Origin of the sequence: Sporosarcina obsidiansis, assembly GCF_009651005.1 — a bacterium.
Lineage (GTDB): Bacteria > Bacillota > Bacilli > Bacillales_A > Planococcaceae > Sporosarcina > Sporosarcina obsidiansis.
The window spans coordinates 1-102,189 of sequence record NZ_WHVW01000011.1 but is presented as its reverse complement, the minus strand read 5'-3'; the positions used below and the strand labels follow the sequence as shown (position 1 = coordinate 102,189).

Genomic DNA, 102,189 nt, shown 5'->3' with positions numbered 1-102,189 from the left:
AAGAAAAGTGAGTACGTCTATGATGAATACCATGATTGCTATCTCTGTCCGGAAGGGCAGATCTTGAACTACCGCACCACCACGAAAGAAGGATATCGACAGTATGCCTCTGAACCTGCCATCTGTGAAGCCTGTCCGGTCATCGACCAGTGTACACACAGTCAGAATCATCAGAAGATGATTCTGCGACACATCTGGCAAGACCACTTGGATGTAGCGGAAGATTTGAGGCATCATCAAGAAATCAAAGAAATCTACGGCAAGCGCAAAGAAACGATCGAGCGTGTATTTGCCGATGCCAAAGAAAAGCATGGCATGCGATGGACCACCCAGCGAGGGTTGAAAAAATTGTCCATGCAGGCGATGCTAACTTTTGCTGCCATGAATTTGAAGAAGTTGGCCAATTGGACATGGGAAACGCCAATCATGGCGTAAACCAGAGGAGTATCCGAGCCGAAATCGGAACTATTTCTCTGATTTTAGTACCGAAATGACAAAAGGGTTGGAAATCGTTACGATTTCCAACCCTTTTGTCTACAGTCTGAAACCGACAGGAGACTCTCTCCTGTCGGTTTTTCATTGTGGAATTTTTTTAGTTTTAATAGTGGGTTGAAATAGAAGATCTTCTACGGGTTGAAAAGGTCTGCTTGTCATCAAACGTTGTATATCTTTTAAACTGGCTCTCTCTTCTCGATGATGGGGGACGGCAATAATTTCACCCCCTAATGATTTTGGCAAGGATCCGCCTTTCCAATGAACGGTTGCCCCAAGTGCATTTATTTCAGCCGCGTTTACTTTTTGAAGTAGTGATTGAGGAAATTGCTCGTCTACTGTACGGAACCATAATGGGCGTGTTTCAAAAATTTCCTCAAACTGATTCAACTGTTGCATAAACAGTTTAGGATCCGTCTCATATCTTTCACCTTCCTGACCGAGCAATGCAACAGGAAGGGAACGTTTTTTCATTTTCTCTACGAGGTCTGGAAAACGGGCTGCCCATGCCGCATCCACGAACAGCAAAGGATACGGTTTTGTTAACTGTTCTAGAAGTTCTTCCACCTCTGATTCACCAAATGAAATATTAATTGTTAATGCAGATCCTTGTGCACCTCTTACAATGACCGTTGGATTTTCTGTTAGACGAAAAACAGTCGTTAAAGAAGGGGAAGGTTTGGCCAATTGAGGAAGCCACAGAATAAACAATAAGCATAGAATGGAAAGGAGTATGATTTTTTTGAACATACAGATCTCCTTATTATTATAAGTATATGCTATTGTATGAAAAAGACTTGACGTATATGACCACCGCGCTATATAATGAAAAAGTCTTGAAGATAATAAAAAAACTTGTTGTATTTACTTTTCAGACATGCTATAATGATTTTTGTCGTTAGAGATATAAACTAACAATTTTATTATTCCGCAGTAGCTCAGTGGTAGAGCAATCGGCTGTTAACCGATCGGTCGTAGGTTCGAGTCCTACCTGCGGAGCCATTTTTATGCTTCCATAGCTCAGCAGGTAGAGTGCTTCCATGGTAAGGAAGAGGTCGCCGGTTCGAGCCCGGCTGGAAGCTCCATGAGAACGTTTATATGGCCCCTTGGTCAAGCGGTTAAGACACCGCCCTTTCACGGCGGTAACACGGGTTCGAATCCCGTAGGGGTCACCATTTTTATTGAAGCAATGCGAAGCTTATCGCAAATGAATGCATCCTAAATTCACCGCATCGTGCGGTAACAGATGCATGACCTACATCCTGTAGGCCTGAAGCAAGTAGTGCAAGGAAGCAATTGAGAGAAAGAAGGAGCGTACCTTAGTACGTGACTGATTGAGCGAGTGCGGCTGACGCAGCAATGCGAAGCTTATCGAAATTTTAACACGGTGGGGTAGCGAAGTGGCTAAACGCGGCGGACTGTAAATCCGCTCCCTCCGGGTTCGGCGGTTCGAATCCGTCCCCCACCACCATGTTTGTTTTTCTTACACATTTTAATTACGTTACCAGCTATCCTTTGGGGTATAGCCAAGCGGTAAGGCAACGGACTTTGACTCCGTCATTCGTTGGTTCGAATCCAGCTACCCCAGCCATTTTGCTTATTCACAAGTTTATACTAAATGTGTCGAATCCTTATTATTTAATATAATGAAGGGTTTTTTTGTGATTTAAATTGGTTAATCATAGAGAAAATTACAATTTATCATGTATAATAATTAAGAATACTTATAGGTATTTTATCTTGTAGAATGAATAGAAATTATATAAACATAGGGATTGTGATATAGATATGAAAGAATTTCTTAATGGCATGGAGAGATTTGCTAATGCGAATAGTGAAAAAGGATTGCAGAAAATCCTAAGTGATATCGCTTACACTCTGGAACAAGCAGCTATCGTTTCTATTACCGATCCTCGCGGTACGATTCAATATGCAAATGAACATTTTGAAAAGCTTTCCAAATATCCTATTGAAGAGCTAATCGGTGCCAATCAGCGTATTGTAAATTCTGGTTACCATGAGGTGTCTTTTTTTAAAGAGATGTGGGCTACTATAGGAAGCGGTAAGACCTGGCGCGGAGATATTTGTAATCGTGCAAAAGATGGCTCTTATTATTGGGTAGATACAACGATTGTTCCTTTTTTGAATGAAAACGGCAAACCATACCAGTATATATCAATCCGTTATAATATTACTGCTAGAAAGCTGATGGAGGAAGAAATAAGAAAGAACGCAGAACTCTATGAAATTATTACAACAAATGCTTCAGATTTTATTGCGATTATTGATCGTCAAGGTAGATTTCAATATGTGTCACCTTCTTTCGGAAAGTTACTTGGTCACTCGTTAGATAGCTTGTATTCTGATACGTTATTCACCCTTATATATAAGAAAGATCGTCAAAAAGTGGAAAGAAAAATTACGCAATTTAGAGGCATTCATCGGAATGCAATTAGTTTGGAGTATTCCTTGTTAGATGTTAGGGGCGGCATGCATATCATGGAAGCGAAACTGAATGAAGTGCAAGGTTCCGTAGATTATGAGGATCAGATATTAGTTGTCATGCGAGATGTAACGGAACGAGTAAAATCTGAAGAGAAGATCAGACATCTTGTTTATAATGATCAACTTACCTCTTTAATGAATCGCAACTCATTTCGCGAGCAACTGGCATTGGCTTTTGAGAGGGCACGGACAAGGAAGCAAGTGTTTGCGCTTGTTCATATTAATATAGATCGCTTGCGCTACGCCAACGATCTATTAGGACATGAAGCAGGAGATTACTTGTTGGCGATGGTCGGCGAACGTCTAAAACAGAAGACTGGACCTGAAAGTTTGCTAGCGCGGATTGCTGGGGACGAATTTGCTTTTATCATTACGGGTCTGACAAACGAGAGTGATATATACAACTATGCCGAAGAAATACGGACATATTTAGAACAGCCTATTCAGGTTGGACAGCAATCTTATACATTATCTATCAGTTGTGGTATTTCGATGTATCCAGAACATGCCAATCAACCATCTGAACTGGTGACAAAAGCTACACTTGCCTTGGGAAAAGTAAAGATGCGTGGTGGCGGAGACAGTGAGATGTATGAGCACGGTACCTCTAAAATGACGTTGGAACGAATTCTATTGGAAAACGAAATGCGTAAAAGTGTGCAACAACAGCATTTTTATTTGGAATATCAGCCCAAAGTGTTTTTAGGTACAGGCGAACTAACAGGGGTGGAAGTTCTGGTTCGCTGGAATCATCCGGATTTGGGCATTATTCCGCCAATGAAATTTATTCCTCTTGCAGAAGAAACGAAAATTATTGTCTCGCTGGGTGAGTGGATTTTACGGGAGGTTTGCAAACAGGCAGCAGAAGAAATCAAGGACGGTGCTTTCTGTAAATTTGCTGTCAATGTCTCAACTGTTCAGATGAAAGAGGATGGTTTTGTCGATACAGTATTTAATATTATGAAAGAATTCAAGATTCCTGCTGACATGCTAGAATTGGAATTGACGGAGAGTTCGTTCATGGATATGGAAGGAATGAAAGAGTCGATTCAAAAACTTCGCGGAGCAGGTATTACGGTAGCTATCGATGATTTTGGAACAGGGTATAGTACATTCAGCTATATTAAGGAATTGCCAGCCGATACATTGAAGATCGATATGGCGTTCGTGCGAGATATTTTGGAGAATGAAAATAGTCAGGCGATTGTTAAGGCGATTGTGACCCTTGCTGATACAGCGGGGTTAAATGTAGTAGCAGAAGGTATTGAGTTGAAAGAGCAAGCGGATATGCTGTACCAACTAGGGTGCCGAGAAGGACAAGGGTATTACTTTGGTCGTCCGACAACTTTATTCGAAGCTAAACAGACGAACTCTAAGGGTTCTTCTTGTGATAATAAAAAATAGCCTAAGGAGGGAATGCTATGCGTAGTCTAGATATATCGATGATTGGAGTTCCGATAGATCTCGGACAGAGTCGGCGTGGTGTGGATATGGGACCAAGTGCAATTCGTTATGCTGGTGCTGTTGAACGGTTGCGGGCATTAGGACACCATGTTACAGATGAAGGCAACATAGCGGTATCGCCTGTGCGTGAAAAACCGTTTTCGGACGCGGGACTTAAGAATCTAGAAGAAGTCACAGCGGTAACTGAAGAGCTGGCGAAGGCTGTTTCGAAAATCGTTGCGGATAGTAAGTTTCCTTTGGTGTTAGGTGGTGATCATAGTATCGCGATCGGTACACTTGCTGGATTATCAGACCATTACAAAAACTTGGGGATTATATGGTATGATGCCCATGCAGATATGAATACGAGTGATACTTCACCATCCGGTAATATTCATGGGATGCCTCTCGCTGTTAGCATGGGTCTTGGACATAAAAACCTGGTTAATGTACACCGTGATGGGGCGAAAATTGACCCCCGTAATGTGGTCATCATCGGAGCCCGTGCATTGGATCCAGGTGAAAGAAAATTGATTAAGGAACAAGGTGTAAAAGTATTCACTATGCATGAAATCGATAGATATGGCATGTCTGCTGTCATACATGAGACGCTCGAGTACTTTGCATCGCGCCAAGTAGACGGTGTACACTTGTCTTTGGATTTAGATGGATTGGATCCTCTTTATACACCAGGCGTCGGGACTCCAGTTCCCGGAGGAATCACCTACAGGGAGAGCCATTTGGCAATGGAGTTGTTAGAAGATGCGAAAATTGTTACATCGGCTGAATTTGTAGAAGTCAATCCTGTGTTAGATGAACGTAATAAAACTGCTGACGTGGCAGTCGGCTTGATGGGGTCATTCTTTGGAGAAAAACTGCTGTAACTATAGACGCATCCTGATTAAGTAGAAAAGTGACGGAAGCCAAATGGCACTGTCGCTTTTTTGCATGAATTTTCTATCACTTGTACTAGAAAAAATGATAAAGTAGAAGAGGACATCACAAATTGAAGAATAAGTGAAACCAAATTGAGTTTCTATCGTATATAAAGGGACAGCCGCATAGAGCGGAGGGTGAAGCCTATTGGATGAATTAATAACGAAACGAGTTAAAGAAGTGCTGAATGGCAATCAAGAAGCTTTTGAGGAAATTGTCATTCATTTTCAGAATCGCTTGTATCAGGTTTGCTACCGTATGCTAAACAATGCAGCAGAAGCAGAAGACATAGCTCAAGAAGCCTTTGTACGAGCATATGTGAACTTGGAGACATATGATCAAAAGCGTAAATTTTCCACCTGGCTTTATCGCATTGCCACCAACTTATGCATTGATCGAATTCGGAAGAAAAAACCGGATTACTATTTGGATGCCGAGGTGCCAGGAACGGAAGGCTTGGATATGTATTCACAAATTGCATCGGATAAAGAATTACCTGAAGAAGAAGTGGAAAAGATGGAAACGAAAGATCGTGTTCAATATGAAGTGAGCAGGCTGCCCGATAAATACCGTACGATCATCATTTTACGATATATGGAAGACCTACAGTTGCAGGAAATCGCTGACATTTTAGAAATGCCTTTAGGAACCGTGAAGACGCGAGTTCATCGAGGCCGAGAAGCGCTTCGGCAACAAATGGGGAGTATGTAGGAGGTTAGATTCATGGAAAAATGTCCTAAACATGTTGTCCATTATATACATGCGTTTTTAGATGGTGAAATTGGCGAAGAAGAAGAAAAAATCTTAACACAACATGTAAAAGTGTGTGAAGAGTGTCGGGTATTGCTAGAAGAACTAGAAAAGACGTCTGTGCTATTTGAAAATATGAGTACAATCCAAGCACCCCCAGGATTTGTTAGTGGTGTTATGGGAAGATTACCACAATCTAAAGTGCAAAAAGGTCCTAAAAAGTGGTTGCGCCAGCATCCGATAATGGCAGCAGCTGCGCTGTTCCTAATCCTTATGAGCGCGTCTTTTTTCTCAAGTTTTGAAAATGAACAGCAATTTTCATTTACTAAACAGCCGAACGTCATTGTAGAAGGAGAAACGGTGGTTGTGCCTGCCGGAGAAACAGTAAAAGGGGATCTTGTTGTCAAAAATGGCGATCTGCGTATTGAGGGAGAAGTTGATGGTAATGTTACGGTCATCCGCGGATCGAAGTATATGGCCTCTACCGCTGTTATTACAGGGTCCAGTGAAGAAATTAATGAAGCCTTCGATTGGCTTTGGTATAAGATCAAGTCGATAGCGAAAGAGATTATCCCCTCCCCAAAAGACGAAAAGCAAGAAACTGAGTAATTTCATCTTCCATATATCAAAGTGATGCAAAAGATCATACTTCTGCATCACTTTTTTGGTTATCCGGTGAATAGCAGAACCTTCTTTAGTGAGGCATTTTAGCTGGGAATTATGCTATACTAGATGAATAAGAACTTTTTAAAAGGTAGGGGAAGCACATGCCGGGTTTGGAGCAAGTAACAACATTAGCACCAATGGAAATTCTGAAAAATATTGTGGATGTGCTTCTAGTTTGGTTTGTACTCTATAAATTAATTACCATTATTAAAGGAACAAAAGCCGTTCAACTACTGAAAGGGATTTTCGTTATCGTGATCGGACGTTATGTTACCGAATGGCTAGGCTTAAAAACGGTTCAGTGGATGATGGAAGAAGTTCTCCGCTGGGGTTTCTTAGCTGCCATTATCATATTCCAGCCAGAACTGCGCCGAGCCCTTGAACAATTAGGGAGAGGCCGGCTGTTTGCACGCACTGCAATGCAGGAAGAAGAAGAGCGCGATCGTCTGGTCAGCGCCTTCAGCAAGTCGGTAAGTTATATGGCGAAGCGGCGGATCGGTGCATTGATCACGATTGAGAAAGAAACGGGTCTTAGCGAGTATATTGAAACAGGAATCCCGATGAATTCGCATATTACATCCGAATTGCTCATTAATATTTTTATACCAAACACTCCGTTGCATGACGGAGCAGTCATTGTGACCAAAAATCGTATTGCTGCTGCGGCTTGTTACTTGCCATTATCCGAAAGTCCATTCATTTCAAAGGAGCTTGGCACACGTCACCGGGCTGCACTTGGAATCAGTGAAGTGACAGATGCTGTAACCATTATCGTATCAGAAGAAACAGGAGCCGTCAGTTTAACAGTGGGCGGAGATATAAATCGTAACTTGGATATGGAGGAATTTGAAAAGTTACTGCGGATGTCATGGTTTGGGGATACAACCGGTCAAGCAGAGACTTCTTTATGGAAGTGGGGGAAGAGAAAAAATGGATAAATTCATGGATAGCCCCTGGTTTCTGCGTTTGATTGCTCTGTTCTTAGCTGTCACGCTGTTTTTCTCAGTAAAATCCGAAGATCAATCGAGCCGAAATACTGCAAATGATATATTCGCCCTTATTCAAGATGTACCAGTTGAGGTGTATTATGACACGGAAAACCTGGTCGTGACTGGTGTTCCGGAGAAGGTTAATATGACAATTGAAGGGCCGGCCAATATTGTGCAGACAACGAAAGTTTTGAAAGACTTTACACTAAAGTTAGATTTGCAACACTTAACATTAGGAGAGCATACCGTACGGATTCAGGCAGAAAATCTGTCTGATAAATTGGATGTACGTCTTGAACCCGCTACCGTTCATGTCAATATTGAAGAGAAAGTCACTCAGTCGTTCCGAATAGATCCTGAAATGAACACCAAACTGTTGGCAGAAGGCTATGAATTGAAAAACATAGAAGTACAGCCTGCTTCAATCAACGTAACAGGTGCCAAAAGCATTGTGGAAGCTATCAGTTTTGTGAAAGTTTCGGTTACAGGAGATAATGATCTGAATAAATCATTTGAACAAAAAGCCCGAGTTCGTGTGCTTGACCGTGATTTGAATAAGTTATCCGTTTCATTAGATCCTGAAGAAGTCACTGTCAAAGTAGATATTGGGGAATATAGTCGTGATGTGCCGATGAAGCTGATACGTAAAGGAAAACCTGCTGACGATATCACGGTCGAAAGTGTCACGATGGAAGATAAGGTAGTTCGTGTGTATGGAACGAAAAATGCAGTGGATGCTATTACAGAAATTCCGGTAGAGGTCGACCTTTCAAAAGTCAACAAATCAGGAAAGATAGATGTAGATATTAAAAAGCCCGACAATATAAGTAAGGTCACACCGAACAAAGTGAAAGTACAAGTTAAGGTTGCCGGAGAATCATTAAAACCTGATGAGAATGCAGAATCAACAGAACAGCTAGAACCGGTAACGGGAGGAACAGAAGAACCTGACATAGAGAATACGAAACCAGTTCCAATTCCACAAGTAACCCAGCAGTTTACGGACATCCCTATTTCTATAAGAGGGTTAGATTCTATATATACGGCTTCGATAAAGCAGCCGTTAAACGGAATGGTCTCATTACAGGTAACAGGGAATAAATCTGATATTGAACAGATGAAACAAACTGATATAGCGATCTATATAGATGCGTCCCAAGTGAATACAGAAGGTGAATTAACGGTGCCTTTGCTTGTAGAGGTACCGAAAGAAATCTCATGGAAGCTGGCGGTTCGTAATGCCACGATCGATGTGCAACTTATCGAAACAAAGTCAAAAGCGTAACGGAATTCATAAGTAGTCGCCTCCGTTAAGAGTGATAGTAATTGATCAATTGTAGTACTAATGATCCAATAGGATATGATCGAAAGGAAGAATTAATATGACACAGTATTTTGGTACAGATGGCGTCCGTGGTATTGCCAATACCGAGCTGACACCAGAACTCGCGTTTAAACTAGGTAGGATTGGTGGATATTTATTCACCAGAGAAGTGGAAGGAAAAGCAGAAGTGCTGGTGGGTCGTGATACAAGGATTTCTGGTTCTATGCTTGAAAATGCTTTGATTGCAGGATTATTGTCTGTCGGGGTAGAAGTCATGAGACTTGGTGTCATTAGTACACCAGGAGTCGCCTATTTAACGCGTGTGATGAATGCACAAGCGGGGGTTATGATTTCCGCTTCTCACAATCCAGTTGAGGATAATGGTATTAAGTTTTTTGGCGAAGATGGTTTTAAGCTAACGGATGAGCAAGAGGCTGAATTCGAAAAGCTATTGAATGAAACAGAAGATACTCTGCCACGCCCGGTTGGGGGACAGGTAGGTACGATTACGGAATATTTTGAAGGTGGACAAAAGTATATTCAATACTTAAAGCAAATAGTGGATGAAGATTTTGAAGGAATTCATGTCGCGTTAGATTGTGCACATGGCGCAACTTCTGCATTAGCGACACATGTATTTGCCGATTTGGATGCCGACTTAACGACAATTGGTGCCTCGCCGAACGGTCTGAATATTAATGATGGAGTCGGTTCTACACATCCCGAGACACTTGCCGAATTGGTCATCGAAAAGAACGCGGATATCGGTTTGGCTTTTGACGGAGATGGGGATCGCCTAATTGCCGTAGATGAAAAGGGGAATATTGTCGACGGTGACCAAATTATGTTTATTGTGGGACGATATTTACATAGCAAAGGTCGTTTGAAAGCGGACACGATTGTCTCTACCGTGATGAGTAACCTCGGGTTTTATAAAGCGTTGGAAGACTTCGGCATGAAAAGTGTCCAAACAGCTGTTGGCGATAGATATGTAGTGGAAGAAATGCGGAAAAGTCAATATAATCTAGGTGGAGAACAATCTGGCCACATCGTATTCATGGATTATAATACAACGGGAGACGGTTTGCTGACAGCATTGCAGTTGGTCAACATCATGCAGCAAACAGGCAGGAAATTATCAGATTTAGCTAGTGAGATGAAAGTATATCCTCAAAAGTTAGTAAATATTAGAGTAGTCGATAAACATGCCGTTATGGAAAATATACGAGTAGTTAGTATAATCCAGGAAGTTGAGCAGGAAATGGCTGGTCAAGGACGTGTTCTCGTTCGTCCCTCTGGCACCGAGCCACTTGTCCGCGTGATGGTGGAAGCGGCAACCGAAGCGCAATGTGTGGACTATACTGAACGGATTTCACAAGTGGTAAAAGAAGAAATGGGTTTAGAATAAGTGAATGCTACAAGAGCTGGAAACACAAGAAATGCGTTTCCAGCTTTATTTTCATACCCAAAGTAGAACAATGAGAGTTTTGAATTAGAGATCGTTGGGGAAATGCTTCCGATGAACGGAGGGGAAAGAGAATGAGCCAAAAAAAATACCAGGATATGCTGGCACAGCGAACAGAGAAAATCTTTAAGGAATGGGAAATACGAGGTAGCTTAACAGAACGTGAATTATACTATTTTTTGCATAAACTTAAAGGAACATCCGGAACGATTGGATTACATCAATTATCTCTTTTTTGTGCTTCTCAGTTAGAAATCCTATCCTCATCCAATGATCAGAAAATCCCAGTTTCATCATTGGAAAACTTGAAGAATCGTATTCGTCTGTATTTTGATGATTCCGTTGCCGTTAAAAAGGAAGAATTCCAATTACCAGACCGCTACGTAAACCGTTTAGATCAGGAAACATTTATTCTGATTATTGACGACGACTTGGAATTTGTCTCTTATTTAAAAGAACTGCTTGAGAAATTGGGCGCACAAGTGATTATTTCCTTAAATGGAAAACGGGGAATTGAACAATTTTACTCTATGCGACCGAGCATTGTCATCGTAGATAGTAAGTTGCCTGACATGTCGGGTTTTGAAGTTCTAGATCAAATTGCAGAAACTGCTAGACAAAAGAATACGACTCTTGCTATTTCAAGTGAACAGGCTACGAAAGAAATCCAGATTGAGAGTTATCGTAGGGGTGCAATGGACTTCATTGCTAAACCGTTTGATATGGATATCTTTTTCCCTTATTTGTTTAATCGGCAGCAACGTCAGCAGGCAATCAGTAGCAGTATTATTACGGATAGTCTGACGGGTGTTGGGAACCGGCGTTATTTTGATGAAGTCATTAATAATTTGGCAAAGAACTCCGATCGTACAGGTATCGTCTTTTCACTAGTAATGGTGGATTTAGATCATTTCAAACAGGTTAATGATTTATATGGACATCCTGCAGGTGATGAAGTATTAAGGAAATTTGGAGAAATTATCAAGGAAGAAAAACGAGATGGCGATTATGTTTTCCGCTATGGCGGGGAAGAGTTTGCATTCTTATTTGTAAACTTACAAGCCGAAGAGACTGTAAATATAGTGGAACGAATAAGAAAGAAATTCAATAAACTCACCTTCTCATCAGGAGAAAAGGAATTTAAGGTAACGTTTTCAGCAGGGAGCGCGGTCTATCAAGATCATGTCGATGCTGTTATTTCTGCTGCGGACCAAGCTTTGTATGAGGCTAAACGTACGGGTAGGAATCGGACAGTCGTTTATGATCAGAGAAAGCTCGTTGTCAAACGGAAGCTGATGGTCATCATTGTGGATGACGATTCGTTTATTCGTCAAATACTTCAGCAAACCTTACTGGAACTAAAATCTCCTGATATTGAGATTACGGTGAAGACATATTCTGACGGGCCTGCGTTCCTAGAGGATGATTGGTATACACCGGATGATTATTTCATTGTGCTACTGGATGGCGTAATGCCTAAAATGGACGGTCTAGAAGTGCTGAGTCGTTTGAAAAGCGATCATGCCAAAACGAATGTGACAGTTTCTATGATGACGGCGAGAAAGAGTGCAAACGATATTAAAGCGGCATTATGGCTTGGAGCAGATGACTATATCATTAAACCGTTTCAGCCTTCTGAAGTACTGGGGCGTATTGATAAGTTGGCTAATCGTTTATTTGATAAGAGGGAATAGGGGGACCCAAATTTGACGTATACAGGAAAGAAAGTACTAGTCGTAGATGATGAGGAAATATTGCGGATGCTACTGACCGATACATTGGAATTTGAAGGGTTTCAAGTGGATGAGGCGGAAGATGGCTTGGAAGGATTGCAGAAGATCCAAGAGAATGCATATGATGTTATTCTATTGGATTATATGATGCCGCACATGACTGGACTAGAAGTGTTAGAAAGAGTGCAAGTGATGCAATTGAGCACTCCAGTTGTTATGCTAACTGCAAAAGCACAGCAGGCGGATCAGCAGGCTGCTAAGGAAAAAGGAGCAGCACATTTCATTCCTAAACCTTTCAGTCCAAATGAATTGGTAGAGTTGCTAAAATCGATAGTCTAGATAAGTGAAATCAGAAAGGAACGTCCACTCCGCTCATGGAATGGACGTTCTTTTATTTATTCTCAGGATATAAAATTCTTCCATCCGAGCGATGAATATTCTGCATAATCGTTGACGATAAATCATGAAGCGGATAGGGTTTCGTTAAATAATGATCGATATTAAACTCTTTTAGTAACTGCGGCTCCTTTTCCAAGGAGGAGGAGATAATGATCGGAATAGAAACGGTTTCTTTCGTTTCTTTCATTTGTCTGACTAGATTCCAACCATTTTCATTGTCGCCGAGCTTCAAATCTACTACGACAGCGGCTGGCCGCATGTTTTGTATGCAAGTAAATGCTTGGTTGATCGTAGAATGATGGACCACGGAAAAACCGCTGTCAGTCAGTTTTTCTCCTACTAACGTGGCAATATTCACATCATCTTCAATTACGACAACAAGTGGTTTATCGAAATTGATCGGCTCCATTGGCAATTGTTGTTTAAGAGGAAGAGAGAAGAATACCGTAGTGCCGACATTCTTTTCTGCGTCTATCCAAATTCGTCCATTATGATCTTTGATAATTTCCTGACAAATGGATAAGCCTAAACCTGTACCGCCAATTTTTCTGCTAAAACTATTATCGAATCTGTAAAATTTCTCAAATAGATGACCAATATCTTCCTGCGGAATCCCAATTCCTTGATCTGCTATCGAAACGATAATGGAGTCCAGTTGATTCCAAAGTGATACATTTACTATCCCACCGTCAGGAGAAAATTTTACTGCATTGCCTAGAATGTTCGTGAAAACTTGAAGCATCCGATCATGATCTGCCACGACAGTAGAGGAGCAAGTTACATCTTTAATCTTTATGTCGTGGAGCGGAGATTGGATAGCAAGATTTTCTACAGTTTGCTTCGCTAAATTAACTAAAGATACATCTTCCAACGCATACGTTTGGCGACCTGACTCCATACGTTGAATGTCTAGAAAATCATTGATGAGTGCAGTCAAACGATTGGCCTCATTGTGTATAGTTTCTAAATAACGCTTTTTACGTGTATCATCCATGTCTTTATTCAGCAACAGTTCGGAAAAACCAAGAATACTGGAAAGTGGCGTTCGCAGTTCATGACTGACGGTCGATACCAATTCGGTCTTCATCTGGTCCACTTCATGTTCGTGCGTAATATCCCGATGTACAAAGATTGTGCCTACATTCTCTCCTTGGATGATGATTGGCACACTATAGACATTCATAACACGAGAAGGCTTCAATGGAATGGACATTACATACGAATTGTGTCTGATTTCTCTGCTATTCGGGTCGAGTGCATGTTCCAAAAATACTTGATATTGTTCTGGATTATCTATCTTCCCAAGGAAATGTTCTGTCCATTGGTCTCTAGGCCAATCCTTATGCTCCGTTTCAGGCTCCATATCCAGAAGTTCAAACAACGCGGCATTGTATTTATCCTCTTCATTTGTACTGGAGACAAAACGAATCCCTTCATTGATATTATCCAAGATGTTCTGATTTAACTGTCGTTCATGACTAATGAGCTCATATTGCTCTATGCGATCCACCGCAATCGCAATCCGTTTGATCAAAGCATATAAATCTTCCTGATCGTCTTCTGTGAAAGGCTTTCCAATTCGAGATAGAATGGAGACAACACTTAACTCATTCGCTGCATTATAGACACCTGTCACAAAATCATAAACGAAAGTCGTGTTTTCTGCTATCCCTTTCTCATATCCAGCCTCGCGTTTGATTACAAAGTAAGGTTCAGTTTCTAAGCGAAGCTTCATGTATTCTAATCTGTCCTGTTTCACATCCTCAAAGAACTGTTCAGACATTCCTTTGAGAGAATGGATATTGCTTTTCGGAAGCCATAGGAAGCCCAGGTCCGATTGATAGATCGTATGTAGATAATCTGAGGTTTGATCGCAGACCTCCTGTTTATCCAATGAAAATGAGAGTAAATGACTCAAACCGTTATAGCGTTCCAAACGAACACGGGCAAAGCGTGCTTCCGATAAGGCGTACTCCATTTTCGTCTGACGATTGAATAGCTCATCCTGTTGGGTAAGGAGTTCTTCATTTTGAGCAAGTAATTCTTGTTCGCTCGTTTGAATTCTCTGCATCATCTTATGAATCGCTTGGGATAAAGCACCTATTTCATCTTCTTTCGTAATAGGCTGGAAAAGAATCTTGCCTTCTGTTTCGTACTGATCGGCTGCGTAGGTGATATTCTCAACAGGACGGACCACCCGATTCATCACATTCCAAACCATATAAATTGGAATGAGTAGAAAAGCGAAGCCCAGCAGAGTAATCAGTAAAAAGAACTGATTGGTTTGTTTTTTAGTTTGTTCATATGATTGGGAAAGTCTTTCTTTCACGTTGAGATTGTAATCATTCGCATATTCAATGAAGCGATTTATCGATAAATTTGTCCCGCCTTTTGCCAGTTCGCGTAGTCCTTCGTAATCGTTCTCCTGCACAAACTGAATTGCTTTCGGTAACGTGACACTTTCATAATTTTCTAGAAAGCTATCGATTTCTGAAATGATTTTTTGCTCTTCAGCATTGAGTGGAAGGGACTTAAACTGCCGCGAATAGGAATGGATATCTTGGATGGCTTGATAAGCACCGTTTAATTCATCCTCTATTTGAAATGCGTAATAACCCCGGATTCGAAAAAATAAATTTTGAACAGAAGTGGAGAGGTGTTCCACTACTTGCGCTTTTTCAAAGGTTTCTTGCTGTTCTATCTCCAATTGTGACCAAGAATTTTTTGCATATAGATACATACTGCCCATGCCCAGTACAGCGATTAACAATGAAACGATAAATACATTAATATATTGCTGGCGAATCCCTTTTTTACGCGACATCCGGCTGCCCCTTTCCTGACTGCTTCTATACTTCTATTCTATCACCTGGAATAGAAGAAGGGCAGATGGAATTTCCAGCGGAGATGTATAGTTAATTAGCCAAAGCGACCATTAATATAATCGTCTGTTAAAGGATCGGATGGACGCTCGAAAATCATCGGTGTCGGTGCCATTTCAATCATCTCTCCATTTAAGAAAAATGCGGTCTGGTCAGAAATGCGGGAAGCCTGTTGCATATTATGAGTCACAATAACGATTGTCACTTCTTGCTTTAGTTGCGTAATCAGTTCCTCGACTTTATGAGTAGAAATCGGATCGAGAGCTGAAGTCGGTTCATCCATAAGCAATACTTCTGGAGATATAGCTAATGCGCGAGCGATACAGAGGCGTTGTTGCTGCCCGCCCGATAGGCTCATGGCAGGTTTATGCAGTCGATCTTTCACTTCCTCCCATAAAGCTGCTTTACGTAAGCTATCTTCCACGACATGTTCGATTAAGTCCTTTTGTCGGATGCCTTGAATTTTTAAGCCGAACGCGACGTTTTCAAATATCGATTTCGGGAAAGGATTTGGTTTTTGGAAAATCATACCGACCTTCGTGCGCAACAGTTCAACAGGTAGAGTTGGGGAGAAAATCGTTTCGTCCAAAAATGTCAGTGTGCCTGAAATATGAACCTCTGCTTGCAGTTCCACCATTCGATTTAGAGTTTTAAGGAATGATGATTTCCCGCAGCCGGATGGTCCGATAATCGCCGTCACTTCTTTTTCATGAATCGTCATGTCCAAGTTTTTTAGCGCATGCGATGTTCCATACCATAGATTTAATTGATCTGCTTGATACACAGGTTTATTCCAGTTTGTATTATTCATCACTCGAAGTTTCGGCTCAGTTGTTCTCTCTTTTAGTACCATACGTTGAAAACCTCCATTTGTTCGTTATCTTTACTTTACAGGAGGTGTGTTGAGTGAATGTGAAGAGGATGTTAAGAGTTTGTAAATACTATGAAAAGGAAGCAACCGAAAATGGTTGCTTCCCTCTGTTTTTATTCGAAAATATATTGTAATGCGCGTACAGCCTGATCGACCGATTCAACCGTTACATGTGCTTTGCGTGATAGTTCTTTTAATGGGTGATGATGGTTTTCCTGTCGAATTAGAATAAGTGGTTTTCCAGAAGCTACAGCAGCACTCGCATCCATTGCTGTATTCCATTGTTTGTACTGCTCACCAAATAGAGCGATAACGACATCTGACTTTTTCATGAGAATTTCAGTCCGTAAGTTGTTGAGACTGGAAGCCGCAGCATCTTTGAAAATCGCATTCGGTTGTTCGCCCAGAATTTCTTCCCCAATGTTGTCCGATCGATCATGATTTTCCATTGGTCCGACAAAGTCGACGGGCAACTGTAATTTTTCAGCCTGTTGTTTAACTTCTTCTCTCCAAGATGTGTGAATCTCCCCAGCTAGGTATACTGTTAATCGCATAGAATCCCCTCCTAGTTTGATAGTCTTATTGTATCATGCAATTAAACTTTCTTCATTTGATGTACATAAGGGGTCGAGTAAAAGTCTGTCGTACACGCGCATTACGGTCGGTGGACCGCACCAATACTTAGCAGACCGATCGAAAGTCGGGTGCCTTGCCTTTATGGAAGAACATTATGAATATAAGCTAAATCAATTATGGTACACTGAATAAAAAGAGGAGTGGATTGTGCAATGGATGGGAAGAATCGAGCAGATGTCAAACCAGGGCTGCGAGTGGCAGTTATTTTGAAGAAGGATCAACGAAGTGGTGTAAAAACGGAAGGAATTGTCAAGGATTTATTAACTAATTCGAGCTTTCATCCGCATGGGATTAAAGTGCGGTTAGAGGATGGACAAGTCGGACGAGTGGCAGAGATACTAGAGTAGATGGATTTGAATTCTCTTGTATGAGTTAAAGACGAAGCAAACTGACGATAGTGTGATTGAATTCATTGAGAATGTGGATAAACCGAAAAAACGAGAGGACGCATATCGCTTGCTTGATATCTTTACCGAGACTACGGGCTATGAAGCGAAAATGTGGGGACCTAGCATTATTGGGTTCGGCTCCTATCATTATGTATATAAAACGGGTCATGAAGGGGACGCACCGCTTGTGGGCTTTTCCCCACGCAAAGCGAAGATCAGTCTCTATTTTGCAACTGGTGATTCTGAACGAGAAATGTTATTGGAGAGATTCGGCAAGCATACGAGCGGTAAGGCGTGCGTCTATATTAAAAAAGTGGCAGATGTTGATGTGGAGGTGCTGAAAGAATTGATTCAGCAATCTGTTACGTATTTACAAGAACGATATCCAAATGAATCGAATTGATAAAACGAGAGGCGAGTGGTGCCTCTCGTTTTTGCTTATAACTTCTTGATAAACTGTACCGATTCCTCAGCAATCTGTTTATATTCAATGTCATGAACATAGTGAGAACAATCTAGTTCCACTAAATCCCCGCTTTCTTGACCTGCAATAAATTCTTGTTGAAATCCAACCCATTCATTTTCATTCCAGCCAGTTCCTTGGCCATTCGATGAAAACAACAGTATAGGAACGTTAACAGGCAAGTGTTCTTGTACAAGTTTCGCATTATCTTTAATTTGAGCAGTTTCATTCAGCATATTTTTTGTGGCGGTTCTTCTATAGAAAATCACCTTGTACAATTCTTTCTCTTCCTCTGTCAATGTTCCATAAGTGATGGCGTCACTTTCAGCTAGTGCGGGGATCCATCGCGTTACTCCAATGTCTGCTGCCAACTTGCCCATTCGAAGGAAAGTCATATTGATATTCATTTGTTCATATATAGCCGGAACCGCCATATCCAAACCGATGATAGCTTTCACTTCCTCAGGATAGGTCTGTGCCCAATGCAATGCTTCAATGCCTGACATGGAATGCGGTACTAAAATGAAAGGTCCTTTTACTCCAGACTGAAAAAGTGCTTTCCTAGTCTCAGATAGCATAGTATCTAGATCGCGTTCTGAATCAGAAACCTCACTAAATCCATAACCGGCTCTTTCTACGACAGCAATTTGATACGTATCGCTCAGTAATGTATATAGTGACTTGAAATCCAAAACAGGTGAACTCGTTCCGCTGCCAGATAAGAAGACCAAGGTGTCATTCCCAGTTCCTTCCGAATACACGTGCATTTGATAATCATTCACTTCGGTTAACATACCATTTGGGATAAATCGCTCGTTCTCTTTTGAAAGCTGTACTTGGTGATTCACATAACTGAAAGTAATGATCAGCAGAAAAGCTGCAAACGTGATGAAAACAAATTTCCTAACCTTCCTCAATGTGTCGCCTCCAACATTTCGTTTAGAGCGGCAAACTATTTAACGATTATTCCCCGTCCCGATACGTAACGGCAGTGCCCGTTGCGATGCACATCATCATGCCTTCACGCACCATTTCAAAATCTAAGTCCACACCAATTACGGCATTTGCTCCCATGCGGCGTGCTTTCTCAGACATTTCCTCAATTGCAGTTTCACGCGCTTCGGTCAATTTGCTTTCATACGCTGAACTACGTCCGCCCACAATATCTGTGACCGATGCAAAGATATCACGTACGATGTTCGCCCCCATGATCGTTTCTCCTGATACAATCCCATGATACGTTTCAATCGTTCGGCCTTGCAAAGTATTCGTTGTCGTGTGTAACATTCGATCTCCTCCTTTTGTTTGTTTTTATACGTTGTGGGGGGATGGAAGGTTTCAAAACAGTTTGATTGGAGTAAAGATTCCTCGCTTTATTAAAGTTCGATAGTGCACCAGGTCTGTTTAGTAACCAAAATTACTTAATACTTCTATGAAAGATTTTCTGCTGCCATTCTAGTAGCTCTTTGATTCTGAGACGCCATTCGATTGGGAGGTCTAATTTTTGTGAAAACAAAAGGAAAAGAGTCGACTTGCACTGGATCAAAGTGTAAAGGTGAACTTTATTAGTTGATTTCCTCTACGTTCATTTCATTTGGTTACAAACATACTTCTGCCCTAACTATCAGCAGACGAATACAAATTTTGCGAAGTCCTTGTCATAAGAACGTATTTCCCGGGGAATATTGTCGAGTATAATAGTTTTAATATACACACATTATTATTATTGTTCAAAGAGTCTTGTTGATAAGGTAAAATAGGACTGTTGGTTAGAAAAAGGAGGGAGATTGTATGACGGAACAAACGTATCAGCTCATCTCGATTATTTTGTATATGGCAGCTATGTTATTTATCGGTTGGTACGCGTTCAAACGGACATCCAATCTGACGGATTATATGCTAGGCGGACGTTCACTAGGTCCCGCAGTCACAGCGTTAAGTGCTGGAGCTTCCGATATGTCGGGGTGGCTATTGATGGGTCTTCCAGGTGCAATTTATTTAAATGGTCTCGTTGAAGCATGGGTTGCCATTGGATTGACAATAGGGGCCTATTTAAATTGGCTGTTGGTCGCACCGCGTTTACGCATGTACACGCAAGTATCGAATAACTCGATCACCATTCCAAGTTTCTTGGAGAATAGATTGAAAGATACATCGCGGTTGCTACGAGTTGCTTCGGGCATCATTATATTAGTGTTTTTCACCTTCTATGTTTCTTCGGGGATGGTAGCAGGAGGAAAATTCTTTCAAAGTTCATTCGGTTTGGAATATCATACAGGGCTATTGATCGTATCAGCAGTTGTTATTGCCTATACGTTATTCGGTGGGTTTTTGGCAGTGAGCTACACGGACTTCGTGCAAGGACTGATTATGTTTTTGGCACTTATTCTCGTGCCTTCAGTCGGTATTTTTATTACAGGTGGCTTTGCGGAAACGGCAGATAGTATACGTGAGGCAGATCCTACGCTATTTAATTTCGCATCTGGTGTCGGGTTATTAGGAATTATTTCCTCGCTTGCATGGGGGCTTGGTTATTTTGGTCAGCCACATATTATTGTGCGTTTCATGGCAATTAAATCGGTAAAAGAGACGAAAAGTGCCAGACGTATCGGTATTGGTTGGATGCTGTTGAGTTTGGTCGGTGCCATTGCAACGGCTTTAGTAGGCGTTGCATATTTTCAGCAAAACGATGCTGTGCTGGCGGATCGGGAAACGGTATTCATTGTCCTGGGTCAAATCATTTTCCATCCACTGATTGCGGGAATCATGCTGGCAGCAGTATTAGCGGCGATTATGAGTACGATTTCTTCTCAATTAATCGTGACGTCCTCCGCATTAATTGAGGACTTATATAAAGCAGTCTTCAAGTCGAATGGATCAGATCGCCAATATGTCTTTTTAGGACGTGCAGCAGTTTTGATCGTTTCCATCGTTGCTGTAGTTCTCGCATGGCCGAATAAAGAGTCTGTTTTAAAACTGGTCTCGTTTGCTTGGGCCGGTTTCGGCGGAGCATTTGGACCGGTGATTCTTCTATCTCTTTATTGGAGAAAGATCACTGCTCAAGGTGCGTTATGTGGGATGGTAGCCGGAGCAATTACAGTCGGTATTTGGGGCAGTTTTAAAATACTTTCGGACACGCTCTATGAGATTGTGCCCGGGTTTCTCGTTTGTTTATTCGTGACGTATATTATTAGTAGGGCAACGTATAGACGAAATGCAGAGATTGAACATGAGTATGATGAAACGTTAGAATTGCTCAATAAAGAGCGATGAACGAACAGGGCCATCCAGCACATACCGTGCAAGGATGGCTCTTTTTGAAGTGAGTTATTGCGCTAGTTTCACAATTGTTCTGCCGCGTGCTTGGCCTTCCAATAAAACTGGAAGTGCGTCAGGCAACTCTTCCAATGAAATTTCCTGTTGTACAAGCTGCTCCAAATCGGGATGTTTCAAGTCAGTAGCTAAACGATTCCACACTTTTTGACGTGTATCCATTGGACAGTAGACGGAATCAATGCCGAGTAAATTGACTGCACGCAAAATAAATGGGAATACAGCAGTTGGTAATTTGGTGCCTGCTGTTAACCCGCTCACTGCCACCGATCCACCGTATTGAATTTGGCTAAGTATAGATGCCAGTGGTTCACCGCCAACTGGATCTACAGCTGCTGCCCATTTCTGTTTGCCGAGCGCCCGAATTTTTCCATCATATACTTCTTCACGTGAAACGATGGAGGTCGCACCAATCGATTTCAAGTATGCATGCTCTTCTTCTTTTCCAGTACTTGCTTCCACGTCGTAGCCTAGCTTAGATAAGATCGAAACGGCGAAACTACCGACCCCGCCTGTTGCGCCAGTAACTAATACTTTTCCTTTATCGGGCGTAACGTTATTTTCTTCTAAACGCTGGACAGATAATGCAGCCGTGAACCCCGCTGTGCCGATAATCATCGCTTCTTTCAATGAAAGTCCTGCTGGAAGAGGTACCACCCAATCCGCTTGAACTCTCGCATATTCGCTATATCCTCCGAAATGCGACACGCCGATTTCATAACTCGTCGCAATGACTTCATCGCCTTCTTTGAATCTCTCATCAGTTGAAGATACGACTACTCCTGCCAAGTCGATGCCGGGAACGAACGGATAGTCTTTCACGATGTTTCCATCAGGAATCGATGCCAAACTATCTTTATAATTGATGCTGGAATAATGAACGCGAATGAAAACATCTCCTTCAGGTAGATCGTTCATTGAAAGCTGTTTGACCTGTACAGAAAAGTTTTCCTCTTGCTTGTCTACTACCAATGCATTAAACGTTTGTGACATGTAAAATCTCCTTCCGCAATTGATTTTCATCTTTCTAGCATTATACTAACTTACTTGTCTGAAAGCTTCAAAGTTGAAGCCTCATTCAGCGGACAGTAAATCGAGCTGTAAAAGTTGTAGCGAATTCAATTACTTGAAATTCTTTTCGAACTTTAGATTGACTCTTACGTTACGTCAGGATTTATAGTGGTAATAGAAAGGGGGCGACATAGATGAAAGTGGGAGAAGTAGCAGATCTGACAGGAGTCAGTATTCGTACACTGCATCATTACGACGACATTGGATTACTCATACCTGATCAAGTAACAGAATCAGGTTATCGTTTATATTCCAATGAAAACCTTGCCGACTTGCAGCAAATCTTATTCTTTCGAGAACTTGGCTTTTCATTGAAGCGTATTAAGGAATTGCTCGACAGTCCGACGTTTGAGCGCTTGGAGGCACTGGAGCTACAGCGCGGTATGCTTCTGCACAAGAAATCGCAGTTAGAGACTATGCTAGTTACGATTGACCAGACGATACAATCAGAGAAAGGGGAATGCATGATGACGAATAAAGAGATGTTTAAAGGATTTGATTTTCGTACAAACCCATATGAAGAGGAAGCGAAAGCACGATGGGGGGAGAAGACAGTGGAACAGACGAACCGCAAATTTGGGGAAGGGATGCAGGAAGAAATGAATCGGATTTATTTCAAGTTGGCAGAAATCCGACATATGGCACCTTCTTCTGTGGAAGTGCAATTGGCTATTGAGGAATGGTTTGTATTATTGAATCGAATGGGGAGCTATTCATTGGAAGCTTTTAAAGGGCTAGGAGAGATGTATGTGGCGGATGAACGATTCATGAAGAATATCGATCGGTTTGGCGAGGGGCTAGCTGTTTTCATGCGGGATGGGATGAGTGTGTATGCGGATAAGAATAAATAAAAAAGTAGAGAGGGAATCTTGATCCCTTCTCTACTTTTTGATGTGTGTTCAGTTTGGCTGGTGATATGTTTTGCATCGGTCCCCAGCGGTCCGGCCCAAACAATCTCCTCTATAAAGCATCTGTTAATTCTTTCCCTTTCGGCAAGTACTCCATCAAACCGATCTGCTTTAAGCCATTTTTAATCTTGGTCGTGTAGCCCAAGTTTTCATTTGAAAGGAATGAAGATTTGGTGGCAATCATTTCTCTCAGAACTGGCAAGTAGGTCGGATCAACTTGTTGCCAGAGTTGATAGGAGTCGATCAAGTCCTCAAGCGTTAGATGTTTATAATCCTCACCTTTGTACGTTAGATCCGGTGCGATGCGATACCAAATATCACCATTGTCGCGAATCCATTCATCTTTTTGAAGAGCGATGGCTTTCTGAATAGCGCGAGCGGTCTCCAAATACTTTGGATCATGGAACTCTTGATACGCCATCAGCAAAATGTTCATTCCACCTAGTGCATGGTTCATGGAAGTATGTGTCTTTACTTTCTGATTGATCGGGAAGTAGTCCGCGATGTAATAGGCATCTTCAGCTATCTGTGTGACATTACCTTTTTCTTTTTGCGAAGCGAGCAAGTCTGCATAATTCCGCAATGGTTCATTTGATTCGGAAATGCCGAACTCACTGCCACTGTTGTAATAAAACAAGGCAATTTGTTCATTGAAACGAGTATCAATAAACGGTGCATGGATATCATACAAATCTTTTAGATACGTACTAGTGACTTCTGTTTCCCAGTAAGTTTTATCTTCTTTATAGTTCTTTAAGTTTACAAACGCGTTGTAGACTAGGTTTTTAAAGTAACGATCTTTTTGCTGATGATAAAGTGTCAGAGCGCGGTCTTCTTTTAACATCAGCAGTGTACGTCCATAACCTTGACCGGTTTCAGGCATCGGTTCTGTAGACGTCACCATCTTATTGTAAGGTCCTCCAGCGGTATACCAACTATTGCGCTTCTTATAGTACTGGCTCGTTTCTTTCATCCAACTAACCATATGTTCATTCGAAGCAAACAGTGGGTGATCCGCATCGAGGTACCAGTGATCGACGATATCATTCGCTTGGGAATGCAAGGTATGAACAGATAGGAGTGTCTGACCGACTTGAACATAGGACAAGGCTTCCTTTTCTGCGAGAAGCTCGCGCATGTAGCTTTTACCGCCATTGTCATACGTTAAGGAAAGCTGCTTGGATATATACGATTGACCCACCATACGTTCTTCTACAGATCCGTCAGTTTTCATGAAACGTAAGACGCCAGTAGGGTAAGAAGTCATATCTGTATTAAATAAATCAGTGCTAGTTCGTTTGATTGGATAACGATCGAAACGATACAAATCAATTGTCGCTACGTCGTTTTCTTTTTGTAAAACGTCAACAGTAACTGGAGCAGCAGATGGATTGGTCAGTTTCGAAAATAAAAATTCGTCTCCATTATCAAAGGAACGAACCGTTAATTCGACTATTGCACCATCTTCTCCAACTGAATATTCATAGATATTATCTTTTGAGAAATCATTGTCTATCCATTCATGGCCCTGAAATTTGAAGCTTTTTGCAGAACGTAAATAGATCGGATGTTCATCGAATGAAACTTTTTCCAAGTGAACAGGTGTCTTGATCGGTAGGTAGTTCTTCGATTCTTTCACATCAGATAGTTGGTAGGATTTCGTCTCTTCAATGAGTCCGCTATTCAACAATAAGCGATGAAGCAGCTTGGCAAACGAAGCTCTAGTAACCGTGGCTGTTTCATTGTTCAGGAAATCCTCCGCATTTACAATCTTTATTGAAGGAACGCTAGAAATAGACGACTCATCGGAAGAGGAAGGCCAAATTTCCGGCAGCACATCTCGCCCATTATGTTTCAGTTTAAAAGCGGCAACAAGTGCATCCCAAAGCTCTTCGCGTTTCATTGGTTCGTCTGTTCCGAAAATACCGGGTTTGCTAGGTTCCAGCCAGCCATTTTCTACTGCAATCAAAGCGGCACGTTCTTGTTCTGAATTCCATTCCACATCTGAAAATAAGTGGTGTTTAGAAGAAGGTTCAGCAGAAAACGCATGAGATAACGATAATGCAGCTTGGCCTTTTGTCAGAGGGGCTTCCGGGCGGAACTGCATATCTCGGTCGCCTTCCAGTACTGTCATTTCGTCGAGTTGCATTATTTCATCTTTTGCCCAGTGTTGATTGGACACATCCGAATATTTTGCATCGATCGTCTGTGCGCTTGCCGAATGAATGAAACAGATAAAAAACAAAGCTGTCATCGCTATTCGGGTAGTCCATTTCCTCAATTGTATTACCTCCAACTACATACCAGGTTTCTATCAGTATACAACAAAAGAAAATCTAAGAGGCAACAGAGGTAGTAGACCGGTTCATATGGTACAATCTGAGTAGACTGATAGGTATGAAAATTGAAATGATTGGACGTGTTATATATGAAAAAAGAAGAGTTTTTAGAGCGATATGCCATTGAACGAAGAGGCACGAACTCATTGAAGTGGGACATGCTAAAGGAGCGCTTTGGTGATGCTGATTTATTAGCTGCTTGGGTGGCGGACATGGAATTCAAGGTACCAGATCAAGTGGTGGAGGCGCTCAAGGAAAAAGTAGAGCACGGGGTGTTTGGCTATACATATGTGCCGGAATCTTATTATGAAGCGTTCATCAATTGGGAGCGCGAGCGTCATGGCTATGAAGTGAAGAAAGAATGGATGCGATTTTCGACAGGTGTCGTCACAGCTTTGTATTGGTTTGTGAATGCCTTTACGAAACCAGAAGATGCAGTTATTATTTTGTCACCTGTCTATTATCCGTTCAGTAATGCGGTGAAGGATACGGGACGCAAACTTGTGAATAGCGAACTCGTCAATACGGATGGCAAGTATACGATTGATTTTGAGGATTTTGAAAAGCAAATCGTGGACAATGAAGTGAAATTGTTCATTCATTGTACGCCGCATAATCCGGTGGGACGTGTGTGGACGGCGGAGGAAGCCGAGAAGCTGTTGTCCATTTGTGACAAGCATGAAGTGACTATCGTATCGGACGAAATCCATCACGATATGACATTTGACGAACATGTCCACATCCCATCCGCTATTGTAGCCAATGGAAAATTTTCAGAGCGTGTTGTCACGGTGACAGCGGCTTCGAAAACGTTTAATTTGGCAGGGTTATTGACATCACAAATCATCATTGAGAACGAAACATTGCGTGATCAGTTCGATCGCTTTGTGAAATCAGTCAATCAAACGGAAGTGAATCTCCTTGGCATGACGGCTTCTGAAGCGGCATTCCGACATGGCGCGGATTGGCTAGATGGCCTGCGTGCTGTGGTGAAATCGAATGAACGTTATGCGGTGGAACAATTTGCGGAGCATGCACCGAAGCTAGTCGTCAGCCCACTTGAAGGTACCTATTTACTATGGATTGATTTACGTGCTTACATCAAGCCAGAAGAGGTGAAAGCATTTGTACAAGATACATGTAAATTGGCAATCGACTATGGCGAATGGTTTGGTGAAAAGTCCAAAGGTTTCATCCGCTTGAATTTAGGGACAGAGCCTCGACATATTAAGCAAGCTGTAGATAGTATTATTGAGCACTTACCACAATAAAATAAAACGCAGGGGATAGATTGATTTTTCAATTCTATTCTCTGCTTTTTTATTGGAAACAAATCATTTCATTATATGGTCATCTGCCGACTAAACTCGTTTTCAAAGACTCATTGAGTAAGGGAATAGGGAATTAACACAACCTTTACACATCATCCACACTAGCTTTACATTTGCCTAGTATAGTCGTACTTGTAGAAACGATTATCAATAGAAGGGGCGAACAGTATGCAAAAGAAAAAAGCACTTTGGTGGGTAGGCCTTTTATTCGCAGCAGTTTTCATGGCAGCGTGCAACAACGCAGACGCAACTGAATCAAAAAAAGACGGAGAACAGTCTGCGGACAAACCTGAAAAAATGGAAGGTAGCGTGGTCGTTGATGGATCGGGAACGGTCTATCCATTGATGGCGAAACTCGCTGAAGAATATATGATTAATGAACAAGAGGACGTTTCAGTAGAAGTCAGCCGTGCAGGAACAGGTGCAGGCTTTAAGAAATTTCTAGTTGAAAATGGAACGGATTTTAATGATGCATCTCGTCCCATAAAAGAGGAAGAAGCTGCAGAAGCTGAGAAACTTGGAATGGAAGTAAAGGAATTAAAAGTTGCTTTAGATGGATTAACGTTTGTCATTAACAAAGAAAACGATTGGGCTAGTGAAATGACACCAGAACAATTGATCAGTATTTTCGTAGCGGATAGCGGTGTAACGAAGTGGTCGGACATCAATCCCGAATGGCCAGCAGAAGAAATCAAACCAATGGGTCCGAATGAAAATCATGGAACATACGAATTCTTCTATGAAAAAGTGTTGGAAGAACAAGATATGAGCGATCACGTCAACTTACAACAAGAATACTCCACGTTAGTCAATCTAGTGTCTGAAGATAAAAACGGTATTGCATTCTTCGGATTTGGCTACTATGTAAACAATGAAGATCAACTACAAGCAGTCAACGTGGATTTTGGCAATGGAGCAGTGGAGCCTGCTATGAATACGATTGCCGAGGAAGGGGCATACGCACAATTCACTCGTCCTGTGTTCACGTATTTGAATGTAGACCATGCGAAAGAAAAACCTCAAGTGCTGGACTATGCGCTATATGTAATGGAAAATGCCAATAAAATTTCAGGGGAAACAGGATTTGCTCCGATCCCTGAAAATGAAGCAATCGAGAACTTAGAATACTTACGTAACTTACAAGAGTCTAAATAAGATGGATTTACGCGGGAGGGAAACCGATTCTTCCCTCCCGTGTTACATATAGGGAGTGAAGAAATGCTTACTAGGCAAGAAAATTCCAAAGAAATTCATTTCCGTCAAATTGCAGAGCGTCATCAACGTCGGAGAGCACGTGAACGATTGATTCCGATCGGACTGTTTTTGCTGACCTTTTTATCGATCGTTACCACAATTGGTATTGTCATCGTCTTATTATCTGAAACGATCAGTTTTTTTCAAAGAGTTTCTATAATCGAATTTTTCACAGGTACTATTCTAAAACCGTTAAGTCAAACACCGCAATTTGGAGTGCTACCACTGCTTGCGGGAACGATTCTGTCTACATTGATTGCGATGACAGTCGCGATCCCATTTGGCTTAATGACTGCAATCTATTTGAGTGAATACGCTTCTGCCAGGTGGAGAAAGTTTTTGAAGCCTGCGCTCGAGCTATTGGCAGGGATTCCAACAATCGTCTATGGCTTTTTTGCCTTCACTTTTGTGACTCCGATCTTACGTGAGTGGATACCGAGTCTTCAAGCAACCAACTTACTAAGTCCTGGAATAGTCATGGGTATCATGATCATTCCAATGATTGCTTCTTTATCGGAAGATGCTATGCGCTCTGTACCAAACTCTTTACGTGATGGTGCATTTGGGTTAGGGGCGACCAAACTTGAAGTTACCCGTAAGGTAGTCATTCCAGCAGCGCTGTCAGGAATTATCGCGTCTATAGTATTGGGAATATCCCGAGCAATCGGAGAAACGATGATTGTCACCATCGCTAGCGGCAGCTCGAAAAACTTTTCACTAGATGTTACGGAATCCATGCAAACAATGACCGCCTATATCGTAGAGGTGACAGGTGGCGATGCTTCTGCAGGAACGACCATCTATTATAGTCTATACGCTGTAGCTATGACGTTATTTGTTTTCACACTTGCCATGAATATGCTGGCGCGCTACATTTCTAAGAGATTTAAGGAGGAGTACTAAGTGGTGAGTATGAGAGGTTTCCGATTTCGGATGATTAGCAACCAACTTGCGAGAGTTGTATTTCTTTCGGCTTCTTTATTCGGCCTGTTGGTGCTCGGTGTGCTGTTATATCGTGTAATTGAGCAAGGGATGGGCTGGTTAAGCGCAGACTTTCTAACTGGACGTCTTTCCACCCAACCTGAAAAAGCAGGGATCAAAGGCGCTATATTAGGAACATTGTGGTTGATGGCAGTTGTCATTCCACTCACTACTATGGTAGGGGTAGGAACAGCGATCTATCTGGAGATGTACGCGAAAAAAGGAAAACTACGCGGATTAATCCAAACAAATATTTCAAACCTAGCAGGAGTTCCTTCTATTGTATACGGAATTTTAGGTATGACGGTCTTTGTACGTGCCCTCGATTTTGGCAATATTGTACTGGCAGGCGGATTGACGATGTCGCTACTCGTGCTTCCGATTGTTATCGTGTCTAGTCAGGAAGCATTGCGTGCAATACCTGGCTACCTGGGAGAAGCTTCTTATGGATTAGGCGCTACGAAATGGCAAACGATTCGATCTGTCTTGTTACCGGTCGCGTTGCCAAGCATCCTAACAGGTTCTATACTGGCATTGTCACGTGCAATTGGTGAGACAGCGCCGCTAGTTGTCATCGGGATTCCAGCCTTATTATTGCCGATCCCGATGAGCATTTTTGACAAGTTCACGGTATTGCCTATGCAAATTTATTATTGGACAATTGACTCTTCGTTGCTTGCAGAATATGCCAACTTGGCAGCTGCCACTATCATCGTTCTATTGACGATTTTATTTCTATTAAATGCGTCTGCTATCGTCATTCGGAATAAATTTGAGCAACGATTTTAATTCATTTTCTAAAAATGGTTTGGCATGCAACAGGTTTCGAAATGCAACATAGCGATCGATTTGCGTTTGATCTGGCTGCTGACCATTGCGGTAGGCCCGAATCAGAATGTTTTTCGGAGTATGTTCCATATCAATAAATTCAACAAGCTGAGCCTCGTAGCCAACTAATGAAAGCAATTCTGCGCGGATCGAATCTGTGGCTAACGCTGCGAACCGTTCCTTGATCAAGCCATGTTGCAGCATGACATCCAGTGCAGGAGCTTGTAATTGGGAGAACAATTCGTGCTGGCAACAAGGGACTGATAATATGACGGAAGCTCCCCATGTGACGGCTTTCGCTAGTGCCATATCTGTCGCCACATCACATGCGTGTAAGGTCACGACCATATCTACAGCAGTGTCTCCCTCATATTCATTAATGTCGCCCACCAAAAATTCCAGATGATTGTACTGCAAATCGCGGGCAATCAGCTGGCACTCCTCAATCACTTCTTTTTTTAAGTCCAATCCTGTAACCCGAATGTCCAAGCCTTTCTCTATCCGCAAATAGTGATATAACGCAAACGTCAAATACGATTTACCAGAGCCGAAATCCAAAATGCGGATGGGTCGATCCTTTGGTAAATGGGAAAGTGTGTCATCAATTAGTTCTACAAAGCGGTTAATCTGTCGAAACTTGTCATGCTTCTGATTTTTGACTTTTCCTTCCGCAGTTTGCACGCCTAATCGGACGAGAAATGGGTAAGGGGTTCCTTCGGTCAATGCATAATTTTTCTTTCGATTATGGGCATAATCCACAGTTTTCTCAGTGTCAAGAAATATTCGTTTAATGGATACTTTCATTTTCTTTGAGAGCTGAATCTGTATCGTTTCATCTGTTAATTCAAGATGGAATTGTCTATAATTCTCTAATGCATTTTGCAATGGATCCTCGATCTGTTCGATGGCGATGTTCTCATGTTTGAGAATGCGTTCAGATTGATATTCAAATTGGATATATAATGCACCCTTTAATTCGAGCGGTTTGAGCTTGATCCGCTTGACTTCATTCGATTTCAGGCGTGGCTGGCTAACCGTTGCTCGAATAAACGTTCCATCCGTCATCCGCCTCTGGAATAATTCTAGTACTTCATCTACTGACATGCTTCGACACTCCCGTCTGTCTTCGTTCCATTTATCATAACAATAATTGGGGAAGTTGATAAGGGAAAGGGGTGTATCGCGAAAGCAATTCATTTCATCAAATAAAAAACTCACCAGAAAAGGTGAGTTTCAGCTTGTAGACAATCACTAAAATGATCAGGTTAAATTAGCGTTAGAGAGAAAAAGGACAAGTTTTTTGGCTTGCGGTCCAGGGATTTGCGCTCCAGACGGGACGCTTTCCGTGGGGCGTGCGGTGAGCCGCTTCCCTCGCTAAGTGCGTGTGCTCCTAACGCTTCGCTTTTACTCGCAAAAGCCGTACTTCACAACGGCTTTCGCTCAGTCCAGGGTCTCACCTGTCACGCTAAACCCCACAGGAGTCGCCCGTCTTCCGCTCCAATCCCTATACAGTGAGCTAAGAAAAAATTCCTTATTGTAGTCATAATTTCCTGTGTGTGGAAAGTAATTCACTTAAGCCTGCAAATACACTAGTTGATCGTAGTGGAAGGCAACCTAATTTCGCCGCGTCCTGCGGCAACGGTTGCATGACTCACTTCGTGTGAGCCCGCGGCAAAACCGACTCCTTGGAAACCAACGTGCGTTTTGAGACCCCGCAGGTAGCGAAAGCGTAGCGTTAGGAGCACCGCTGTATAATTTCTGCAAAAAGCCGCAGAAATTATACCAATCGAACCCTTCGCTGTTCGATTGGCTCAAGCCACGCCCCCAGGAAAGCGTTCGCCTGTAACGCAGATCAACGGTAGCAGGATCACTTTCTATATCTTTTGTATACAATCTGAAACTCGCCAGAACGGTGAGTTTTCGTATTACTTAAAAAGGAACCCTTGTTTCTCCAAGAATGCTTTAATATGCGGACGTTGTGGTTTTTCTAGGAAGTCCGCCATTTGTTCGGACCAAGTAGCATCCTTTTGATTAGAATCTCGACTTGCGTAATATTCTTTAATGATTTCATCGTATGCGGGTAGAAGGTCACTGTATTTCTCTTCATCATAGCTGTTTTCGTGTAGAACTGCCTCTACTGGAAGTCGTGGTTTTACGCCATTTGCTTCATTGGGAACCCCAATGGACATACCGAATAAAGGAACGACGCCTTTCGGTAATTCCAATACATCAGAAATCTCTTCAATAGCACTCCGGACGCCTCCGATATAGCAAATACCATAGCCCTTTGATTCAGCTGCGATCGCTACGTTTTGTGCGAATAACCCAACGTCAATTGCCCCAACCAACACATTTTCTGCTACTGAATAATCAATTTCTCTGCCGTGCAAGCGAGCGGCATGTGACAATCGATTGTAATCCATGCAAAAGACGAGCACTGCACCGGCTGTATAAAACTGACGGCGATTTTTAGATAACTCTGCTAGTTGTCCACGTTTCTCTGTATCTGTAACGTAGATGACAGAGCAAGCCTGCACGAAATGTGAACTGGCTGCATGTTGACCCGCACGCACTAGTTCCATCACGGTCTCTCTCGTGATCGTTTCATCTTTGTATCGACGAACTGATGAATGAGACGTTAATAAATCGATAACCATACAATCCCTCCGCATTCATTTTTTGTGCAGGAATGAATGTTCACTCCTGCATCACTTCCTTTATCCTACACTATTCAGAGCTTTCAGGAAACACCTGAAATCACTTGGATTGGCGCTTTTTCCACTCTATAAAAGGTTTTGTCGAATGGAGTGTTTTTTGTTGAATAAACGGAATGGAACGCTTTTCAGGCGAAAGTTGCTGGTCTGAGTAGAACGCATGCACAGGATTCGTGAACCCTACTTCTTTAAAAGCATCTTGTTTACTACAGGAATAAAGAATTTTCCCAACAGCAGACCAGTACGCGGCGCCGAGACACATTGGACAAGGTTCTCCGCTTGCATATAAGACGCAATCAGAAAGATCGAGGGTTTGCAATTTTGCGCACGCTTCTTTAATTGCCAATAATTCTGCATGGGCGGATGGATCACAGGTAGACTCTACGAGATTGGTGCCAGAACCAATGATTTCTCCGTTTCTTACTACAATAGCTGCAAATGGACCACCGCCATTCGCTACATTCTCCACGGCCATTTCTACTGTTTGTTCTAACCACTTTTCATCATTCAAATGTATTTCCTCCTGTCGAATATTCAAATTTCCCGGGAAATATTGTCGGGTATTCTAGAAATCCTATCTCCATCATACAAAACTTTATGGCTATAAACAAAATTTCCAAACAGGCGGAAGAACGAAATATCCTTTGTATAGGTAGATATTTGTTATGATAAGGAAACAATGGTGGTGGGAGGGAGATCCAATGAAATTAGATCATGTCGTGTATTTCACCAATGAAAACCTAGCTGATGTAATCGAAGAACAGAACCAAGATGGATATGGAGCTGTGATGGGCGGACGTCATGAGCAGTGGGGCACAGCTAATGCTTTGCTTTATACCAATAATGCGTATATAGAATGGCTGACGTTAGAAGATAGAGAAAAGGCAGAGAAAGCGGCAGTCGATCAACCGCTAGTTGCGCAGCTGCTTCATGATCAATCATATGGTAATGGATGGGCAACGATCTGCTTTTCTGTCGATCACCTGGAGAATTTGAAAGAAGAGCTAGATAATAAAGGGTTTCAGACAACTGATATTATTCCTGCATCGAGAAAAACGAGAGAAGGGCAGCTATTGCGTTGGAATATGCTGTTTATTGAACAATCTTCTACAGATGAATTGCCTTATCCATTCTTTATTGAATGGGATGAATCAGAAGCGCAACGGTTTGCTCGGTTAGACGAACAAGGAACGCGAACAGTAGTCCATAAGAAAAGGAGCATTATAGAATGTATCTTTTTCGTGGAAGATCCGTTACGCGAAACAGGAGAATGGGCTGTCTTACTATCGCAGAAGGTAGGCGATGCGAATGATATTCGAATAGGCGATGTGGTGTTTCGCTTTGTAGAAAAGCAAGGCGTACCAGAACGTTTGGGCGATGTCCGCTTTTCGGATAACGGTTAGTACGCTAAGCAACGGGTAAACTACATATAAAAACGGCAGGGAGGAAGTAAGAATGGAACTATTGATTGAAGAGGCGGTTATCGTAGGTATTCATGAACAAAAAGATTTGCATTTTGAATATGCGATGGAAGAGCTGCGTAATTTGGCAGAAGCAATTGATGTAAAGGTAATAGGTGAAGTGACGCAAAATCTAGAACGAAGAAATCCTTCACATTATCTAGGGAAAGGAAAAATTGATGAAGTCCGTCAAGTATATGAAGAAACAGGTGCGAACTTATTGATTTTTAATGATGAACTGTCACCTTCCCAATTACGTAATCTAGAAAAAGAGCTAGAGTGTAAAATTATTGATCGCACGATGTTGATCTTGGATATTTTTGCGAGACGTGCGAGAAATCGAGAAGCACAAATGCAAGTAGAGCTAGCTCAGCTGCAATATACATTGCCACGCCTCGTCGGTTTGCGTGCTTCATTGAGCAGGCAAGGGGGCGGCACTGGCGGTGGTCTTCAAAACAAAGGGGCTGGTGAAACGAAACTAGAGTTGGATCGTCGAAAAATTGAAGACCAGATCGCCAAATTGCGACGTGAACTAGAGCATGTAAGAGACCAGCGCGAAACCCAGCGGAAGCAACGTGTACGTAGCGGGATCCCGGTGGTTTCGATCGTAGGCTATACGAATGCTGGTAAGTCGACATTGATGAATAGGCTCTTGCAGTACACGGACGCGGACCTTGCTAAACAGGTCAGTGAAAAAGACATGTTGTTTGCAACGCTAGAGACTGCGGTGAGAAAGATCAAGCTGCCTGATAAGAAGGAGTTCATCCTCACCGATACGGTAGGATTCGTGTCAAAGCTTCCTCACCATCTCGTTAAAGCGTTCCGTTCCACATTGGAGGAAGCAAAAAATGCAGATCTGCTATTGCATGTCGTGGATGTATCGAATGAAGAACATGGCCACATGATGGATGTAACAAATGAAACACTGGAAGATATTGGAGTGGAAAGTATCCCTACTATTCATGTATACAATAAAGCGGACTTGGCGGAGGTTTCTTATCCGCGTGTGCAAGAACAAAACATTTGGATGGCTGCTGGCAAGAATCAGGGCATACAGGAGTTGCTAAAGCTGATTGAGCAAAAGTTATTCAAGCAGTATGTGACATGTAAGTTACTGATTCCTTATGAACGTGGGGAGATTGTCTCTCATCTGAATGATACTGCCGTAATTAAAGAGACGGCATATGAAGAAGAAGGAACGTTGCTGATTGTTGAGTTACCGGAAAGTGAATCTCAGCGACTCGCGAAGTTCATAGTTGTGTAATTGATCCTCCATTTCGCTTTGGTCGATACAAAACATTCCCCTAGCACCTCATCATGAAGACAAAAAAAGGCTGCATGCGCAATGCATGCAGCCAAATCCTTTTATCTTTATAAGAAGAGAAAGGGGGTGGGATGCTTCTAGTTTGCCCGTTCTCGCTACTTTTAAACCTTTTTTCACTAATGAGGTAAAATGGCCCATCACTCTCGTTTTAATTGCCTATGAAGAGCATGGATGAATTTGGTATAAACGGTGTAATTCTTTGAAATACAACGTTTTTTTGAACCCTTTTCATTTTCCTGCCGTACAACTAAGTGAAGTCATTAGAAAATAGAGGAGAGATGAATAAATGAAAAAGTGGACAACGATCATAGCTGCCAGTGCACTGGCATTTGCGTTAAGCGCTTGTGGACAAACAGCTGAGCCGAAAAAAGATCCTGAAACTGGTAAGGAAGATGAGGTCGTAGTGAAAAGTGACCTCACTGTCGAGGAAGTAATGGAAAAAGCAAATGCTGCTGCGGAAACACAGCAAAGTATGCATGCCAACATGGAAATTGAACAAAACATTCAAATGGGCGAAGAAAAACAAGTCAGTAACTCAACAATTGACATGGATATGATCCTAGAACCTCTTGCCATGCGTCAAACGATAAATATGGAAATGGACGGCGAAGAGATGGCCATGGAAATGTACATGACGGAAGATGGCTTCTTCATGAAAGATCCTGAGTCAGGAGATTGGATGAAGCTCCCAAGCGAAATGTATGAACAAGTAGCGGGTCAAATGGCGGGATCAATGGAGACGCAAGTGGACTACACGATCTATGACCAGTTTGCTGACGATTTCAAATTTGAACAAACAGATGATGAATATGTCCTTACTTTGAAAGGTTCTGGCGAAAAATTCAGTCAGCTTATGAAAGATTTGATGGAACAAAACTTGCCAGCAGGAATGGATGAAGCGCAACTGGATACGATCTCTCAAATGAATATTGAAAGTATCGATTTAGAATTTACGATTGATAAGAAAACGTTCATCACAAAGAATTTTGACATGGATTTGGTCATGACAATGGAAGAGCAAGGTCAGCAAGTGAAAATCGCACAAAAGATGAAGGGTGATATTTCAAAGGTCAATGAGATTGACGAAATTAAAGTTCCTAAAGAAGTCATTGATGGCGCAGTTGATGTTAACGAAGCGATGGAACAACAACAACAGTAATAGCGAAAATGAAAGCTGTTCTTCACATTTTATTAGTGTGAAGGACAGCTTTTTTCATATGTCGTTGATAGCTACAGTATATTTCATATTTCTATATACACTGCACATTTCCCACCATATAAAAGGTAATGTCACAATGTGTTGATAACCATTTTCAATTAGGTATTGACATCATGGGTGAAATTGTTTAATGTAGTGATTGAGCGAGTGATAATCATTTTCATTTAAGTGAGAAATGCTCAAATATTCGATATCGGAGTTCTTCATGAAGAAACGTTATTTAATTACAGCCGTAATTCTACTGTCTTTCCTATCGTTGTTTGTCGGAGCGAGTCGAATCTCTCCAATGGATTTAGTAGATTGGCGATCAGAAGAAACAGAAATTTTCCTAATTAGTCGAGTTCCACGGTTAGTCGCTATTTTGTTGGCAGGTGCGGGAATGAGTATTGCGGGATTAATTATGCAACAGTTAAGCCGCAATAAATTTGTTTCACCAACGACTGCTGGAACATTGGATGCGACGCGTCTTGGAATTCTTGTATCCATGCTGATTTTTACAAATGCAACCCTGTTGGAGAAAATGGCAGTTTCCTTTGCATTTGCGCTCCTAGGCACGTTTTTATTTATGCAAATATTGGATCGAATCAAATTTAAAGACGCTATTTTCATTCCACTTGTAGGCTTGATGTTTGGGAACATCCTAGCATCCATCTCCACATTTTTTGCGTATAAAGCAAACGTGATCCAGAATATGTCGGCTTGGTTACAAGGTGACTTTTCCATGATCATGAAAGGCCGCTACGAACTTTTGTATATTAGCATACCGGTCTTGATCATTACATATTTATATGCGAATCGTTTTACAGTGGCTGGAATGGGGGAGGACTTCTCTAAGAATTTAGGATTGGCATACAAGCGTATCGTTAACATAGGCCTGATCTTAGTTGCTTTAATTACAACAACAGTTGTGTTAACGGTTGGTATGATTCCATTCTTAGGTTTGATTATCCCGAATATCGTATCGATTTTCAAAGGTGATCATCTGCAGAAGACGTTACCGCATACTGCATTGCTCGGTGCCATCTTTCTTCTAATTTGTGATATTTTAGGGAGAGTCATTATTTTTCCCTACGAAATCTCGATTAGCTTAATGGTCGGTGTCATCGGAAGCGGAATTTTCCTCTATCTGTTGTTTAGGGGGAGAGCATATGCGTAATTCAACAAAACTAATTATCTTAACAGCTTTTGCTCTATTGTTTTGTGGCTTGTATTTATTCCAAGGATTAAACGGCAGTTTTGACTATGCCCTTCCCCGTAGAGCTATCAAAGTGGTTGCAATGATTTTGACAGGCGTGGCGGTTGCGTATTCTACAGTTATTTTTCAGACGATTACACATAACAGGATATTGACGCCAAGTATTATGGGGTTAGACTCCCTATATATTTTATTGCAAACTGTTCTTGTATTCTTTTTTGGATCTACCCATTTTGTACTGATCAATCAGCAATTCAACTTTTTGCTTTCCGTCGGAGCTATGATATTGTTCGCCTTGCTGCTGTATCAGTTTTTATTCGGTAAAGGTAATCGACCGATCTACTTCTTGTTGTTGGTTGGTATTATTATCGGTACCTTCTTCGGAAGTATATCGACATTTCTGCAAGTCATGATCGATCCGAATGAATTCTTACGTGTGCAAGATAAAATGTTTGCGAGTTTTAACAATATTAACGGCGATTTAGTTTGGTGGGCGTTCGGTATCTTGGTGCTGACACTTATTATTGGCTGGCGCTATATCAATGAATTAGATGTTCTCTCATTAGGTAGAGATACGGCTATTAACTTAGGTGTATCCTATCAGACGATTGTCAAGACTATGCTGATTTTATCGGCAGTCCTCATTGCTGTTTCTACTGCATTGGTAGGACCGATAACGTTCTTTGGGCTCATTGTGGCCAATTTGTCGTATCAGTTCTTTAGCACGTATAAGCATTCCATCTTAATTACAGGGGCCGCGGTCATGAGTGTGATTGCACTGGTAGGTGGGCAGTGGATTGTAGAGCGTGTCTTCTCGTTCTCGACTACATTGAGCGTAATCATTAACTTTGTCGGTGGCATTTACTTTATCTATTTACTACTAAAGGAGAGTCGATCCTCATGATTCAGGTTCGTGAGCTAACAAAATTTTACGGAAAAAAAGCGGTCGTCGAAAAGGTCAGTGTGAATATTCATCGTGGAAAAATCACGTCATTCATTGGACCGAACGGGGCTGGTAAATCTACTCTTCTTTCGATGGTAAGCAGATTAATGGATGCAGATACGGGTGAAGTATTGCTCGATAAAAGTAAAGTCAAAGATATGAAATCCAACGAATTTGCTAAGCGTGTAGCCATTTTAAAGCAATCCAATTTCATGAATGTGAAGTTGACAATCCGTGAACTTGTCGGATTCGGTCGTTTCCCGCATTGTAAGGGCCGTCTTCTAGAAGAGGATGAACGGATGGTTGACAAAGCGTTAGAGTATATGGGCTTGATGGATATGCAAGATGCTTATTTGGATGAATTGTCTGGTGGTCAGCGCCAGCGTGCTTTCATCGCGATGACTATTGCGCAAGATACCGATTATATTTTATTGGATGAGCCACTCAATAACTTGGATATGAAACATTCTGTACAGATCATGAAAATTTTACGTCAGCTCGTCAATGATTTAGGAAAAACCGTTGTAATTGTATTGCACGATATCAATTTTGCATCTGTTTATTCAGATCGCATCGTTGCGCTGAAAGACGGGAAGATCGTCAAAGATGGACCGACGAACGATATCATCAACTCTGAATCATTACGGGAAATCTATGATATGGATATTCCAATTCAACAAATGAAAAATTGTCGGATTTGTGTTTATTTTAACTCTTAAAAAAGTGAGGAACAAAATCAAATGAAAAAACTTACATTATCTTTATTTGCATTAATTTTAATGCTTGCACTTGCTGCTTGCGGATCGAAAGATGAAGAAAAGCCTGCAGATAACGGAGCGTCCGATGATAAGCCCGCTGCTGAAGAAAGCACGGAAGTAACGATCACACATGAGCTTGGTGAAACAACACTTGAAAAGAATCCTGAAAAAGTAGTGGTTTTTGACTTTGGAACACTCGACACACTTGACGAATTAGGAATTGAAGTAGCAGGTTTGCCACAAGCAAATGTACCTGGATACCTTTCTAAATATGAAGATGAAAAATACGAGAACTTGGGTAGCTTGAAAGAGCCTGATTTTGAAGCGATCCATGCAATGAAGCCCGATGTGATCTTTATCTCAAGCCGTCAATCTGAATTGTACGACCAATTCACAGAAATCGCACCAACTGTTTACACAGGTGTAGACACATCACGTTATTTGGATTCATTTAAAGAAAACATGGATAAGATCGCTAAGATTTTTGATAAAGAAGACGAAATGAAAACGGAATTAGCAGATATAGATGCAAGCATTGAAGAAATTAAAGCGAAAACAGCTGACATAGATAGCAATGCGTTGATCATCCTTGGATCAGAAGGCAAAGTAAGTGCGTACGGACCAAGCTCACGTTTCGGGATCATCCATGACGTATTCGGCTTCAAACCAGCTGACGAAGGAATCGAAGTCTCTACACACGGACAAAATATCACATTCGAATATATTTTAGAAAAGAATCCTGATATTCTATTCGTTATCGACCGTGATGCAGCTGTTGGCAGTGGTTCAGCAAAAGACTCCATTGAAAACGACCTAGTGAAGAAAACGAATGCATTTAAAAATGATAAAATGGTTTACCTTAACGGTGAATATTGGTACCTATCTGGCGGTGGACTACAGTCAGTGAAAGAAATGATTAAAGAAGTCGAAGCTGGACTATAAGAAATCAAACCTCGAAAGACTTAGTCTTTCGGGGTTTTTTCGTATATAGCCAGACATTACAACCGATCAAGACACATGCTCACAAAAATTCCTTTAGCGCTCATAAATAAAAAACGCCTCAAAACATAACTAGTCAAAATAATGAATAGCATGCTATAATTACACATGTAAAGACACCTAAAGATTGTACAATAGAAAGGTAGAAGACAAGTGGAGACGAAAGAAATCTCACGTAATAAATTGCTTGGCATTGCAGGAACTGGTTGGATGTTTGACGCCATGGACGTAGGTATCTTATCCTTTATCATTGCGGCCCTTGCTGTGGATTGGCAGTTGACTTCGTCTGAAATGGGCTGGATTGGAAGTGTCAACTCTATCGGAATGGCTGTCGGAGCGTTTGGATTTGGATTGCTGGCGGATCGCATAGGACGCAAACAAGTATTTATGATTACGCTTATCTTATTTTCAGTCGCTAGCGGGTTGTCTGCATTGACGACTTCTTTATGGGCATTCCTCATTTTGCGTTTCTTAGTGGGGGCTGGCCTAGGTGGTGAACTTCCTGTAGCATCTACGCTAGTTTCAGAAAGTGTTTCTGCGAAAGAGCGCGGGCGCGTGGTAGTATTGTTGGAAAGCTTTTGGGCGGGAGGCTGGTTAATTGCTGCTTTGATCGCATATTTTGTAATTCCAAGTTATGGTTGGCGTGTGGCATTGATTATAACTGCCTTGCCAGCATTTTATGCGATTTATCTACGTCGTAATTTGCCGGATTCGAAGAAATTTGTGAAAGAAGCCAAAAAAGATCAATCAACTGGGCAGAAGTTAAAACTGTTATTAGCTCCAGCCTATAGAAAGCGTACGATCATGTTATGGATTGTTTGGTTTGCTGTGGTGTTTTCTTATTATGGAATGTTCCTCTGGCTGCCGAGTGTAATGGTGCTAAAAGGCTTCAGCCTAATCAAAAGCTTCGGTTATGTCTTGCTTATGACGTTGGCGCAGCTTCCCGGCTATTTCAGTGCCGCGTGGCTGATCGAACGAGCTGGACGAAAGTTTGTATTGTCTACCTATTTATTCGGTACGGCGATTAGCGCATTAGCTTTCGGCAATGCAGAGTCGTTAGCAACCTTAATGATAGCAGGTGCATTTCTATCCTTCTTTAATTTAGGTGCATGGGGGGCATTGTACGCCTATTCACCGGAACAATATCCTACATCGATCCGCGCGACAGGTTCTGGAGTTGCGGCTGCAATCGGTCGAGTCGGTGGCATATTTGGTCCGCTGTTAGTCGGTTCACTTCTTACGGCAGGCTATGGGTTTGGTATGATTTTTGCCATTTTCTGCGGTGCCATTATGATTGGTGTATTATCCGTTGTTTTGTTAGGAACAGAAACAAAACAGATGGAGTTAGCATAGAATACAATAAGTCGTTTCCATTTAACATAAATGGGGGCGGCTTTTTCAATGGTTAATGTTTTTGATTCTGTCATAGAACCTCTATAATTATGGCAAGGGAGTTGATAGGATGTTTCGTATACCAGATGAAATCGCACAACTTGCACTAAAACGCAGCGAAGGGTTCCAAGTGGAAGGCTTTGTTCATGGGGAAGGTCCTGAATCACCGAAGCTCCTATTGATTGGAGAAGCGCCAGGTGAGCATGAAGCAATACATGGTATGCCGTTTATTGGCAGGGCGGGTGATGAGCTGATGAAATCTTTAGCGTCAATCGGTTTAACACGCGAAGACGTATATATGACAAGTTCATTCAGAAGCAGACCGTATAAATGGGGTACTAAGAAGGAACGCGATGGCACTTTGACGGAACGTAAATACAATCGTCCACCAACAAAGAAAGAACAGCTAGCCCATGCCCCTGTGCTGGATTATGAAGTGGCGAATCTCAAGCCAAAACTCATTGTCACACTCGGTAATATTGGATTGCAACGATTGCTTGGCAAACATGCAAAAGTAACGGCACTTCATGGACAGTTATTGAAGCAGCCAGTTCAGTATCTACAGAAGCTAGAAGATATACAATATAGCTGGACAGAGCAGACTTACACCATCTTGCCAACATTTCATCCAGCGTCCATATTCTATCGGCCTTCATTACGACCAAATCTAGAAGAAGATTGGTTTCGGATTGGAGATTATCTTCAAGGGCTAACTTCCAAGTCGATAGAATAAGATAGAAAAGAGGCCAAGTAATGAATACACAAGCAAAGTCAACTGGATCATTTAAAAATTTTATTAGTTTAGTTAAGACGTTACACTGGCCTGTTGCTGTGACAACTATTGCCTTGTTTCTATCCCTTATTGAAACTGTTGCAGGATTGGTCGTCCCTTTAATTACTAAAGATTTGGTCGACTCTTTTACGAGCGAATTGATGAATTGGAAAACGGGTGTCTTTTTATTAGGTTTATTCATCGTCCAAGCAATTACGGGTGGCTTTTCATACTACATGCTCGCCTACATCGGAGAGACCGTAGTTGCGGATTTGCGAAACCAATTATGGCAGAAGGTTCTACGTTTGCCGGTCCCTTATTTCGATCAGAATGAAACTGGAGAGACGATGAGTCGGATTACGCAAGATACGACCGTGTTGAAGTCGTTAGTCTCTGAGCATTTGGTGGCGTTCATATCAGGTATGATCTCCATTATAGGTGCTATCATCATTTTATTAGTGCTAGATTGGAAAATGACGGTCATTATGCTCATTAGCGTACCAGTCAGTATGGCCATATTATTCCCGCTTGGTCGGTTAATGCATAAAGTAGCCAAAGCAACGCAAGCTGAAATGGCGAAATTTTCAGGGCATTTAGGTCGAGTGCTTGGTGATATCCGTCTAGTGAAAGCCTATCGTGCAGAACCCGCCGAAGGGGAAAAAGGTAAAACGGCAATTCAATCGTTATTTCGTTATGGCTTGAAGGAAGCAAAAATTCAAGCAGTTATCTCACCCATTATGATGCTGACGATGATGGGCATTTTAGTAGTGATCCTTGGATATGGTGGAGCACAAGTAGCAAAAGGTACATTGTCTGCTGGAACGCTAGTGGCGATCATTTTCTTACTATTCCAGATCATCATGCCGTTTGCCCAAATGGCACAATTCTTCACCTCCTTTCAAAAAGCAGTCGGTGCGACGGAAAGAATTCAAGGAATTTTGCGAATGAAATCAGAACCAGCAACTGGCGATTTTTCTCCAGAGCCAGATGCTGCGCTTACATTTTCTGATGTACATTTTTCTTATGAAGCAGAAAAGCCCATAGTGAACGGAATCTCTTTTACTGCCAATAGAGGGACAGTCACAGCGTTCATCGGACCAAGTGGTGGTGGAAAAACAACTATTTTTTCATTAGTCGAACGGTTTTATCAACCGAATTCAGGCGAAATATTGCTTGGCGATGTACCTGTGAATTCTATTCCGTTATCCAACTGGCGACAACGGATCGGCTATGTATCACAAGAAAGTCCGTTATTGAGTGGTACAATTCTTGATAATATCGCCTACGGGTTAGAACGACGACCACAGCTAGGTGAGGTGATCGAAGCGGCAAAAGCGGCAAATGCATACACGTTTATTGAAGAGATGCCGGATCAATTCGAAACGTGGGTCGGGGAGCGGGGTATGAAGCTTTCAGGCGGTCAGCGTCAACGAATTGCCATTGCTCGCGCCTTATTGCATAATCCGGAAATCTTATTGTTGGATGAAGCTACCTCTAATTTAGACAGTGGATCCGAAGCACATGTGCAGGAGGCATTGCAGCACTTAATGAAAGGCCGAACTACGTTGATCATTGCACATCGATTGGCAACTGTCTTACATGCGGATCAATTATTATTTTTAGAGAATGGTGTGATTACAGGTAGAGGACGTCATGAGGAATTACTGGAAACACATGATCTCTATCGTGAATTTGCAGCAGGTCAAGGCTTAGCCTAACGTAGACAAAGGAGAGGATAGTATGTATGAACCGATCGATCCATCTTATTTTTACGCCCCTGTCTTGGAGCTTGCACGTAGTCTAGTTGGAAAATATATCGTACATGAACGATCAGATAGTTTGTTAGTGGTAAGAATTGTGGAAACGGAAGCGTACCATGGACCTGAAGATCGGGCAGCTCACAGTTTTGGTAATCGCAGAACAAAACGCACGGAGGTAATGTTTGGAGAAGCAGGATCAGTATATACATACCAAATGCATACCCATGTGCTTATGAATGTCGTGAGTGCACCGGAAGGAATTCCGCATGCTGTTCTTCTGCGAGCTGGCGAGCCAGTGGAAGGTTTGATACATATGAAGGAAAACCGTGGAGGACACATCAAAAAAGTGACTGATTTAACCAATGGTCCCGGTAAGCTCTCCAAAGCACTCGGCGTTACGATGGATTTTTACGGTCATCATTGGGCACAGAAACCACTATATATTTCAGAAGGGTTGCCCCAGAATGAAGTAGAAGCAGGTCCACGCGTAGGGATTGGAAATTCAGGCGAAGCTGTTCATTACCCATGGAGGTTTTATGAGAAAGACAATCCGTTCGTCTCTAAATACAGGAAATGAAGGATAGCAAATGACAATCTCGCGGTGTTAGCCGTTACAGAGAAGAATAGAGGACAATATGAAAAATATATTGAAGATGGGAAGTGCCTTCATAGGCATCATTGTCGGAGCCGGCTTCGCTTCGGGAAATGAAATTATGACGTATTTTACGAGCTTCGGTCTAATGGGAATCTTGGGTGCTATTGTGTGTACGGCATTGTTTGCCTATTTAGGAATGGTGCTGACGAGATTAGGTAGCCGTATGCAGACGAATTCTCATAAAGATGTAGTTTATAAAATTAGTGGACGATACTTAGGTATAGTAGTAGATGGAGTTATTATCTTTACACTGTTTGGCGTGGGTGTCGTTATGTTAGCAGGTGCAGGGGCCAATCTCCAGCAACAATTTGCGCTGCCTTCCTATGTTGGTAGTTTGCTCATGATCGTGTTGGTATTTTTAACCATGTTATTAAATGTAGATAAAGTGGTTGGGGTGATCGGCAGTATAACGCCTTTTTTGATCATCACGGTTATTGGTGTGTCGATTTACAGTTTGCTGACGATGGATACGACATTTGCTGTCCTAGATCCCTTAGCGAAAGATGTGCCGACCACTTTGCCGAATTGGTTCTTATCAGCGATTAACTATGTATCGTTCAATATCGCGGTTGGTGCGTCCATGTCTATCGTGATGGGTGGTGCTGAGAAAAATGAAAAGACTGCGGCGTGGGGAGGTTTTGTTGGAGGCCTAGGCTTAGGTATCTTGATTTTATTGAGCCACTTGGCGCTTTTTTCAAAAGTAGATGTAGTAGCGGGCACGGAGTTACCGATGCTTGCGATCATCAATGATATTTCCCCTGTTTTTGCGACATTCATGGCGCTCATTCTCTATGGGATGATTTTTAATACGGCAGTTAGCATGTTCTACGCATTTGGAGCAAGGTTCATTGAAACAGGGACGCTAAAATTTAAAGTGTTTGTAGGCGGCGCCTTATTGATCGGTTACGCTTTAAGTTTCTTTGGTTTCACAAACTTAGTCAGCAATTTTTATCCGCTTGTCGGCAACTTGGGCCTGTTTTTAGTGGCTGCACTTATTTTCGCGTCATTCCGTATGCCGAAGAAAATATAGGGGGACGTTGAAAAAGATTTGGTTCGCATCAAAACGTAAATATAAGGATCCGTTTAAGTAAAGAATCAAGCCACTGACAAAACCCCCGCAAAATTCGCGGGGGTTTTCCTTCATCGTTAAACAGTTGCCAATTCAAGCTGTACAGCTGGACCAAAGAATTCGAAGTGGACTTTTTCTTCAGGTACACCGATCGCATAAAGCTGTTGGATGACGAACTCCATGAAACCAGTAGGTCCACATACATAGATATCACTGCCTTCAAGAACGTTTTCTTGCAAGAACTCACGAGTGAACATGCCATCTCCCTCTTCTGAATAAAGAGCTTTGTAGGCGGAGTTAGGTAATTTTGCATTCAATTGTTCAAGCTTTTCCGCAAATGCTTGTTGGCTACGTGTACGTGCAGAATGTAAGAACGCAACTTCACGCTCAGGTGACAAGTCTGCAATGGTTTGATACATCGCCATCATTGGTGTGATCCCAACACCACCGCTGATTAATGTTACCGGTGTTGTCGTTGTAGGCTCTAAGTAGAAATCTCCTGCTGGTGCACTGACTTCAATAATATCTCCAACGCTTGCCTGGTTATGCAAGTAACAAGACACCACACCATTAGGTTGTAGTGAATCCTCACGTTTTACAGAAATCCGGAATGTGTCATCATTTGATTTTTGTGACAAGCTATACTGACGGTTGACGATATTTTTTGCACCCGGGATGGACAGCCGGATCGTAATATATTGTCCTGGCAAGTAGTATGGCAATTTCTTTCCATCTACTGGCTTTAGATAAAATGAAGTAATGACATCACTTTCTGCTACTTTATCCACAATCTCGAAATTCTTGAACATTCTCCAGCCACCTTCAGCTTCAGCTGTATGGTCATACATTTCTGCTTCGACGCCGATGAAAGCATCCGCGATCACACCATAAGCTTCTGCCCATGCGTTGATGATTTCAGGAGTTGCTGCGTCTCCAAGAACTTCTTTAATCGCCCCTAACAAGTTTTCTCCTACAATTGGATAATGTTCAGGCAAGATACCGAGAGAACGGTGTTTATGTGCAATTTGTACGACAGCCGGCAAAATTGCTCCTAAATTATCAATATGTTGAGCAGCTGCATACACCGTGTTAGCGAGTGCTGTTTGCTGACGTCCTTGTGATTGGTTAGCGTGGTTGAAAATATCTAGCAATTCTGGATGTGCTTCAAACATATTTCTGTAGAAAACAGTCGTAATCGTTTTACCGTGTTGCTCGAGCACAGGTACAGTTGATTTAATAATATCGATCGTTTGTTGAGATAACATAAGGTAATGCACAACCTTTCCGTATTTGATGTTCCTATCATAAAACATTCGCTGGTTAAAAGCTATATATAAAATACATGTTTAAATAGAATACAAAAAATGGACACAGTTCATTCAATAAGCTGACATATAATGTGATTAGGATAAAGTAGTTACCTTTTAATGATAACCGGCTGTATATAGTTTATACACCGAGTGAAACCATCACATCTTTCGTCTGACTTGCTACTGTAGATAAGGATTTTTTGCTCGGAAATGTTATAATAGAAAGAGAAGTGAAAGTGGTGATATTATGCGTTTAACAATGTATACGGATTATTCGCTGCGTGTTCTAATTTTTCTAGCATCCAAACAACCTGATGAATTATCCACCGTGCAAGAAATCTCGGATGCTTATCAAATCTCTAAAAATCACCTCACAAAGATTGTCCATGAGTTGGGGAAGTTACAGTTAATTGAAACGATTCGTGGCCGTGGCGGAGGAATTCGTCTTAGTATAGATCCCAAGGACATAAATGTCGGTGAGCTCGTTCGCAAAACGGAAGACGATTTTCATTTGGTCGAATGTTTTGATCCGAATAAAAACCTGTGTGTGTTGTCATCGGCCTGCCATTTGAAGGGTGTATTATATGAAGCGCTCCAAGCTTATTTTGCCGTGCTGGATCGCTATACGATCGCTGACTTTCTTCATAATGCTGAAGATATCCATGCTTTATTATTTCCCACTAGTCAATCTTGAATAGTGTGATAAGATATAAATAGTAAACAGAGTGAATTAGGAGGAATTGAAGAATGTCAAAAGTGTTAGTTATCGGGCATAAAAACCCGGATACGGATTCGATTGCATCTGCTATTACGTATGCATATTTAAAACAGCAAATAGGAGTCGATGCAGAAGCAGTCCGTTTGGGAAATATTTCTAAAGAAACGGCGTATGCACTTGAAACTTTCGGTTTTGAAGCACCGCGCCTGATTGAAAAAGCTTCACCAGAAGTATCACAGGTGATCTTGGTTGATCATAATGAGAAGCAACAAAGTGTCGATGATTTGGACGAAGTACAGGTGTTGGAAGTTATTGACCATCACCGGATTGCGAACTTTCAAACGAATGATCCATTATATTACCGTGCAGAACCAGTTGGTTGTACGGCAACGATTCTGAATAAGTTATTTAAAGAACATGGAATCGAGATACCAAAGAATATTGCAGGTCTCATGCTATCTGCGATTGTATCGGATTCCTTGCTATTTAAATCACCGACCTTCACTGAGCAAGATCGAGTAGCAGCTGACGAATTGGCAGCTATTGCTGAAGTCGATGCCGCTGTATACGGTCTTGCTATGTTGAAAGCAGGGGCAGACTTGAGTGCCACTCCAGTACAAGAATTAGTCGGTCTTGATGCGAAAGAATTTATCTTTGGTGATATCAAAATGGAAATCGCACAAGTGAATGCGGTGGATCTGCAGGATATTTTGGGACGGCAAGCTGAACTGGAAGAGTTGCTTCTTCAAGTGATTGAACAGAAGAATCTTGACTTATTCTTATTTGTAGTAACAGACATTATTAATAGTGATTCTGTCATCATTGCATTAGGTAAGGAAGCGGAACGTGCAGGCTCTGCATTTAATGTATCGTTTGATAATAATTCCGCGTTGCTCAAAGGAATTGTGTCGCGCAAAAAGCAAATTGTGCCGGTCTTAACTGAAGCACTTTCATAATAAAAGGACTGTATAGAAAATCGTAAATCGGTTTCTATACAGTCTTTTTTTAGTTTAAATTAAGTGGCTCGGTAGCAGGGCCTTCAAGCACAGATCCATCTGCACGGAAACGGGAGCCGTGACAAGGACAATCCCATGTATTATCGCCTTTATTCCAACGAGTCCGGCACCCCATATGCGTGCAAATTGGTGAGTCGGTACGTGTAATATGACCTCCCGCAAATTCTTTTACTGTGCGACCTGTCAATAACAGTGCTCTGCTAAATAACGCGCCGAAATCTGTACGACCAGGGGAATACAGGTTGCTAGCTGGATTATGCCGTCCTACAATTGCATCTGAAATGATTTGTGCGCTGGCTAGGGAATTCGATAGCCCCCATTTCCGGTAGCCTGTACTAATGTAGACGTCAGGAGAAGCTGTTGAAATAGCTCCAGCATAGGGTACTAAGTCAGGTGTCGATGGATCTTGAGCTGACCATTTATAGACGACATCGGAATGCTGTAAGGTAGTCTTCAAATCGTCTGTGATGCGGTCATAATGGATCTGTGTGTCTTTATCTGCACCTGCGGGATGGGATTCTGCAGACAGTAATAAATACGATTGCCCATCAATGGTCGTCGTGCGTATGGAGCGCTTCGGATTGTCCACCGCGATATATTGATGATCAAAAGGAGTAGTTGTTTTTGCTGCTGCAATATAGGATCGTTCTACGTCTAATTTGAGAATTTGCATCCCTTCCAGTGCTTCGATTGGATAATGTGAGCAGATGATGAGCTGGCGGTAACGAATTTCCTTGGAAGACGACAGTTTGACGAAATGGCGATCTGTATCCAGTGCCGCGACTTGGGCAAGTTCAAATATCCGTGCACCTGCCTTCTGTGCGAGCTGCGCTAACTTTTGACCAAAACGAACAGGATGAATTTGCGATTCATTTTCTAATCGTAATGTCTTGGATGTTTCAAAAGGTAAATCAGCTGCCTTGCCTCCTAGTGTAAACGGTATGCCTATCGCTTCGTATGCTTTTTTCTCTCTTAGTAAGAGGTCAGTACCTTCTGCAGATTGAGAAAAAAGAACGGAATGAGCGTTCTGTATTTCATTGGCATCCGCGATGGAGCGTGCGAATTGGATGGCGTTTTCATTGGCGTTGAAATAAGTCTTTGCACTTTCTACATCAAATTGCTCAATCAAATCCGCATACACCAGATCATGTTGCGCTGTTAATTTACCAGTTGAGTTGCCTGTCGCTCCGTGTAAAATTGTATTCTTTTCTAATAAAATGACGTCTTTCCCTTGTTGCGCTAAGAAATAGGCATTTGCCAGGCCGCTAAGTCCTCCTCCAATGACTAAAACTTCACACGTAAGATCTCCATCTACTACGGGGTATGCTTCACGCGGATAAGCGGTTGCAAGCCATAATGATTCATTCATTTCTACACCTCATTCTTCAATTTCAATTGTTCCAAGCATTTATATTGTTGCCAAGTTTTCTTAATTCTAAAATAGAGATTAGAAAGGTGGCGGGATGAATGAAAATTGAAGTATGGTCCGATTATGTTTGTCCGTTTTGTTATATTGGAAAAAGACGCTTGGAGCAATCAGTAAAGCAAGCTGGCTTAGAGGGAAAAGTGGAGGTTCAGTATAAGGCCTATCAGCTGGATCCAAATACACCGGTTGCTTCTGATCTATCGTTATTGGAAGGATTAGCTGGAAAATTTAGTGTTAGTTTAGCAGAAGCTGAAAATATGATGAGAAATATTGAAGAGCAAGCAAAAACTGTGGGGCTTAATTTTCAAGTAAATAAAATGAAGACATCCAATACGATGGATGCTCATCGCTTAGCTAAATTTGCTCAACAATATGAAGTAGAGGCGCAAGTGACGGAACGTTTGCTACATGGCTACTTTGTGGAAGGTGAGCGCATCGATACAGAGCAAGTGCTTGTGGCGATTGCAGAAGAAGCAGGTCTGAATGCAGAGCAGACGAAAGCGATGCTTCATAGCGACGACTTTGTGAAGGACGTACAGGCGGATATTGAAGAAGCACGTAAGATTGGAGTGCAAGGAGTGCCTTTCTTTGTCATCAATCGGAAGTATGCAATTTCTGGAGCGCAGTCTACCGAAGCATTTGTAGAAGCACTCGAAAAGATTGCGGAAGAGGAAGGAATCAAACCAGCATTGCAGATGCTAGGTAAAGACTCTGGAAGTCAATGTGATGATGGTTCATGTGATTTGTAAATTTGTATGAGAAAACAGCAGTCGACATGTGATTTCCGCATTTTGACTGCTGTTATTTTATTGTACAGTACGATCCTCACTACTCTTGTTCACGATGATCGTCATCTTTATATCAATCGTATCTCCGACCATTACACCGCCAGCTTCAATCGCACGGTTCCAGGTCAATCCAAACTCTTTTCTCTTGATCGTCCCTTCCACCTCGTAGCGAGCTTCGGACGAACTAGTTTCTAAAGAAGTGATACAAAACAATATTTTCTTTGTTATCTGTTTAATAGTTAAATCTCCGGTCATTCTGTAAATGCCTTCTTTATCAAGATAGATCGATCTAGAGAAGAACGTCATATAAGGAAAAGTTTGCGCATCAAAAAAATCTTTTGAGCATAAATGCAGATCACGTTCCTTATTGTCCGTTTGAATTGAGCCAACATTGACCTGGAACTGAATGAAGCTTTTCGATAAGTCTGCAAGATTCCCTTCTATTTCACCAGAAAAGTCTTCGAACGTTCCTGTCACACTTGAGACCATCATATGAACTACTGAAAAACCAACTGTTGACTTGGCAGGATCTACTTTCCATTTATTCACTTTCACTCCTCCTTGTAGGACTTTAGTTATGTAAACTGTAATGGAAAATCTCGTAAATGTCAAAATGAAAAACCTTGTCAAAAAGTCCGAATGCAAGCATACTAATATAGTGATAAGAATGTTTCCGCCAATGGGAACAGGTAAAGTGAAAGGACTGGATGTAGATGTCAAAACATCGCTGGTTTCAAGAGCTTCAAATGAAAATACAGGACGGTTGGTTATTGCTCGATGAACCGCTGAACAAATATACGAAAACTCGTCTAGGTGGGAAAGCGGATGTCGTCGCAGCACCTGGAACTATAGAAGAAGTACAAACAGTTGTCACCTATGCTTATGAACAAAACATACCCATTTTATTACTTGGTAATGGTTCAAATATGGTTGTACGAGATGGTGGAGTTCGAGGTATTGTCCTCTATATGGCTAATCTCAATAAAATTCAAATTGATGGTACAACGATGATAGCAGAAGCTGGAGCCCATATCATCGATGCATCCAAGGAAGCAGCAAAGGCTTGTTTGACTGGTTTAGAGTTTGCATGTGGTATTCCAGGTTCGATCGGTGGAGCAATGGCTATGAACGCTGGCGCGTACGGCGGTGAAATTAAGGATATCATTACACAAGCCACGGTGATGGATCATACGGGGAAAGTTTTTGTTCTCTCCAAAGAAGAATTGGAACTTGGCTATCGAAAAAGTATCATTACAACGAAGGGCTACTACGTCTTGTCCGCAGAATTCCAATTAACGCCTGGAGTACAGTGTGATATTGATGCAACTGTAGCAGACTTAACTTTTCAGCGTGAATCCAAGCAACCGTTGGAATATCCTTCTGCAGGCAGTGTCTTCAAGCGGCCTCCAGGTTATTTTGCGGGGAAGCTGATTCAAGATAGCGGGCTGCAGGGCAAGGGATTCGGTGGAGCGGAAGTATCCACGAAACACGCTGGATTCATTGTCAACAAGAAGAACGCAACGGCCACTGATTATATCCAGACCATTCAAATGGTGAAAGAAGAAGTAAAGAAGAAGTTTGGAATTGACCTAGAAATGGAAGTCAAAATCGTCGGGGAAGAACTTTCCGAATGATACATGTAGCATCTCCATTACGTTTCAACGTGATGGAGGTGCTTTTGTTTATGAAATATGCTGTCTACACTATCCAACCAATTGGTACGTTCGGTCAGGTGATTTATTGTGCATTGCCAGTTTTTTACTCGCATTGAACTCGTTTCTATTCCAATTAAAAACAAGCGACGAACAACCAATTGGCTGTTGTCACTTGTTTCCATGTCTTTTCTTATTGAGATGCTTCTTCAATCATGAATTTTACACTGGATTTTATTTGGTTCCAGCACTTCATCATCCTCAATATGAACTTGGCAAATTCTATTGTTCTGAATGAATTTGAAAATACCATTATTGAAGTCAGTACCGATTTCCTTGAAGAAGATTCCTTCATATTGTGCGTGTTTGGATAGTGTGAAATTTATACGAAAGCTATCACCATCTGGGACTAGATAGGCCCGCACACCCTTTTCAAAAGACCCTTCCACTTCATGTTTAATGGCACGGTCTACGGAGACGACATGGAAATCAACGAATGAAATTTCTCGTAGCAAGACATTCATGAATGAACCTTTCGTGATTTCTTCCCAACGACTTTGTGCGGTTTGGCCAATGATGATTTGTGTAATGCCATAATGGTGGGCGACTTCTTTGATGACTTTTGCGGTAGGACGTTTTTCGTCGTCGCGGATAATGAATGCTTCTACGTCCAACTCTTCAGCAAGTTCTTTCCAGCGATCAATGTATTCCGATTTCTCTGCATCAAAGTCATCCAGTGGTGCCGAATCGACAGTCAAGATATACAGTGGACAATCCATGATCGCCGCAATTTTATATCCTCTTTTAATGAGACGTTCACCATTTGGACCGTAATACACACAAACGAGAATGCTCTCGTCCATACGGCTTTTCATTTTGCCCATAATGACTCTTCACCTCTTCGTATTCGATAAGTTTATTGATTTTTCATTGAATCCGTTTAACGTTGTGTATGGATTACGCCATATCACAATCTATCTACTAGCTAGTTTACAGGGGGTGGCCGCGTTTTCTATGCGGGATCGTGTAAAATAGTGTATAATTTTCAGTAGAGAATGAACCCTCTACTTAGAGTCCCATTATCCATAACGAATGCTGTTCAGTCAAGAGGGTTTAGATTGTTTGAAGCATTAACATAGTTTTTTATAGGAGGTGTAAGGTTGATTACCGTCTTGCTGGCAATTTTTATTCCATTTATCGCAGCATGTTTGGTTCCATTTATACATAAATTTTTAACCGGTCGGCGGATCGGTTGGTTTGTAATGGCTGTTCCTTTGTTCTTATTCATACTTCTCCTACGTTTAGTTCCTTCGTTATCAGATGGTTCCACTTATACTTATACTTTTCCATGGATTCCTTCAGCAGACGTCCATTTTTCGACGTATTTAGATGGATTGAGTATGATTTTCGCTCTGTTGATTACAGGGATCGGTAGTTTAGTCGTGCTCTACTCTATTTTTTACCTTTCCGAACGAGAAGCGATTGGTCGTTTCTATACATATTTGCTGCTGTTTATGGGCGCAATGCTCGGAGTTGTCTTGTCTGATAACTTAATCGTGCTATATGTGTTTTGGGAACTGACTAGCATTTCATCCTTCTTGCTTATCGCTTTCTGGTATCATCGCAAGCAATCGAGATATGGCGCAAAAAAGTCTATGTTGATTACCGTGACAGGCGGCATTTTCATGCTCGCTGGATTTTTGTTGCTTTACAGTATGACGGAAACTTTTAGTTTACGGGAATTGATTGGAATGCGAGAAGTGATAGCGGCAGATTCACTCTTCGTTCCTGCCATGCTACTTGTCTTAATTGGTGCGTTTACGAAGTCTGCGCAGTTTCCTTTTCATATTTGGTTGCCGGATGCGATGGAAGCACCGACGCCTGTCAGTGCGTACCTACATTCTGCCACAATGGTGAAAGCGGGGATCTATCTTGTTGCACGTTTTACGCCTGTATTTGCAGGCCATGCTACGTGGTTTTACATTGTGTCTTGTGTTGGTTTGTTAACCATGATATGGGGTTCTGTCAATGCGGTGAAGCAGACAGACTTGAAAGCGTTGCTGGCTTTTTCAACGGTGAGTCAGCTTGGCATGATTATGAGTTTGCTTGGTGTCGGATCGTTGGCGTTCGCTTCTTCAGAGAGTACACATGTTGCGCTGTTTACGGCAGCTACGTTTGCGGCGTTATTTCATTTAATCAATCATTCGACGTTTAAGGGTTCTTTGTTCATGGTAGTTGGGATTTTGGACCATGAGCTCGGTACGCGTAACATCAGAAGGTTGGGCGGTTTGGCGACGATCATGCCCATTACGTTCTCTATTGCATTGATCGGTAGTTTTTCAATGGCAGGATTACCTCCTTTTAACGGCTTCTTGAGTAAGGAACTTTTTTTTGAAGCGATGCTCTCCCTCAAGGAAGCCAACTTGCTGACAATGGACTCCCTTGCATTGCTGTTCCCACTTGTCGCTTGGATCGGAAGTGTTTTCACGTTCATTTATTGCATGATTATTGTGTTCCAGTCTTTCTTAGGCAAGACTCCGGAGCCTTTTCCTGGACAGCGCCCTGCACATGAAGCACCTATTCAGATGTTGGTTGCACCACTTGTATTAGCTAGTCTCGTTCTACTGATTTTCTTCTTTCCGAATACGCTTGGAACGTATATTTTGGGACCTGCTATGCTTGCAGTGTATCCACAATTTGAAAGCCTGAACGGATTGGTACCAGAGATTCATGCATGGCATGGTTGGAAAATGCCCATTTTTATGACTATTGGTGTGGTATTGCTCGGTGTGCTCCTCTATCGCTTTTTGCGATACTGGAAAGGTATTTACCAATTAGGTATTTTACAGTGGACGTTGGATCGTTTGTACAATACATTTTTATTGTGGATGGAAACAACGGCAACAAAGATCACGAAAACCTATATGACTGGTTCTGTGCGTGATTACGTGGCGTATATCATGCTATTCTTCATTGCATTTCTAGGTATCGGATTAGTAGGTATTCCCCAATTTGTGTTTGATTTTTCAAAGGATGCACCAATAGAAATCAATGAAGGCCTCATCGTTTTCGTGATGATGTGTTCGAGCATTGCGATTTTGTTTGCGCGCTCGCGGATTACGGCCATTATTTTAAATGGTGTACTCGGATATTCTATCGCGATTTTATTTGTTGTCTTTCGCGCGCCTGATCTAGCGTTGACGCAAATCATCGTAGAGACGGTTACCACTGTTTTGTTTTTGCTTTGCTTTTATTTTTTGCCAGAATGGCGGGTGGAACGAAAATCTATATCTATGAAATGGCGCAATGGGCTGATCGCAGCGGCTTCTGGCATCGTTGTTACAGTAGTGGCGTTATTAGTGCAAGGCCATTCGTTCTATCCTTCTATTTCAGTCTATTATGAATCAGCCTCGCGATTAGCGGGTGGACTGAATGTAGTTAACACCATCCTCGGTGATTTCCGAGCGTTTGATACGATGCTTGAAGTGTTGGTTCTGTTTATCGCAGGGCTTGGTGTGTTTTCATTAGTTAAGTTGCGACGCAAGAAGGGAGCGGATCATCCTGAAAAAAAATGATGTAATCTTGCAGACCGTGACGAAAATTGTGTTTTTTATCATTTTAACATTTGGAGTGGAATTGTTTTTGTCTGGCCATAACAATCCAGGTGGCGGTTTTATTGGTGGATTGGTGCTCTCCTCGGCGTTTGTGTTGCTGTATCTTGTCTATGATATCGAGACGGTTCATCGGGGAACACCGTTTGATTTTAAGCGTGTCGCTGCGTTAGGTGTTTTATTGGCGGTAGGCACGGGTGTATTGTCTTTAGTGTTTGGCGCTCCTTTTTTATCGCAGACGACAAAAGTTGTAGATTTACCGGTATTTGGAGAAACGGAACTTGGGACGATGACGATTTTTGAAGCAGGCGTTGCACTGACGGTACTTGGAGTGGTAGTAACGATTATTTTGGGAATCAGTGAGGATGTGGAGTAATGGAAACATTAATTACCCTTCTGGTTGGTGTATTGGTGGCGGTAGGTGTCTATTTGCTACTATCAAAGGAAATGTTGCGGATGATTTTAGGAACCGCAATTCTTTCTCATGCTATTCATTTGTTATTGCTGACGATGGGCGGTTTAAAAAAGGGAGATGTACCGCTACTTCAAGAATCGGCAGCGGAGTATACAGATGCTTTGCCACAAGCCTTGATATTGACTGCGATTGTCATTAGCTTCGCGGTTACAGCTTTTTTATTAGTGTTGTCCTATCGAGTCTATCAGGAGTCTGGTCGAGGACTTGAATTGCGAGGGCAGAAGGATGAATAATTTACTAGTAGTACCAATGATTTTGCCTATTTTGATGGGAGTTCTCCTTGTATTTCTTCGGCCATATATCCGGCTTCAACGGCTAGTAAGCGTCATTACCTTGGCATTGTCTGCTGGCGTGGCGGCATACTGCTTGGTACATATCCATCAAACTGGCATCATGAGATTAGATTTTGGGGATTGGCTGCCGCCACATGGCATTTTATTTGTAGGCGATTCGTTTGCTATGTTGCTCGTGCTGGCGGCTTGCGTGGTGTCTGGTATCATCCTGCTCTATGCGTTCGTGACAACAGGAGTAGAGACGGAGAAGATGTTTTTTTATCCATTCTTTCTTTTTTTAGTTGCAGGTGTCAATGGATCTTTTCTGACGGGTGATTTGTTTAATTTATTCGTCTGTTTTGAAGTGATGTTGCTTGCATCATATGTTCTCCTTACATTGGGTGGACGTAAGACGCAGTTGAAGGAAGGCATCACATATGTACTGATCAATGTGCTGGCCTCTTGGTTTTTCTTGCTAGGTGTAGCCTATTTGTATGGCGCGATCGGTACATTGAATATGGCACATATCGCGGTCCGTGTATCAGAAGTGGGTCAAGGACCGCTGCTTACTTTAATCAGTATCGTATTTTTATTGGTATTCAGCTTGAAAGCCGGATTGTTGTTGTATTTCTGGCTCCCGGGTTCGTATGCTGCACCTCCTACAGCAGTGGCGGCATTATTTGGCGCCTTGTTGACGAAGGTGGGTATTTATGCGCTATATCGGATGTTCACATTAATATTTGTGCATGATCCCCTGATTTTTCGAATGATCGGTGTATTAGCAATCGTGACGATGGTTGGAGGTTGTTTGGGTGCTATCGCGTATTCGGATATTCGTCAAATTGTTTCCTATAATGTCATCATTTCAGTTGGTTTTGTATTAGCAGGCCTTGCGATTTCGAACCAAACTGCTTTTCAAGGGGCTAGTTACTATTTGGTTCACGATATGGTCAGTAAAGCATTGTTATTTTTATTGGCAGGTACGGTGGTGTATTTGACAGGGCGCTCGAAGTTTACGGAGCTTAGTGGGCTGATCCGAAATTATCCGCTAGTTGGCTGGTTGTTTTTCCTGACAATGCTTGCCATTGCGGGGATTCCACCGTTAAGCGGTTTTATCGGCAAAGTGTATCTTGGCTTGGGTGCAATTGAGACGGGTTCGTATATGCTCTTAGCTGTAGCATTCTTATCCAGTATCGGTGTGCTGTATTCATTGCTTCGTATTTTCTTGAATAGTTTTTGGGGAGAAACGACAATTAGTGAAGATGATCAGGTTCCCTTTGAAAAGAGCCTTGGTTTGCCGCTCGTACTACTTGCTACATTAGTGGTCGGGATGGGGATTGGCGCAGAACTGCTGGCTCCTTATATTCAAGATGCAGCAAATACCTTATCCGATCCTGAACTATATATTCGAGCAGTTCTTGGTGACGATTTAGAGTAGAGAGGGGGATGTAGCATGCCATTACAGCTTCTACTGAACTTATTCATCGCGTTTTTATGGATGACCTTGATGGATGAAGACGAGTTGAAGTTCACTACATTTTTTATGGGTTTTTTAGTCGGGATAGGTATCATATTTTTTATGAACCGTTTTTTCGGCACGCATTTTTACTTGCGAAGAATTTACGCAGCTTGTAAGCTCTTGCTTATTTTTATTAGAGAATTGATTCAATCTAGCATCGTCGTCATTTCCCAGATTGTGCGACCGACATTACGCATCAAGCCAGGCATATTCAAGTATGAAACGATCTTAACGAGCGATGTGGAAGTGACGATGCTGTCCATGCTACTGACGCTAACGCCAGGTTCTGTGGTGATGGAAGTTTCTCCGGAAGGGAACGAGTTGTATATTCACGCAATGGACGTAGAAGAGTCTCGTGAAGGTCTCATTAAGCAATTGAAAAATTTCGAGAAGGCCATTATGGAGGTGACGCGATGATCGCAGGCATGCTGACTATATCGGTAATACTGTTCGCGTTGACCATTTTTGTGGCGGTTATTCGGATTATTTTAGGCCCTTCCTTGCCTGATCGTGTGGTGGCCCTTGATGTGATTGGTGTTAACTTGATTGCAACTATTGCGGTGGTGTCTGTCATGATGAATACGAAAGCCTTCTTAGAAGCCATTTTAATTCTAGGTATCCTTTCATTCATTGGCACAATAGCATTTTCGAAATTTATCGAGAGGGGGAAAATCGTTGAGCGGAAGCGAGATGGGTGAGTTTGCGGGTGCTTTGTTGATTTTGACGGGTGGTATTGCCAGTATTCTTAGTGTGTTCGGGCTGATCCGGCTGCCGGATGTCTATACGAGATCGCATGCTGCGACAAAAAGCTCGACGTTGGCAGTTCTATTGACGTTGTTAGGCGCATTTGTCTATTTTCTTTTCTCAGAAAACTTCATTAGTGTGCGATTGTTGCTTGGAATTGGATTTGTCTTTCTGACTGCACCGGTTGCTGGGCATGTAATCATTCGGGCGGCTTATCGTTCGAAAGTCAAGCTAGCGGATATCTCAACAGAAGATGAGCTTTTCGAAAAAATTCATGGAGAAAAAATGGAGAATTCCGGTTGATCGAATTTATTCAAACAGCTATTTGAGTAATTTGATTTTTCTTACAGTACTCTATATAATGACCGTAATCTTAAGTCTATTGAATGAGGTGGCAATGTGGCAAATCTAGATTCATGTGATGTGACGATCGTACACGAAGATGTAGTTCGAAAAATTAAAAATGAACTTCCTGATGTGGGGGAGATGGTGCAAATATTTAAAGCACTAGCTGATGAAACACGTCTGAGAATTGCCTATTCCCTAACAATGGAATCTGAAATGTGCGTTTGTGATGTAGCGGCGGTAATTCAATCCTCATCGGCTACGGCTTCTCATCACTTACGCTATTTGCGCGAACATTCATTGGCGAAATCAGAAAGACGGGGAAAAATGGTATACTATTCTTTGGCAGACAAGCATGTAGCTGATTTGGTGAAAATTGCGCATGAGCATGCAATGGAAGCAGAAAAAACCACGTAATCGAACCAGTCAGTGAAGCGCTTGCTATAGAGAAGGCAAGATGGAGGAATTTTGATGCGCTTACAAGAGTGGACAATAGAGGAACAAGATTTATTAATTCATTTTATGACAACGAATTCCTGGCCATATCATGACATTAGTCAGCCTGGCCGTGAATTATTAGAAAAGTCTATTGAAGAAGGCGGCTATGCATCCGATGATGTAAAGACGTTTTGGATTGAGAATAACGAAAATGAAAAAGTGGGAATCGTCAAAGTGTATGATCTTCAAGAGGATATCCCACTTTTTGATCTACGGATTGCAGACCGTTACAGAGGATATGGATATGGCTCTCGTGCATTAAAGAAGCTGACGCAGTATGTGTTCGAACTACCGGAACAGAAAATCCGAATAGAAGGGCATACCCGCCATGATAATGCAGCGATGCGTACGGCCTTTGAACGTGCAGGCTTTGTTAAGGAAGCTCATTTGCGACAGGCTTGGTTTTTTCCGAAAGAAAATACGTACTATGACGCGGTTACGTATGGGATGACTCGGGAAGATTATCTGGCAGGTACAACAACGCCTGTACGTTGGGAAGATCGGGAAATGTACGAAAAAAGTATCCCTGATTTTAAAGAACACTTTGAAACGGAACGCTTAGTCTTACGTGCACCAGAGTTGAACGACGCGATGGATGTATGGGGTGCAATTTCTCGTTCGATGCCGTCTCTGCGACGTTGGTCAAAATGGGCACAAAACGATGTGACAATTGAGACGACTGAGGATCATGTCCGTCAAGCAGTTGCCGAATTTATCAGTCGAAAGAACTTAACTTTTCATTTGTTTTTGAAAGAATCAGGTGAATTTATCGGTTCTGCCAGATTACATCATATTGATTGGCGAATTCGCAAGTTTGAAGTGGACTATTGGCTAGATATGAAGTTTGAAGGACAAGGCTATATGACAGAGGCGATTAGAGGGCTTGTAAGTTTTGCTTTTGAAGATTTGCAAGCTCAGCGGGTGGAATTTCATTGTGATGAAAACCATTGTAAAGGTCGCGCTGTGGCGAAACGAGCAGATTTTCAGCTAGAAGGAGTTCTACGAAAAAATGCTTCCTCTGCTAACGGGAAAGACTTGCGAAATACATGTCTGTACGCAAGAATTACCTGAATGCAGAAGAAGCATAGATTGGATTTTCACTATATTGATCGTCTACCGGTAAGTAACTGTAGGATGAAGATAATACCTGCTACTACTAGAAGAATGTGAATAAATCCGCCACCGATCTTCATAACTAGGCCAACTAGCCATAACGCAATAAGGACTACAATGATGAGCCATAATAAACGAGCCATGTTGGATCACTCCTTTTCTTTGTTGTGTAGGTTGTTTACCCATCCAATTAAATCTTAAACTTCTATGACAAATTCTTAGAATGATTGCAGTCAAATTAGGAGGCGATGTCATGGCTACACCAAGTATGGAAGACTATATCGAACAAATTTATTTACAATTGGAAGCAAGAGGAGAAGCGCGTGTGTCAGATGTGGCAGAGGCGCTTTCTGTGCTTCCATCGTCAGTGACTAAAATGGCGCAACGCCTTGATAAAGAAGGTTATGTGCATTATGAACGTTACCGAGGGCTCGTATTGACCGATCGAGGGTTACGTTTTGGGAAAAAGCTAGTACACCGTCATGAATTATTAGAACAATTCCTGCGTATCATTGGGGTGGAAGAAGAAAACATTTATGGAGATGTGGAAGGAATTGAACATCACCTTAGCTGGAATGCGATGGATCGTATCACGGACTTAGTGGAAACATTAGAGGAAGATCCCGAGTTCATAAAGAAGTTAAAAAGTAGAGCACTCTAGAAAGGAATATAATTTATGACACAATTACAATCAGGCAAGCTCGCTAAACTCAAAATTCTTCGACAAGAAGGCTCGCGATGGGTGCTGGATGCAGACGGAGAAGAGATTTATTTGAATGTCTCTGAAGCGCCAGATTTAGAAGAACACGCGACTGTAGAGGTTTTTCTCTATATTAATAGAAGAGGCGAATTAGCGGCGACTGCACAGCTCCCGACTGTCACTATAGATACATTTGGATGGGCAAAAGTGATTCGTCTAGAGAGGGAAGAAGGCGCATATGTCGATATCGGCTCGTCTTTTGAAGTGTTGGTCAATCGCGCGGATTTTCCGCAATTAAAGAAGCTGTGGCCACAACCGGGTGATGAATTGTACATGACATTGCGTACGGATCCAGGTGGGAATTTATTCGGACGTTTGGTCACTGAAGAGCGAGTACAGGAGCACTACTCGATCGCTGAAGAAGAGATGAACAATCAGAACTTAAAAGCGAGAGCTTATCGTCTATTACCTGTAGGTTCGTTTTTCTTAACGGAAGATTTATATCGAATTTTTGTCCATGAGACCGAACGACTGCAGGAACCGAGATTAGGGGAAGAAGTAGAGCTTCGGATTATCGGTGTACGTGATGATGGCACGCTCAATGGATCGTTGTTGCCTAGAAAACAAGATCGTCTGCAGACGGATGGTGGACAAATTTTATCGTACTTGGAAGAGGCTGGCGGGAAGATGCCGTTTACCGATCAATCGTCTCCTGATGAGATTAACGAGATGTTCCAAATGAGTAAAGGTGCCTTCAAACGTGCCCTGGGGAAGTTGATGAAAGAAGGAAGAATCGTACAGCAGGACGGTTGGACCACTCTCAAATCGTAAATCTAACGCAACTTTTTGATTTGCCTCATCGTATCTATTGTATAGAACAAGGAGGGGAAACCGAATGAGAAAGGGTTTTTCATTTATATTGGCCGTCATTTTGATGATCGGCATCATGACACCTTCAGCTGTTTTGGCAGACGAAGTGATCAATGAAAAGTTAGGTGTGCCGATTGTCGTATATGGTGCGAATCTATCGGAAGCTGAAAAAGAAAGCGTCAAAAAGGATTTGAAAGTGGCAGAAGAAGCCGAAGTGGAAGAGCTGTCTGTAGACGGTAGCGATTTGATAAAATACATTTCAGGTGGCGACCGTAACGCGCGCATGTATTCTTCTGCGAAAATTACTAGGCAGGAAGAAGGCGAAGGACTTGTCATTAATATCGTCACTCCTGACAATATTACACAAGTAACTGCTGATATGTATGCGACCGCCATGCTGACAGCGGGCATTGAGGATGCAGTCGTTGAAGTAGCAGCTCCGAAAAAGGTAACTGGTCATTCTGCGTTAGTAGGTATTTATAAGGCGTATGAAGTATCGGGAGAAGTACTCGATACGGAGCGGACCGATACAGCAAATGATGAATTGAGTCTTGCGACGAAGCTATCTGAAAAAGCGGGCGTTGACAAAGACGAAGTAGCTCAATTATTGACTGATATTAAGAAGCAAATTGCTGAGCAAAAGCCTGCAACGAAAGAAGAAGTTGAACAAATTGTCAATGATCAACTGAAGAAGTTAAATATCCAATTGAGCGATGCAGATCGTCAATTATTGATTGACTTGATGGATCGGATATCGAAGTTGGATATTGATTTCACGAAGCTAAATGAGCAGTTAACTGACATGGCTTCCAAGATTAAAGATAAGTTGGGTGACATCGACCCAAGTTTTTGGGAAAAGGTAAAAGAGTTTTTTAGGAATATGGCAGATTCCCTTAAATCGTTGTTTAGTTAAGATCCAATCGTGGTAGGGTAAAGAGTAGGAGATGAAATGAAAAAGGAGAGATTCGAATGAATGAAAATAAAGACATGGAGTTGCCGGAAGAATTAGATTTTGAACTTGCCGACTTAGGTGGACATAAATACGCTTACCAGCATAAAAACCAAGGTCATGTGATTGCGGAAATTGAATGGTCGGAAGATAATGGGATCATGATGATGACACACACATACGTGGATGATTCTTTAAGAGGCCAGGGAGTCGCAAAAAAACTACTCGACCAAGCAGCAGAAAATGCGCGGGAAAAAGGATTAAAGATGAAAGCAATCTGTTCTTATGTAGTGAATGCATTTGACCGAAGTGATGAGTACAACGATGTAAAGGCATAAGTCTAACCGACTGTTTTGCTATACAGTGAAGTAACCACATCGCTTTTTTTGAAACTTTTTCACTTCTCTGGCGTATAACTGAAAGGGAAGTAAACTTGAAGAAGAGGATGATGTGGAAATGATCAATCGGACAGCAGAAAGAGTACTTTCTATAATAGCAGCTGTTTTCACAACTATTGGTTTGATAGGAACTGTGTTGATCGGTTTTTTCGTAAATGCAGCAATTTCTGATCCTGAAATAAAAGAAGAAATGCGTTTAGGAATGGCAAGTGATGGCACGCTCACGCCTTCCGAAGTGGAAATGTTTATGAGTTTCTTTGAATCGATTTCTGTATTGATATGGATTGGAGTTATCGCGGCATTTGTTAGTCTCGTGTTGAATATTATAGGAACTGTGAAGATCTGGAATAGCTCCAACCCAAAGGCAGCTGGAACTTTATTTATCATAGCGGGTTTATTTGGGGGCATCATTTCATTGCCGTCGATCCTGTTATACATTGCAGGAATCATTTGTTTTACCAAGAAGCAACCAATGGAACCCCAACCTTCGATAGATGAAATGTCTGCTACTCAAACAAATTGGATAAACTGAAAATAATACATGTAAAAACCCTTTTCTCCTTAGGAGAAAAGGGTTTTTACATGTATACCGGCTGCTTGACCGGCAGAGAATAATGAATAGTTTCAACAGGAAGACCTTCAAATAATTCTTGGAAGGACTCTACCAGAAGGAATCCTTGATCTACGTAGAAGTTACCAAGTTCATCTGCACGGTTATCCAAATATACATCGATTTGCTGTGCATCACGTAGCTTGTCCAAAGCTGCTGAAAGTAACATTTCTTCATAACCTGACTGCTGATGTGATGGAAGAACATGAAGAGCAGTCACTTCACACTCACCGTCTTCGTCGATGGGTGTATGACTTAAATAACCAACAGGAAGCATTTGCGGATCCATGGCAATTAAGATTGTAGTTTTTTCTAGTTGTTTTCGTAACATCAAATCCGAATAAGAGCGATCAATAAATGCCTCGAGCACCTCTGTCGGGATATAGTCTTGAAACGTATGACAACAGGAAGTGAGGGCTATATATTGAACATCTCGAATATCATCTAACGTCATTTGCCGAATCATGATGGTATCACTCCCAACTCTCTTTCTATGTAGTATATCAAATTTACTGTCTCAAAACTACGATGTCATGAAAATGAAATATACTATTCTGGCAATTTACTTGGCGTACAAATGTTTTGTTTTTGTGTTGAATAGTGTAGGGGGAGTGGTCCTTGTATCGCTACGGCGCTGGGGGATTGCCTTACGCCAAGAGCCAATTAGCAAAGGGCGCCAAGTTGTCTCTTGGCAACGGCTGACCCCGCAGTTGCGCCTACGCTGGTGACTGGTTTTTGTATGTGAAGTCAATTCATTTTGAGATTTGTTTAGTTGAATTTAATACCTCCTTCTTGTGTAGGGTGAGTGGTCCTGTAACCGCTACGGCGCTGGGGGATTGCCTTACGCCAAGAGCCAACAAGCAAAGGGCGCTCGTTGTCACTTGGCAACGGCTGACCCCGCAGTTGCGCCTACGCTAGTGACTGGTATTTGTATGTGAAGTCAATTCATTTTGAGATTTACTTAGTTGAAGTTAACACCTCCTTCTTGTATAGGGTGAGTGGTCCTAGTACCGCTACGGCGCTGGGGGATTGCCTTTCGCCAAGAAGCCAATTAGCAAATGGCGCTAGTTGTCTCTTGGCAACGGCTGACCCCGCAGTTGCGCCCACGCTAGATAGTGAGAGCTGTTGAATTACAGCTTCTGTTCGTAGGTTGCAATCATAAAAAGAAGAGTGTGGTGAGTGAACCTGGTATCTTTTCATTCGTAGTATAAATCCCCGCGCTAAGTAACTAACTTATTGCAAGACGTTTGAAAATATAGTGGTCGGGTATATTAGCATTAAGTAGAAAACCACTACAATCAATTATGATGGAGGATGGTATACATGGCAGGTAAATCGAAAAATGGCTTATTGATGGCTACCTTAGCAGCAGGAGCGTATGCATATTTCAGTAAAAAAGAAAATCGCGACAAAGCAATGGAAACAGTCGGTACATTAAAGGAAAAGCTTGATTCTTTTATGAACAATAACAAGTTAGTTGATCAGAGCACAGAAAAAGTTGGACATTCGGACCCGGAAGACTTTGGAGACAATAATATGGTTTCGGAAGGTGCCCAAACGAGTGTTCATTATTACAATCAAGAAGTACAAGATCCTGATAAGAAGTCATCAGAAAAAGATGGCCTCTACAAGAAAAATAAAGACATCTCAGACAATAAGCCTCTCTACAACAAAGCGGAGTCCACCAAACAAGCGGAAAAAGATAACAAAACAAATTAAGCATATTCATACTAAAAGCGTCTCTTTTAAAGAGGCGCTTTGATCTATATATATCAGTAAATCTAGAAACTATAGATAAATTTGGTGATTCAGGTAAAATGATTTACATATAATAGTTCGTCATGAACAAGCTGATATATAGAATGAGTGAGGTGATACTCATGACCAGCGAAAAATTAGATGCCTCTAACCTCGAACTGATTAATACTGTTGAAAAGAAAGTCAATGTACAAGAGGCAGATGTTTTCTTCCGGTTAGAAGCTGAATTGCTACAACAGATTTTTAGTCTGGAAAGAGACAAAGCGCGCCATACGTTTAAAGAAATTCAGGATATATTATCGATCCATACACCTGAAATTTCATTTAAAATTATTCGCAATTATTTTATCGTTCTTTCGTCAATTGTAACCCGACAGTTGCAAGAAGCGTCTATTTTAAATGAAAAAAAAGCTTTTATTTTCAGTGCTACCTGCATGGAATTGATCGACGCCAATTTGACAATGAAAAATGTGAGTGAAATTGGTGATGAGCTTATTGAATTCTACCTTTACATCTTGAAAGAGAAAGAGAAGCCTACATTTGCACACGAAACAGTAAATCAGGTGATTGAGTACATAGATCAGAATGTGGAAAAGCAATTGATTGTTGAAGAGATCGCCCAACGGTTCAATGTGAGCACCAGTCATCTTTCTCGGATATTCCGTGAACATACCACGGTTACGTTAGTGGAGTTTATTACGATCCGGAAGATAGAGGAAGTTCAATATTATTTGCGTTTTACTGACCAGAAAATAGCAGAAATAGCAGAAAGATTTCACTTCTGCAATCAAAGTTACTTTACTCGTGTTTTCAAAAAGTATACTGGACTGACGCCTAGACGTTTCCGCAAAGACTTAGACGGGAATTACTTTCAATTTACGATGAAAAAAGATGATTCGCTGTAAATCTTACGCTGTTTGCTGTATACTTTTCTATAGTTTGAGATAGCGTAGGTGAAATCATTGAAAAAGAGAATTAGTCTAGTAAGTTTATTGGCTATTACCGCTGTGTTTTTAAGCGGTTGTTCAGGAGTGGAAAATAAAACCGGCTTCTTTTACAGTTCGTTTGTTAAGCCGATGGAGTGGCTTCTTCATTATCTTGGGGAGACGTTTGGCGGTAACTATGGATTTGCGATCATCCTCATCACAGTAGCAATCCGTTTGATTTTAATGCCATTAATGTTGAAAAACTATAAAGCTCAACAAGAGATGAAACTTAAAATGGATGCACTGCGACCTGAAATGGAAGATATCCAAAAACGGTTGAAAGAAGCAAAAGAGAAAGATGAAAAAGAAGAGCAAATGAAATTACAGCAGGAAATGATGGGACTTTACTCTAAGCATGGTGTCAATCCATTAAATATGGGCTGTCTACCGCTAGTTATTCAAATGCCAATCATCATGGGGCTTTACTTTGCGATTCTTTATGCTCCGCCTGAAGTGAAAAATCATGAATTTTTGTGGTTTAAATTAGGAGAGCCAGATATTATTATGATGCTAGTTGCTGGCGCTGTGTATTTTGTTCAAGCACGTGTATCGTTATGGACGATGCCAGAGCAACAACAGCAACAGATGAAGTTGTTTATTTACATGTCACCTATTATGATTATGTTCATTTCCTATACCGTTATGGCGGCACTTCCGTTATATTGGGCCGTTGGCGGATTGCTTCTAATTTTCCAGACGTATCTTGGACGTAAGTTTTATTATAAGCATGTGGATAGCCCAGTGGTTGAAAAAAAATAAGGTTTACGAAGAGCTGGTACATGCCAGCTTTTTTTGTTGCCGTAAGCAGAAAGGGAGAGTTGGATGAAGGCAAAATGGGTCATGGGGTTGGCAATTGCTGTTTCAGCCGCCGTATCTTTGTATTTTATTGTCCAATTGAACTTAGAGTTCGCTATCTTGTCTATGCTGGTAATGTTTACGTTAACTAATGCCTCACGCGCGGTGATGTATAAAAATCAAGGTCTAGCGCGTGAGTCCAAATGGATGTTGTGGATGTCGATGTTTTTTGCAGTAGCTTCATTGGGGATGTTGGTCTATATTTTACTATTCTAATTGGGTTTTTCTAAATTCAAATAAAAGGAATAGCCACTCTGAAAAGGCAGGTTTTCATTCTAGATATCTTCTACTGTGATTCGCCGTTTTGACCACAAAATAAGAAAGAAAGCGGCGATCGAACAGACAGCCATACTCAAGAAGGCTAGCCGAGGTGACTGGTCATACAGATAGCCGGCTGGGAACGTTAAGAGCGCGGTACTTAAACTCATGGCTACTGCTGCATACACACCTTGTGCGGATGCGATGAGGGAATGAGGTAGGTTGTTGGATATATATCGAATGAATGCAAAATGCGCCATGCCAAATGAAGCAGAATGTAGTAATTGAGTAGCAATAAAAATACCGACCACAGGAAATAGGAAGATCAAGATCCATCGTACCGTAGAACCGACAGCAGCGATCATAAATATGGTGGATGTTTTGGCTTCTGCCAATAGCCGATCCGCCTGTGTGAAGAATAAGATTTCGAACAGAACTGCGATATTGAGGATCACACCTATATAAAACCCATTGATTCCCATGCCATCCAAGAAAATAAAACCGTAATTATAATAGGAAGCATGTGCTCCTTGCAGTAATATTGCGATAAACAAAACAATGACAAAGGGTTTATTGGCAAAAAGTGCTTTTAATTGACCTTTTTGCACGCTAGAAGCTTGGGATGGCGGTTGTTGTAGAGCTTCGGGAGCGTGTTGAAAGAAAAAACATAACGCGATTCCTAAGCCAACAATCATCATATATAATATAGCCTGCTCATTCCAAATTGCTGTGACTATGCCGATCAGCAAGAGGGCAACTGTATAGCCAATCGATCCGAAAGAGCGACTTTTTCCATAATGAATCCGTTCCTGCTGCATAAGCAAGGAGGCACCACTTTCGACGCCAGGTAAAATGACGGGATAGACAGCACTGAGAAGGACGGTTAATCCAAACAGCACGAAAAATGGACTATCGGGTACATAAGCTATGGCGATTAAGAAAGAGAAGAGCGTGGTCCAACGTAAAACGCGTAAGAGTGAGAGGTTTCGCGTCGCATATGGGAATAAAAAGAACGTTGAGAACGAGCGAGCGATCATACCTGCTCCCATAATAATACTGGCCTGCGTAACTGAAAGACCTTTTGCAGAAGTTAGCCAGCCAGTCCAATAAGGCAGGAAAATACCCCAGGTAAAGAAAAACACAAAAAAGCTCATAGATAGCCAGCGTTGATTATTCAATTTTATTACCTCACAATAAAGTACAAGATAAATTTCTAAATAGATTTCAATAAATACTAGCATAGCCAGACGAAAAAGAAAAATGATGATACACTATATAAAAAGCAAACTTAACACGTTAGGTGACTTTATCTGGTTCCAGATAAAGCCTCCGGATGCAATTATGCGAAGGTGTAATTGATAATTTGACAGGTGATTCGGAAAGAAAGCAGGGTAACGTAACATGAAAAAAAGAGGCAGATTTTCTACTCGAAAACGTAACAGAACGAATAAATGGATGAACATTATAGTAGGGATCTTTTTTATTCTAATCGTAGCAAGTATTATTTTTATCGGAGTGAACGGATGGAATGTCAGGCAGGCAATCGAAAGTGTACGAGGAGAGACAGAACAACCTAGTGAGTTTCAAGAAATCGTACCGAATCCAGATGAGCATGTACTAACGGATGATGAAGTAGGAAATGATCATCAGGAAGCCAAAGAACCGGAGGAAATGCCGCTTAAAAAAGTAGAGGAGCCGCAAATCACTCCTGATAATAAAGTCAAAGTGGAACCAAAGAAGAAATCAGCACCAGTTCAGGAGAAGCCCTCCAGTTCAATCGGTTATATAGAAGGACAAGAACTACCTGACAAACCGAAATATGTTAAGGGAATCTTAATTGCTAGTAAGCAATATCCTCTGCCAAAGGATTTCGCACCTGGTGAGAGTAAGGAAGCGAGAGCAGCTTTTGATGAAATGGCAGCGGAGGCATTGCTGTCAGGTATTAAGCTACAAGCATTCAGTACCTATCGTTCCTATGATTATCAGGTCACTCTATATAATCGATATGTTGAAAGAGATGGACAAGAAGCAGCGGATCGCTATAGTGCGAGACCAGGCTATTCCGAACACCAGACTGGATTAGCGTTCGATATCGGTGAAGTCAATCATGAAAAGCATTGGGCATCTACTTCATTCGGTGAGACAGAAGCTGGAAAGTGGCTAGGTGCTAACGCTTACCAATATGGTTTCATCCTTCGTTATCCAAAAGGGAAAGAAGAGATCACAGGATATATGCATGAATCCTGGCATTATCGCTATGTTGGAAAGGAAAAAGCATTGCAGATTTTCAAACGAAATATTACGTTGGAAGAATACTTGGGTATTCAATAATAAAGTAGCCGGCAAAGGATCACGCGTCCTTCGTCGGCTATTTTGATTATAAAATAGGGGATAACAATCGTGAAATAGACTCTTTTACTTTGATGAGACGTGGACGATTGACATACATCTCATACGTTAACTCCGTAGAGTATTGAATATCTTGCTCAAATTTTTCTGCGAGTTCATGAGATTTTTCGCGATCATAGATAAAAGCATTCACTTCAAAATTTAACCGGAAACTGCGAACATCAATATTGGCTGTCCCAACGGTGGACACTTGATCATCAACTACAATTTGCTTGGCATGAATGAAGCCATTTTCATAGATATATACTTTCGCTCCTGCTTTCAGTAGAATACCAACATTTGAATATGTTGCCCAGTAAACGAACATATGATCTGGTTTATTTGGAATCATGATTCTCACATCCACGCCAGATAAACAAGCAATACGCAATGCATCAAGTACGCTAGTATCCGGGATGAAATAAGGTGTTTGGATATAGATATAATCCTTGGCTACGAAAATCATTTTTAAATAACCATCTTTAATATTTTCCCATTGAGAGTCAGGACCACTCGAGACAATTTGAACACCGACCGTTCCTTTTCGAGGAATGGCTGGGAAGAATCGCTCATCATACTGAATATGAGTTTTGGTGAAGGCTTGATTCCAATCCAAAATAAAACGTGTCTGTAAGGGATGAACGGCACTCCCTTCCATACGGAGATGTGTGTCGCGCCAGTAACCAAACTTTTTACTGAGTCCTAAATATTCATCGCCTACGTTAAATCCACCGATATAGCCTACGCGTCCGTCAATGATGACAAGTTTTCGGTGATTTCGGTAATTTAATCGAGGGTTAATTAGCGGTAAGGTGGCAGGGAAGAATGCAGCTACTTCACCACCACTGTTCGTTAGCTCTTGAAAGTGCTTCACATGTAAGCCGCGTGAACCGATATCGTCAAACAACATACGAACTTTTACCCCTGCTTTGGCTTTGCGGATTAAAATATCCACAATTCTTTGTCCGATGCCATCTAAGCGGAAAATATAATACTGAATATGGATGTGATCTTTGGCGTGTTCCAAATCTTCCAGTAAGGACTCGAATTTGTCGTTGCCGTCCGTAAAGACTTGCACATCGTTGTCTTGTGTAAGAACAGAGTGATTATTGCGTAAATGTAGGTAGATCATATCGTAATAACTTTCAGTGTCAGTCTTCAAAAATTCAAAGGAGTCATCTTCTATTGCCTCCAGCTGATAGGCAATCAGCTTTTCAATCCCAATCTTACTCCTACCTTCCCAACGAAATAAATGTTTTTCGCGTAATTGGCGACCTAGCAGTAAGTAAATAATGAAGCCTAGGATGGGTATGAAAAATAAGACGAGAAGCCAAGCCCACGTGCTAGCAGGATCTCTGCGCTCTAAAAAAATTAAAGCAATTGCTAAAAATATGTTAATGATCAAAGTGCTTGTTATGATCAAGCTAATCATTTGAGTCATACGTTTCCTCCCATCGCAGATATTCTATTCCTCTAGTATAACGGAGTTGGCAGGAAATGAAAGGGTTAGCGAATAGGACATGTTATACTCCTTCTTACGATTCAAGTGAATTTGAGACCTTCAAAGATCGCGTAGATTTTCTGAAGATCATGATGAGTATAATTGAGAAAATCGCTATAATGGCAGAAATGAAATACATATTCCCAGCTTGCATTGTAAATATCCAAGTAAATAATAGCGGTCCAATAATCCGTCCCATATTATCCATGGAGTACGATAAACCGGCTGCTGTACCGTACATACCCCCAGCTTCCTTGGTCGTTAACGAAACAAGAACAGTTCGCACGAGCGCATTCCCAGCTGTGAAGACACTCATTGCAAAACCTGCCCAAATCAAGTTCGTAGAAAATGGGATGAGAACCAATCCGACTGCCGTTATGATCTGAGCTACGATAATCCACGAAGTCTCCTGTCCATTTTTCACTCTTCGAACGACTCCTCCTTGAATCGCAGCATCAACTAGACCACTAACCATAAACAAATAGCCAAGCTGCAAAGGCGTGATCTGAATTTTATCGATCTGAAATAGTTGGAACGTAGACTCAACACCAGCCAATAGAAACGTGATGATGAACGAAGTGATAAATAAATAGCGAATTCGATACGTCCAAAGTGTGGAGGCTCCTTTTGGAATGAGCTCCCGTTTGTTTGCAGAGTTATGTCTGTCTGGCTCTTTCAGAATGATAGATGCATACACCGTCAACAATAGTGTCAGTGTGCCAGAAGCTAGAAAAGGAATCTGCAATTGAATATCGCCAAGTATACCGCCGATTGCAGGACCGAAAATAAAACCGAGTCCAATTGACATACCGAGTAGCCCCATATATTTATTGCGATTCTCCTCAGTGGTCAAATCCGCTACAAATCCAGTGACTGCTGTATACAACGCACCTGAAAAAACACCGCCAACAATACGTGATACATATAAGAGCGTTAAATGATGCATGAATGCAGCGAACAAGAAAAAGCTTACGCTGAAGCCAAGCAACCCAATCATAATTAGCTTCTTTCTACCCGTCCGATCAGACAGTGAGCCCCACAATGGTGCGGTGAAAAAGGAAGAGAGGGCGTAAATTGTCAGCAATCCGCCGACATGTACTTCGGAATAGCCTTCAGCTAAGATGACTTCAGGCAAGATGGGTATAATGATGCCGAAACCTAAATAAACAAAAAATTGAACAGACATCAATAAAAGTATCGTTTTCTTCATAGCAAACCTGCTTTCTGTGTGAATAGTTTCTCACACATCGTACGATGAATGAGGAAAGCGTTCAAGCTTGGAATGTCCTAAAATTGAAAAAGGCATCCTCAGTCAATAATTAGCTAAGGATGCCGATCTTTTAATGCTTCAGATTCACTCGCTGTAAACGCAATGCATTCAGCACAACAGAAACGGAGCTGAAGGCCATAGCTGCTCCTGCTAGCCATGGTGCTAGTAAACCTGCTGCTGCAATGGGGATACCGATCGAGTTGTAGGCAAGTGCCCAAAACAAGTTCTGTTTAATATTTCGTACAGTCAATTCACTCATCTGCACGGTATCGACCACACGTAATAAATCCCCATGCATCAACGTGACGTCTGCAGCTTCCATAGCTACTGCTGTCCCTGTTCCCATTGCCATCCCGATATCTGCCACAGCAAGTGCAGGTGCATCATTAATGCCATCACCGACCATCGCGACTCGTTTGCCATCCGACTGCAAAGAGCGAACCACTTCGGCTTTACGATCAGGCAAGACGCCTGCGATGACATGTTCAATCCCAGCTGTATTGGCGATTGCTTGAGCGGTCATTTGCTGATCACCCGTCAACATAATCACATCAAGTCCCATCGCGCGCAGCTCTGCAATCGCTTGTTTAGAAGTTTCTTTAATCGTATCAGCTACTGCAATAACCGCCTCATGCACACCATCCACTGCCATGAACATGACCGTCTTCCCTTGACCTTCCATTTGATCTACTGAAGCAATGGAAGGATCAAAAGGCACTTCATAGCGGGCAAGTAGTTTTTTCGTGCCAAGCAAAATGGTCTGCCCTTCAATAGCTGTGCGTATACCGTATCCAGGAATCGCCTCAAACGTTTCAATAGGAGGGAGTGTTGGTAATTGCTCTATCCCATAAGAAGTAATGGCTTTTGCTACCGGATGTTCTGAGTCACTTTCAGATGCTGCTGCCAATCCAAGTAATTGATTGCGTGCAGATTCATCCTTTACATGAAAATCTGTCAACTCAGGAAGTCCTTTTGTGATGGTTCCTGTTTTGTCAAAGACGACCGTATCAATCGAACGTGTTTGTTCCATTGCTTCTGCTGTCTTAAATAGCACACCTATTTCTGCAGCACGTCCGGAACCAGCCATGATGGAAGTGGGTGTGGCTAAACCAAGCGCACAAGGACAGGCAATGACTAAGACGGCAATCATGCTAGTTAGTGCTTCTGCGAAGTTCCCTGGTGTAACAGCGAAATACCAGATCAAAAAGGTGATGATTGCAATTCTGACAACAATCGGAACGAAAACACCTGAAATTCGATCGGCTAGTCGTTGAATAGGTGCCTTAGATCCCTGTGCTTCTTCCACCACACGAATAATGTTGGATAGCACCGTATCTTTACCTACATTGGAAGCTTCCACTCGTAATGAACCATTCGCATTAACAGTAGCGGCGAACACCTTGTCTCCTATTTGTTTGTCCACGGGCAAACTTTCACCAGTCAGCATGGACTCATCAACAGCGGAAGCTCCAGATAAAACAGTACCGTCGACAGGGACAGAAGCACCTGGACGAATAACGAGCACGTCGCCAAGCGTTACGTCCTGAATCGGAATTTCCACTGTTTCTCCATTGCGTTCCACTATTGCTATTTGTGGCTGAAGTTTCATCAACTTTTGGATTGCATCTGAAGATCGTCCCTTGGCACGTGCCTCAAATAGTTTTCCTAATAAAATGAGTGTGATTAACACTGCACTCGTCTCGAAATACAAGCCATGGACGGATCCGATCAGCACTAAATAAACGGAATAGAAATAGGCTGCTGACGTACCAAGAGAGACCAGGACATCCATATTCGCACTGCCATTTCGCAATGCAGAGTAGGCTCCCTTATAAAAAGTAGCACCAATCCAGAATTGTACAGGTGTCGCAAGTGCCCACTGGAAATAAGGATTCATAAAGATGTTCGGTACGTACATCCAAGAAGTGAAGGAGAAGTGAGCGAACATCGTCCAAAGTAACGGCAACGATAGAACAGCTGAAATGATCAGCTTACGGGTTTTCTCCTGGATCTCACGTTGTCGATGATCTGTTTGGTCTGCTGTGTCATCTGTTCGTTGTGTTGCCTCGTAGCCAAGCTTTTGAACCTTCTGCAAAATATCGATTAGCTGAACAGCAGCAGGATCGTACGACACAGTGGCGGTTTCAAGTGCTAGATTAACATTCGCAGATTTAATCCCCGACATGCGAGACAATCCCTTTTCAATGCGTGTAGAACATGCTGCACACGTCATGCCGGTAATATCCAGATGAGCTTCTTCTATTATAACATCATATCCGAGTTTGCGAATTTGCTGCTCGACTTCCTGTAACCCGATTTGATCGGGATCGTAAGTGACAGCTGCTTTCTCTGTCGCAAAGTTCACATTTGCTGTTGACACGCCTTCAAGCCTTTGTAACCCCTTTTCAATACGATTCGCACAAGCGGCACACGTCATTCCTGTGATGGCTATTTCCCTTTTTTGATTATCCATAATGGATCAAGACACCTTTCTATGCGTTAGGCTTTTACATCATATCCCTGTTCTTCAATCGCTTCTGTGATTTGTTCGATCGAAATAGCTTGCTCATCAAATTGTACCGTTACGTTGTTTGCTTTCAATTCCACCAATGCACGCTCCACTCCTGGTAAAGCATTCACTGCGCCTTCTACTGCCTGGACACAGTGGTTGCAAGACATCCCTTGTACGTTCAATGTAGTTTCTTTCATTGATAATTCCTCCTTATTTTCGTATCAATTTTGAAATAGTGGTTAGTAGTTCATCTAGCACTTCTTCATCGCCTTCAGCCAGCCTGTTTTTGACACAACCTTTCAAGTGTCCATCCAATAAAACATTTGCCACACTATTTAAAGCAGATTGAGTTGCGGAAAGTTGGGTAATAATATCATCACAGTAGACATCACGCTCGATCATTCCTTTAATTCCTCGTACTTGACCTTCCACCCGGTTCAAACGATGGATTAAATTGGTCTTCACAGAATCGGGATGATTGCTCTTTCGACAGGAAATTTGAGCTTCATCTACAGATAAATCTTCTGGGAGTATCGTCAATAGTATCTCACCACCTTCTATATCATAATCTTAATATACGATAGGGGGGTATGTCAAAGCATTAATTTGAACTTCCTGAGGCAAAAAGTTTGCAAAAAATATACAATTGTAACATAAATGAAAGATTTAAAATCCTTTCAGAGTGGTATGATAGGAATAACAAAACAAAAGTGGAAAGCGCCGTCTAGTCTCGAAAGGCACTGGAGGTCTTGTCGACAAAGGTGCGTTCTTTGCACCTTTTCGAAAAGTCCGAAGTGACCCGAGAGACTGGCGCTTGGAACTAGATGCAAAACAAAAGTGGAAAGCGCCGTCTAGTCTCGACCGGCACATACAACTAGATACAAAATTAAACAGAAGCGGAATTTATTCAATAAGAAACAGAACTTCACGAGATATCAAAACGTCTATATAATTAACAAGGAAGATTGAGGTGGAATAAGTGGCTAAAGAAATGGACATAAAGAAGATTATATCCAATTTGGCAAAGCTTGGTGTTTCTGCTACACTCACGAAATCGAGAAGTGATATGCTACAAGCTCTTACGCCTGCTGTACAAGCACCGCCCGTACAACCCAATTAAATTCTTGTGGTAATGAAAAGACTCCCTCCGATTTGATTCGGAGGGAGTCTCTTCATTACATCGTTCATTAGATTTTCTTAACAAATTCAGATTTTAGTTGCATAGCACCAAATCCATCAATTTTACAGTCAATATTATGGTCGCCATCCACTAAACGAATATTTTTTACTTTTGTTCCCATTTTTAAAGCGGAAGAGCTTCCTTTCACCTTCAAATCCTTCACGACACTTACAGAATCGCCATCCTGCAAAACATTCCCATTCGCGTCTTTCACAATCTGAGTCTCTTGCTCAGATTCTTCCATTGATTGCTGTGTCCACTCATGCGCGCATTCTGGACAAACGAGAAGGTTCCCATCTTCATACGTGTATTCAGATTGGCATTTCGGGCAATTCGGTAACGCTGACATAAAAAAACCCCCTTTCCTATACAGTGTACACAACTTGTACTTGTCAGGAAAGGAGGTGTCTTATTCATAATCATTAGATGCGTGAAACATGGTGCTGCGGTGATGGAACTTCATGCTGAAGATCAATCCGATCGCTAGCATATTCCCCATGAGCGAACTACCACCGTAGCTGATGAATGGTAATGGGATCCCTGTGATCGGCAACAGCTGAATCGTCATCCCGATATTTTCGAATACATGGAAAGTGATCATGGCGATGATTCCAGCAGAAATATACGTGCTGAATGGATCTTTCAACTCTAATGTAATCTTAGTCAGGTGGTAAATTAAGAAGAAGAATAGGCAAATGATCAAGCTCGTACCAACAAATCCCCAATCTTCTCCGATCGTTGTAAATATGAAGTCCGTATGGCTTTCTGCAACATATACTTCTCTACCTTTAAAGCCTTTGCCGAATAACTCGCCCGATCCAATGGCATTCAACGAAGTAATTAAGTGCATACCTTCATTGGAGGCATAGGAGTAGGGATCGATCCAAGAATAGATCCGTTCAAACTGATACTTTTTGAATCCTAGTTTCAACAAAAAGTCTTGCGCGTATAACGCCATCAGCAATAACGTAGCGCCACTTACAAAGCCTCCAATAAAGATTGGAGCAATTATTTTCCAAGAAATTCCTGATATAATAATTAATGCTGCAGTGATCGCCATGAAGACGAGACCTGTTCCTAAATCAGGTTGTAGCATGATGAAAATCAATGGAACGAGTAAGACACCACAAATTTTAGCGAGTAATAAACCGTCTGTCTTTAACGTCTTTACCGTATAGTGTTCATGATGCTGTGTAATCAGGCGGGCGAGTGCAATTATGAAGAACGTCTTCATGAACTCCGCAGGCTGAATACTCCCAATTCCAAATGGTAAATGAAACCAGCTTTTCGCATTGTTTCGCCGCGCTACTAAATCCATACTTTCAGGCAAAACGAACAGCAGGAATAACAGCAAGATCCCACCACCATAAATCCACCAGGCGGCTTTAAAGTATTGTTCGGGCTCGAAATACATCGTGCCCGCAATGATGAGAGCTCCTACGATGTACCACTGAATTTGTGAAGGTACGAAATTAATCGTATATTGTCCTGTGGTTTGTGCAGAAGCGATGGCGAAAAGACTCACCATGCAAAATAATAATAAAATGAATGCCAACGTCCAATCAAAACGTTCTAGCGGCTTATTATATGTTTTCATAAGTTTCACCTATAGTCTCAGTATGAAGTGCTCCTCACAATAAACAATCAATCTTCATCATCTGAAGCGAACATATATGTTCGATGATGAAATTTCATGCTAAATATCAACCCGATTGCCAACATATTACTGAATATCGAACTGCCGCCATAGCTGATGAAAGGCAACGGTATCCCGGTTATGGGTAATAACTGGATATTCATGCCGATGTTTTCAAACACATGGAAGGCAATCATCGCAATAACGCCGGTACAGACATATACGCTGAAAGGATCATGTAAGGATAGAGCAACTTTAGTTAAATGATAGATTAAAATAAAATACAGTGTAATCACAATACACGCACCGATAAATCCATATTCTTCTCCAATGACACTGAAAATAAAATCCGTGTGATTTTCTGGAATATAAACAATTCGTCCAAGAAACCCTTTTCCTGTTAGCTCCCCTGATCCGATCGCGGTCATCGCAGTAATCAGATTATACCCTTCGTCGGTTGGATAAGAATAAGGATCAAGCCATGAATAGACTCGTTTAAACTGATAGGGAGAAAATCCGATTTTATCTAGGAAATCCTGCGCGTAGAGCGCCATCCAGAGCAAACCTGCTCCTGATACAGCGCCGATGGAAAAAAGCGGCACGAGAAGTTTCCATGATATCCCTGACACAATCACAACTGCCGCTGTAATGGAAATAAAGACTAGAGAAGTCCCTAAGTCAGGTTGCTTCATGATGAAAAACAAAGGTACGACAAGCATGAGTGCGATTTTACCGAGCAGTTTCAGGTCGGTTTGATAAGTTCGCAGCAAAGTCATTTCGTTATGTGAACTGACCATCCGAGCAAGACCGAGAATAAAAAAGGTTTTGATAAACTCTGCAGGCTGGATAGTGCCAATGACCGGTAAATGAAGCCAGCGTTTTGCATTGTAGCGCATTTCTGCGATTTGCCCAGGTCCTCCAGGCGCTAACATGAGGAATAGTAATAAAAAAATACCAAAACCATAAAAATACCATGAAACTTTCTTGTATTGATCTGGTTCGAAATACATGACCATCGCAACAATAAAAGATCCTAGGATGTACCATCTGACTTGTTTTATAACAAAATTTTGTGTGTACTGCTCAGAAGTTTGAGCAGATCCAATGACAACTAAACTAATTACACCGAATAGCATAATGATAAAGGCAAGTGTCCAATCGAATCGTTCACCTAGCCTGTTTGATTGCTTCAATTACGAACTCACCTTTTCTGGAGTCATCATTCTCCTTCTAGTTTTAAGATAATCACTACAATCTCTTATTATATCGTAAATGTTTTTAAGAAGTACACTCATTAATTGACGAGTTGGGAAATGAATAGTTTCTATAAGTTGTAAAAAGAACGCACAGCACTAGTTTTGATTCATGAATTGGCTAGTTTCATGGTAAACTGTATGAATGAAATCTACGGATTGCGAGGAGATTATATGAAAAAACGATTAGGATTAGTATATGGTGGGAAATCTGCGGAACATGAAGTATCACTTTCTACAGCGCGGGCGGTCACGCAGGCGCTTGATTTGAATAAATATGAAGTGTTACCGATTTATATCACGATGCAAGGGGAATGGTTGAAAGGTCAACCGCTCGAAGGACCAGTCGCTGAAATCGAAACCTTACGTCTAACGAAAGAAGGCGATTCACAACCTGATCATATCGAGGGGTTTTTGCAGGGGGCTATGCCTGACGTAATCCTCCCGCTACTTCATGGTACGAATGGAGAAGATGGTACGGTGCAAGGATTGTTTGAAGTGTTGAATATTCCGTATGCAGGAAATGGTGTACTATCTTCTTCGGCAGGCATGGACAAAGTGGTCATGAAGCAATTATTCGCGCAAGCTGGATTAGCGCAAGTGAATTATATTCATTTTATTCGCATTGCATGGCAAGAGAATGCGGAGGCTTTGTTGGAACAAGCTGAACAGCAGTTGTCATATCCGATGTTTGTCAAACCGGCAAATCTTGGTTCTAGCGTTGGAATTAGCAAAGCAGATAACCGTCAAACACTCCGTCAGGCAATCGATCTCGCATTAAAATTTGACCGTAAAATCATTGTGGAACAGGGCATCAAAGCACGTGAAATCGAGATGGCTGTGCTAGGAAATGATCATCCTGCAGTTTCTGTTGCAGGGGAAATTCGACCAGTTGCTGAGTTTTATGATTATGAAGCGAAATATCAGGACCAAAGCACTGAATTATCGATTCCGGCAGTGATTCCCGACGAGGCAGCGCGACATATGAAAGATATGGCAATTCGTGCTTTCAAAGTGCTAGATTGCGCAGGACTCGTGCGCGCGGACTTTTTTGTTACAGAAGATGATGAGGTATTGATCAATGAAGTGAATACGCTGCCGGGCTTTACACCGACCAGCATGTTCCCGTTACTTTGGCAAAAATCCGGACTTTCATATCCTGATTTGATTGACCAACTTATCGAACTAGCATTTGAACGTCATGCAGAAAAACAAAAATTGCAATATACAATGGACTGAGCGAGGGATGTAATGTGAAACGAAATCTATCAACGATTCAGCAGTGGTTGCAGGCAGAAGGACAACAAATTGAACAGCAAATCGTGACAGGCGTCTGCATCGATTCTCGTCAAGTGCAAATGGGAGATCTGTTTATTCCCTTCCGTGGAGAGCAAGTGAATGGTCATCGGTATGTCGAAGGCGCGATCGAGCGGGGGGCAGTAGCTGCTCTATGGCAAAAAGATGAACCGAATCCACCCGCAAATCTACCACTCCTATTCATCGACGACGCAGAACAAGCATTACAGCAAATGGCGCGCAGCTACCGAGAAGAGTTGACCTGCAAAGTCATTGGGGTAACAGGCTCCAACGGTAAAACATCCACAAAAGATTTGCTGGCCGGTGTGTTATCTCCTTATTTAAAAGTGAAGAAAACAGAAGGTAATTTCAATAATGAATTAGGACTGCCGCTAACACTATTATCGATCGATGATGAAACTGAAGTAGCCATACTAGAAATGGGAATGAGCGGATTCGGAGAGATTTCTTTTTTGTCGAATCTCGCAGCTCCTCACTTTGCGGTGATCACCAATGTCGGTGAAGCGCATATGCAAGATCTCGGCTCTCGGGAAGGCATTGCCAAAGCGAAATTTGAAATTATAGATGGTTTAGCGAAAGATGGTCTATTGCTCTATGACGGTGATGAGCCGTTGTTGCGTGAACTTGTTTCGCGGCAGCCTGCGTTACGCACCGTTTCATTCGGTTATGAACGGGCGGATTTGATGACGGAGCAGATCCGTTCCACTGATAAAGGAAGTTGTTTCACCGTACATGGCAAGCTACAAGGAGAATTCATCATACCTGTTTACGGTGCACACCAAGTGAAAAATTCATTGGCAGCCATATTGATTGCCAATGAACTAGGACTGACTCCCGAACAAATTAAAAGTGCATTAGAACAAACCACGCTGACTGATATGCGTATGCAACCTGTGGCGGGGTTGAATGGTTCTTTACTAATTAATGATGCGTACAATGCCGCACCTACCTCTATGCGAGCTGCGTTTCGTTTTATCAAAGATACATCCGTACGTCGGGACAAGTGGCTTGTCCTTGGCGATATGCTGGAACTCGGAGATGAGGAACAGGCCTATCATGAAGGTCTGGCGGAAGATTTGAAAGAACTTGACCTGCAAGGTGTTGTTCTCTTCGGTAGTCGGATGAAGTGGCTTGCGGATCAACTAACGGACTTTTCAGGAGAGGTTATGTGGGCAGCAGATGATGCAGAATTGATAGCAGATGCGCTACGTCCGAAACTGACAGAGCAGACAGTCGCCTTGTTTAAGGGCTCTAGGGGAATGAAGTTGGAGCGGGTCATCGGAGCGCTCACAGAGAAATCATCGTGACAACAGGCGTCCTCTTTATTCATGGATTTACAGGTGGTCCTTTTGAAATTGCTCCCCTGAAACAGTTTCTGAAAAGTCATACGGATTGGAAAGTGGTGTCTCCGGTTTTACCTGGACACGAAATGGATTGCGGTTTGCAAAAAGGCTCAGCGGCCTCATGGGTGATGGCCGCTGAGCTTGAATTGCAGGGATTACTTAAAGAAGTTGATCGCGTGTTCGTTATTGGCTTCTCTATGGGTGGTTTAATTGCCATGTATTTAGCGTTACGTTATCCGATTACAAAAATTGTGTTACTTAGTGCCGCTGCAAAGTATATCAGTCCTAAAATTCTGGTAGAAGATGCAAGAATCATGATGAAGTCATCCATGCGGCATCGTTATCCCCCGGATTCGTTCTATCATTTATACAATTATAAACTTACCCATACACCAATTCGTGCAGCGCTTGAATTTTTACGTGTTGTCCGTTTAGTGAAGCCGTATCATCAAGACGTAAAAACACCAGTTTGCATTGTGCAGGGAGAAAAAGATGGAATTGTACCCGTTTCGACCGCTTCCTTACTGTTTGAACAGCTAGGATCAGAGCATAAAAAACTGATTTATTCAGAGCGTGGCAAGCACCATATTTGTTATAGCGATGACCGGGATGTATGGTTTGAAAAAGTATTGAGTTTCTTGATAGAAGACTGATTAATGGAACATAAGCGGATTCGTTGCAGTCTGTTGTAAGCCGTGGTAAACTAATGAAAGGAATTGGATACATTTACACAGCACTCTTCCGTTTTTTTGCGGAGAGTACTTTTTTTTGAATAAAACGGTGGATAAGTAGGCAAACTAGCAATGATTTGCCGTTCTCACCGCTCGGCAAGGACCGGGCTTTCCTTGTATGTCGCAGGTTTTACATTGTGCTGCATAAAAATCTGGACGCAATTACGCTAGGTGTAATTGATATGACCCCTCTGCATCCGCAGGAATCCTTCTAGAAGATTTCCTCTACAAGCCAGAGATGGATATATCGGAAATGCTCCCAACTTTCAAAGTACATGGCTCGAAGTTGCCGCGCTTTCATTTGCAAATGTAACCAATTGTCAAATGAAGAAATAAAGGAGATTGAATATTTTGACAAAGTTTTCAGAATTGAATATTAGTGAAACAACACAAAACGCTTTGCTACGCATGGGGTTTGAAGAGGCAACACCAATCCAGGAAGGTACCATTACATTTGGAATGGAAGGCCGCGACGTCATCGGGCAAGCACAGACAGGTACAGGTAAAACTGCAGCTTTCGGTATTCCGATCATTGAGAAATTGGATCCGAAAAATCCAGCAGTTCAGGCGTTGGTCATTGCACCTACTCGTGAATTGGCAATCCAAGTATCTGAAGAAATCTACAAAGTGGGCTACGGTAGCCGTGCGAAAGTTCTTTCCGTTTATGGCGGTCAAGAAATCGGACGCCAAATCCGTGCACTTCGTAACAATCCGAATATCGTAGTAGGTACACCTGGACGTATATTGGATCATATCAACCGTAAAACATTGAAGTTAGACAACGTTCAGACGATTGTGTTGGACGAAGCAGACGAAATGTTGAACATGGGATTCATTGAAGATATCAATACAATTCTTGCAAGCGTACCGGCTGAGCGTCAGACGTTGTTATTCTCAGCAACAATGCCGGCTCCAATCCGCAAAATTGCAGAAACGTTCATGAAAAACCCAGAAATCGTAAAGATTAAGTCTAAAGAGATGACTGTGGAAAATATCGAACAGTTCTTCGTGAAAGCCCACGAACGTGAGAAGTTTGATGTGCTATCTAGATTATTGAACGTTCATCAGCCTGAACTTGCAATTGTATTTGGTCGTACAAAGCGTCGTGTTGACGAGTTGGCACACGCATTGAGCATCCGTGGTTACTTAGCAGAAGGAATCCACGGTGATTTGACTCAAGCGAAGCGTATGTCTGTATTACGTCAATTTAAAGAAAACAAAATTGATGTGCTAGTAGCAACAGACGTAGCAGCACGTGGATTGGATATTTCAGGCGTAACACATGTCTACAACTTTGATATTCCACAAGATCCAGAAAGCTATGTTCACCGTATCGGACGTACAGGTCGTGCGGGTAAGAGCGGAATGGCAATTACATTCGTAACGCCACGTGAAATGGGTTACCTTCGTATCGTTGAGGAAACGACTAAGAAGCGTATGACTCCTTTACGTCCACCGACATCTGATGAAGCATTATTCGAACAGAAGAAAATAGCAGTAGAATCTTTAGCGGAAGCTATTGAACAAAATAATTTAGAAGATTACGCAGGACTAGCTGCACAATTACTTGATAAATACGAAGCAAAAGATATTGTTGCGGCAGCTCTTAAATCATTAACGAAAAATGTTGATGAAACACCAGTTACGATTACGGAAGAGCGTCCATTACCTTCACGTAAGACGTCTTCACGCAGCGGCGGTGGTTACAAAGGCAATCGCAGTAGCGGTGGACGCTCTCAAGGCGGACGTAGTAGAAGCTTCAGCGGTAGCGCTGGTGGTTCACGACGCAGCGGCGGACGCGATGGTGGCAGAAGAGACGGCGGTTCACGACGCAGCAGTAGCAGCCGTACGGAACGATAAGAATAGATTAATGAAAATCCGGGATTGCTCAGCAATTCCGGATTTTTATGTTTAAAAGACGAACATTGAAACGTTTTCTGCTTTCTAACGTATACAATAATAGATTACTTAACAGAAGTTCTCACTTTGCCTATTATGAATGGGATTTACTGTGATGGATAGCGGAAGGAAAGCGAGTGTGCAGGCTGATGATATAATTCATCCGTATAAGGGAATGCGTCTAGAATAGGTTGCGATAGATGGGGCATTCCATTAAGAGGAGAGAGGGGGGTATGAAATTCTCTACTGCTTATAATGTTGACGTTATTTCCAGCGGTTTTCTTGCTAATGGCAAGTATATTTGCGTGTGTTCAAAAGGAAGAAAGAATTACAAAACTATATTTTAAAAAGGCCTTCCTCCTTCTGGTTACTATGCTTGCTTTTAGATTGGTTCTGGAATTTGTGTAAAATCGAACTCATGCAACTGACCTCTCCTTTCCTGCAACTAGAGGTAGGGTACGATTTTTAACACGAAGGATTTGTACATATAATGGAAATTCTATTGGATTAGTATAGGCAAGTATGCCAAGGTGTAATTGTTAAGAAAAAGAGGTGGATATGTTGAGGCAGCAACCGGCGAATCAAATCTCCAAAAAGGGACTTACGGTTTGGAGACTATATGGGATTATTCAAACATTAATTACTTTGGCTGTGGCTATCGGTGTTGGTTTTCTTGTGTACTATTTTGAAGGGCCCATTTGGATTGGTATAGTGGCAGCAGTCATTGTCGTTCTATATGCATTTTTCTCTATATATCTTTTCCCGAAAATTCGATGGGAACGATGGCGTTATGAAGTGCGCGAGGCTGAGATTGAGTTGCAACATGGGCTTTTCATTGTGAATCGGACGTTGATTCCGATGGTGCGTGTGCAGCATGTGGACACAGCGGAGGGGCCGATCTTGCGTAAATATGGCCTCGCGTCGATTACGATATCTACAGCGGCAACGAATCATTCCATTCCAGCTTTGGTGACGGAGGAAGCGGATGAATTGCGTAACCGAATCTCCACGTTTGCAAGGGTGGCGAAAGACGATGTCTGAACAACGGTATAAATTGCATTGGATTACGGCTGTAGTAGAGACGGTTAAAGCCTTGAAGGACATGATCGGACCATTTATTATTTTAGTTGTCGTCAACGGCTTTAAAGGTGAGCGTTCTGGACCTTGGTTTATTCAGTATTGGTCACTGATTTTCTTCGGCATTCTGATCGTGTTTATATTGGTCTCAGGCATTGTAAAATGGCGGCGCTTCGATTATTGGTTTGAGGATCAAGAATTGCGGATTGTGTCGGGGCTGTTCGTCCGGAAAAAACGCTACATCCCATTTGACCGTATACAGAGTCTAGACTATACAGAAGGTATTTTTCATCGACCTTTTCAATTGGTCAAAGTAAAAGTAGAGACGGCGGGTTCTTCTTCGGGAAAGGATTCGGAAGCGGAACTGACCGCCATTACGAAAGAAGCGGCTCGTCAAATTGAGCAGGAAATTCAGCGTGCGAAAAAAGATCAAATTATAGGGCCGCTTCTTCATCGGTATGACAATGATGAGTTATTGCTTTATAGAGAACCAGAAGTTGCTCAAGAAACAGCACGGTCTGCATCGGCCATTTTTTCCATGACAACAGGGGATTTGTTAATGTTGGCAACGACGTCAGGAGGAATTGGTGTCATTCTATCGGGTGCAATTGTATTTCTATCGCAAATAGAAGAACTCATTCCGTTTGATTGGCTGTTTGGCGAGTTAGAATCTTTTGTCCGTTTTGGTGTATTTGTGATCACCATCATGATATTACTCGGCTTTCTATTCGTTTGGTTATTATCTGTCGCTATGACCTTCTTAGCTAATTATGATTTCAAAGTGGTACTCGAAAAAGATGATCTCATCATTACACGAGGTCTGCTCGAGAAGAAACGCGTTACGATTCCCTTAAATCGTGTGCAAAATGTAGCGATCGTAGAGAATCCGTTACGTCAGTTATTCGGCTACGCGACGGTTGTTGTCAATAGTGCAGGCGGTGTTGGGGAAGGTGCGCAAATTAAGCTGTTTCCATTGGCTAAGCGAAATCGAGTCATCGAGCCGTTACAGGAGATGTTTCCCAATTTAGATTTCAATGAGCCTACAGAAAAACTGAATGAACAAGGAAGGCACTTTTATTATCGGTTCAAGCTAATTCTGACGTTAGTAGTCATTTCGGCAATCTCTTACTTCCTATTTCCATATGGTTTGCTGACGCTTTTACTGCTCCCGCTGATGTGGGCTTTAGGCCAGTGGCAATACCGGACAGCGGCATATTCGATTTTATCCAAACAGCTGACTATTCGATTTCGAACCATAAGTCGACATACCGTGTTTACGGAGAAAAATCGTATTCAAGCAATGGAAATGAATCAGAACTATTTTCAACGTAGGAAGCAAGTGGCGACGCTTACGGTCAATGTCAAATCAGGCGTGACTGTCGACGCTTCTTCCATTCGGCATATGGCGCAAGACCGAGCAGAAAATTTTCTGAAGTGGTATGAATACTCTCCTGAAGGAAATGATTGATGGTACCCTTAGTGAGAAAGAGTTGGTTGGTGAATCTAGAACAGTAAAAACTTTTATGATCGCATGTGCAAATTTATGAGCGGTCAGTAGTCCTTTACAAGTGTTTGCCTGGATATATATAGTCACTGACTTGAAGTTATGACTACCGGCAGACTAGAGCGCCAATAAATCCATATACACAAAGCCAGACAAGGAAACTTGTCTGGCTTTGTGTTCAGCTAGCGCTTCTTCCGCCAACTGACGATACGTTTCGGATTAAAATAACTAAGGCCAATGAGAAAGCCGGTGATCAATCCTGCAATGTGGGCGGTGACGTTAATATTAGTACCGAAGAAAGTCATGACAACACTAATGACGATGATTGGCAAGATTACTTGCTTCAGTTGAGGGAAGACATGCTTCGTATAATATACAAGCGCTCCAAAAGCGCCAAACACACCGAAAATCGCGCCACTAGCCCCAACATGTGCATATTCTGGTGGTTGTAGAAAATACGTAGCAATATCACCGAATAAACCTGCCAACATATAAATCGTGATAAATCGGGCCTTCCCCGCGATCTTTTCTAGTTCGGGTCCGAAAACGAATAATGAGAACATATTGAACAGTAAATGCGTAAAACCGCCATGTAAAAACATGGGGGTGACCAGGCGCCAGTACTCTCCATTAGCAATCAAGAAATTATCACCGATTCCAAATAAAAAGAGCCTGTCGCCAATACCCGGCAGCCACGTTAAAATGTAAATACCGATATTCAGTGCTAATAGAAACGTGACGACCGGATATGCGCGAACATACTGAGAAAAATTTTCCGTTCGTATAAACATAGTTTCACCTCAATCTTCTGTACTGATTATACCTATTTTTTATGTCAATGGGAAAGGAGATGTTCATTTTGATTCAAGGAATTGGTTTAGACGTTGTGGAATTGGAACGCATTGCCCACCTAGATCAACGTAGCAATAAATTTCGTGAACGCATTTTATCAGTAACTGAATTACAGATCTATGGAACATTAAGTGGGCATCGGAAAACAGAATACTTAGCTGGTCGTTTTGCAGCAAAAGAAGCATTTTCCAAAGCACGAGGAACGGGAATTGGAAAAGAATGTGGTTTTCTGGATATAGAGATTCTTTCCGAATCGAACGGCCGCCCTGTATTGTATTTTAAGAAGGACCTTGTCAATGGTTTTGTCAGTATCACGCATACCCGAACCGTTGCGGCGGCACAAGTGATTCTAGTGGAATCTTGATTTACACTTTAAATCTTTGAAACAAGCTCGCATATTCAAATCATCTCTCTCATAAGATAAGCTACCCGAATTGATTGGAGAAAGGATGAATTGAATGCGGAAACGATTTCTAATGTTAGTTGTCGTAGCGGTCTTGCTAGTGTTAGGGGGATGCGGTAAACCCTCTAAGGAAGATGTGATGAAAAAGCTAAGTAATAAATGGAACGAAACGAAAGGCTACGAATTGAATGCCTCGATGGAAATTAAAACAGGTGCAGAACCTCGGGTCTATGATGTGGAAGTTTGGCACACTAAGCCAGAATTTTACAAAGTAAATGTAACGCAATCGGGGAATAACGACTCGCAAATGATCGTCCGTAATGAAGAAGGTGTTTTTGTCATTACACCATCCTTGGGCAAAACGTATAAATTTCAGAGTGACTGGCCGGCGCAAAATAGCCAGGGGTATTTGATTGGGACATTAGCAGAAGATATGAAGGTTGACAAGGCGGCTACCATGCAAGAGAAGGAAAAAGAGTACGTCTTTGAAACTGCAACTCGTAATAATCATAAAAAATTATTACCGACTCAAAAGATTCATATTGATAAGAAAACACTATTGCCAACTAAGGTGACCATCCACGATGAAACAGGAGAGGAAAAAATCTCAATCAAGTTCTCCAAAATTTCATTGGGTGTGGAGCATAAAGTTGCTGATTATGCGGTAGAAATGGATAAACCGAAAGCCGATAGTGATCAGACGGAGAACGATGAAGAAGCAACAGACAACGATGAGAAAACAGGCTATCAAACGTATTATCCGGCAGTCAATTGGGAAGGGGCCACGCTGTCAGATGAACAAAGCGTGAAGACTGAAAATGGCCAGCGTGTATTTATGACATTCAGTGGAGAGAAAGAATTTGTGGTGATTCAGGAACCAGCAGAAAAGCCGATGAATCAACTGCCGGTATCAGTAGAAGGGGATCCAGTGGATTTAGGATTTGCGGTTGCTGCATTAACGGATCAATCGATTCATTGGGAAATGAATGGAATTTCATTCTTCATTGCATCGGATACATTGAGCAAAGAGGAATTGATCACAGTTGCAAATTCTATGACGGTGACAGAATCCAAATAAGCAGTAGTTTAATCAATTGACTTGCCCCTACTTTGAGATAGATAATTACTATAAATGGCCTACACTCTGCCCTTTTGTGGCAGAGTGTGCTGGATCATACAGTCTATCCAATGGGGTGAAGCGATATGTTCAACAAGACGGATTATCGACCAACGAAAGCAATAATTGACACAACTGCTATTAAGCATAATGCACAACATGTACGCACACACCTACCCAAAGAAACTCAACTGATCGCTGTCGTAAAAGCAGAGGGCTATGGCCACGGTGCAGTACAAACTGCATTTGCAGCGTTGGATGCAGGTGCATCGGTGCTTGCTGTGGCCACGCCAGATGAGGCCATAGCGCTTAGAAAAAGTCATCCCGTAGTAGATATTCTAGTAATGGGACCTTCGCCTGTTTCTTTTGCAAAAGTGGCGGCAGAACAAGGAATTACAGTAACAGTCACAAGTGCTACATGGGTGGAGCAAATAAATGCTCAGAAGAGATTCGATAGAAAATGCAAAGTTCATGTAAAAATTGACACTGGAATGGGTAGAATTGGGGTACGGACTGAATCTGAACTGTCTCATTTATTGGGGTTGCTTGATCAGTCCGATAATTTGTCGATTGATGGAGTGTTTACTCATTTTTCGCGTGCGGATGAAGAGAATGTAGAGCCAACTAGAGCGCAATTTCAACAATTTATGCAAATGGTTGCCTGTTTTCCTGAAAAGCCGCGCCTTGTTCATGCCTCTAATAGTGCGGCAACATTACTTTATCCAGAGTATGCATTGGATGCTGTTCGTTTAGGGGTGAGCTTGTACGGTATCGCACCTTCCGCAGTGGTTGCGAAAAAGTTACCCTTTGAACTTGAGAAAGCGATGATGATTGAAACCGAATTGGCTTACGTGAAAAAACTTCCTGCGGGTGAAAGAATTAGCTATGGTGGAACGTATGAAACGTCTGAAGAGGAATGGATTGGAACATTGCCAATTGGCTATGCAGATGGTTTGAAACGTTCTTTAATAGGGCAAGAAGTATTAGTAGGTGGAAATCGCGTTCCAATTGTAGGTACAATATGCATGGATCAATGCATGATCAAGTTACCGTGCGATTATCCGGAAGGTGAAAAAGTCGTATTGATCGGCAAGCAGGGAGATGAGGAGATCACGATAGAAGAATGGGCGGAACGGCTAGGCACCATCCCTTACGAAATATCCGTGACATTTTCTGAGCGGATTCCTAGAGTATACAAGTGAAATACAATGTACAGGGAGCGACGTACAGTGTGATAATGCTAGCATGTACTATTGAAAAACATTCGATGTAACGACCATTATTTCGACAAACTAACGAATAAACTTGTATTTCTTGTCATAAGAGTTCAAACCATGTCTGTTCATAATAGAATTTCAATGGTAAGATAGACTTGATATAGAAATAAGGGATGGGTTTGTCGGAGGTGCTCAAGTTGCGTACGGATAAAAACGAAAAAGAAATAATTAGTATAGCCTCAAGAAGATTGCAGCAGCAAAATGAAGACGCAATCTTTCAGCGGGAGCGGGTGCAAGGCGATTTCGTTTATGTGACAACAGAGAGACATATGGAATATGGTGAAGCTTCCTTATTACGGGAGGCCATGATCAGAGGGTATGTTGAAATGTCGCAGATCAACCTAAACATAGCGGCAGAATGTTTATATGCGGAATTTGAAGCTCAGCATACCGTGGAACGTTGCGTCAGCGGAGGATGAAAAGTTGGCAATTAAACGTGGAGACGTCTTTTTTGCAGATTTGTCACCTGTAGTCGGTTCTGAACAGGGAGGGACTCGACCGGTTCTTATCATACAAAATGATATTGGGAATCGGTTTAGCCCCACAGTAATTGTGGCAGCCATTACTGCGCAAATACAAAAAGCAAAATTGCCGACACATGTCGAAATTACAGCGGCACGGCATGGATTCGAGCGGGATTCAGTCATCCTGCTCGAACAAGTCCGCACGATCGACAAGTCAAGGCTCACAGACAAAATTACACACTTAGACGATACGTTAATGAAACAAGTTGATGAAGCATTGCAAGTAAGCTTCGGACTTATTAAATTTTAGCATACATATTCTAACTACAGTTTTTCACAGACAGGCAGTACACAATGGCTGCTCATTAGAAAACACTATAGCCATTAGGTTATAGTGTTTTTTATTTATTGAAATGTGAGTATTAGCAAGTCGTGGGACTATACATCTGGACAGGCTATAAGAATGAATGTTTGTACATTATTTTTATAAAAAACCGCAAAATACATGTAGTTTACTTAAATTTTCGTTACAATAGATATAATTGAAGATGTAGGGAGGAACAAATGGCGATGAACGAAGTAATGAGAAAAAGCATTTCCGACAATATAGATACCATCACCAAACGCTGGGTAGAGCAAATGAAGGGTAACTCCAGTGAACGATTTCTCGACTTAATGCCCGCTAGTATTGTAGAGACGACAAGTAGGGAATTCACAGAGTTAATGACCTCTAATTTATCTGATCAAGAGAAAGTTGATAAAGAAAGATTGGATGAGTTCACAGAGAAGATCATTCATTTTGGTTGGTCCATAAAATTTATTAACCGTGCGATTGATACATTTTCTTCGGTTGTCTATGAGTTGTTTTATGAAAATGGCATTTTGAACGATGGCAATTTGCGAAAAGGTGTGAGTATTTTTGCCAACTGGATTAATCCGTTGCGTGAAAGCATTATTGAAGAATACTCGACGAAATGGGAACGTACCGATAGCTTGCAAAAAATTGCACTGCAGGAATTGTCAGCTTCACTGATTCCCGTATTTGATAAGATATCCGTTATGCCCTTAGTCGGTACGATCGATACGGAGCGAGCCAAACTAATTATGGAGAATTTGTTAGAAGGCGTCGTGAAGCAACGTGCGGAGGTCGTGTTGCTTGACATTACCGGAGTTCCGGTCGTGGATACGATGGTAGCTCATCATATCATTCAAGCCGCAGATGCGGTGCGTCTGGTTGGTGCGAAATGCATGTTGGTTGGCATTCGTCCTGAAATTGCACAGACGATTGTAACATTGGGTATTAACTTAACAGACTTTTCAACGACTAGCACATTGAGACGAGGGATGCAAAAGGCGCTGCAGATGACAGGACGAACCATAGTGGAGGAGGAATAGTAGTATGAAGATGCGAATCCCGATTCTAAAGTTAAAAGACACATTGATCGTATCCATTCAAGTGGAGCTAGATGATCAGACGGCTCTCCAATTCCAGGAAGATTTATTGGATCAGCTGCATAAGACATCTGCCCGCGGTGTGGTGATCGACTTGACACCTATCGACTTCATTGACTCCTTTATCGCAAAAGTACTCGGTGATGTGATTCACATGACAAGTCTGATGGGGGCTAAAGTAGTCATCACAGGTATACAGCCATCAGTGGCTATCACACTAATTGAACTTGGTATACGTTTAGAAAATGTAACGACTGCGTTAGATCTAGAAAACGGACTAGAGAAATTGACTAGAGAATTGGAGGCCTGACCATGGATCACAGGTCTTCTATAGAGATCAATACGGAATGGGATATTGTTGCCGCAAGACAGCTTGGCCGTAATGAAGCAAAAAGCACGGGTTTTGGAACGGTAGACCAAGCGAGAATTACGACCGCCATCAGCGAGTTGGCGAGAAATATTTATCTTTATGCTGGAAAAGGCAAGATCGAAATTGAACCAATCACAGTAGGCCAGCGAACAGGCTTACTCATCATTGCATCGGATGAAGGTCCAGGTATTGCCGATTTACAGAAAGTAATGGAAGACGGCTATACCACTTCAGGTGGGTTAGGTGCAGGTATGCCTGGCGTCAAACGTTTAATGGATGACTTTCGAATAGAAACAGAAGTGGGCGTCGGTACTACCATTACAGCGACAAAATGGTTGCATTAGGAGATGAGAGACAGTGCCACAGGAGGCGGGTTTACAGTATAAACAAATGCTGGATAATTATTTGCGTTCCCAAGGAGAGGAAGATCTCTATTTGGGCCAGCAATTTAGCCGTAGTTTTATAGAGAAAAAGATTGCGCCTGAAGACGTGATCAGTATTCATAAAACCTCAATTGAAGAACTCATTAAAGACTTGCCCTCTGAAGTCAGCGTTTCTTTTGATTTCCTAATCGAGATGATGATTCATTATGGGCTAGCCTTGAAAGAACACCAAAGTTTGATCCGCAAACAAGAAGCCATTCAAATGGAAATGGATGTTGCGGTGAAGGTGCAGAATACGCTACTGCAGACAGCGACTCCTGAGGTAAACGGTTTGGACATCGGCTGGATTTCCAGACCTGCTAAACGAATGAATGGTGACTATGTATACTTTTTAAATGAGACTTCAAACGAAGTATGTTTAGCAGTGGCCGATATTATCGGAAAAGGAATGTCTGCTGCTATGCATATGTCCATGGTGAAATTCGGTATGGATAGTCTGCGCTATGAAAAAAGAAGTCCTTCCCATGTTCTTAGTTTCATCAATAATATGATCGAAAAAAGCATATCCGATTCGATGTTCATTTCCATGTTCTATGGGAAATATGATACAGACACCGCTACATTCCGATATTCTTCTGCGGGCCATGAACCTGCCTTGTTTTATCGCGCTGCAGAAAAGTCCTTTACGCAATTGGAAAGCAAAGGGCTTCTACTAGGTGTACAAGAAGGTGCAAATTATGAGGAACGTACAGTCAAGCTCGAAAAAGATGATTATATCGCCATTATGACAGATGGTGTAAGTGAAACTAGAACGGAAAAAGGCTTTATCGAAATGGATGTTATTGAGGATTTACTGCATCATGTGAAATCAGAAAGTGCGCAGGTGATGGTTGACTATTTATTTAACGAACTTTCTAGAATGCAAGATTACCAGCTGCGGGATGATTTTACGCTGGTTATTCTAAAAAAAACAAAGTAAAGGTTTAGATGTTCTGAAAGTGGGTATAAAACAATAGTGTGCAGTAAATGAAAGAGTATGCACATGGATTGAAAAAATAGACAAACCAAATCGGGGTGGCGAAATGAATTTACAAGTTGAGCAAGTAGACAAGGATCTAGTTCATAATTTTAAGATAATTGGAGAAATAGATATATATACAGCGCCGAAGCTAAAAGAACATCTAACAAATTTAGAGCAAGCAGAAGGAATGGAAGTCGAGTTGGACCTATCCGAAGTGAATTACATGGATAGTACAGGTCTGGGTGTTTTCGTTGGCTTTTATAAAGAGGTAAAAGCACACAATGGAAAAATGGTGATTAAAGGGCTAAATCAGCGCCTCTATCGTTTATTTGAAATTACCGGATTGAGTGAAATTATGCAGATCAAAGAGATAGAAGGTGGCGAAGATCATGCAAGCGTTTGATTACATTGAGGTGAAAGTTCCTGCAAAGCCGCAATATGTCGGAGTAGCTCGACTAGCCATTTCAGGTTTGGCCAGTCGTCTAGGATTTACATATGACGAAATCGAGGATTTGAAAATTGCTGCAAGTGAGGCTGTAACAAATGCAGTGCAGCACGCCTATCATGACGAGAAAGTGGGTGAAGTGATTTTAGGTTGTGCCCTATATGAAGATCGATTGGAAATTGTCGTGACAGATCATGGCAAGAGCTTCGATTTTGAAGAAACGAAGAAGAAAATTGGCCCCTATCAGGACTGGAATGAAGATTCTCCCTTGAGAGAAGGCGGATTAGGTCTTTATTTAATGGAAACCCTAATGGATGAAGTGAAAGTCGATCATGGGGAGGGTGTTATCGTCTTCATGACCAAATATCTGGGCAGAGAGCGGGGAGAAGGACATGTCAAACCAACAGTCTTCTCGTGACAATGAGACGAAAGAACAAGTACTTCAATGGATTCAGCAATATCAGGAAACTAATGACGATTATGCCCAGACACAGCTAGTTCTTCATTATGAACGATTGGTCCACTCGATCGCACGGAAATACTCCAGAGGTCAGTCCCATCACGAAGATATCGTGCAGGCAGGAATGCTTGGTTTGTTAGGTGCGATCCGTCGCTATGATTCCGAACAAGGAAGAAGCTTTGAAGCATTTGCTGTGCCTACGATCATTGGGGAAATCAAACGTTTCCTTCGAGACAAGACGTGGGCAGTACATGTGCCTCGTCGGATCAAAGAACTAGGACCGAAAATCAAAGCAGCCGTTGAAACATTGACAACAGAATTTCAGCGCTCTCCTATGGTTTATGAAATAGCTGAGTATCTCGAAACTGATGAGGAACTTGTGCTGGAAGCTATGGAAATGGGCAGGAGCTACCAAGCGTTATCCATTGACCATACGCTAGACGCAGATGCCGAGGGTGGAACGATTACATTGCTTGATATCATCGGCGAAGTAGATGATGGATTTGAAAAGACAGACCAGCGAATGCTTGTATTAAATGCACTAAATGTATTGAGTGAACGTGAACGCCAAATTATCCAGTATACATATATTGACCAAATGAGTCAGAAAGAGGCTGGAGAACTGCTAAACATTTCTCAAATGCATGTGTCTAGGCTACAGAGAAAGGCGATTAAGAAACTGCAGGAAGTAATACTAACAAGTGGTGGTGCGAAGTAGTGGAAACTTTTGGGAATGGGTATGTAGAGGCGTATATATATCAACAGTCGAAAAAAGGAAATAAGGATTCTGGGGATGCTTACTACATTCATTCAGAGGAAGATTATTTCATATGTGCAATTGCCGATGGGTTAGGCAGTGGATCGATCGCGAAAGAATCTGCTGAAGTGATCCCAGATGTATTGAAAGAATATCATCATGAATCACCTGACGATTTGTTACTGCGTTGTAATAAACAAATGTTTCATAAGCGTGGAGCAGCGGTCGGTATTGTAAAAGTTTACTATGCACAGCAAACTTTGGAATATAGTTGTGTCGGCAATATCCGTCTATATATCCTACAATCAAATGGTCAGATGATTTATCCGTTACCTGTCATGGGATACTTATCGGGACGTCCACAATCACTTCGTACACAACGCTACCCATACAATAAAAATGATCGGTTTTTCTTGCATTCAGATGGTGTGAGTTTACGTAGTCCTAAAAAATATTTACAGGAAAATTCCACTCCTTATCAATTGTATAAGAAAATTGAAGATACTATTGATGATAATGATGATGCAACATTTATCGCAGCGAGCCTGCTTCATTAAGTTGAAGCGGGTTTTTTGTATTCAGTGACAGACAACAGACAGCAAATAGTTTAGGCAGGAATCTGATTTCATCCTATGCTATTATATGGAAAGAAGAAAGGGTGGTTGAATTGACGATTGATATTATGGAAGCAACTGCTAGCCGAGCAGGAGTTGGTAAACGCCAAACTGCTAGTGTCATCGCATTATTGGAAGAGGGTAATACAGTACCTTTTATTGCACGTTACCGGAAAGAAGCAACAGGCTCATTAGATGAAGTGCAGATTAAGGATATTGAAGATTCCTATCACTACGTCAAAGCACTAGAACAACGAAAAGAGGAAGTACTTCGTCTAATTGAGGAGCAAGGAAAGCTAGATGATCAATTAAAAGCGGAAATTGAACGGGCTACTGTGTTGCAGCGAATTGAAGATCTCTATCGTCCATATAAACAAAAACGCAGAACAAAGGCAATGATTGCAATTGAAAGTGGCTTAGAACCACTAGCTGATCAAATGATGCAACAGCAATCTGCAGCTATTGAGAAAGCGGCCGAAGCCTTTCTAAACCCCGAAAAGGAAGTTCATACAATAGAAGAGGCTTTAGAAGGTGCTAAATTTATCATTGCGGAAAGAGTGTCAGAAGATGCTACTATGCGAGAGCGGATTCGGAAAATAGCGTGGTCGTCTGGAAGATTGACAGCCAGCTTGAAAAAGGGAGCCGAAGACGAGCGGAATGTCTTTGAAAATTATTATGACTATGAGGAACCGCTGAATAAAATCGTTCCTCACAGAGTGCTTGCTATCAACCGTGGTGAAAAAGAAGATGTACTGCGCGTGGGCGTAGGATTTCCCGTTGATCGGATCATTGGTGATCTAGAGCGGACGTATCTCAAACAAACCAGTTCATCATCTGCATTCTATATAAAAGAGGCTTTGGAAGATTCATTTAAACGATTAATTGCTCCTTCTATTGAAAGGGAAGTACGAACGACTTTGACCGAAAAAGCAGAAGCACAAGCCATTCATGTGTTTTCTGAAAATCTTAGAAGCTTGCTGCTGCAACCACCATTAAAAGGTAGAACAGTTCTCGGGGTAGACCCTGCCTTCCGAACAGGTTGTAAACTTGCTGTTGTCGACGAAACGGGGAAGCTGCATGATATCTCGGTTATCTACCCGCATCCACCAAAGCCGCAAAAGGAAGCCTCCAAAAAAGTCATATTAGATTTATTGAAGAAGTATCCGATCTCGATTATTGCAATTGGTAACGGAACGGCTTCACGTGAAACCGAGAAGTTTATAGTTGATATTATTAAAGAAGCTGAAAGTCCAGTTTCTTATGTCATCGTGAACGAGGCTGGGGCAAGTGTCTACTCGGCATCGCCACAAGCTAGAGAAGAGTTTCCTGACTTACAGGTAGAACAACGCAGTGCGGTTTCGATTGCACGACGACTACAAGATCCTCTATCGGAGCTTGTCAAGATTGATCCGGGTTCTATCGGCGTAGGTCAATACCAGCACGATGTTGCAAAAAAGAACTTGTCAGAGTCGCTGTCTTTCGTTGTAGAAACGGCAGTCAATAGAGTAGGCGTGAACGTGAACACCGCTTCCTCCTCACTTTTGCAGTATGTGTCTGGTCTTTCGAAAACGGTGGCTGAAAATATCGTTAAAGCAAGAGAAGAAGCAGGGAAGTTCAATAAACGGACAGACTTAAAGAAAGTACCTAGACTAGGTGCGAAAACGTATGAGCAAGCAATCGGCTTTCTACGCATACCCGAATCAAAAGAACCTTTCGATTCAACAGGAATCCACCCAGAAAGCTATGCAATCGCAGAATCAGTATTACGAGAATTAGATTTAGATAAATCTCAATTAGGAACAAGCGAGGCAACAACTGCCCTAGAACAAGTTGATGTTGCACAACTGGCAAGTCAGCTGGGTGTTGGAAAAATCACACTCCAGGACATCATCCAAACGCTACAGCGACCAAACAGGGACCCGCGTGATGATTATCCTCAACCTTTATTAAAAGCAGATGTCCTTGATATAAAAGATTTACATGAAGGTATGGAAATGCAAGGAACTGTCCGAAATGTCGTGGATTTTGGTGCTTTCATCGATATCGGAGTTTCCGAAGATGGACTAGTTCATATTTCTAAAATGAAAAAAGGATTTGTCAAACATCCTTTAGATGTAGTAGCTTCCGGAGATATTGTCACAGTGTGGATTGATTCCGTAGACCGCCAAAAAGGACGTATTGCATTATCCATGCTGCCGGTAAATAAGTGAGGTAGAAAAATGACATGACGGACGAACAATTACAACAACTAGTTGAACGTATTTCACTCGACATTTTTCATAAACCCTTTGCACATCAGGCGATCTTCAATAAAAGATTACGTACAACAGGCGGACGGTACAAGCTATCTAATCATTTCATTGAAATAAATCCTCGGGTTGTAGATCTTTATGATGAAGAGGAATTAGTAGGGATCATCAAACATGAATTGTGTCATTATCACCTTCATCTGGAGGGGAGAGGGTATAAACATGGAGATGTTGATTTCAAGCAATTATTAGGCTCAACGAATTCTCCCCGTCATTGTAAGCCTCTTGCAGAACGTAAAACGAATAGTAGAATTCTACACATTTATCGCTGCATGGCTTGTGGTTGTGAATATCAGAGGAGAAGAAAAATGGATTGTAGTAAATACCGTTGTGGGAAATGTGAAGGCGAGATTATTAAAGTGGAATAGGTGTAGTGAAAGAGAGTTGGTTCATCAGACGCTGAATAGAAAACAAGTGGCAAGAATCCACTGTTTTTCGTCAGTAGTTTGCTACCTTCTTGAAACATCGTGTATGAAGTTGCAAATGAGCTTTATAAGTATATGATGAAATTCAGGAATGTCCGAAGTAGAAAGCAACATGTAATACCGAAGAGGCTATCTGTACAAAGTCATTAACTAATGCCTTTACACAGATAGCCTTTTTTAATATGAATTATTATTTATCAATTATCAAAATAAAGGTGCATAGTAGATTATTTGATGGGTACATTATAAAAGTGTAAGTTTGAAAACAAGTCTTCACGCCATAATTCACAATCAAATTTTAGGAGAGAATCAAAATATATATGCTACATTTATAAAAGACAGATAAAGGAGAAAGCCTTATAAATCAAGGATTCTAAATGAATGAGAAAGTTTTTTAAAAAAGATTGAGGAAAAAGGTTGACGAATGGCACGACCCTGTCTATAATAGAAAAAGTCGACTGAGACAAGCGCGTAAAACGCTCTCCGGTTGACCGAACAATAAAACTAAGGCCCCTTGGTCAAGCGGTTAAGACACCGCCCTTTCACGGCGGTAACACGGGTTCGAATCCCGTAGGGGTCACTTTAGTAAAATGAAACGAATGCCTAAAGATCTGATAGCGGTTTATCATTATTGGGGTATAGCCAAGCGGTAAGGCAACGGACTTTGACTCCGTCATTCGTTGGTTCGAATCCAGCTACCCCAGCCATTTTTATTAAGTTAACTATAGGTATGTTGTGAAGAAGTGAAAGTTATTTCGAAGTTATCGTTTTTCTTTAAAACGAGCCGTTAGCTCAGTTGGTAGAGCATCTGACTTTTAATCAGAGGGTCACAGGTTCGAATCCTGTACGGCTCACCACTTTTTTAAAAAAATTGTTGACTTATTATCTAGGTCGTGTATAATAGAGTTTGTCGCTAAAATAAAGCGGTAGTGGCGGAATGGCAGACGCGCTAGGTTGAGGGCCTAGTGGGTGAATAACCCGTGGAGGTTCAAGTCCTCTTTACCGCACCAAACATTCTATTCATTACAATTCATACGCGGGTGTAGTTTAGTGGTAAAACCTCAGCCTTCCAAGCTGATGATGAGGGTTCGATTCCCTTCACCCGCTCCA

The 102,189-nt window shown here is 41.9% G+C and carries 102 protein-coding genes and 10 tRNA genes; 85 read left to right on the top strand and 27 right to left on the bottom strand.

All coding sequences use genetic code 11. The features are described 5' to 3' along the window. The coding region (locus tag GD002_RS10710; protein WP_194841560.1) for a transposase at positions 1–435 on the top strand (435 nt) is incomplete at its 5' end. A gap of 141 nt (positions 436–576) precedes the next feature. Here GD002_RS10710 and GD002_RS10705 read toward each other — a convergent pair. Then, a complete protein-coding gene (locus GD002_RS10705; protein ID WP_153732349.1) occupies positions 577–1,242 on the bottom strand; it encodes a polysaccharide deacetylase family protein in 666 nt (221 codons plus the stop codon). A 177-nt stretch (positions 1,243–1,419) separates the two neighbouring features. Between GD002_RS10705 and GD002_RS10700 the strand changes: the two genes are divergently transcribed. The 14 genes from GD002_RS10700 to GD002_RS10635 all read left to right on the top strand — a co-directional run bounded on the left by GD002_RS10700 (position 1,420) and on the right by GD002_RS10635 (position 12,642). Further along, a tRNA-Asn gene (locus GD002_RS10700) sits at positions 1,420–1,494 on the top strand. A gap of 7 nt (positions 1,495–1,501) precedes the next feature. Next, positions 1,502–1,577 (top strand) — tRNA-Thr (locus GD002_RS10695). A gap of 15 nt (positions 1,578–1,592) precedes the next feature. Beyond that, positions 1,593–1,667 (top strand) — tRNA-Glu (locus tag GD002_RS10690). Between the two features lie 211 nt (positions 1,668–1,878). Then, a tRNA-Tyr gene (locus GD002_RS10685) sits at positions 1,879–1,963 on the top strand. A 45-nt stretch (positions 1,964–2,008) separates the two neighbouring features. Next, positions 2,009–2,083: transfer RNA gene (locus tag GD002_RS10680), tRNA-Gln, on the top strand. A 197-nt stretch (positions 2,084–2,280) separates the two neighbouring features. Next, positions 2,281–4,401, top strand: a complete 2,121-nt coding sequence (locus GD002_RS10675) for an EAL domain-containing protein (RefSeq protein WP_153732348.1) — start codon at positions 2,281–2,283, stop codon at positions 4,399–4,401. A gap of 17 nt (positions 4,402–4,418) precedes the next feature. Then, a complete protein-coding gene (gene rocF / locus GD002_RS10670; RefSeq protein WP_153732347.1) occupies positions 4,419–5,324 on the top strand; it encodes an arginase in 906 nt (301 codons plus the stop codon). Between the two features lie 199 nt (positions 5,325–5,523). Next, positions 5,524–6,087: an RNA polymerase sigma factor SigW gene (gene sigW / locus GD002_RS10665; protein WP_153732346.1), complete on the top strand. Its 564-nt coding sequence runs from the start codon at positions 5,524–5,526 to the stop codon at positions 6,085–6,087. A 12-nt stretch (positions 6,088–6,099) separates the two neighbouring features. Then, complete coding sequence (locus GD002_RS10660) at positions 6,100–6,735, top strand: zf-HC2 domain-containing protein (RefSeq protein ID WP_153732345.1); 636 nt, start codon at positions 6,100–6,102, stop codon at positions 6,733–6,735. A 158-nt stretch (positions 6,736–6,893) separates the two neighbouring features. Continuing rightward, the gene (gene cdaA, locus GD002_RS10655; protein ID WP_153732344.1) at positions 6,894–7,730 is read left to right on the top strand and encodes a diadenylate cyclase CdaA; all 837 of its coding nucleotides are present in this window, start codon (positions 6,894–6,896) and stop codon (positions 7,728–7,730) included. Next, positions 7,723–9,066 (top strand): CdaR family protein, encoded by a 1,344-nt coding sequence (locus GD002_RS10650; protein ID WP_153732343.1) that lies wholly within the window; start codon positions 7,723–7,725, stop codon positions 9,064–9,066. Before cdaA ends, GD002_RS10650 begins: the two co-directional genes overlap by 8 nt. Before the next feature lie 97 nt (positions 9,067–9,163). Then, the gene (gene glmM, locus GD002_RS10645; RefSeq protein WP_153732342.1) at positions 9,164–10,513 is read left to right on the top strand and encodes a phosphoglucosamine mutase; all 1,350 of its coding nucleotides are present in this window, start codon (positions 9,164–9,166) and stop codon (positions 10,511–10,513) included. Positions 10,514–10,644: 131 nt separating this feature from the next. Next, positions 10,645–12,264: a diguanylate cyclase gene (locus GD002_RS10640; protein ID WP_153732341.1), complete on the top strand. Its 1,620-nt coding sequence runs from the start codon at positions 10,645–10,647 to the stop codon at positions 12,262–12,264. Positions 12,265–12,276: 12 nt separating this feature from the next. Next, on the top strand, positions 12,277–12,642 hold the full coding sequence (locus tag GD002_RS10635; RefSeq protein ID WP_153732340.1) for a response regulator transcription factor: 366 nt from the start codon (positions 12,277–12,279) through the stop codon (positions 12,640–12,642). 52 nt (positions 12,643–12,694) lie between these two features. Here GD002_RS10635 and GD002_RS10630 read toward each other — a convergent pair whose 3' ends face one another. From GD002_RS10630 to GD002_RS10620, 3 genes are all read right to left on the bottom strand, one after another. Next, positions 12,695–15,526, bottom strand: coding sequence for an ATP-binding protein (locus tag GD002_RS10630; RefSeq protein ID WP_153732339.1), 2,832 nt, complete (start codon positions 15,524–15,526; stop codon positions 12,695–12,697). 95 nt (positions 15,527–15,621) lie between these two features. After that, positions 15,622–16,437, bottom strand: a complete 816-nt coding sequence (gene pstB, locus GD002_RS10625; protein ID WP_153732338.1) for a phosphate ABC transporter ATP-binding protein PstB — start codon at positions 16,435–16,437, stop codon at positions 15,622–15,624. Positions 16,438–16,568: 131 nt separating this feature from the next. Next, a complete protein-coding gene (locus GD002_RS10620; RefSeq protein WP_153732337.1) occupies positions 16,569–17,009 on the bottom strand; it encodes a YtoQ family protein in 441 nt (146 codons plus the stop codon). 234 nt (positions 17,010–17,243) lie between these two features. Here GD002_RS10620 and GD002_RS10615 point away from each other — a divergent pair, with 234 nt between their 5' ends. Together GD002_RS10615 and GD002_RS10610 are read left to right on the top strand one after the other, a co-directional pair. Further along, positions 17,244–17,438, top strand: a complete 195-nt coding sequence (locus GD002_RS10615) for a YwbE family protein (RefSeq protein WP_153732336.1) — start codon at positions 17,244–17,246, stop codon at positions 17,436–17,438. Positions 17,439–17,454: 16 nt separating this feature from the next. Further along, complete coding sequence (locus GD002_RS10610) at positions 17,455–17,883, top strand: DUF1801 domain-containing protein (RefSeq protein ID WP_153732335.1); 429 nt, start codon at positions 17,455–17,457, stop codon at positions 17,881–17,883. A 35-nt stretch (positions 17,884–17,918) separates the two neighbouring features. Here the strand turns inward: GD002_RS10610 and GD002_RS10605 are convergent, their stop codons facing one another. Then, positions 17,919–18,860: an alpha/beta fold hydrolase gene (locus tag GD002_RS10605; protein WP_194841559.1), complete on the bottom strand. Its 942-nt coding sequence runs from the start codon at positions 18,858–18,860 to the stop codon at positions 17,919–17,921. A gap of 46 nt (positions 18,861–18,906) precedes the next feature. Next, entirely contained in the window at positions 18,907–19,230 is a 324-nt protein-coding gene (locus GD002_RS10600; protein WP_153732334.1) for a YbjQ family protein, read from the bottom strand. A gap of 504 nt (positions 19,231–19,734) precedes the next feature. Here GD002_RS10600 and putP point away from each other — a divergent pair. After that, a complete protein-coding gene (putP, locus tag GD002_RS10595; protein WP_153732333.1) occupies positions 19,735–21,216 on the top strand; it encodes a sodium/proline symporter PutP in 1,482 nt (493 codons plus the stop codon). A gap of 54 nt (positions 21,217–21,270) precedes the next feature. Here the strand turns inward: putP and GD002_RS10590 are convergent, their stop codons facing one another. Next, a complete protein-coding gene (locus tag GD002_RS10590; protein ID WP_153732332.1) occupies positions 21,271–22,269 on the bottom strand; it encodes an NADPH:quinone oxidoreductase family protein in 999 nt (332 codons plus the stop codon). Positions 22,270–22,481: 212 nt separating this feature from the next. On the opposite strand from GD002_RS10590, the gene GD002_RS10585 reads away from it, so the two are divergent. Further along, the gene (locus GD002_RS10585; protein ID WP_153732331.1) at positions 22,482–23,198 is read left to right on the top strand and encodes a MerR family transcriptional regulator; all 717 of its coding nucleotides are present in this window, start codon (positions 22,482–22,484) and stop codon (positions 23,196–23,198) included. A 109-nt stretch (positions 23,199–23,307) separates the two neighbouring features. Here the strand turns inward: GD002_RS10585 and GD002_RS10580 are convergent, their stop codons facing one another. Then, entirely contained in the window at positions 23,308–25,536 is a 2,229-nt protein-coding gene (locus GD002_RS10580) for an S-layer homology domain-containing protein (RefSeq protein ID WP_153732330.1), read from the bottom strand. 147 nt (positions 25,537–25,683) lie between these two features. Here GD002_RS10580 and GD002_RS10575 point away from each other — a divergent pair, with 147 nt between their 5' ends. The 4 genes from GD002_RS10575 to pstA all read left to right on the top strand — a co-directional run bounded on the left by GD002_RS10575 (position 25,684) and on the right by pstA (position 29,949). After that, the gene (locus GD002_RS10575) at positions 25,684–26,865 is read left to right on the top strand and encodes a MalY/PatB family protein (RefSeq protein ID WP_153732329.1); all 1,182 of its coding nucleotides are present in this window, start codon (positions 25,684–25,686) and stop codon (positions 26,863–26,865) included. A gap of 228 nt (positions 26,866–27,093) precedes the next feature. After that, entirely contained in the window at positions 27,094–28,080 is a 987-nt protein-coding gene (locus tag GD002_RS10570) for a PstS family phosphate ABC transporter substrate-binding protein (RefSeq protein WP_153732328.1), read from the top strand. Between the two features lie 63 nt (positions 28,081–28,143). Beyond that, positions 28,144–29,082, top strand: a complete 939-nt coding sequence (gene pstC, locus GD002_RS10565; protein WP_153732327.1) for a phosphate ABC transporter permease subunit PstC — start codon at positions 28,144–28,146, stop codon at positions 29,080–29,082. 9 nt (positions 29,083–29,091) lie between these two features. Beyond that, complete coding sequence (gene pstA / locus GD002_RS10560; RefSeq protein ID WP_153732357.1) at positions 29,092–29,949, top strand: phosphate ABC transporter permease PstA; 858 nt, start codon at positions 29,092–29,094, stop codon at positions 29,947–29,949. Here the strand turns inward: pstA and GD002_RS10555 are convergent. The 3 genes from GD002_RS10555 to GD002_RS10545 form a co-directional block, all read right to left on the bottom strand. Beyond that, entirely contained in the window at positions 29,899–31,092 is a 1,194-nt protein-coding gene (locus GD002_RS10555) for a class I SAM-dependent methyltransferase (RefSeq protein ID WP_153732326.1), read from the bottom strand. The genes pstA and GD002_RS10555 overlap by 51 nt on opposite strands. 821 nt (positions 31,093–31,913) lie before the next feature. After that, complete coding sequence (gene nfsA / locus GD002_RS10550) at positions 31,914–32,645, bottom strand: oxygen-insensitive NADPH nitroreductase (protein WP_153732325.1); 732 nt, start codon at positions 32,643–32,645, stop codon at positions 31,914–31,916. Between the two features lie 100 nt (positions 32,646–32,745). Beyond that, positions 32,746–33,213, bottom strand: a complete 468-nt coding sequence (locus tag GD002_RS10545; protein ID WP_153732324.1) for a nucleoside deaminase — start codon at positions 33,211–33,213, stop codon at positions 32,746–32,748. 190 nt (positions 33,214–33,403) lie between these two features. Here GD002_RS10545 and GD002_RS10540 point away from each other — a divergent pair, with 190 nt between their 5' ends. From GD002_RS10540 to GD002_RS10485, 12 genes are all read left to right on the top strand, one after another. Further along, positions 33,404–34,105, top strand: a complete 702-nt coding sequence (locus GD002_RS10540; RefSeq protein WP_194841558.1) for a VOC family protein — start codon at positions 33,404–33,406, stop codon at positions 34,103–34,105. A 52-nt stretch (positions 34,106–34,157) separates the two neighbouring features. Continuing rightward, entirely contained in the window at positions 34,158–35,426 is a 1,269-nt protein-coding gene (hflX, locus tag GD002_RS10535; protein ID WP_153732322.1) for a GTPase HflX, read from the top strand. A 346-nt stretch (positions 35,427–35,772) separates the two neighbouring features. Next, on the top strand, positions 35,773–36,645 hold the full coding sequence (locus GD002_RS10530; protein WP_153732321.1) for a DUF6612 family protein: 873 nt from the start codon (positions 35,773–35,775) through the stop codon (positions 36,643–36,645). Positions 36,646–36,910: 265 nt separating this feature from the next. After that, on the top strand, positions 36,911–37,861 hold the full coding sequence (locus GD002_RS10525; protein ID WP_153732320.1) for an ABC transporter permease: 951 nt from the start codon (positions 36,911–36,913) through the stop codon (positions 37,859–37,861). After that, on the top strand, positions 37,854–38,804 hold the full coding sequence (locus GD002_RS10520; protein ID WP_153732319.1) for an iron chelate uptake ABC transporter family permease subunit: 951 nt from the start codon (positions 37,854–37,856) through the stop codon (positions 38,802–38,804). The genes GD002_RS10525 and GD002_RS10520 overlap by 8 nt, the downstream gene beginning before the upstream one ends. Further along, positions 38,801–39,562 (top strand): iron ABC transporter ATP-binding protein, encoded by a 762-nt coding sequence (locus tag GD002_RS10515; RefSeq protein ID WP_153732318.1) that lies wholly within the window; start codon positions 38,801–38,803, stop codon positions 39,560–39,562. Before GD002_RS10520 ends, GD002_RS10515 begins: the two co-directional genes overlap by 4 nt. A 21-nt stretch (positions 39,563–39,583) precedes the next feature. Then, positions 39,584–40,543: a siderophore ABC transporter substrate-binding protein gene (locus tag GD002_RS10510; RefSeq protein ID WP_153732317.1), complete on the top strand. Its 960-nt coding sequence runs from the start codon at positions 39,584–39,586 to the stop codon at positions 40,541–40,543. A 267-nt stretch (positions 40,544–40,810) separates the two neighbouring features. Beyond that, positions 40,811–41,953: an MFS transporter gene (locus GD002_RS10505; protein ID WP_194841562.1), complete on the top strand. Its 1,143-nt coding sequence runs from the start codon at positions 40,811–40,813 to the stop codon at positions 41,951–41,953. 109 nt (positions 41,954–42,062) lie between these two features. Next, positions 42,063–42,725 carry a uracil-DNA glycosylase gene (locus GD002_RS10500; RefSeq protein ID WP_153732315.1) on the top strand — a complete coding sequence of 221 codons (663 nt, stop codon included), beginning with the start codon at positions 42,063–42,065 and terminating at the stop codon, positions 42,723–42,725. A gap of 20 nt (positions 42,726–42,745) precedes the next feature. Next, positions 42,746–44,482: an ABC transporter ATP-binding protein gene (locus GD002_RS10495; RefSeq protein WP_153732314.1), complete on the top strand. Its 1,737-nt coding sequence runs from the start codon at positions 42,746–42,748 to the stop codon at positions 44,480–44,482. Between the two features lie 22 nt (positions 44,483–44,504). Next, positions 44,505–45,101, top strand: coding sequence for a DNA-3-methyladenine glycosylase (locus GD002_RS10490; protein WP_153732313.1), 597 nt, complete (start codon positions 44,505–44,507; stop codon positions 45,099–45,101). Positions 45,102–45,159: 58 nt separating this feature from the next. Then, positions 45,160–46,209 carry a YkvI family membrane protein gene (locus GD002_RS10485; protein WP_153732312.1) on the top strand — a complete coding sequence of 350 codons (1,050 nt, stop codon included), beginning with the start codon at positions 45,160–45,162 and terminating at the stop codon, positions 46,207–46,209. Positions 46,210–46,325: 116 nt separating this feature from the next. Here GD002_RS10485 and hmpA read toward each other — a convergent pair whose 3' ends face one another. Next, on the bottom strand, positions 46,326–47,513 hold the full coding sequence (gene hmpA, locus GD002_RS10480; protein WP_153732311.1) for an NO-inducible flavohemoprotein: 1,188 nt from the start codon (positions 47,511–47,513) through the stop codon (positions 46,326–46,328). A 292-nt stretch (positions 47,514–47,805) separates the two neighbouring features. Here hmpA and GD002_RS10475 point away from each other — a divergent pair, with 292 nt between their 5' ends. After that, a complete protein-coding gene (locus GD002_RS10475) occupies positions 47,806–48,252 on the top strand; it encodes an RrF2 family transcriptional regulator (protein ID WP_153732310.1) in 447 nt (148 codons plus the stop codon). Between the two features lie 53 nt (positions 48,253–48,305). Next, entirely contained in the window at positions 48,306–49,232 is a 927-nt protein-coding gene (locus GD002_RS10470) for a manganese-dependent inorganic pyrophosphatase (protein ID WP_153732309.1), read from the top strand. A 49-nt stretch (positions 49,233–49,281) separates the two neighbouring features. Here the strand turns inward: GD002_RS10470 and GD002_RS10465 are convergent, their stop codons facing one another. Further along, on the bottom strand, positions 49,282–50,661 hold the full coding sequence (locus tag GD002_RS10465) for an FAD-dependent oxidoreductase (RefSeq protein ID WP_153732308.1): 1,380 nt from the start codon (positions 50,659–50,661) through the stop codon (positions 49,282–49,284). A 98-nt stretch (positions 50,662–50,759) separates the two neighbouring features. Between GD002_RS10465 and GD002_RS10460 the strand changes: the two genes are divergently transcribed. Beyond that, positions 50,760–51,467, top strand: a complete 708-nt coding sequence (locus tag GD002_RS10460; RefSeq protein WP_153732307.1) for a DsbA family oxidoreductase — start codon at positions 50,760–50,762, stop codon at positions 51,465–51,467. 57 nt (positions 51,468–51,524) lie between these two features. Here the strand turns inward: GD002_RS10460 and GD002_RS17790 are convergent, their stop codons facing one another. Then, positions 51,525–52,055, bottom strand: coding sequence for a YceI family protein (locus GD002_RS17790; protein ID WP_194841557.1), 531 nt, complete (start codon positions 52,053–52,055; stop codon positions 51,525–51,527). Between the two features lie 164 nt (positions 52,056–52,219). Between GD002_RS17790 and murB the strand changes: the two genes are divergently transcribed. After that, positions 52,220–53,140, top strand: a complete 921-nt coding sequence (gene murB / locus GD002_RS10450) for a UDP-N-acetylmuramate dehydrogenase (protein ID WP_153732305.1) — start codon at positions 52,220–52,222, stop codon at positions 53,138–53,140. 227 nt (positions 53,141–53,367) lie between these two features. On the opposite strand, the gene GD002_RS10445 is transcribed toward murB, so the two are convergent. Beyond that, positions 53,368–54,042: an adenine nucleotide alpha hydrolase family protein gene (locus GD002_RS10445; protein ID WP_153732304.1), complete on the bottom strand. Its 675-nt coding sequence runs from the start codon at positions 54,040–54,042 to the stop codon at positions 53,368–53,370. Positions 54,043–54,318: 276 nt separating this feature from the next. Here GD002_RS10445 and GD002_RS10440 point away from each other — a divergent pair, with 276 nt between their 5' ends. The 9 genes from GD002_RS10440 (at position 54,319) to GD002_RS10400 (ending at position 61,693) form a co-directional block, all read left to right on the top strand. Next, positions 54,319–56,733 carry a Na+/H+ antiporter subunit A gene (locus GD002_RS10440; RefSeq protein ID WP_194841556.1) on the top strand — a complete coding sequence of 805 codons (2,415 nt, stop codon included), beginning with the start codon at positions 54,319–54,321 and terminating at the stop codon, positions 56,731–56,733. Continuing rightward, the gene (locus GD002_RS10435; RefSeq protein ID WP_153732303.1) at positions 56,720–57,145 is read left to right on the top strand and encodes a Na(+)/H(+) antiporter subunit B; all 426 of its coding nucleotides are present in this window, start codon (positions 56,720–56,722) and stop codon (positions 57,143–57,145) included. The genes GD002_RS10440 and GD002_RS10435 overlap by 14 nt, the downstream gene beginning before the upstream one ends. Then, positions 57,145–57,477: a Na(+)/H(+) antiporter subunit C gene (locus GD002_RS10430; protein WP_153732302.1), complete on the top strand. Its 333-nt coding sequence runs from the start codon at positions 57,145–57,147 to the stop codon at positions 57,475–57,477. Before GD002_RS10435 ends, GD002_RS10430 begins: the two co-directional genes overlap by 1 nt. Continuing rightward, the gene (locus GD002_RS10425) at positions 57,470–58,954 is read left to right on the top strand and encodes a Na+/H+ antiporter subunit D (RefSeq protein WP_153732301.1); all 1,485 of its coding nucleotides are present in this window, start codon (positions 57,470–57,472) and stop codon (positions 58,952–58,954) included. The genes GD002_RS10430 and GD002_RS10425 overlap by 8 nt, the downstream gene beginning before the upstream one ends. 15 nt (positions 58,955–58,969) lie before the next feature. Beyond that, positions 58,970–59,452: a Na+/H+ antiporter subunit E gene (locus tag GD002_RS10420; RefSeq protein ID WP_153732300.1), complete on the top strand. Its 483-nt coding sequence runs from the start codon at positions 58,970–58,972 to the stop codon at positions 59,450–59,452. Beyond that, positions 59,449–59,733 (top strand): Na(+)/H(+) antiporter subunit F1, encoded by a 285-nt coding sequence (locus tag GD002_RS10415; RefSeq protein ID WP_153732299.1) that lies wholly within the window; start codon positions 59,449–59,451, stop codon positions 59,731–59,733. The genes GD002_RS10420 and GD002_RS10415 overlap by 4 nt, the downstream gene beginning before the upstream one ends. Next, positions 59,711–60,082, top strand: a complete 372-nt coding sequence (locus GD002_RS10410) for a Na+/H+ antiporter subunit G (protein WP_153732298.1) — start codon at positions 59,711–59,713, stop codon at positions 60,080–60,082. The genes GD002_RS10415 and GD002_RS10410 overlap by 23 nt, the downstream gene beginning before the upstream one ends. Positions 60,083–60,178: 96 nt before the next feature. After that, the gene (locus GD002_RS10405; RefSeq protein ID WP_228548351.1) at positions 60,179–60,541 is read left to right on the top strand and encodes an ArsR/SmtB family transcription factor; all 363 of its coding nucleotides are present in this window, start codon (positions 60,179–60,181) and stop codon (positions 60,539–60,541) included. A gap of 54 nt (positions 60,542–60,595) precedes the next feature. Next, entirely contained in the window at positions 60,596–61,693 is a 1,098-nt protein-coding gene (locus GD002_RS10400) for a GNAT family N-acetyltransferase (RefSeq protein ID WP_153732297.1), read from the top strand. 29 nt (positions 61,694–61,722) lie between these two features. Here GD002_RS10400 and GD002_RS10395 read toward each other — a convergent pair whose 3' ends face one another. Beyond that, entirely contained in the window at positions 61,723–61,878 is a 156-nt protein-coding gene (locus GD002_RS10395) for a lmo0937 family membrane protein (RefSeq protein ID WP_153732296.1), read from the bottom strand. A gap of 110 nt (positions 61,879–61,988) precedes the next feature. On the opposite strand from GD002_RS10395, the gene mntR reads away from it, so the two are divergent. The 5 genes from mntR to GD002_RS10370 all read left to right on the top strand — a co-directional run bounded on the left by mntR (position 61,989) and on the right by GD002_RS10370 (position 65,184). After that, complete coding sequence (mntR, locus tag GD002_RS10390; RefSeq protein ID WP_153732295.1) at positions 61,989–62,396, top strand: transcriptional regulator MntR; 408 nt, start codon at positions 61,989–61,991, stop codon at positions 62,394–62,396. Between the two features lie 15 nt (positions 62,397–62,411). Continuing rightward, a complete protein-coding gene (locus tag GD002_RS10385; RefSeq protein WP_153732294.1) occupies positions 62,412–63,266 on the top strand; it encodes a CvfB family protein in 855 nt (284 codons plus the stop codon). 64 nt (positions 63,267–63,330) lie between these two features. Continuing rightward, positions 63,331–64,218 carry a DUF1002 domain-containing protein gene (locus GD002_RS10380; protein ID WP_153732293.1) on the top strand — a complete coding sequence of 296 codons (888 nt, stop codon included), beginning with the start codon at positions 63,331–63,333 and terminating at the stop codon, positions 64,216–64,218. A 56-nt stretch (positions 64,219–64,274) separates the two neighbouring features. After that, complete coding sequence (locus tag GD002_RS10375; protein WP_153732292.1) at positions 64,275–64,592, top strand: GNAT family N-acetyltransferase; 318 nt, start codon at positions 64,275–64,277, stop codon at positions 64,590–64,592. A gap of 118 nt (positions 64,593–64,710) precedes the next feature. Beyond that, positions 64,711–65,184: a DUF4064 domain-containing protein gene (locus GD002_RS10370; RefSeq protein ID WP_153732291.1), complete on the top strand. Its 474-nt coding sequence runs from the start codon at positions 64,711–64,713 to the stop codon at positions 65,182–65,184. 46 nt (positions 65,185–65,230) lie between these two features. Here the strand turns inward: GD002_RS10370 and GD002_RS10365 are convergent, their stop codons facing one another. Next, positions 65,231–65,728 carry a GNAT family N-acetyltransferase gene (locus GD002_RS10365; RefSeq protein ID WP_153732290.1) on the bottom strand — a complete coding sequence of 166 codons (498 nt, stop codon included), beginning with the start codon at positions 65,726–65,728 and terminating at the stop codon, positions 65,231–65,233. An 857-nt stretch (positions 65,729–66,585) separates the two neighbouring features. Between GD002_RS10365 and GD002_RS10360 the strand changes: the two genes are divergently transcribed. The 4 genes from GD002_RS10360 to GD002_RS10345 all read left to right on the top strand — a co-directional run bounded on the left by GD002_RS10360 (position 66,586) and on the right by GD002_RS10345 (position 69,077). Next, on the top strand, positions 66,586–66,981 hold the full coding sequence (locus GD002_RS10360; protein WP_228548350.1) for a hypothetical protein: 396 nt from the start codon (positions 66,586–66,588) through the stop codon (positions 66,979–66,981). 161 nt (positions 66,982–67,142) lie between these two features. Beyond that, complete coding sequence (locus GD002_RS10355; protein WP_194841555.1) at positions 67,143–67,925, top strand: helix-turn-helix domain-containing protein; 783 nt, start codon at positions 67,143–67,145, stop codon at positions 67,923–67,925. Positions 67,926–67,982: 57 nt separating this feature from the next. Beyond that, the gene (gene yidC, locus GD002_RS10350) at positions 67,983–68,765 is read left to right on the top strand and encodes a membrane protein insertase YidC (RefSeq protein ID WP_153732287.1); all 783 of its coding nucleotides are present in this window, start codon (positions 67,983–67,985) and stop codon (positions 68,763–68,765) included. A 63-nt stretch (positions 68,766–68,828) separates the two neighbouring features. Further along, on the top strand, positions 68,829–69,077 hold the full coding sequence (locus GD002_RS10345; protein WP_153732286.1) for a hypothetical protein: 249 nt from the start codon (positions 68,829–68,831) through the stop codon (positions 69,075–69,077). A 59-nt stretch (positions 69,078–69,136) separates the two neighbouring features. Here the strand turns inward: GD002_RS10345 and GD002_RS10340 are convergent, their stop codons facing one another. Beyond that, positions 69,137–70,297 carry an MFS transporter gene (locus tag GD002_RS10340; protein WP_153732285.1) on the bottom strand — a complete coding sequence of 387 codons (1,161 nt, stop codon included), beginning with the start codon at positions 70,295–70,297 and terminating at the stop codon, positions 69,137–69,139. Between the two features lie 223 nt (positions 70,298–70,520). Between GD002_RS10340 and GD002_RS10335 the strand changes: the two genes are divergently transcribed. Further along, positions 70,521–71,450: a M15 family metallopeptidase gene (locus GD002_RS10335; RefSeq protein WP_153732284.1), complete on the top strand. Its 930-nt coding sequence runs from the start codon at positions 70,521–70,523 to the stop codon at positions 71,448–71,450. A gap of 46 nt (positions 71,451–71,496) precedes the next feature. Here the strand turns inward: GD002_RS10335 and cls are convergent, their stop codons facing one another. The 5 genes from cls to GD002_RS10310 all read right to left on the bottom strand — a co-directional run bounded on the left by cls (position 71,497) and on the right by GD002_RS10310 (position 77,324). Then, positions 71,497–72,948 (bottom strand): cardiolipin synthase, encoded by a 1,452-nt coding sequence (gene cls / locus GD002_RS10330; RefSeq protein ID WP_153732283.1) that lies wholly within the window; start codon positions 72,946–72,948, stop codon positions 71,497–71,499. A 94-nt stretch (positions 72,949–73,042) separates the two neighbouring features. After that, complete coding sequence (locus tag GD002_RS10325) at positions 73,043–74,218, bottom strand: MFS transporter (RefSeq protein WP_153732282.1); 1,176 nt, start codon at positions 74,216–74,218, stop codon at positions 73,043–73,045. 130 nt (positions 74,219–74,348) lie between these two features. After that, on the bottom strand, positions 74,349–76,751 hold the full coding sequence (locus GD002_RS10320; RefSeq protein ID WP_153732281.1) for a heavy metal translocating P-type ATPase: 2,403 nt from the start codon (positions 76,749–76,751) through the stop codon (positions 74,349–74,351). A 26-nt stretch (positions 76,752–76,777) separates the two neighbouring features. Beyond that, complete coding sequence (gene copZ, locus GD002_RS10315; RefSeq protein WP_153732280.1) at positions 76,778–76,987, bottom strand: copper chaperone CopZ; 210 nt, start codon at positions 76,985–76,987, stop codon at positions 76,778–76,780. A gap of 13 nt (positions 76,988–77,000) precedes the next feature. Next, positions 77,001–77,324, bottom strand: a complete 324-nt coding sequence (locus GD002_RS10310; protein WP_153732354.1) for a metal-sensitive transcriptional regulator — start codon at positions 77,322–77,324, stop codon at positions 77,001–77,003. A 445-nt stretch (positions 77,325–77,769) separates the two neighbouring features. On the opposite strand from GD002_RS10310, the gene GD002_RS17785 reads away from it, so the two are divergent. Then, on the top strand, positions 77,770–77,910 hold the full coding sequence (locus GD002_RS17785; protein WP_194841553.1) for an Lmo0850 family protein: 141 nt from the start codon (positions 77,770–77,772) through the stop codon (positions 77,908–77,910). A 67-nt stretch (positions 77,911–77,977) separates the two neighbouring features. On the opposite strand, the gene GD002_RS10305 is transcribed toward GD002_RS17785, so the two are convergent. Genes GD002_RS10305 through GD002_RS10295 form a run of 3 tightly spaced genes read right to left on the bottom strand, consistent with a single transcriptional unit; the run spans position 77,978 to position 80,799 of the window. Then, positions 77,978–78,319: a zinc ribbon domain-containing protein YjdM gene (locus GD002_RS10305; protein WP_153732279.1), complete on the bottom strand. Its 342-nt coding sequence runs from the start codon at positions 78,317–78,319 to the stop codon at positions 77,978–77,980. Between the two features lie 60 nt (positions 78,320–78,379). Next, complete coding sequence (locus GD002_RS10300) at positions 78,380–79,567, bottom strand: FtsW/RodA/SpoVE family cell cycle protein (protein ID WP_153732278.1); 1,188 nt, start codon at positions 79,565–79,567, stop codon at positions 78,380–78,382. A gap of 47 nt (positions 79,568–79,614) precedes the next feature. Next, positions 79,615–80,799 carry an FtsW/RodA/SpoVE family cell cycle protein gene (locus tag GD002_RS10295; RefSeq protein WP_255425157.1) on the bottom strand — a complete coding sequence of 395 codons (1,185 nt, stop codon included), beginning with the start codon at positions 80,797–80,799 and terminating at the stop codon, positions 79,615–79,617. Between the two features lie 234 nt (positions 80,800–81,033). On the opposite strand from GD002_RS10295, the gene GD002_RS10290 reads away from it, so the two are divergent. The 6 genes from GD002_RS10290 to GD002_RS10265 all read left to right on the top strand — a co-directional run bounded on the left by GD002_RS10290 (position 81,034) and on the right by GD002_RS10265 (position 88,694). Continuing rightward, positions 81,034–82,098, top strand: coding sequence for a D-alanine--D-alanine ligase (locus GD002_RS10290; RefSeq protein ID WP_153732277.1), 1,065 nt, complete (start codon positions 81,034–81,036; stop codon positions 82,096–82,098). A gap of 14 nt (positions 82,099–82,112) precedes the next feature. Then, complete coding sequence (locus GD002_RS10285) at positions 82,113–83,483, top strand: UDP-N-acetylmuramoyl-tripeptide--D-alanyl-D-alanine ligase (RefSeq protein WP_153732276.1); 1,371 nt, start codon at positions 82,113–82,115, stop codon at positions 83,481–83,483. Further along, on the top strand, positions 83,480–84,172 hold the full coding sequence (locus GD002_RS10280) for an alpha/beta hydrolase (protein ID WP_153732275.1): 693 nt from the start codon (positions 83,480–83,482) through the stop codon (positions 84,170–84,172). The genes GD002_RS10285 and GD002_RS10280 overlap by 4 nt, the downstream gene beginning before the upstream one ends. A gap of 429 nt (positions 84,173–84,601) precedes the next feature. After that, the gene (locus GD002_RS10275; RefSeq protein WP_153732274.1) at positions 84,602–86,110 is read left to right on the top strand and encodes a DEAD/DEAH box helicase; all 1,509 of its coding nucleotides are present in this window, start codon (positions 84,602–84,604) and stop codon (positions 86,108–86,110) included. Positions 86,111–86,710: 600 nt separating this feature from the next. Then, entirely contained in the window at positions 86,711–87,190 is a 480-nt protein-coding gene (locus GD002_RS10270; RefSeq protein WP_153732273.1) for a PH domain-containing protein, read from the top strand. Next, positions 87,183–88,694 (top strand): PH domain-containing protein, encoded by a 1,512-nt coding sequence (locus GD002_RS10265; protein ID WP_194841552.1) that lies wholly within the window; start codon positions 87,183–87,185, stop codon positions 88,692–88,694. Before GD002_RS10270 ends, GD002_RS10265 begins: the two co-directional genes overlap by 8 nt. A gap of 218 nt (positions 88,695–88,912) precedes the next feature. Here GD002_RS10265 and GD002_RS10260 read toward each other — a convergent pair whose 3' ends face one another. After that, complete coding sequence (locus tag GD002_RS10260; protein ID WP_153732271.1) at positions 88,913–89,521, bottom strand: rhomboid family intramembrane serine protease; 609 nt, start codon at positions 89,519–89,521, stop codon at positions 88,913–88,915. A gap of 68 nt (positions 89,522–89,589) precedes the next feature. Here GD002_RS10260 and acpS point away from each other — a divergent pair, with 68 nt between their 5' ends. From acpS to GD002_RS10160, 20 genes are all read left to right on the top strand, one after another. Then, complete coding sequence (acpS, locus tag GD002_RS10255; protein ID WP_153732270.1) at positions 89,590–89,946, top strand: holo-ACP synthase; 357 nt, start codon at positions 89,590–89,592, stop codon at positions 89,944–89,946. A gap of 94 nt (positions 89,947–90,040) precedes the next feature. Next, a complete protein-coding gene (locus GD002_RS10250) occupies positions 90,041–91,063 on the top strand; it encodes a LolA family protein (protein WP_153732269.1) in 1,023 nt (340 codons plus the stop codon). 125 nt (positions 91,064–91,188) lie between these two features. Beyond that, on the top strand, positions 91,189–92,304 hold the full coding sequence (gene alr, locus GD002_RS10245; RefSeq protein WP_153732268.1) for an alanine racemase: 1,116 nt from the start codon (positions 91,189–91,191) through the stop codon (positions 92,302–92,304). Between the two features lie 188 nt (positions 92,305–92,492). Next, positions 92,493–92,798, top strand: coding sequence for a transcriptional regulator (locus GD002_RS10240; RefSeq protein WP_153732267.1), 306 nt, complete (start codon positions 92,493–92,495; stop codon positions 92,796–92,798). 4 nt (positions 92,799–92,802) lie between these two features. Continuing rightward, positions 92,803–93,153, top strand: a complete 351-nt coding sequence (locus GD002_RS10235; RefSeq protein ID WP_114924880.1) for a type II toxin-antitoxin system PemK/MazF family toxin — start codon at positions 92,803–92,805, stop codon at positions 93,151–93,153. A 260-nt stretch (positions 93,154–93,413) separates the two neighbouring features. Next, positions 93,414–94,238, top strand: coding sequence for an RsbT co-antagonist protein RsbRA (locus GD002_RS10230; protein ID WP_153732352.1), 825 nt, complete (start codon positions 93,414–93,416; stop codon positions 94,236–94,238). Between the two features lie 4 nt (positions 94,239–94,242). Further along, entirely contained in the window at positions 94,243–94,605 is a 363-nt protein-coding gene (locus GD002_RS10225; protein ID WP_153732266.1) for an STAS domain-containing protein, read from the top strand. 2 nt (positions 94,606–94,607) lie between these two features. Continuing rightward, the gene (locus tag GD002_RS10220; RefSeq protein WP_153732265.1) at positions 94,608–95,009 is read left to right on the top strand and encodes an anti-sigma regulatory factor; all 402 of its coding nucleotides are present in this window, start codon (positions 94,608–94,610) and stop codon (positions 95,007–95,009) included. Positions 95,010–95,022: 13 nt separating this feature from the next. Beyond that, a complete protein-coding gene (locus GD002_RS10215; RefSeq protein ID WP_194841551.1) occupies positions 95,023–96,027 on the top strand; it encodes a PP2C family protein-serine/threonine phosphatase in 1,005 nt (334 codons plus the stop codon). Between the two features lie 103 nt (positions 96,028–96,130). Further along, the gene (locus tag GD002_RS10210; protein ID WP_153732264.1) at positions 96,131–96,472 is read left to right on the top strand and encodes an STAS domain-containing protein; all 342 of its coding nucleotides are present in this window, start codon (positions 96,131–96,133) and stop codon (positions 96,470–96,472) included. Continuing rightward, positions 96,459–96,932, top strand: coding sequence for an anti-sigma B factor RsbW (gene rsbW, locus GD002_RS10205; RefSeq protein WP_153732263.1), 474 nt, complete (start codon positions 96,459–96,461; stop codon positions 96,930–96,932). The genes GD002_RS10210 and rsbW overlap by 14 nt, the downstream gene beginning before the upstream one ends. Next, positions 96,907–97,692, top strand: a complete 786-nt coding sequence (gene sigB, locus GD002_RS10200; protein ID WP_153732262.1) for an RNA polymerase sigma factor SigB — start codon at positions 96,907–96,909, stop codon at positions 97,690–97,692. Before rsbW ends, sigB begins: the two co-directional genes overlap by 26 nt. Further along, a complete protein-coding gene (locus tag GD002_RS10195; protein WP_153732261.1) occupies positions 97,692–98,288 on the top strand; it encodes a PP2C family serine/threonine-protein phosphatase in 597 nt (198 codons plus the stop codon). Before sigB ends, GD002_RS10195 begins: the two co-directional genes overlap by 1 nt. A 125-nt stretch (positions 98,289–98,413) precedes the next feature. After that, on the top strand, positions 98,414–100,555 hold the full coding sequence (locus GD002_RS10190) for a Tex family protein (protein ID WP_153732350.1): 2,142 nt from the start codon (positions 98,414–98,416) through the stop codon (positions 100,553–100,555). A gap of 14 nt (positions 100,556–100,569) precedes the next feature. Beyond that, on the top strand, positions 100,570–101,022 hold the full coding sequence (locus tag GD002_RS10185) for a SprT family protein (protein ID WP_153732260.1): 453 nt from the start codon (positions 100,570–100,572) through the stop codon (positions 101,020–101,022). A gap of 565 nt (positions 101,023–101,587) precedes the next feature. After that, positions 101,588–101,659: transfer RNA gene (locus tag GD002_RS10180), tRNA-Glu, on the top strand. A gap of 52 nt (positions 101,660–101,711) precedes the next feature. After that, a tRNA-Gln gene (locus GD002_RS10175) sits at positions 101,712–101,786 on the top strand. A 74-nt stretch (positions 101,787–101,860) separates the two neighbouring features. Further along, positions 101,861–101,936, top strand: a tRNA-Lys gene (locus tag GD002_RS10170). A 66-nt stretch (positions 101,937–102,002) separates the two neighbouring features. Further along, positions 102,003–102,089 (top strand) — tRNA-Leu (locus GD002_RS10165). Between the two features lie 26 nt (positions 102,090–102,115). Further along, positions 102,116–102,189 (top strand) — tRNA-Gly (locus GD002_RS10160).

What these genes read in the sequence shown, in the direction of transcription:
- GD002_RS10705 (WP_153732349.1), bottom strand. Translation starts at nt 1,242, where the DNA reads ATGTTCAAAAAAATCATACTCCTTTCCATTCTATGCTTATTGTTTATT.
- GD002_RS10675 (WP_153732348.1), top strand. Translation starts at nt 2,281, where the DNA reads ATGAAAGAATTTCTTAATGGCATGGAGAGATTTGCTAATGCGAATAGT.
- rocF (WP_153732347.1), top strand. Translation starts at nt 4,419, where the DNA reads ATGCGTAGTCTAGATATATCGATGATTGGAGTTCCGATAGATCTCGGA.
- GD002_RS10660 (WP_153732345.1), top strand. Translation starts at nt 6,100, where the DNA reads ATGGAAAAATGTCCTAAACATGTTGTCCATTATATACATGCGTTTTTA.
- cdaA (WP_153732344.1), top strand. Translation starts at nt 6,894, where the DNA reads ATGCCGGGTTTGGAGCAAGTAACAACATTAGCACCAATGGAAATTCTG.
- GD002_RS10650 (WP_153732343.1), top strand. Translation starts at nt 7,723, where the DNA reads ATGGATAAATTCATGGATAGCCCCTGGTTTCTGCGTTTGATTGCTCTG.
- glmM (WP_153732342.1), top strand. Translation starts at nt 9,164, where the DNA reads ATGACACAGTATTTTGGTACAGATGGCGTCCGTGGTATTGCCAATACC.
- GD002_RS10640 (WP_153732341.1), top strand. Translation starts at nt 10,645, where the DNA reads ATGAGCCAAAAAAAATACCAGGATATGCTGGCACAGCGAACAGAGAAA.
- GD002_RS10630 (WP_153732339.1), bottom strand. Translation starts at nt 15,526, where the DNA reads ATGTCGCGTAAAAAAGGGATTCGCCAGCAATATATTAATGTATTTATC.
- pstB (WP_153732338.1), bottom strand. Translation starts at nt 16,437, where the DNA reads ATGGTACTAAAAGAGAGAACAACTGAGCCGAAACTTCGAGTGATGAAT.
- GD002_RS10620 (WP_153732337.1), bottom strand. Translation starts at nt 17,009, where the DNA reads ATGCGATTAACAGTATACCTAGCTGGGGAGATTCACACATCTTGGAGA.
- GD002_RS10615 (WP_153732336.1), top strand. Translation starts at nt 17,244, where the DNA reads ATGGATGGGAAGAATCGAGCAGATGTCAAACCAGGGCTGCGAGTGGCA.
- GD002_RS10600 (WP_153732334.1), bottom strand. Translation starts at nt 19,230, where the DNA reads ATGTTACACACGACAACGAATACTTTGCAAGGCCGAACGATTGAAACG.
- putP (WP_153732333.1), top strand. Translation starts at nt 19,735, where the DNA reads ATGACGGAACAAACGTATCAGCTCATCTCGATTATTTTGTATATGGCA.
- GD002_RS10590 (WP_153732332.1), bottom strand. Translation starts at nt 22,269, where the DNA reads ATGTCACAAACGTTTAATGCATTGGTAGTAGACAAGCAAGAGGAAAAC.
- GD002_RS10585 (WP_153732331.1), top strand. Translation starts at nt 22,482, where the DNA reads ATGAAAGTGGGAGAAGTAGCAGATCTGACAGGAGTCAGTATTCGTACA.
- GD002_RS10575 (WP_153732329.1), top strand. Translation starts at nt 25,684, where the DNA reads ATGAAAAAAGAAGAGTTTTTAGAGCGATATGCCATTGAACGAAGAGGC.
- GD002_RS10570 (WP_153732328.1), top strand. Translation starts at nt 27,094, where the DNA reads ATGCAAAAGAAAAAAGCACTTTGGTGGGTAGGCCTTTTATTCGCAGCA.
- pstC (WP_153732327.1), top strand. Translation starts at nt 28,144, where the DNA reads ATGCTTACTAGGCAAGAAAATTCCAAAGAAATTCATTTCCGTCAAATT.
- pstA (WP_153732357.1), top strand. Translation starts at nt 29,092, where the DNA reads ATGAGAGGTTTCCGATTTCGGATGATTAGCAACCAACTTGCGAGAGTT.
- GD002_RS10555 (WP_153732326.1), bottom strand. Translation starts at nt 31,092, where the DNA reads ATGTCAGTAGATGAAGTACTAGAATTATTCCAGAGGCGGATGACGGAT.
- nfsA (WP_153732325.1), bottom strand. Translation starts at nt 32,645, where the DNA reads ATGGTTATCGATTTATTAACGTCTCATTCATCAGTTCGTCGATACAAA.
- GD002_RS10540 (WP_194841558.1), top strand. Translation starts at nt 33,404, where the DNA reads ATGAAATTAGATCATGTCGTGTATTTCACCAATGAAAACCTAGCTGAT.
- hflX (WP_153732322.1), top strand. Translation starts at nt 34,158, where the DNA reads ATGGAACTATTGATTGAAGAGGCGGTTATCGTAGGTATTCATGAACAA.
- GD002_RS10530 (WP_153732321.1), top strand. Translation starts at nt 35,773, where the DNA reads ATGAAAAAGTGGACAACGATCATAGCTGCCAGTGCACTGGCATTTGCG.
- GD002_RS10525 (WP_153732320.1), top strand. Translation starts at nt 36,911, where the DNA reads ATGAAGAAACGTTATTTAATTACAGCCGTAATTCTACTGTCTTTCCTA.
- GD002_RS10520 (WP_153732319.1), top strand. Translation starts at nt 37,854, where the DNA reads ATGCGTAATTCAACAAAACTAATTATCTTAACAGCTTTTGCTCTATTG.
- GD002_RS10515 (WP_153732318.1), top strand. Translation starts at nt 38,801, where the DNA reads ATGATTCAGGTTCGTGAGCTAACAAAATTTTACGGAAAAAAAGCGGTC.
- GD002_RS10510 (WP_153732317.1), top strand. Translation starts at nt 39,584, where the DNA reads ATGAAAAAACTTACATTATCTTTATTTGCATTAATTTTAATGCTTGCA.
- GD002_RS10505 (WP_194841562.1), top strand. Translation starts at nt 40,811, where the DNA reads ATGTTTGACGCCATGGACGTAGGTATCTTATCCTTTATCATTGCGGCC.
- GD002_RS10500 (WP_153732315.1), top strand. Translation starts at nt 42,063, where the DNA reads ATGTTTCGTATACCAGATGAAATCGCACAACTTGCACTAAAACGCAGC.
- GD002_RS10495 (WP_153732314.1), top strand. Translation starts at nt 42,746, where the DNA reads ATGAATACACAAGCAAAGTCAACTGGATCATTTAAAAATTTTATTAGT.
- GD002_RS10490 (WP_153732313.1), top strand. Translation starts at nt 44,505, where the DNA reads ATGTATGAACCGATCGATCCATCTTATTTTTACGCCCCTGTCTTGGAG.
- GD002_RS10485 (WP_153732312.1), top strand. Translation starts at nt 45,160, where the DNA reads ATGAAAAATATATTGAAGATGGGAAGTGCCTTCATAGGCATCATTGTC.
- hmpA (WP_153732311.1), bottom strand. Translation starts at nt 47,513, where the DNA reads ATGTTATCTCAACAAACGATCGATATTATTAAATCAACTGTACCTGTG.
- GD002_RS10475 (WP_153732310.1), top strand. Translation starts at nt 47,806, where the DNA reads ATGCGTTTAACAATGTATACGGATTATTCGCTGCGTGTTCTAATTTTT.
- GD002_RS10470 (WP_153732309.1), top strand. Translation starts at nt 48,306, where the DNA reads ATGTCAAAAGTGTTAGTTATCGGGCATAAAAACCCGGATACGGATTCG.
- GD002_RS10465 (WP_153732308.1), bottom strand. Translation starts at nt 50,661, where the DNA reads ATGAATGAATCATTATGGCTTGCAACCGCTTATCCGCGTGAAGCATAC.
- GD002_RS10460 (WP_153732307.1), top strand. Translation starts at nt 50,760, where the DNA reads ATGAAAATTGAAGTATGGTCCGATTATGTTTGTCCGTTTTGTTATATT.
- murB (WP_153732305.1), top strand. Translation starts at nt 52,220, where the DNA reads ATGTCAAAACATCGCTGGTTTCAAGAGCTTCAAATGAAAATACAGGAC.
- GD002_RS10445 (WP_153732304.1), bottom strand. Translation starts at nt 54,042, where the DNA reads ATGGGCAAAATGAAAAGCCGTATGGACGAGAGCATTCTCGTTTGTGTG.
- GD002_RS10430 (WP_153732302.1), top strand. Translation starts at nt 57,145, where the DNA reads ATGGAAACATTAATTACCCTTCTGGTTGGTGTATTGGTGGCGGTAGGT.
- GD002_RS10425 (WP_153732301.1), top strand. Translation starts at nt 57,470, where the DNA reads ATGAATAATTTACTAGTAGTACCAATGATTTTGCCTATTTTGATGGGA.
- GD002_RS10420 (WP_153732300.1), top strand. Translation starts at nt 58,970, where the DNA reads ATGCCATTACAGCTTCTACTGAACTTATTCATCGCGTTTTTATGGATG.
- GD002_RS10415 (WP_153732299.1), top strand. Translation starts at nt 59,449, where the DNA reads ATGATCGCAGGCATGCTGACTATATCGGTAATACTGTTCGCGTTGACC.
- GD002_RS10400 (WP_153732297.1), top strand. Translation starts at nt 60,596, where the DNA reads ATGCGCTTACAAGAGTGGACAATAGAGGAACAAGATTTATTAATTCAT.
- GD002_RS10395 (WP_153732296.1), bottom strand. Translation starts at nt 61,878, where the DNA reads ATGGCTCGTTTATTATGGCTCATCATTGTAGTCCTTATTGCGTTATGG.
- mntR (WP_153732295.1), top strand. Translation starts at nt 61,989, where the DNA reads ATGGCTACACCAAGTATGGAAGACTATATCGAACAAATTTATTTACAA.
- GD002_RS10385 (WP_153732294.1), top strand. Translation starts at nt 62,412, where the DNA reads ATGACACAATTACAATCAGGCAAGCTCGCTAAACTCAAAATTCTTCGA.
- GD002_RS10380 (WP_153732293.1), top strand. Translation starts at nt 63,331, where the DNA reads ATGAGAAAGGGTTTTTCATTTATATTGGCCGTCATTTTGATGATCGGC.
- GD002_RS10375 (WP_153732292.1), top strand. Translation starts at nt 64,275, where the DNA reads ATGAATGAAAATAAAGACATGGAGTTGCCGGAAGAATTAGATTTTGAA.
- GD002_RS10370 (WP_153732291.1), top strand. Translation starts at nt 64,711, where the DNA reads ATGATCAATCGGACAGCAGAAAGAGTACTTTCTATAATAGCAGCTGTT.
- GD002_RS10365 (WP_153732290.1), bottom strand. Translation starts at nt 65,728, where the DNA reads ATGATTCGGCAAATGACGTTAGATGATATTCGAGATGTTCAATATATA.
- GD002_RS10360 (WP_228548350.1), top strand. Translation starts at nt 66,586, where the DNA reads ATGGCAGGTAAATCGAAAAATGGCTTATTGATGGCTACCTTAGCAGCA.
- GD002_RS10355 (WP_194841555.1), top strand. Translation starts at nt 67,143, where the DNA reads ATGACCAGCGAAAAATTAGATGCCTCTAACCTCGAACTGATTAATACT.
- GD002_RS10345 (WP_153732286.1), top strand. Translation starts at nt 68,829, where the DNA reads ATGAAGGCAAAATGGGTCATGGGGTTGGCAATTGCTGTTTCAGCCGCC.
- GD002_RS10335 (WP_153732284.1), top strand. Translation starts at nt 70,521, where the DNA reads ATGAAAAAAAGAGGCAGATTTTCTACTCGAAAACGTAACAGAACGAAT.
- cls (WP_153732283.1), bottom strand. Translation starts at nt 72,948, where the DNA reads ATGACTCAAATGATTAGCTTGATCATAACAAGCACTTTGATCATTAAC.
- GD002_RS10325 (WP_153732282.1), bottom strand. Translation starts at nt 74,218, where the DNA reads ATGAAGAAAACGATACTTTTATTGATGTCTGTTCAATTTTTTGTTTAT.
- GD002_RS10320 (WP_153732281.1), bottom strand. Translation starts at nt 76,751, where the DNA reads ATGGATAATCAAAAAAGGGAAATAGCCATCACAGGAATGACGTGTGCC.
- copZ (WP_153732280.1), bottom strand. Translation starts at nt 76,987, where the DNA reads ATGAAAGAAACTACATTGAACGTACAAGGGATGTCTTGCAACCACTGT.
- GD002_RS10305 (WP_153732279.1), bottom strand. Translation starts at nt 78,319, where the DNA reads ATGTCAGCGTTACCGAATTGCCCGAAATGCCAATCTGAATACACGTAT.
- GD002_RS10300 (WP_153732278.1), bottom strand. Translation starts at nt 79,567, where the DNA reads ATGAAAACATATAATAAGCCGCTAGAACGTTTTGATTGGACGTTGGCA.
- GD002_RS10290 (WP_153732277.1), top strand. Translation starts at nt 81,034, where the DNA reads ATGAAAAAACGATTAGGATTAGTATATGGTGGGAAATCTGCGGAACAT.
- GD002_RS10265 (WP_194841552.1), top strand. Translation starts at nt 87,183, where the DNA reads ATGTCTGAACAACGGTATAAATTGCATTGGATTACGGCTGTAGTAGAG.
- GD002_RS10260 (WP_153732271.1), bottom strand. Translation starts at nt 89,521, where the DNA reads ATGTTTATACGAACGGAAAATTTTTCTCAGTATGTTCGCGCATATCCG.
- GD002_RS10250 (WP_153732269.1), top strand. Translation starts at nt 90,041, where the DNA reads ATGCGGAAACGATTTCTAATGTTAGTTGTCGTAGCGGTCTTGCTAGTG.
- alr (WP_153732268.1), top strand. Translation starts at nt 91,189, where the DNA reads ATGTTCAACAAGACGGATTATCGACCAACGAAAGCAATAATTGACACA.
- GD002_RS10240 (WP_153732267.1), top strand. Translation starts at nt 92,493, where the DNA reads ATGGGTTTGTCGGAGGTGCTCAAGTTGCGTACGGATAAAAACGAAAAA.
- GD002_RS10230 (WP_153732352.1), top strand. Translation starts at nt 93,414, where the DNA reads ATGAACGAAGTAATGAGAAAAAGCATTTCCGACAATATAGATACCATC.
- GD002_RS10225 (WP_153732266.1), top strand. Translation starts at nt 94,243, where the DNA reads ATGAAGATGCGAATCCCGATTCTAAAGTTAAAAGACACATTGATCGTA.
- GD002_RS10220 (WP_153732265.1), top strand. Translation starts at nt 94,608, where the DNA reads ATGGATCACAGGTCTTCTATAGAGATCAATACGGAATGGGATATTGTT.
- GD002_RS10210 (WP_153732264.1), top strand. Translation starts at nt 96,131, where the DNA reads ATGAATTTACAAGTTGAGCAAGTAGACAAGGATCTAGTTCATAATTTT.
- rsbW (WP_153732263.1), top strand. Translation starts at nt 96,459, where the DNA reads ATGCAAGCGTTTGATTACATTGAGGTGAAAGTTCCTGCAAAGCCGCAA.
- sigB (WP_153732262.1), top strand. Translation starts at nt 96,907, where the DNA reads ATGTCAAACCAACAGTCTTCTCGTGACAATGAGACGAAAGAACAAGTA.
- GD002_RS10190 (WP_153732350.1), top strand. Translation starts at nt 98,414, where the DNA reads ATGGAAGCAACTGCTAGCCGAGCAGGAGTTGGTAAACGCCAAACTGCT.
- GD002_RS10185 (WP_153732260.1), top strand. Translation starts at nt 100,570, where the DNA reads ATGACGGACGAACAATTACAACAACTAGTTGAACGTATTTCACTCGAC.